This is a genomic window from Pseudoalteromonas sp. 2CM28B (assembly GCF_023161935.1).
Genome location: NZ_JALNTH010000013.1, coordinates 1 through 115,343 on the forward strand (window position 1 = coordinate 1; position 115,343 = coordinate 115,343).

Annotated in this window: 104 protein-coding genes and 3 pseudogenes (1 of these 107 running past the window's edge); 50 read left to right on the top strand and 57 right to left on the bottom strand. The window is 40.9% G+C overall.

What is annotated here, in order from left to right; all coding sequences use genetic code 11:
- Positions 1-207 precede the first annotated feature (207 nt).
- From MTN96_RS17365 to MTN96_RS17375, 3 genes are all read right to left on the bottom strand, one after another.
- The gene (locus tag MTN96_RS17365; protein WP_248532339.1) at positions 208-1,008 is read right to left on the bottom strand and encodes a sulfotransferase family 2 domain-containing protein; all 801 of its coding nucleotides are present in this window, start codon (positions 1,006-1,008) and stop codon (positions 208-210) included.
- Between the two features lie 253 nt (positions 1,009-1,261).
- The gene (locus tag MTN96_RS17370) at positions 1,262-1,513 is read right to left on the bottom strand and encodes a Rho-binding antiterminator (protein WP_248532340.1); all 252 of its coding nucleotides are present in this window, start codon (positions 1,511-1,513) and stop codon (positions 1,262-1,264) included.
- Between the two features lie 17 nt (positions 1,514-1,530).
- Entirely contained in the window at positions 1,531-2,370 is an 840-nt protein-coding gene (locus tag MTN96_RS17375; protein WP_248532341.1) for a DUF417 family protein, read from the bottom strand.
- A gap of 357 nt (positions 2,371-2,727) precedes the next feature.
- On the opposite strand from MTN96_RS17375, the gene MTN96_RS17380 reads away from it, so the two are divergent.
- Positions 2,728-3,093 (top strand): N-acetyltransferase, encoded by a 366-nt coding sequence (locus MTN96_RS17380; RefSeq protein ID WP_029772858.1) that lies wholly within the window; start codon positions 2,728-2,730, stop codon positions 3,091-3,093.
- A 3-nt stretch (positions 3,094-3,096) separates the two neighbouring features.
- Here the strand turns inward: MTN96_RS17380 and MTN96_RS17385 are convergent, their stop codons facing one another.
- The 4 genes from MTN96_RS17385 to MTN96_RS17400 all read right to left on the bottom strand — a co-directional run bounded on the left by MTN96_RS17385 (position 3,097) and on the right by MTN96_RS17400 (position 6,095).
- The gene (locus MTN96_RS17385; RefSeq protein ID WP_004587070.1) at positions 3,097-3,732 is read right to left on the bottom strand and encodes a trimeric intracellular cation channel family protein; all 636 of its coding nucleotides are present in this window, start codon (positions 3,730-3,732) and stop codon (positions 3,097-3,099) included.
- 196 nt (positions 3,733-3,928) lie between these two features.
- Positions 3,929-4,324 (bottom strand): hypothetical protein, encoded by a 396-nt coding sequence (locus tag MTN96_RS17390; protein WP_248532342.1) that lies wholly within the window; start codon positions 4,322-4,324, stop codon positions 3,929-3,931.
- Positions 4,325-4,633: 309 nt separating this feature from the next.
- Complete coding sequence (locus MTN96_RS17395) at positions 4,634-4,813, bottom strand: hypothetical protein (RefSeq protein WP_248532343.1); 180 nt, start codon at positions 4,811-4,813, stop codon at positions 4,634-4,636.
- 127 nt (positions 4,814-4,940) lie between these two features.
- Positions 4,941-6,095, bottom strand: coding sequence for an iron-containing alcohol dehydrogenase (locus MTN96_RS17400; protein ID WP_004587069.1), 1,155 nt, complete (start codon positions 6,093-6,095; stop codon positions 4,941-4,943).
- Positions 6,096-6,316: 221 nt separating this feature from the next.
- Here MTN96_RS17400 and MTN96_RS17405 point away from each other — a divergent pair, with 221 nt between their 5' ends.
- Positions 6,317-7,216: a LysR family transcriptional regulator gene (locus tag MTN96_RS17405; protein ID WP_138685306.1), complete on the top strand. Its 900-nt coding sequence runs from the start codon at positions 6,317-6,319 to the stop codon at positions 7,214-7,216.
- Positions 7,217-7,446: 230 nt separating this feature from the next.
- On the opposite strand, the gene MTN96_RS17410 is transcribed toward MTN96_RS17405, so the two are convergent.
- The 9 genes from MTN96_RS17410 to MTN96_RS17450 form a co-directional block, all read right to left on the bottom strand.
- Positions 7,447-7,839 (bottom strand): DUF4019 domain-containing protein, encoded by a 393-nt coding sequence (locus MTN96_RS17410; RefSeq protein WP_096042779.1) that lies wholly within the window; start codon positions 7,837-7,839, stop codon positions 7,447-7,449.
- Between the two features lie 108 nt (positions 7,840-7,947).
- Positions 7,948-8,961 carry an MBL fold metallo-hydrolase gene (locus MTN96_RS17415; protein ID WP_248532344.1) on the bottom strand — a complete coding sequence of 338 codons (1,014 nt, stop codon included), beginning with the start codon at positions 8,959-8,961 and terminating at the stop codon, positions 7,948-7,950.
- A 9-nt stretch (positions 8,962-8,970) separates the two neighbouring features.
- The gene (locus MTN96_RS17420; protein WP_248532345.1) at positions 8,971-10,869 is read right to left on the bottom strand and encodes a TonB-dependent receptor domain-containing protein; all 1,899 of its coding nucleotides are present in this window, start codon (positions 10,867-10,869) and stop codon (positions 8,971-8,973) included.
- Between the two features lie 212 nt (positions 10,870-11,081).
- Positions 11,082-11,816 (bottom strand): DUF5020 family protein, encoded by a 735-nt coding sequence (locus tag MTN96_RS17425; protein WP_248532346.1) that lies wholly within the window; start codon positions 11,814-11,816, stop codon positions 11,082-11,084.
- A gap of 30 nt (positions 11,817-11,846) precedes the next feature.
- Entirely contained in the window at positions 11,847-13,223 is a 1,377-nt protein-coding gene (locus tag MTN96_RS17430) for a uracil-xanthine permease family protein (RefSeq protein WP_248532347.1), read from the bottom strand.
- Between the two features lie 77 nt (positions 13,224-13,300).
- Entirely contained in the window at positions 13,301-14,368 is a 1,068-nt protein-coding gene (locus tag MTN96_RS17435) for a BMP family ABC transporter substrate-binding protein (protein WP_248532348.1), read from the bottom strand.
- 67 nt (positions 14,369-14,435) lie between these two features.
- On the bottom strand, positions 14,436-15,362 hold the full coding sequence (locus MTN96_RS17440) for an ABC transporter permease (protein ID WP_248532349.1): 927 nt from the start codon (positions 15,360-15,362) through the stop codon (positions 14,436-14,438).
- A gap of 2 nt (positions 15,363-15,364) precedes the next feature.
- Positions 15,365-16,468 carry an ABC transporter permease gene (locus tag MTN96_RS17445; protein WP_248532350.1) on the bottom strand — a complete coding sequence of 368 codons (1,104 nt, stop codon included), beginning with the start codon at positions 16,466-16,468 and terminating at the stop codon, positions 15,365-15,367.
- Between the two features lie 160 nt (positions 16,469-16,628).
- On the bottom strand, positions 16,629-18,023 hold the full coding sequence (locus MTN96_RS17450; RefSeq protein ID WP_248532351.1) for an ABC transporter ATP-binding protein: 1,395 nt from the start codon (positions 18,021-18,023) through the stop codon (positions 16,629-16,631).
- Positions 18,024-18,223: 200 nt separating this feature from the next.
- Here MTN96_RS17450 and xdhA point away from each other — a divergent pair, with 200 nt between their 5' ends.
- Genes xdhA through puuE form a run of 8 tightly spaced genes read left to right on the top strand, consistent with a single transcriptional unit; the run spans position 18,224 to position 27,293 of the window.
- A complete protein-coding gene (gene xdhA / locus MTN96_RS17455; protein ID WP_248532352.1) occupies positions 18,224-19,723 on the top strand; it encodes a xanthine dehydrogenase small subunit in 1,500 nt (499 codons plus the stop codon).
- Entirely contained in the window at positions 19,710-22,049 is a 2,340-nt protein-coding gene (xdhB, locus tag MTN96_RS17460) for a xanthine dehydrogenase molybdopterin binding subunit (protein ID WP_248532353.1), read from the top strand. The genes xdhA and xdhB overlap by 14 nt, the downstream gene beginning before the upstream one ends.
- Entirely contained in the window at positions 22,042-22,932 is an 891-nt protein-coding gene (xdhC, locus tag MTN96_RS17465) for a xanthine dehydrogenase accessory protein XdhC (protein ID WP_248532354.1), read from the top strand. The genes xdhB and xdhC overlap by 8 nt, the downstream gene beginning before the upstream one ends.
- On the top strand, positions 22,929-23,429 hold the full coding sequence (uraD, locus tag MTN96_RS17470; protein WP_248532355.1) for a 2-oxo-4-hydroxy-4-carboxy-5-ureidoimidazoline decarboxylase: 501 nt from the start codon (positions 22,929-22,931) through the stop codon (positions 23,427-23,429). Before xdhC ends, uraD begins: the two co-directional genes overlap by 4 nt.
- A complete protein-coding gene (uraH, locus tag MTN96_RS17475; RefSeq protein WP_248532356.1) occupies positions 23,426-23,776 on the top strand; it encodes a hydroxyisourate hydrolase in 351 nt (116 codons plus the stop codon). Before uraD ends, uraH begins: the two co-directional genes overlap by 4 nt.
- A 2-nt stretch (positions 23,777-23,778) precedes the next feature.
- Positions 23,779-25,143 (top strand): guanine deaminase, encoded by a 1,365-nt coding sequence (guaD, locus tag MTN96_RS17480; RefSeq protein WP_248532357.1) that lies wholly within the window; start codon positions 23,779-23,781, stop codon positions 25,141-25,143.
- A 4-nt stretch (positions 25,144-25,147) separates the two neighbouring features.
- A complete protein-coding gene (locus MTN96_RS17485; RefSeq protein ID WP_248532358.1) occupies positions 25,148-26,359 on the top strand; it encodes a urate hydroxylase PuuD in 1,212 nt (403 codons plus the stop codon).
- Between the two features lies 1 nt (position 26,360).
- Positions 26,361-27,293 (top strand): allantoinase PuuE, encoded by a 933-nt coding sequence (gene puuE, locus MTN96_RS17490; RefSeq protein ID WP_248532359.1) that lies wholly within the window; start codon positions 26,361-26,363, stop codon positions 27,291-27,293.
- A 99-nt stretch (positions 27,294-27,392) separates the two neighbouring features.
- Here puuE and MTN96_RS17495 read toward each other — a convergent pair whose 3' ends face one another.
- The 4 genes from MTN96_RS17495 to MTN96_RS17510 form a co-directional block, all read right to left on the bottom strand.
- Positions 27,393-28,082 carry a response regulator transcription factor gene (locus MTN96_RS17495; RefSeq protein WP_248532360.1) on the bottom strand — a complete coding sequence of 230 codons (690 nt, stop codon included), beginning with the start codon at positions 28,080-28,082 and terminating at the stop codon, positions 27,393-27,395.
- Between the two features lie 172 nt (positions 28,083-28,254).
- A complete protein-coding gene (locus MTN96_RS17500; protein ID WP_248532361.1) occupies positions 28,255-29,757 on the bottom strand; it encodes a trehalase family glycosidase in 1,503 nt (500 codons plus the stop codon).
- A gap of 15 nt (positions 29,758-29,772) precedes the next feature.
- Positions 29,773-31,011, bottom strand: a complete 1,239-nt coding sequence (locus tag MTN96_RS17505) for a sugar MFS transporter (RefSeq protein ID WP_248532362.1) — start codon at positions 31,009-31,011, stop codon at positions 29,773-29,775.
- Positions 31,012-31,170: 159 nt separating this feature from the next.
- The gene (locus MTN96_RS17510) at positions 31,171-32,211 is read right to left on the bottom strand and encodes a LacI family DNA-binding transcriptional regulator (RefSeq protein WP_308200659.1); all 1,041 of its coding nucleotides are present in this window, start codon (positions 32,209-32,211) and stop codon (positions 31,171-31,173) included.
- A 246-nt stretch (positions 32,212-32,457) separates the two neighbouring features.
- Between MTN96_RS17510 and MTN96_RS17515 the strand changes: the two genes are divergently transcribed.
- The gene (locus MTN96_RS17515) at positions 32,458-34,707 is read left to right on the top strand and encodes a TonB-dependent receptor (protein ID WP_248532363.1); all 2,250 of its coding nucleotides are present in this window, start codon (positions 32,458-32,460) and stop codon (positions 34,705-34,707) included.
- Positions 34,708-34,740: 33 nt separating this feature from the next.
- Here MTN96_RS17515 and MTN96_RS17520 read toward each other — a convergent pair whose 3' ends face one another.
- From MTN96_RS17520 to MTN96_RS17540, 5 genes are all read right to left on the bottom strand, one after another.
- The gene (locus MTN96_RS17520; protein ID WP_248532364.1) at positions 34,741-35,262 is read right to left on the bottom strand and encodes a hypothetical protein; all 522 of its coding nucleotides are present in this window, start codon (positions 35,260-35,262) and stop codon (positions 34,741-34,743) included.
- Between the two features lie 56 nt (positions 35,263-35,318).
- Positions 35,319-36,857 (bottom strand): EAL domain-containing protein, encoded by a 1,539-nt coding sequence (locus MTN96_RS17525; protein ID WP_248532365.1) that lies wholly within the window; start codon positions 36,855-36,857, stop codon positions 35,319-35,321.
- Positions 36,858-36,936: 79 nt separating this feature from the next.
- Positions 36,937-37,572, bottom strand: a complete 636-nt coding sequence (locus MTN96_RS17530) for an SGNH/GDSL hydrolase family protein (protein WP_248532434.1) — start codon at positions 37,570-37,572, stop codon at positions 36,937-36,939.
- Between the two features lie 8 nt (positions 37,573-37,580).
- Positions 37,581-38,093: a DsrE family protein gene (locus MTN96_RS17535; protein ID WP_248532366.1), complete on the bottom strand. Its 513-nt coding sequence runs from the start codon at positions 38,091-38,093 to the stop codon at positions 37,581-37,583.
- A 64-nt stretch (positions 38,094-38,157) separates the two neighbouring features.
- A complete protein-coding gene (locus MTN96_RS17540; RefSeq protein ID WP_248532367.1) occupies positions 38,158-38,631 on the bottom strand; it encodes a flavodoxin family protein in 474 nt (157 codons plus the stop codon).
- 77 nt (positions 38,632-38,708) lie between these two features.
- On the opposite strand from MTN96_RS17540, the gene soxR reads away from it, so the two are divergent.
- The 4 genes from soxR (at position 38,709) to MTN96_RS17560 (ending at position 41,555) form a co-directional block, all read left to right on the top strand.
- Entirely contained in the window at positions 38,709-39,191 is a 483-nt protein-coding gene (gene soxR / locus MTN96_RS17545) for a redox-sensitive transcriptional activator SoxR (RefSeq protein ID WP_248532368.1), read from the top strand.
- A gap of 150 nt (positions 39,192-39,341) precedes the next feature.
- Positions 39,342-39,647: a DUF1330 domain-containing protein gene (locus MTN96_RS17550; protein ID WP_248532369.1), complete on the top strand. Its 306-nt coding sequence runs from the start codon at positions 39,342-39,344 to the stop codon at positions 39,645-39,647.
- A gap of 188 nt (positions 39,648-39,835) precedes the next feature.
- A complete protein-coding gene (locus MTN96_RS17555) occupies positions 39,836-40,480 on the top strand; it encodes a hypothetical protein (protein WP_089349420.1) in 645 nt (214 codons plus the stop codon).
- A complete protein-coding gene (locus MTN96_RS17560; protein ID WP_248532370.1) occupies positions 40,470-41,555 on the top strand; it encodes a rhomboid family intramembrane serine protease in 1,086 nt (361 codons plus the stop codon). Before MTN96_RS17555 ends, MTN96_RS17560 begins: the two co-directional genes overlap by 11 nt.
- A 62-nt stretch (positions 41,556-41,617) precedes the next feature.
- Here MTN96_RS17560 and MTN96_RS17565 read toward each other — a convergent pair whose 3' ends face one another.
- Positions 41,618-42,124: a DUF6795 domain-containing protein gene (locus MTN96_RS17565; RefSeq protein ID WP_248532371.1), complete on the bottom strand. Its 507-nt coding sequence runs from the start codon at positions 42,122-42,124 to the stop codon at positions 41,618-41,620.
- Positions 42,125-42,149: 25 nt separating this feature from the next.
- Entirely contained in the window at positions 42,150-42,521 is a 372-nt protein-coding gene (locus tag MTN96_RS17570; protein ID WP_248532372.1) for a DUF1294 domain-containing protein, read from the bottom strand.
- A gap of 53 nt (positions 42,522-42,574) precedes the next feature.
- On the opposite strand from MTN96_RS17570, the gene MTN96_RS17575 reads away from it, so the two are divergent.
- Positions 42,575-43,105, top strand: coding sequence for a hypothetical protein (locus MTN96_RS17575; protein ID WP_248532373.1), 531 nt, complete (start codon positions 42,575-42,577; stop codon positions 43,103-43,105).
- Between the two features lie 223 nt (positions 43,106-43,328).
- On the opposite strand, the gene MTN96_RS17580 is transcribed toward MTN96_RS17575, so the two are convergent.
- On the bottom strand, positions 43,329-43,871 hold the full coding sequence (locus tag MTN96_RS17580; protein WP_248532374.1) for a carboxymuconolactone decarboxylase family protein: 543 nt from the start codon (positions 43,869-43,871) through the stop codon (positions 43,329-43,331).
- A gap of 132 nt (positions 43,872-44,003) precedes the next feature.
- On the opposite strand from MTN96_RS17580, the gene MTN96_RS17585 reads away from it, so the two are divergent.
- Positions 44,004-44,591: a TetR/AcrR family transcriptional regulator gene (locus MTN96_RS17585; protein ID WP_248532375.1), complete on the top strand. Its 588-nt coding sequence runs from the start codon at positions 44,004-44,006 to the stop codon at positions 44,589-44,591.
- Positions 44,592-44,688: 97 nt separating this feature from the next.
- Here MTN96_RS17585 and MTN96_RS17590 read toward each other — a convergent pair whose 3' ends face one another.
- The 5 genes from MTN96_RS17590 to MTN96_RS17610 all read right to left on the bottom strand — a co-directional run bounded on the left by MTN96_RS17590 (position 44,689) and on the right by MTN96_RS17610 (position 50,163).
- A complete protein-coding gene (locus MTN96_RS17590) occupies positions 44,689-46,809 on the bottom strand; it encodes a methyl-accepting chemotaxis protein (RefSeq protein ID WP_248532376.1) in 2,121 nt (706 codons plus the stop codon).
- 99 nt (positions 46,810-46,908) lie between these two features.
- Complete coding sequence (gene arsJ / locus MTN96_RS17595) at positions 46,909-48,126, bottom strand: organoarsenical effux MFS transporter ArsJ (RefSeq protein ID WP_248532377.1); 1,218 nt, start codon at positions 48,124-48,126, stop codon at positions 46,909-46,911.
- Positions 48,127-48,155: 29 nt separating this feature from the next.
- Complete coding sequence (locus MTN96_RS17600) at positions 48,156-49,166, bottom strand: ArsJ-associated glyceraldehyde-3-phosphate dehydrogenase (RefSeq protein WP_248532378.1); 1,011 nt, start codon at positions 49,164-49,166, stop codon at positions 48,156-48,158.
- A 38-nt stretch (positions 49,167-49,204) separates the two neighbouring features.
- Positions 49,205-49,558 (bottom strand): metalloregulator ArsR/SmtB family transcription factor, encoded by a 354-nt coding sequence (locus MTN96_RS17605; RefSeq protein WP_248532379.1) that lies wholly within the window; start codon positions 49,556-49,558, stop codon positions 49,205-49,207.
- Positions 49,559-49,734: 176 nt separating this feature from the next.
- Complete coding sequence (locus MTN96_RS17610) at positions 49,735-50,163, bottom strand: organic hydroperoxide resistance protein (protein ID WP_248532380.1); 429 nt, start codon at positions 50,161-50,163, stop codon at positions 49,735-49,737.
- Between the two features lie 135 nt (positions 50,164-50,298).
- Here MTN96_RS17610 and MTN96_RS17615 point away from each other — a divergent pair, with 135 nt between their 5' ends.
- Positions 50,299-50,757 carry a MarR family winged helix-turn-helix transcriptional regulator gene (locus MTN96_RS17615; RefSeq protein ID WP_248532381.1) on the top strand — a complete coding sequence of 153 codons (459 nt, stop codon included), beginning with the start codon at positions 50,299-50,301 and terminating at the stop codon, positions 50,755-50,757.
- Here the strand turns inward: MTN96_RS17615 and MTN96_RS17620 are convergent.
- A complete protein-coding gene (locus MTN96_RS17620; protein WP_248532382.1) occupies positions 50,746-51,645 on the bottom strand; it encodes a LysR family transcriptional regulator in 900 nt (299 codons plus the stop codon). The genes MTN96_RS17615 and MTN96_RS17620 overlap by 12 nt on opposite strands.
- A gap of 113 nt (positions 51,646-51,758) precedes the next feature.
- Between MTN96_RS17620 and MTN96_RS17625 the strand changes: the two genes are divergently transcribed.
- The 3 genes from MTN96_RS17625 (at position 51,759) to astB (ending at position 55,634) form a co-directional block, all read left to right on the top strand.
- The gene (locus tag MTN96_RS17625) at positions 51,759-52,775 is read left to right on the top strand and encodes a zinc-binding alcohol dehydrogenase family protein (protein WP_248532383.1); all 1,017 of its coding nucleotides are present in this window, start codon (positions 51,759-51,761) and stop codon (positions 52,773-52,775) included.
- Positions 52,772-53,875 (top strand): major royal jelly family protein, encoded by a 1,104-nt coding sequence (locus MTN96_RS17630; RefSeq protein ID WP_248532384.1) that lies wholly within the window; start codon positions 52,772-52,774, stop codon positions 53,873-53,875. Before MTN96_RS17625 ends, MTN96_RS17630 begins: the two co-directional genes overlap by 4 nt.
- A 412-nt stretch (positions 53,876-54,287) precedes the next feature.
- Positions 54,288-55,634 carry an N-succinylarginine dihydrolase gene (gene astB, locus MTN96_RS17635; RefSeq protein ID WP_248532385.1) on the top strand — a complete coding sequence of 449 codons (1,347 nt, stop codon included), beginning with the start codon at positions 54,288-54,290 and terminating at the stop codon, positions 55,632-55,634.
- A 77-nt stretch (positions 55,635-55,711) separates the two neighbouring features.
- Here the strand turns inward: astB and MTN96_RS17640 are convergent, their stop codons facing one another.
- Positions 55,712-56,566 carry a mechanosensitive ion channel family protein gene (locus MTN96_RS17640; RefSeq protein ID WP_248532386.1) on the bottom strand — a complete coding sequence of 285 codons (855 nt, stop codon included), beginning with the start codon at positions 56,564-56,566 and terminating at the stop codon, positions 55,712-55,714.
- A gap of 346 nt (positions 56,567-56,912) precedes the next feature.
- Between MTN96_RS17640 and MTN96_RS17645 the strand changes: the two genes are divergently transcribed.
- Both MTN96_RS17645 and MTN96_RS17650 read left to right on the top strand, forming a co-directional pair.
- Positions 56,913-57,908 carry a DUF4382 domain-containing protein gene (locus MTN96_RS17645; protein WP_248532387.1) on the top strand — a complete coding sequence of 332 codons (996 nt, stop codon included), beginning with the start codon at positions 56,913-56,915 and terminating at the stop codon, positions 57,906-57,908.
- 229 nt (positions 57,909-58,137) lie between these two features.
- Entirely contained in the window at positions 58,138-58,818 is a 681-nt protein-coding gene (locus MTN96_RS17650) for an SDR family oxidoreductase (protein ID WP_004587015.1), read from the top strand.
- A gap of 132 nt (positions 58,819-58,950) precedes the next feature.
- On the opposite strand, the gene MTN96_RS17655 is transcribed toward MTN96_RS17650, so the two are convergent.
- Complete coding sequence (locus MTN96_RS17655) at positions 58,951-59,214, bottom strand: Txe/YoeB family addiction module toxin (protein ID WP_248532388.1); 264 nt, start codon at positions 59,212-59,214, stop codon at positions 58,951-58,953.
- The gene (locus tag MTN96_RS17660) at positions 59,207-59,461 is read right to left on the bottom strand and encodes a type II toxin-antitoxin system Phd/YefM family antitoxin (RefSeq protein ID WP_004587013.1); all 255 of its coding nucleotides are present in this window, start codon (positions 59,459-59,461) and stop codon (positions 59,207-59,209) included. The genes MTN96_RS17655 and MTN96_RS17660 overlap by 8 nt, the downstream gene beginning before the upstream one ends.
- A 132-nt stretch (positions 59,462-59,593) precedes the next feature.
- Between MTN96_RS17660 and MTN96_RS17665 the strand changes: the two are divergent.
- Positions 59,594-59,884, top strand: a pseudogene (locus MTN96_RS17665) (SDR family oxidoreductase); the annotation flags it as partial.
- A 122-nt stretch (positions 59,885-60,006) separates the two neighbouring features.
- On the opposite strand, the gene MTN96_RS17670 reads toward MTN96_RS17665, so the two are convergent.
- The 4 genes from MTN96_RS17670 to MTN96_RS17680 form a co-directional block, all read right to left on the bottom strand.
- On the bottom strand, positions 60,007-60,228 hold the full coding sequence (locus MTN96_RS17670) for a hypothetical protein (protein ID WP_029773664.1): 222 nt from the start codon (positions 60,226-60,228) through the stop codon (positions 60,007-60,009).
- A 32-nt stretch (positions 60,229-60,260) separates the two neighbouring features.
- Positions 60,261-60,467 carry a hypothetical protein gene (locus tag MTN96_RS17675; protein ID WP_248532389.1) on the bottom strand — a complete coding sequence of 69 codons (207 nt, stop codon included), beginning with the start codon at positions 60,465-60,467 and terminating at the stop codon, positions 60,261-60,263.
- Positions 60,468-60,625: 158 nt separating this feature from the next.
- Positions 60,626-60,997 carry a DUF4209 domain-containing protein gene (locus tag MTN96_RS37315; protein ID WP_374275507.1) on the bottom strand — a complete coding sequence of 124 codons (372 nt, stop codon included), beginning with the start codon at positions 60,995-60,997 and terminating at the stop codon, positions 60,626-60,628.
- A 14-nt stretch (positions 60,998-61,011) separates the two neighbouring features.
- On the bottom strand, positions 61,012-62,355 hold the full coding sequence (locus tag MTN96_RS17680) for a hypothetical protein (RefSeq protein WP_248532390.1): 1,344 nt from the start codon (positions 62,353-62,355) through the stop codon (positions 61,012-61,014).
- Positions 62,356-62,759: 404 nt separating this feature from the next.
- Here MTN96_RS17680 and MTN96_RS17685 point away from each other — a divergent pair, with 404 nt between their 5' ends.
- On the top strand, positions 62,760-64,073 hold the full coding sequence (locus MTN96_RS17685; protein WP_248532391.1) for a M20/M25/M40 family metallo-hydrolase: 1,314 nt from the start codon (positions 62,760-62,762) through the stop codon (positions 64,071-64,073).
- Between the two features lie 15 nt (positions 64,074-64,088).
- Here MTN96_RS17685 and MTN96_RS17690 read toward each other — a convergent pair whose 3' ends face one another.
- On the bottom strand, positions 64,089-64,988 hold the full coding sequence (locus tag MTN96_RS17690) for a LysR family transcriptional regulator ArgP (protein WP_248532392.1): 900 nt from the start codon (positions 64,986-64,988) through the stop codon (positions 64,089-64,091).
- A 105-nt stretch (positions 64,989-65,093) separates the two neighbouring features.
- Between MTN96_RS17690 and MTN96_RS17695 the strand changes: the two genes are divergently transcribed.
- The gene (locus MTN96_RS17695) at positions 65,094-65,696 is read left to right on the top strand and encodes a LysE/ArgO family amino acid transporter (RefSeq protein WP_004587008.1); all 603 of its coding nucleotides are present in this window, start codon (positions 65,094-65,096) and stop codon (positions 65,694-65,696) included.
- A 59-nt stretch (positions 65,697-65,755) separates the two neighbouring features.
- On the opposite strand, the gene MTN96_RS17700 is transcribed toward MTN96_RS17695, so the two are convergent.
- From MTN96_RS17700 to MTN96_RS17710, 3 genes are all read right to left on the bottom strand, one after another.
- Complete coding sequence (locus tag MTN96_RS17700) at positions 65,756-66,553, bottom strand: response regulator (protein ID WP_004587007.1); 798 nt, start codon at positions 66,551-66,553, stop codon at positions 65,756-65,758.
- Between the two features lie 121 nt (positions 66,554-66,674).
- Entirely contained in the window at positions 66,675-67,391 is a 717-nt protein-coding gene (locus tag MTN96_RS17705) for a Sir2 family NAD-dependent protein deacetylase (RefSeq protein ID WP_054981658.1), read from the bottom strand.
- Positions 67,388-68,404, bottom strand: coding sequence for a kelch repeat-containing protein (locus MTN96_RS17710; RefSeq protein WP_248532393.1), 1,017 nt, complete (start codon positions 68,402-68,404; stop codon positions 67,388-67,390). The genes MTN96_RS17705 and MTN96_RS17710 overlap by 4 nt, the downstream gene beginning before the upstream one ends.
- 427 nt (positions 68,405-68,831) lie before the next feature.
- Here MTN96_RS17710 and MTN96_RS17715 point away from each other — a divergent pair, with 427 nt between their 5' ends.
- From MTN96_RS17715 to MTN96_RS17725, 3 genes are read left to right on the top strand one after another with little or no spacing between them, the layout of a single operon-like run.
- The gene (locus MTN96_RS17715) at positions 68,832-70,892 is read left to right on the top strand and encodes a TonB-dependent receptor domain-containing protein (protein WP_248532394.1); all 2,061 of its coding nucleotides are present in this window, start codon (positions 68,832-68,834) and stop codon (positions 70,890-70,892) included.
- Between the two features lie 8 nt (positions 70,893-70,900).
- Positions 70,901-71,434 carry a YfiR family protein gene (locus MTN96_RS17720; RefSeq protein ID WP_095206797.1) on the top strand — a complete coding sequence of 178 codons (534 nt, stop codon included), beginning with the start codon at positions 70,901-70,903 and terminating at the stop codon, positions 71,432-71,434.
- A 3-nt stretch (positions 71,435-71,437) separates the two neighbouring features.
- On the top strand, positions 71,438-73,471 hold the full coding sequence (locus tag MTN96_RS17725; RefSeq protein ID WP_248532395.1) for an EAL domain-containing protein: 2,034 nt from the start codon (positions 71,438-71,440) through the stop codon (positions 73,469-73,471).
- 1 nt (position 73,472) lies between these two features.
- On the opposite strand, the gene MTN96_RS17730 is transcribed toward MTN96_RS17725, so the two are convergent.
- The 4 genes from MTN96_RS17730 to MTN96_RS17745 all read right to left on the bottom strand — a co-directional run bounded on the left by MTN96_RS17730 (position 73,473) and on the right by MTN96_RS17745 (position 79,360).
- The gene (locus tag MTN96_RS17730; RefSeq protein ID WP_055255594.1) at positions 73,473-74,108 is read right to left on the bottom strand and encodes an isoprenylcysteine carboxylmethyltransferase family protein; all 636 of its coding nucleotides are present in this window, start codon (positions 74,106-74,108) and stop codon (positions 73,473-73,475) included.
- A gap of 98 nt (positions 74,109-74,206) precedes the next feature.
- On the bottom strand, positions 74,207-77,134 hold the full coding sequence (locus MTN96_RS17735) for a TonB-dependent receptor (RefSeq protein WP_248532396.1): 2,928 nt from the start codon (positions 77,132-77,134) through the stop codon (positions 74,207-74,209).
- A gap of 513 nt (positions 77,135-77,647) precedes the next feature.
- On the bottom strand, positions 77,648-78,973 hold the full coding sequence (locus MTN96_RS17740) for a PAS domain-containing methyl-accepting chemotaxis protein (protein WP_248532397.1): 1,326 nt from the start codon (positions 78,971-78,973) through the stop codon (positions 77,648-77,650).
- A 132-nt stretch (positions 78,974-79,105) separates the two neighbouring features.
- Complete coding sequence (locus MTN96_RS17745; RefSeq protein WP_248532398.1) at positions 79,106-79,360, bottom strand: YfhL family 4Fe-4S dicluster ferredoxin; 255 nt, start codon at positions 79,358-79,360, stop codon at positions 79,106-79,108.
- Between the two features lie 174 nt (positions 79,361-79,534).
- Here MTN96_RS17745 and MTN96_RS17750 point away from each other — a divergent pair, with 174 nt between their 5' ends.
- The 3 genes from MTN96_RS17750 (at position 79,535) to MTN96_RS17760 (ending at position 83,983) form a co-directional block, all read left to right on the top strand.
- Entirely contained in the window at positions 79,535-80,062 is a 528-nt protein-coding gene (locus MTN96_RS17750) for an RNA polymerase sigma factor (RefSeq protein ID WP_248532399.1), read from the top strand.
- A gap of 63 nt (positions 80,063-80,125) precedes the next feature.
- Positions 80,126-81,103, top strand: a complete 978-nt coding sequence (locus MTN96_RS17755; RefSeq protein ID WP_248532400.1) for a FecR family protein — start codon at positions 80,126-80,128, stop codon at positions 81,101-81,103.
- A 24-nt stretch (positions 81,104-81,127) separates the two neighbouring features.
- A complete protein-coding gene (locus MTN96_RS17760) occupies positions 81,128-83,983 on the top strand; it encodes a TonB-dependent receptor (protein WP_248532401.1) in 2,856 nt (951 codons plus the stop codon).
- On the opposite strand, the gene MTN96_RS17765 is transcribed toward MTN96_RS17760, so the two are convergent.
- Entirely contained in the window at positions 83,980-85,767 is a 1,788-nt protein-coding gene (locus MTN96_RS17765; RefSeq protein WP_248532402.1) for a metallophosphoesterase, read from the bottom strand. The two genes, MTN96_RS17760 and MTN96_RS17765, sit on opposite strands and share 4 nt — an antisense overlap.
- A gap of 180 nt (positions 85,768-85,947) precedes the next feature.
- Here MTN96_RS17765 and MTN96_RS17770 point away from each other — a divergent pair, with 180 nt between their 5' ends.
- Positions 85,948-87,009 (top strand): Ca2+-dependent phosphoinositide-specific phospholipase C, encoded by a 1,062-nt coding sequence (locus MTN96_RS17770; RefSeq protein ID WP_248532403.1) that lies wholly within the window; start codon positions 85,948-85,950, stop codon positions 87,007-87,009.
- Between the two features lie 21 nt (positions 87,010-87,030).
- Entirely contained in the window at positions 87,031-89,754 is a 2,724-nt protein-coding gene (locus MTN96_RS17775; protein ID WP_248532404.1) for a TonB-dependent receptor, read from the top strand.
- 133 nt (positions 89,755-89,887) lie between these two features.
- On the opposite strand, the pseudogene yegQ reads toward MTN96_RS17775, so the two are convergent.
- Positions 89,888-91,279: pseudogene (gene yegQ, locus MTN96_RS17780) on the bottom strand (tRNA 5-hydroxyuridine modification protein YegQ).
- A gap of 217 nt (positions 91,280-91,496) precedes the next feature.
- Here yegQ and ndk point away from each other — a divergent pair.
- The 9 genes from ndk (at position 91,497) to der (ending at position 102,299) form a co-directional block, all read left to right on the top strand.
- Positions 91,497-91,928 carry a nucleoside-diphosphate kinase gene (gene ndk, locus MTN96_RS17785; RefSeq protein WP_004586996.1) on the top strand — a complete coding sequence of 144 codons (432 nt, stop codon included), beginning with the start codon at positions 91,497-91,499 and terminating at the stop codon, positions 91,926-91,928.
- A gap of 184 nt (positions 91,929-92,112) precedes the next feature.
- The gene (locus tag MTN96_RS17790) at positions 92,113-93,243 is read left to right on the top strand and encodes a bifunctional tRNA (adenosine(37)-C2)-methyltransferase TrmG/ribosomal RNA large subunit methyltransferase RlmN (protein WP_004586995.1); all 1,131 of its coding nucleotides are present in this window, start codon (positions 92,113-92,115) and stop codon (positions 93,241-93,243) included.
- Positions 93,244-93,369: 126 nt separating this feature from the next.
- A complete protein-coding gene (gene pilW, locus MTN96_RS17795) occupies positions 93,370-95,235 on the top strand; it encodes a type IV pilus biogenesis/stability protein PilW (protein ID WP_248450028.1) in 1,866 nt (621 codons plus the stop codon).
- The gene (locus MTN96_RS17800; RefSeq protein ID WP_248532405.1) at positions 95,232-96,128 is read left to right on the top strand and encodes a RodZ domain-containing protein; all 897 of its coding nucleotides are present in this window, start codon (positions 95,232-95,234) and stop codon (positions 96,126-96,128) included. The genes pilW and MTN96_RS17800 overlap by 4 nt, the downstream gene beginning before the upstream one ends.
- A 5-nt stretch (positions 96,129-96,133) precedes the next feature.
- The gene (gene ispG / locus MTN96_RS17805; protein WP_248532406.1) at positions 96,134-97,252 is read left to right on the top strand and encodes a flavodoxin-dependent (E)-4-hydroxy-3-methylbut-2-enyl-diphosphate synthase; all 1,119 of its coding nucleotides are present in this window, start codon (positions 96,134-96,136) and stop codon (positions 97,250-97,252) included.
- A 396-nt stretch (positions 97,253-97,648) separates the two neighbouring features.
- Positions 97,649-98,929 (top strand): histidine--tRNA ligase, encoded by a 1,281-nt coding sequence (hisS, locus tag MTN96_RS17810; protein WP_004586991.1) that lies wholly within the window; start codon positions 97,649-97,651, stop codon positions 98,927-98,929.
- 19 nt (positions 98,930-98,948) lie between these two features.
- The gene (locus tag MTN96_RS17815) at positions 98,949-99,569 is read left to right on the top strand and encodes a tetratricopeptide repeat protein (RefSeq protein WP_004586990.1); all 621 of its coding nucleotides are present in this window, start codon (positions 98,949-98,951) and stop codon (positions 99,567-99,569) included.
- Positions 99,570-99,579: 10 nt separating this feature from the next.
- Positions 99,580-100,758: an outer membrane protein assembly factor BamB gene (gene bamB / locus MTN96_RS17820; protein WP_004586989.1), complete on the top strand. Its 1,179-nt coding sequence runs from the start codon at positions 99,580-99,582 to the stop codon at positions 100,756-100,758.
- A gap of 74 nt (positions 100,759-100,832) precedes the next feature.
- A complete protein-coding gene (der, locus tag MTN96_RS17825) occupies positions 100,833-102,299 on the top strand; it encodes a ribosome biogenesis GTPase Der (RefSeq protein WP_004586988.1) in 1,467 nt (488 codons plus the stop codon).
- Between the two features lie 108 nt (positions 102,300-102,407).
- Here der and MTN96_RS17830 read toward each other — a convergent pair.
- From MTN96_RS17830 to MTN96_RS17840, 3 genes and pseudogenes are all read right to left on the bottom strand, one after another.
- A pseudogene (locus MTN96_RS17830) lies at positions 102,408-102,686 on the bottom strand (zf-TFIIB domain-containing protein); the annotation flags it as partial.
- Between the two features lie 197 nt (positions 102,687-102,883).
- Positions 102,884-103,174, bottom strand: coding sequence for a hypothetical protein (locus MTN96_RS17835; protein ID WP_374275495.1), 291 nt, complete (start codon positions 103,172-103,174; stop codon positions 102,884-102,886).
- 39 nt (positions 103,175-103,213) lie between these two features.
- Positions 103,214-103,801 carry a DUF4202 domain-containing protein gene (locus tag MTN96_RS17840; RefSeq protein ID WP_248532407.1) on the bottom strand — a complete coding sequence of 196 codons (588 nt, stop codon included), beginning with the start codon at positions 103,799-103,801 and terminating at the stop codon, positions 103,214-103,216.
- A gap of 217 nt (positions 103,802-104,018) precedes the next feature.
- Here MTN96_RS17840 and MTN96_RS17845 point away from each other — a divergent pair, with 217 nt between their 5' ends.
- On the top strand, positions 104,019-105,746 hold the full coding sequence (locus tag MTN96_RS17845) for a DUF885 family protein (protein WP_248532408.1): 1,728 nt from the start codon (positions 104,019-104,021) through the stop codon (positions 105,744-105,746).
- Positions 105,747-105,889: 143 nt separating this feature from the next.
- A complete protein-coding gene (locus MTN96_RS17850) occupies positions 105,890-107,197 on the top strand; it encodes a DASH family cryptochrome (protein WP_248532409.1) in 1,308 nt (435 codons plus the stop codon).
- 27 nt (positions 107,198-107,224) lie between these two features.
- Here MTN96_RS17850 and MTN96_RS17855 read toward each other — a convergent pair whose 3' ends face one another.
- Positions 107,225-108,301 carry a YeiH family protein gene (locus MTN96_RS17855; RefSeq protein ID WP_248532410.1) on the bottom strand — a complete coding sequence of 359 codons (1,077 nt, stop codon included), beginning with the start codon at positions 108,299-108,301 and terminating at the stop codon, positions 107,225-107,227.
- Between the two features lie 137 nt (positions 108,302-108,438).
- Between MTN96_RS17855 and MTN96_RS17860 the strand changes: the two genes are divergently transcribed.
- Positions 108,439-109,332: a LysR family transcriptional regulator gene (locus tag MTN96_RS17860; protein ID WP_248532411.1), complete on the top strand. Its 894-nt coding sequence runs from the start codon at positions 108,439-108,441 to the stop codon at positions 109,330-109,332.
- 93 nt (positions 109,333-109,425) lie between these two features.
- On the opposite strand, the gene MTN96_RS17865 is transcribed toward MTN96_RS17860, so the two are convergent.
- Both MTN96_RS17865 and MTN96_RS17870 read right to left on the bottom strand, forming a co-directional pair.
- On the bottom strand, positions 109,426-109,770 hold the full coding sequence (locus MTN96_RS17865; RefSeq protein WP_126009495.1) for a hypothetical protein: 345 nt from the start codon (positions 109,768-109,770) through the stop codon (positions 109,426-109,428).
- 139 nt (positions 109,771-109,909) lie between these two features.
- Complete coding sequence (locus MTN96_RS17870; protein WP_308200660.1) at positions 109,910-110,368, bottom strand: thioredoxin family protein; 459 nt, start codon at positions 110,366-110,368, stop codon at positions 109,910-109,912.
- A 128-nt stretch (positions 110,369-110,496) separates the two neighbouring features.
- On the opposite strand from MTN96_RS17870, the gene MTN96_RS17875 reads away from it, so the two are divergent.
- The 4 genes from MTN96_RS17875 to MTN96_RS17890 form a co-directional block, all read left to right on the top strand.
- Positions 110,497-113,052, top strand: coding sequence for a CotH kinase family protein (locus tag MTN96_RS17875; RefSeq protein WP_248532413.1), 2,556 nt, complete (start codon positions 110,497-110,499; stop codon positions 113,050-113,052).
- Positions 113,053-113,129: 77 nt separating this feature from the next.
- On the top strand, positions 113,130-114,047 hold the full coding sequence (locus MTN96_RS17880) for a polyphosphate polymerase domain-containing protein (RefSeq protein ID WP_248532414.1): 918 nt from the start codon (positions 113,130-113,132) through the stop codon (positions 114,045-114,047).
- A 1-nt stretch (position 114,048) separates the two neighbouring features.
- Complete coding sequence (locus tag MTN96_RS17885) at positions 114,049-114,636, top strand: DUF4956 domain-containing protein (RefSeq protein ID WP_248532415.1); 588 nt, start codon at positions 114,049-114,051, stop codon at positions 114,634-114,636.
- 1 nt (position 114,637) lies between these two features.
- On the top strand, positions 114,638-115,343 hold the 5' portion of the coding sequence (locus MTN96_RS17890) for an OprO/OprP family phosphate-selective porin (protein WP_248532416.1). The gene runs 386 nt beyond the window's last position; only the first 706 of its 1,092 coding nucleotides appear in the window; it begins with the start codon at positions 114,638-114,640; its stop codon lies off the right edge, out of view.

Sequence of the window (115,343 nt, forward strand, 5' to 3'; positions counted from 1 at the left end):
TAGAAAATGTTTAGGATTTAAAACACCAAATGAAGTCTATAATGAATTAGGTGGTGCACTTCCAATTAGAATCTAGGTGAAAACTTTCTTAAAAGTTAGAATGAGTGTCACTCTAACGTTTTTACAAAATGAAAATCAGGATCACGCTGATAATCATCATATTAAGAGCAATATAACCCTACATTCTAATCAGTTTTAAGACCATTATCATTTATTTTTTAAATGATAATGGTCTTTAATCTGGTTATAAATATCAATATCTACACTGCATAACTTTCTTATTTCTGCCAACTTATTTCTATCTGATAGAATATCGCTCATTACTACTTTATTCGGCGAGCTATTAGTATTGTGAACCTTAACTTTAAAACCTCCCTCTTGGTTCAGCTCCTCAATCCATGTATCTAGTTCATTTAAAAAACCTACCTTATAAAAGTTTTTCAAGTTTGCTACGCTGCGTTCAACCGCTATATTTGGGTAGTCAAGTATTTCTTCTAGATCCATACCAGAAAAAAAACGAGCATATGTAACACCGCAGCCAACTTTATTATCCATTGCTATATAATCAGATATATCCAAATCATTTTTTTTCCAAGTATTTGTTTTATATGTATTATAAACAAATTCAGAAATAAACCTATCGACTGGATCTCTCAAAACAGTAATAAACTTCCACTCATCATTAAATTCATTCACTAAACTAGGAGATGCGTAGCAGTGACCTGTAACAAATACTTTTTTATTGGATGATAAATGAGAAGCTAAGTTAATTTCTCGTATTTTTTGTTCTTTAATACCTGTTAGCTTACTAATTTGTAATGCTAATTTTATATCAATACCAGTGGTTAATGGTGAGTTTTTAATTAAACTTGGGTAGATGCCATTGAGCAAAGAAACAGAAAGTGATGAACCTGCGCACTTTGGAACATGAGTAAAGACAAACTTCGGTTGACTAGCTGCAAGCCTCTCAGTTTGTTTTTTTATTATATTTTTAGCTAGCGTAAACATATAAAATCCTTTTTAAAATAAATGACAGAACCTATTCTCTAGCATTTTTAAAAAATGGGCAACTTATATTGGGGGGCGGGGGAAACTGTCATTTAAATAGATTATGTTTTCCTACCCTGATATAACGGCTAATGTAAACTATTTACGCTTGGTGCTTATGTTAATGCATAATTTTAGGCGGGCTCTGTTAAAGCCATATTCCAAACCTTTTTAAGATAAGACTGCTTAGTAAATAAAGCTATTGCGAGGGTGTTTACTTAGCCTCAAAATTTACATTATTAAAATACGGGTTTTGTGTGAGGGCTTTAATTACGCTAATGCTGGTAAGTTCTATAAGCTTTAGCTCGCCATTTACGTTAATGGCAATGCACTCTTGTTTGAGTGCATTGCGTTTTGTATCAGTTGCTACACCACATACACTATCACCATTTTTTAAAATAAGCTCAACGCTTAAATGGTGCATACAGGCAATTTCGATGTAATCGTAATGGTTGCAACTGATCATAACGTCCTCTTTATATATTATTTAGCAGGTTTAAGTAGCATTAAAGTGGCAATAACAATTAAGTTACCTACATACCATAAATCTTTAATTACAAATTGCCCTAAACGCTCTAATAACGTGCTTGAGCTAAATGCACCGGTGGCGGTTATTAAAAATGTTTGGGTCATTAAAAATACACTTAAACACGCTAAGCCACTTATAATAATTAGCTTTTTATTATTTAAAAATAGCCCTAAGCCCAATAACACAGCAAATAATACATCAAACCCGCCAATGATATTTGATGCGCCTTGTACGCTAAATACCGTGTATAACCACGACATAAACGGTGAGGTTTCTACTAGGCCTACAATGGCTTTGGCTTCAAACTCATAAAATTTCATGCCGCCAATCCACAGTAAAACCATAGCAACCGGTATAAAGTTTAAAAGTACGTGTTGTTTGTCTGTTAGTTTATTTTTATAAAACAAAAATAAATACAAAGGGATGACTGCAAAGTATTTAATTATGCCTTGCCCACTGCCAATAATTGGAAAGCCGCCTAACTGTGCCATCCAGCGGTTACTGGCAAATAGGGTAAGTAAAGGCACTATGCTAACAACTAACGCGAGTATAAGTGCAGGCACAGGCTTTATTAATTTTAAATGCGCAGCTAAGGTGGTGACTGCCAACGCAATCATCGCGGTGCCTGTGAGCAAACCTAATGTATTGTTACTTAGTAAGGTATCAAGTTCATAAAAACTAAAGGTAGCTGAGAGTGTGTTTGGGTTTGCACCTAAAGCAAACGATACACCAAGTAATGCAAAGCTGAGTGTAAGTAAAAAGGTGAGTGCGTTATTTGTGTGTGTTATGTTCATTGTGTGCCCATTAAATCTGTAATGGCTAATAAAGACCTAATTTTTACAAAAAGTGATTCAACTAAAGTTAAATTTTTTAATACAAGGAAGGACATTTTGGTTTTTACGTTTACAAAAGCCACGCGTGAAAAGAGGTTTAACCTGAGCTTTGGTTAAGAGATTTAGATATAGTGGGTTAGTAATGTTACTGGGTCTGTTTTCTCTAGCTAGAAATTTTAAGTGAAAACAAGGCGAATTTGCGCGTCAATAGCTAGCCTATTGCAAGTAAATTCAACGCAGTTAGCGCTAAAAATAGCTGCTTGAGATAGATTTATTAGCCAAGGCTCAGGTTATTAATTAAGTCTTAGAAAACTTACTATGGTAGAGCACCTTGAGGTGGCCGGCTTATTTTTAACTGAGCAACAGCATAATGAAAGGGTTGACGAGCAATACGATTGCTCTCATCTCATACAGTTTAATGGTAATACCATAGGTACGTTAAAGTACAAAATATGGGGTAGCCACATTGAAATAATGCAATTGCAAATACACCCCAACCATCAAAATAAAGGCTACGGCAGAGGCGTTATTGAGCAAGTAATTAAAACTGCAAAGTTAAAGCCTATCAAACTAACAGTACTTAAAAACAACCCTGCTAAAGCACTTTATACTCGACTAGGCTTTAAGGTCACTGGGGAAGATAACTATGAGTACCATATGCAAACCCAGCCTATAAATAACTAAGAGCTACTCTCTTTGATCTTTAAAATCTTTTTTTCTGAAAATGGTTAGGTGCCAGCCCCATTTAAGCGAGCCTAATCTTAAAAATACAGTGGTAAAAAGTGAGCCTAAAATACACCAAATGTAATCGACTTCTATGGTAAACAGCGCAGCATAAACTAGGCCGCCTACTAAACAGGCTGAAGCATAGGGCTCGTTTCGCATAACTGAGGGTACTTCGCGGCAAATTACATCTCGTATTAGGCCGCCAAAAATCCCTGTGGTGATCCCCATTGTTATCGCTATTACCATACCTGTACCGCTTATTAAGGCTTTTTCTATCCCCATAATATTAAATAATGCCATACCTATAGCATCGACTAATAAAAAGTAATAGTTATTTACATGAGGTAAGTAACGCACAAAAAATATGGTGGCAATAATAGCGGCGTAAGTTGAGTATAAATACTCAGGCGTAGCTATCCAAAATATAGGTTTATCTAAAAGTATGTCTCTTAGCGTGCCGCCACCTAAAGCTGTAACAGTTGCGACCACCACTACCCCAAAACCACTTATGTTTTTTTCGTAGCCTAGCAGTGCTCCTGCAACCGCAAAAAAAGCCACTCCGAGCAGCCCCAGCACCATAAAGTATTCAGCAGTCATGTGCATTCCCTTTTAAATTTTATACATTGGTGTATCAATTTATATGCCAGATGTAATTAGCAAAAGCCAAAAGCGAGGATTAAAAGTACATTTAAAAACAATGGGTTAATAAATTTTTGATAAAATTAATGATGGGTTATTGTGATATGCGATATTTAAAAAGGTAATTATTTTAAAAGTGAGTAGTTTTTACACATTATTTATAAGTAGGACTGTAAATTAAATTATTGCGATTAACCCATTCATAATAAGCTAAATAGCCAACAAAAAGAGACTCTAAAATTAATAGGCTTATACCCTTCCAACTTGCAGAATCTAGGTATATAAAAATGAAACAGATGCAAATCAATGTCCAAAATGTGTTAGCTAAAGCTAATAATTTAATGATCAAAAAGCTTCTTTTTCTTTTAGAAGCCAACAATAATGCCAGCGCACCATAAAGCATATTAGCTGCTGTAATAAATTGAAGGACATATAGAGGTAAAGAATAAACTTCGTGAAACCATCCTTGAAAACTAAACAACGTTAAACCTGCAAGTAGCCCTGCGACACCGTCAAGAAAGAGTATGTCGAATTTTTTATATGTAACCACTTTTAGTATCTTTCAGCTTTTAGTTGAGCTGCCTTTTTTAGTGCCCACCAGCCAATTATTAGGCTCATTAGTATACGTACGGGAAAGTAAATAACGGCTGGAATGCCGAATAACCAATTAGCAAAGCTTTGCGGCATGACATAAAAAGCAACCTGCTTCACCCAATATCTAATACCAACCCGCAATAATACTTAATCATTTTTAGGGGCTAAACGTGTCGCTATCTGCGTTAAAAAATTCTCATTTAGAATAACTAAATAACGAATTTTTTGCCTAGCTATCAACACGTTTATCTATCCTCAAAATAGATCAATTAATTAAGCGGATTGGTATAAACTCTACATACTGCGCTAAAAAGTCATTAAGCGATAAGCTCAAAAATGCTAAATTATTACTGATTAAAACCCAAAGTGCATACAAGCCAAGCAGGCCATCGCCCACACTGCCAATATAAGATGAGTAACCAATAAATAATAACAAGCCGCGCATGGTAAGTCCCTGTTAGCTGTATCGTTAAGTTAAATAATAAACTCGCTTAGTTAATTGCACCATTTAGCTTTTAGCTTTTTGAGCATAAAAAATGGCGCTAAAAAGCGCCATTCAAAAAACAATTAAATTAAAGCGCTAGGCTTAAAATTTTCTTCGCTTTAGCTATGTCAATATCGCCATGTTCGCCAAGGGCTGTCATGCCGTTACGCTCAAGATTGTTGGCAACGGCTTCAACCGCGTCTTCACCTAGGTCGTAATCGCCAAGTTTTGTTTTAATGCCCATTTGCTCAAAAAAGTCTTGAGTATGTTTAATGGTTGCATCAATCAGCTCGTTTTTGTCTTGCATATCAAGGCCAAATACACGCTCACCTAACTGAATAATTTTAGCGCGTTTTTGCTCTTGCTGAACAAACATAAGCGGCGGTAATACAATTGCAAGTGTTACAGCGTGATCTAAGCTATAAAGCGCTGTTAGCTCGTGGCCAATCATGTGCGTAGACCAATCTTGCGGTACGCCTTGGCCAATTAAGCCATTTAGTGCCATCGTTGCCGACCACATTACGTTTGCACGAACATCGTAATCTTCTGGGTTTTCAAGGGCTTTAGGGCCTTGCTCAATTAGCGTAGATAAAATGCCTTCTGCAAAACGGTCTTGCAGTGGCGCATTAACTGGGTACGTTAAGTATTGCTCAATAACATGTACAAACGCATCAACTACACCGTTAGAAATTTGGCGAGTTGGCAGTGAGAATGTATACGTAGGATCAAGCACAGCAAATTGCGGTTGTACAATTGGCGTACCAAAGGCACGTTTTTGCTGGGTTTCTTTACGGGTAACAACCGAGTTACCGTTGCTTTCTGAGCCAGTAGCCGGAAGCGTTAATACCGCGCCAATAGGTAATGCGCTTTTTACTTCTGCGCCATTAACTAAAATATCCCAGCCGTCGCCTTCGTATTTTGCTGCTGCCGCTACGTATTTAGCGCCGTCGATAACACTACCGCCGCCTACAGCTAATATAAAGCTAACGTTTTGCTCTTTCACAATTTCTACAGCTTTTGAAAGTGTTTCGTAAGTTGGGTTTGGCTCAACTCCCGAAAACTCCACAAAGTCCACACCTTCAAGTGCATTTACTACATCGTCATATACGCCGTTCTTTTTGATCGAACCGCCACCGTATAAAAACATGACCTTGCCTTGGCTTGGTACGCGGCTTGCGATCTCATTAATTTGATCTTTGCCGAATAAAATCTCGGTGCGGTTTTTAAATGCAAAATTTAACATATTTGTACTCTACTTGGTTACGGGGCTCAGCCCCTGGTGCTCATTGCTTTATAAAATGGGAATTAATAGTTAACTTTCAAGTAATTAATTACCTATTTTATAAATTAAATATGAAAACGGTTAATGTCTAACTGAACGAGCGCAAGTGTACGCGCACTTTACAATAAGTAGAATTCAGTTAATCTTGCTTTACCCATCGGATTTCTGATACCTAATGTTTTATGTCTTATTTTGTACAATTACGCACCTTTGTTGAGGTATATCGTTGTAAAAACATCTCTCGGGCTGCTAAAAATTTGGGGCTGTCGCAACCAGCTGCAACCGCGCATATACAAACAATGGAGTCGGTGGTAGGTAAATCGTTATTTGAGCGGCGTCACCGAGGCGTAGAACCAAGTAATGCCGCCCACGATTTAGCAGGCCAAGTGGCAAATCACCTTGATGCTATAGAGCAAAAAGTTGCCTCTGTACGCACCCGTTCAAACGATGTGAGCGGAACGATTACACTAGCCGGGCCCGCCGAATATATTAGTTATGTTGCCTCAGCACAGCTGGCAAATTTGTTACAAGCAGGCAATGTTGATGTGGTCGTGCTGCCTGGTAATCGTGAGCAAATTTATTCAGCGCTCGACACCGGCGTTGCCGATATGGCCATTACAGCCTCTCTGCCCGATAACAAAATTTACGACTTTGAAGTGCTCGACAGCGAAGAGCTAGTACTGGTGGCGCACCGTTTATTAGCGCAAAGCTTAGAGGGGCAAACCATTACGCCAGCACTTTTAAATACGCTGCCGGTGGTCAGTTACGACAGTCAATTACCGCTTATACGCCAGTATTTTGATACTGTATTTAAACAGAGCTGTACGTCAAAAATAATTGCCCGCTGCCCCGACATACGCGCGCTCGCTGGCATAGTAAGAACCGGTGTAGGCTATACCGTGCTGCCTGATTATATATGTCATGACGATATTCAATCAGGTAGATTAATTAAACTTGGTCCGCAAGGGCCGGAAAACAATTTGTACTTAGCGTGGCGTAAAGGGGCGCTTGCTCACCCGCGGCTTAATTATGCCCGCGATGTGTTAATGGCTTTTTCTAATATTAATAAATACGCAAAATAGTTTTTTAACTTATACCAATCCGCATAATTAAGTGATCTATTTTGAGGATAGGTAAACGTGATGATAGCAAGGCAAAAAATTCGCTATTTAGTTGTTCTCGGCAATTGCTCCTGCATTGCTCTACCTTCTGCATCCATGCAGTCGTAAATGAGAATTTTTTAACGCAGATAGCGACACGTTTAGCCCCTGAAAATGATTATGTATTATTACGGATTGGTATTGAACGCTGGTTATTTAATAAAATAGCCAACCGCGCGCCATTGCCCACTGCTTTTACTTAATGTAAGGGTTTCCACCGCAAGCCTTGCTGAAAATTGCGTTTTAAATTGCACAATAAGGTATTTACCTTGCGGGGCACCAGGTAAAGATGAGTAAGCATTCGCACTTATTTGTTCTCGCGTAGCCACTTTACCTAGTGGCGCACGCACTGTGTTTAGGGCGCTTTTCCAGTTTGCTTTACTTAATTGCGATTTAAATAGCGCATCGGCTTGTTGCCAACTTTTTGTGTATTCACCCGCATCAATTAACTGTAACCAGTTTATTGCTACGGGCATATTTTTAGTGGTTTCGGCCCACACTGAGCAGCTTATAAACAAGCATAAAATTAAAATGAGGGGTTTCATCATTCTTCCTTTTAATCTGGCGTTAAAAGTAAATATAGATACTCCAAATTACAACACATTGGTTAAATGGTTAACCCCTAATATTAAAAACTTTTGCAAATAAGTGCCTTACTCTCCTTTAATTTTTAAAACCTGCGCGTATGTGCAATCGCTTAACATAGAAAAACCATGCGAGGCTTGCTCTTGGGCTATTACAAATGGATGCGCCGTCTCGGGGGCTCTATTTTTAAGTTGCTTTATGCGCTCAAACGAACCATCGCGTTTAGGATGGTTTGATATAAACACATCTACACCGGCTTGCATTGCCACATTACCAAAACGTTTAGCGGCGACACTGTAAGCGCTAATTCGCTCAATATCAGGCCCATAGTTTAGCCCAGTCCCTCCCCACAGGCTTAGCATATGTTTTTTGCCGTTATCATATACTGGGAACAACAACGAAATAGTGCCAGGGGTGTGTCCAGGCGTTAAATGAACGCCAATGCTGGTATCGCCAAGCGTAATTGTATCTGCCTCTTTTGTGCTTATATCTCTTGTTGGCCGTTTGCCCCAACGTGGGCTTTCAAAATCAAGCTTTGGTTGTTCTAAGCGTCGCCACTCAACCTCACTCATAACAACACGCGGTTTGTATGTATTAACTAAGTACTCTTGCCCACCGTAATGATCACCATGCCCATGGCTAATAATTAAATACTTAATATCTTCGGGGTTTAAGCCTAGTGTGAGCAAACCTTTTTCAATGTAATTTTTAGCTTGTTCGTTGTTATTTAGCGCATCAATAACAATAAGCCCTTGTGATGTTTTAACTACCCAACTTGCCACTCCACCAGTACCTACATAATAAAGGTTGTCAAACACTTGTGTAGGTTCAATCGTTGATGAGCGCCGTTTACTACCCAACTTTTTACTGCGCTTTTTACCTTCATTATTAGTGCGAACACGCTTTGTTAAATCACGTAACGGGTTTTGTATATCGCATAGGCTTGTTAACCCCGGAAACTCATCAGCGTACTGCATGCCTTTTTCGACATAATCTTGCGCTGTTAATTGTGTATTTTGCGCAATAGCTGGGTGCGTAGCTAAAAAGCTGAGTACCACAGCAGAGAATATAAATTTTGGCATAAACACCCCTTATAGTTTTGTATCTATAGCTAGCCAGTAGCGTCGGCCATCTTCTACATAGCCGTATTCATCGTAGCTGGTTGCTTTATCAAATATATTGTAAATACCAAACATAACTTTAACGTTACCGTTTACTTGCCACGCACTGCCTATATCTGCTGTTGCAATAGAAGGGGCTGAGGTTAAACGGCTAGTTATAGAGGCTGCTTCGGTTTCTTTACCGCGGTAATTAGCACGTGCCCACGTATTAATGTTATCGCTTACATCCCAGTAAATATTTAGCGTTGCTAAATGTTTAGGTATTTGCGTAAGTGGCTGGCCTTTATTGTCGCCACTGCGTTGCTCAGAAAACGTATAGCTGTAGCTAGTTGCAAGGGTAATATCTGTACTTAACATTGTTTCTATATTTAGCTCAGCCCCATAAGTCACCGCTTTATCAATATTGATGTTATAGCGGTCGGTTTCATCACCACACACTGTGATAGGACATAAAACGGTGTTAATTTTGTCTTCAAAGCTATTATGAAAAACCGTGATATTAGTTTGAAAGTCACTGTTAGCATAATACACAGCCGCTTCTTTACTGACGGATGTTTCAGGCTCTAGGTCAGCATTTCCATATAAGTCGCCACCGCGGCTGCTTTGGATCCAATTAGGGCTAAGCTCGCGTAAATCTGGCGCTCTGTAACCGGTAGCTACGCCCGATTTAAAGGTCCATGCCTCATTAATATTCCAAACTCCGTATAGGCGTGGACTCAAGTGCGAATCAAACTGCTCGTTATCATCAACTCGTAAACCCGTGGTAATGGTAAAATCGGGGTGTAAGCTCCACTCATCTTCAGCAAATAGCGACCATTGTTTGTTATCTATTTTAGTAATAGTGGCTGCGTTTGTTGTTTTGTCATCAAGCTTTTCTTGTTCAAATGCGCCGCCTAATGTTACATGGTGGTTTTCAAGTGCAATTGACCACTGCGTATTTGCTAAGGTATTTTCGATGGTTATTTCACGGCCTTCGTTTTCAACCGACTCTTGTTGAATATACGAATGCGCAGCGCCCCAACTATAGCTACCTTTATGTGCTAACGACCACGTGCTGCGGTTATTGTTCGTTTCGCTAGAGCTATTTCGATTAGGTAACGATAGCCCCGAGGTAGAAATACGTTTTTGATCGTGTTCGCTGTATTCAAGCGATATCACATCGTGCTGCGTGGCTGTTAAATGCAGTGTACCACTGTAACTTGTCAGCTCTTTTTCACCGTAACCGCGCTCAATTTCATCTTCTTCACGCTCTTGGTAAAGAGCCGAAAGGTTAACGCTTAATAAATCTTTTATTAATGGCCCCGCTGCATATATTTGCCCTTGGTATTCATCACCCGAATTACTGTTTTCTTGCTGTGTGGTTTCTAGGCGAACATTAGCATGCCAATTGTCGTAATTTTTACGGGTTATAACATTAATAACGCCGCCAATTGCATCCGACCCATACAACGTAGACATAGGCCCACGCACAACTTCAATACGTTCAATAGCGTCTAGTGGTGGCAGCCAATCTTGCTCAAAGCCACCGCTGCCGCTTGGTTGTGATTCACGCCCTGACTGTTTTTTACCGTCTACCAAAATAGCAGTGTACTGCGCTGGCATGCCACGCACGCTTATATCTTGTCGCGAGCCACCACCGGTAACCGTAACCCCTGCAACACCGTTAAGTGCATCGGTTAAGTCTTTATAAGCGCGGTTTTCTAGCTGCTTTTTGCTAATTAAAGTAATAGAAGCTGGCGCTTGCGCTAAGGTTTGTTCAAAGCCAGAGGCGGTCACTACTATTGTTTCTATATCATTGTTAGCGTTAGCCAAAGTGTAAAATGGCGCAACAGCAATTAGAGGCAGAGCTAAAGTGTTTTTCAGAGTCATTACGGGGTATTTAATTAGTTATTTTACGTAATGATAACAATTATCAATACCTTCAGCAATTAACATTTCATTAATTTACAATAAAACTTAATCAATTAAGCTGCAGTTACTCCAGTGCCATTATTAACAATAAGCCAATTTTATTGCGTTTAATGTACAAAAAAGGCTGCATTAACTAGCAGCCTTTTTTGTATTCTGTAACGCTTAAAGTTTTAAAAATGCCATTTAACCATTAGGTTTGGGTTGTGCTCTGTTTGACCGTCTACACCAAACTTATTTTTCCAATATACGTATTCTATACCTACATCAAGGCGACCTGTGTCTAGACCAAGCATAGGAGCAATGTTGTATTTAAGTTGTGAGGTAAAATTAAAACCGCCTTCGCTTTTACCAAACATAGTGTCGGTACTGTCAACAATATCTAAAAAGCCATCGTATCTAAAGTTACCCTTGTTATAGCCCCACGTTACGGTTATTTGGTTGTTATCTTCACGCTCTATGCCAATATCGTCCTGAAAACGACGGTAATAAGCCACATTAAAATATTGAAACCCTGGTACATCTAACGATACGCCACCACCTAATAAGTAGTTATTTTGATCGGTATCGCCTGAGCCATATTCTGTTTGTAGGCCTAAAAACACCTCTTTAACAAAGCTGTTTTGCGGCTTGAACAGCGTTGGGTTTATGTTTAGCTCTCCGTATACTTCATCGGGGTTGCTTAATCTATCCATAAAAAAGAAGGTACCGCCCCATGTATGCCCCGATGCATGCTCAATGGTTACTACACTTCTGTCATCTTCCTCCCCCGAGAACGGCTCGAGGTAATCGGCGCCGGTCATGGCGGTTATACTAAAATCTGACCACAGCTCTTTTGCCGACACACTACTTGAACACACCGCGATAGCACTTACTAAGGCTAATTTTTTAATTGTTGTAATTTTCATTGTTAATCCCTTTGTTATAATTTTATTAGTCTAGTTAAGATGATCTGTACTTGCTGAATAATTTTCTGGTAAAACAAGCGTCATAACGATGGCGGTTAAACCCGATACCGTTACAGCGCTGCCAAAAATAGCGGTTACCAGCTTAGGCGCATTTATAAACATTTCGGGCACAAAGCTTACCCCTAGCCCCATACCTAAGCTCACCGCAATAATAAGTAAGCTACGACGATTTATTTTTTCGCTTGCAAGAATTTTTACCCCTGCGGCTGCCACGGTACCAAACATAACAAGCGTTGCACCGCCTAGCACTGGTTTAGGAATATTTTGTAGCACGGCACCAATCACCGGAAATAACCCTAAAATAATCAAAATTACACCAATCCACAGGCCAATGTATCTACTTGCTACACCGGTTAACTGAATAACGCCGTTATTTTGGCTAAAAGTAGTATTAGGAAACGTATTAAATACGGCAGCAATCATTGAGTTAACGCCATCGCCTAAAATACCTCCGCGTATACGCGCTAAATAGCTTGCGCCTTTTACCGGTAATTTAGACACCGCACAATTTGCGGTTATATCGCCTGTGGATTCAATAGCGGTAATTAGGTATAAAAAGCTAAAGGCAATCATGGCGCCAAAATCAATGTTAAACCCATATTTAAAGGGTAATGGCATGGCGATTAAATCAAATTCGCCCATTTTAAATTTGGCTATACCTAAAATAAGTGCAAGTAACCAGCCTACTAACATGGCAACGACTACAGCGGTAAGCCTTACCCACTGATTTTTGCTAGCATTTAGTAATACCACCAGCGCCACCACCGAAAAGCCCACAATTAAGTTGCTTGGTGAGGCAAACTTTTCAGGCATATTAGTTAATAACCATTGCCCGCCGCCTATGTCGGTCATACCTACTTTAATGAGGTAAACCCCAATGGTGGTGATCACCACACCAGTCACTACAGGCTTAATTACTTTGCCAAGCTTTTCTATAAAAAAGCTAATAAATATCTCTACAAAGGCTGCTAAAAAACACACCGCAAAAATGGTGGCAAGTACTTCATCGTTTCCGCCTCCAGTGGCTTTTACGGTAAAACCGGTTGCCAAAATAGTGCCTAAAAACGCAAAGCTGGTGCCTTGTACGCAAATAAGCCCTGAGCCAATTGGCCCCACACGGCGAGCCTGAATAAATGTACCAACCCCCGATACAAACAACGCCATACTAATTAAATACGGTATTTCGCTACCAAGCCCCAACACGCCACCAATAATAAGCGTGGGCGTAATAATACCTACAAAACTTGCCAGTACATGTTGCAGGGCAGCAAAAAAAGATTCGGTCAGCCCTGGTTTATCATCTACTGCGTAAATTATGTCTTCTGAGATTGCTTCTTGGTTTGACATAGTCAACATCCTTTTAGCGCTTTAATGTGGGCAAGGTATACACGCCTTGCCCAGGTTTTAATTTAAATACAGGGCGCTTATTTAAGCTGCCCTTCAACACCCTCTACATAAAAGTCCATACCCAGTAAGGTTTTATCATCAATTGTTTGCCCCGCTTTAGTTACCAGCTCACCTTGCTGATTGTTAATTGGGCCACTAAATGGATGAAACTCACCGTTGGCAATTTTGGTTTTAATCGCCTCTACCTCGGCAACAACATTGGCAGGAATGTCTTTACTCAACGGCGCTAAGCGGGTCATACCGGCATCTATGCCTTTCCATACATTTTGCGATTGCCATTTATCGTCAAGTACTTGCTGCACGCGCTCGGCGTAAAACTCATCCCAATGATGCACTGGCGCCGTAAGGTGCGCTTTTTTACCATAGCCGCTCATATCTGAGTGGTAACCAATGGCGTATATTCCGGCGGCTTCTGCGGCTTGAAGTGGCGCAGGCGAGTCGGTATGTTGAGTAATAATATCAACACCTTGGTCGATTAAACTGTCGGCAGCTTCGCGCTCTTTACCAGGATCAAACCAGCTATTAACCCACACTACTTTTACTTTTGCGTTAGGTTTTACTGAGCGCAGGCCTAAAGTAAACGCGTTAATACCGCGTATTACCTCAGGAATAGGAAACGCGGCAATATAGCCAATACTGTCAGATTTACTCATGTGCCCAGCAATAACACCGGTTAAGTAGCGCCCTTCGTAAATACGGTCAAAATAAGTGCCCACATTTTTAGCGCGTTTATAACCTGTTGCATGCTCAAACTTTACGTTAGGAAAACGTTTAGCCACTTTAATGGTCGGGTTCATGTAGCCAAACGAGGTGGTAAATATTAAATCGTGCCCGCTTTTGGCTAGTTGTGTAATAACTCGCTCTGCATCGGCGCCCTCTGGCACGCTCTCTACAAAGGTGGTTTTTATTTTTTCGCCAAATTTATCCTCTAGGTAGCGGCGGCTTACATCGTGGGTGTAAGTCCAACCAGCTTCGCCAATCGGGCTTACATATACAAACCCTACTTTTACGCTGTCTTTTGCCATTGCACTCGCGCTTAACCCTAAGCTAAGTGCTACGCCAAGCGCTGTTATTAGTTTTTTCATTGTTATTCTCCGTGTTGTATTTTTAATATCCTGTTGAAGGCTTATTGTTACTCTTTGTATAAAATTTTTAATGGCCCTTATGCCAAGGCTTACCTAGCCACATGGGTTCGTACATTTTTAGTTTTTGTTTATTTTTACTTAGCATAATCAGTACTATAAGCGTTGCACCATAAGGCAGCATGGCCAGTAAATTAGAATCCACCGCTAAGCCAAGCGCCTGTGCCACTAAGTGCATAATGCTGGCAAAACCAAATAAATAAGCGCCTAGCATTACCCGCTCAATTCGCCAACTTGCAAATACCACTAAAGCCAGTGCTATCCAGCCACGTCCCGAGGTCATGTTTTGTGTCCAAAGGGGTGTGTAAGCAAGCGACAAGTACGCCCCTGCAATACCCGCCATTGCGCCGCCAAACATCACCGCTAAATAGCGAGTACGCATTACAGGCAAGCCTAAGTTATTACCAACGCCTGGGTTTTCACCAATGGCGCGTACCGCAAGCCCTGCCCTGTGGTATTTAAAAAATAAATAAGCACCAAGTATTAATGCCCAACTTAAATACACAATGGCATCTTGCGAAAACAGCGCTTTGCCCAGTAGCGGAATATGCTCAAACCCTGCAATTGCTAAAGTGGGTAAGGCATTAATGGTTTTGCCCTCGTAATCAACACCTAAAAATGCCGACAAGCCCGTGCCAAAAATAGTTAGCGCTAACCCGGCAGCCACTTGGCTAGCATTTAAATTAAGTGCTACAAACGCAAATACTAACGAGGCCATAACCCCCACAAGCGCAGCCACGCTAAAGCCTATAAAGAGGTTGTCGCATTGATACATGGTTATAAACCCTGCCACCGCGCCTAATAACATCATGCCCTCTTGCCCAAGGTTAAGTGTGCCGCTTTTCTCGCATACTATTTCACCTAGAGCCACCAGCAATAAAGGCGTGCCGGTGCGAATAGTGGCGTATAAAATATTTGTGAATACCTCTAAATCCATGTTTAAGATTCCTGTGCGATGGGTGTTAGCTGCGTTTTTTGTTGTTTAAATGGCAGTAACAATTTAATGCGATAACCAATAAGCACATCGCACGAGAGTAAATAAAACAGCATTAAGCCCTGAAAAATGCCGGTAATGGCATTGGGTAGGCCAATTTCTATTTGCGCCATTTCGCCGCCCATATAAATAAGCCCCATTAACAGCCCAGCCAAGGTGATCCCAAGCGGATGTAAGCGCCCTAAAAAAGCCACAATAATTGCGGCATAACCATAACCGGGGGATATTTGCGGCACTAATTGCCCTATAGGCCCAGCTACTTCGCCAGCCCCTGCAAGCCCAGCTAACCCGCCACTTATTACCAATACACCGGCAATTAAAAGCGCGCGTTTATAGCCCGCCATTTTGGCAGCCGATGCATCAAGCCCAAGTACTTGAATTTGAAAACCCACAAAGGTTTTACTAATAAACACCCATGTGGCACACAGCGCTAATAGCGCAAATGCAAGCCCTAAATGAAGGCGAGTACCCTCAAATAAAACTGGTAGTAAGGTGCTATCGCCAAATAAGGCGCTTTCAGGAAAGTTATAACCGTATGGGTCTTTTAATGGCCCGTGTACTGACCACAGCAACATATTAACGGCAATGTAATTGAGCATAATGGTGACTAAAATTTCGTTGGTGTTTAAACGTAATTTCATAAAGGCAGCTAAGCCTGCCCACAGCATGCCACCGGCAATACCTGCAAGTAATGTAAGCCCTAATGCAAAGGAACTTGTAGAGTCAACAAAGTTAACAGCTACGGCACTGGCGCATACGCCGCCAATAAGTAGCTGCCCTTCAGCACCTATATTCCACACCGACGCCCTGTAACACAGCGCTAAACCATAGGCACATAATAAAATTGGAATGGTCATTACTAATAGCTCGGTAACGCCGTACCAGTCAGAAATAGGTGCTACGAGCAAGGTATATAAGGCATTAAGCGGGTCGTGCCCTAATAAGGCAAACACCACATAACCTGTTATTAAAGTGAGTAAAATGGCTAAAACAGGAGAGAAATAACTCCATGTTTTTGAGCGCTCTACGCGGGGTTCAAGCTTTATCATGCCAGCGCTCCTTGCGGTGTTATTTTTGCTGTGTTGCTTTTAGTGTCGTGATTAAAATCGCCCGCCATCCACTGCCCTAATTGCACAAGTGGTACACAGTCGGTATTTAAAATAGGCGAGAGTTTGCCATCACAAATTGCCCCAATACGGTCACAAATTTTTAGAGCTCGTCTAAATCTTCTGAAATAACCAGTACTGCACAGCCTTCGTCGCGCAGCGTTAAAATTGCCTCGTGAATGGCAACTTGCGCGCCAATATCTACACCCCAAGTAGGGTGCGACATAACCAGCAATTGTGGGTTTTGCTCAACCTCTCGGCCAATAATAAACTTTTGCAAATTACCGCCCGAAAGGCTTGCTGCGTGAGTACGGTTGCCGGAGGTTTTAACGTTGTATTTTTTAATGATTTTGTCGGCGAGTTGGCTAATTTTTTGTTTTACTAAAAAGCCTTTTTTAACTAAACCACTATCAAAACTGGTAAGGAGTGCATTGTGCGCTAAATCCATATCAGGGACTGCGCCGCGCCCTAGTCTGTCCTCGGGTACGCATGCAAGCCCAAGCCTGCGCCTTTTTAGAGGGCATAACGCATCAACAGCGGTATTTTTAAATTTTATTGCGTTGCTATTTTTTTGCGGCTCCTCTCCCGAAAGCGCTTTTAATAGCTCCTCCTGCCCATTACCGGCAACCCCTGCAATACCGACTATTTCGCCTTGTTGTACGGCAAAGTTAATATTTTTAAGCGCAATATCAAATAACGCCTGCGCACTGGTTGATAAGTTATCGACTGTTAAAAAATCACCTGTGCCAGTCGCTCTGCGCGTTTGGTTACTTATTGGTGTGCTGTCGCCTACCATTAAGCGAGCTATTGATTCGCTGGTTTCGTTTTTAGGAATGCAATGCCCACTTACCTTGCCGGCGCGCAAAATAGTGGCGCTGTCGCAAAGCCCAATAACTTCATGCAACTTATGGCTAATAAACAGCACCGAGCAGCCTTCTTTTTTAAGCGAATGCAGGGTTTTAAACAGTGCATCTACTTCTTGCGGAGTGAGTACCGAGGTGGGTTCATCTAAAATAAGCAGTTGAATATCTAATAATAAACACCTGACTATTTCTACTCGTTGGCGCTCGCCCGTTGAAAGCGTAGACACTAACCTATGCGGGTCCAGCGGCATGCCGTACCTAGCCGATGTTTTACTAATTCTGCTGGCAAGTGTGCTGCTATGCCCTGCTAAATCGCCCAGCGCTAACGCGATATTTTGCGCAACTGTTAGGGTTTCAAATAACGAAAAATGCTGAAACACCATACCTATGCCTAATTCGCGGGCATCGGCGGGTTCTTTTATGTCCATTTTGCGGCCATTAAAAAACATGTCCCCCTGGTCAGGTTTAACTACACCGTAAAGCATTTTCATTAACGTGCTTTTACCTGCGCCGTTTTCACCAAGCAGGGCATGTACCTCACCATGTTTTATTTTTATTGTTACGCCGTCGTTGGCTATACATCCGGGGTACTGCTTTGTCATTCCCTGCATAGTAAGGCGGTATTTATTGTCCATTATTTAAACCTTTCTTTGTGCTTGTTGGTTAAATAAGCTAGCCTAGAAACTTAGCTGACCAAGCGGTCAACAATGGCATGGTATCTGCAATTAACTTACCAAGATGAAAAAGTTTTTTTCTTACCTGCTTAAAAACAACAAGAAAAAATATACGCCAAGCCTTTACATATCAGGGTTTTATAAAAGTTAAGGGGGTCTGTGTGATTACGTTTTTATTAAATGACACGCCAATAGAAGTAGAAGAATGCGCGCCGAATCTCACCATTTTGGACTGGCTTCGCACCAAAAAAGGGAAAATGGGCACCAAAGAAGGGTGTGCAACAGGCGATTGTGGCGCATGCACAATTTTAGTTGGCGAAGAAAAACTAAATTCAAACGGTGAGCCAGTTTGGCACTATAAAACCATGAATAGCTGCCTGCTTTTATTAGGAAATGCACACGCAAAACACATAGTAACCGTAGAGGCTGTAACAACAGGGCTTTACCCTACACTTAACGATTTACATCCGGTACAACGCGCATTGGTTGAGTGCCATGGTTCGCAATGTGGTTTTTGTACCCCTGGCATAATAATGAGCATGTTGGCGCTTTATATTAATAACCCGAGTTACCCAGGTAAAAAAGCCGCTATTCATGCGCTAGGGGGTAATTTATGTCGTTGTACGGGTTACAGCCCTATTTTACTAGCGGTAGAAAAAGCCTACAGCTATGAGCGCAAAAATGAGCCTTACTCTGCCATGGGGGCACAATTTAAGGCATCACTAAATATAGGTGATGACATTCCTTGTTTAAAAAATGGCTCTCGTACGTTTTATTTACCGCAAAGTGCAGCGCAACTTGTTGAGCTTAAAGCGCGTTACCCGCAGGCACACTTGGTTGCTGGTGGCACCGACTTTGCCATTGAGCTTAGCCAAAACATGTTATTGCCCGATATTATTATATCGCTTAGCCAAACCAGTGAGCTGTGCACTTTAACCGATAACAGCGGCGAGCTACATATTGGTGCAGCACTCCCTTACAGCCAATTTATTGAAGCGTTTTACACTTACTACCCTGAGTCTAAGGAGCTGTTTGAACGCCTTGGCTCTAACCAAGTACGTAACAGTGGCACCTTAGGTGGCAGCATAGGAAACGCCTCTCCTATTGGCGATCCAGCCCCTTTATTAATCGCACTTAATGCCACTCTAGATTTATTAAGCGCAGCAGGCACACGTACAATAAACGTGGCCGACTACTTTGTTGATTACAAAAAAACAGTCATTAAAAGCGATGAAGTCATTAGCAAAATTACCGTACCTAAACGCCCAGACTCGTTAAAGCTTGCGTGTCATAAAATTTCAAAACGCTTTGAAGATGATATATCTACTGTGTGTTTAGTGCTGGCTATAGAGCAAGCACAAGGCGTAATTAGCAATGCCCGCTGCGCCATGGGCGGTATGGCTGCAATACCCAAACGCGCCGTAAACATAGAGCAAAAACTTAATGCTCAGCCCTTGCAAGTAAGCACCTTTATAGATGCCGCTAGTGCTATAAATGATGACTTTGCTCCCATGAGCGATGTACGCAGCAGCGCGCATTACCGCACTACGGTAAGCAAAAACTTACTACAGCGTATTGGTATTGAGTTTTGCGGTGCACAGCCAAGCAGTAAAAATAATAACAACATTGCCATTACGAGGATTTCACATGCGTCACTTTGAAATGGATAAACTAAAAGCCCAAGGCGGAAGTGTTGGTCAATCTAAGTATCACGAAAGCGCAATAAAGCAAGTATGTGGCAATGCAAACTACGCCGACGATAACCCAGAGCCCCATGGCTGCTTGCACGCCTACCCTGTGCTTGCGCCTATTACCAGCGGCTTTATTAAATCAATTGATACAAGTAAAGCGCTTGAAGTGGCAGGCGTTAAACGTATTTTATCGGCCGATGATGTACCCGGTAAGCTTGATATTGGCCCAGTATTTCCTGGGGATGTGCTATTAACCAATCACGAAATTCAATACCACGGGCAACCTGTGCTGGTAGTGGTTGCCAAAAGCTACGAAATTGCGCGCCGCGCTGCTCGCTTAGTGGTTATAGAGTGCGAGCAAACCACCCCCATACTTGATATTAAAGAAGCGATTAAAAAAGAGCACTGGGTAAGGCCGCCACATTCACTTAACCGCGGTAATAGCGAGCAAGCCATAAATAATGCAGCCCACCAACTTAAAGGTGAAATACACATAGGCGGGCAAGAACACTTTTACCTTGAGGGGCAAATAGCACTTGCTCAGCCCGACAACGATGGCGGGATCCATGTTCAATGTTCTACCCAGCACCCAACAGAGGTGCAGCACTTAGTTGCTAAAATTTTAAAAAAGCCATTTAGCTTTGTAAACGTAGAAACCCGCCGCATGGGCGGAGCCTTTGGTGGTAAAGAAACCCAAGGCGCGCCGTGGGCTTGCCTTGCAGCACTTGCAGTTTACTACCTTGGCTGCGCCGTTAAAATGCGCCTAGCCCGCAGCGACGACTTTAAACTTACCGGTAAACGCCATCCATTTTATAATCAATACCATGTAGGGTTTGACGAAAATGGCCTAATTGAAGGCGCTGATGTAACCGTAAATGGGTTTTGTGGTTATTCACCTGATTTATCTGATGCTATTGTCGACCGCGCAATGTTTCATGCCGATAACGCTTATTACTACCCAGCGGCCACCATTAAAGGGAATCGCTGCAAAGTAAACACCGTAAGCCACACTGCATTTAGAGGATTTGGCGGACCGCAAGGCATGATCATGGGCGAGCTGATAATGGACGATATAGCCGCTAAATTAGGTAAAGATCCGCTTGAGATCCGAAAACTTAATTTATACAAAAAAGGCCGCGACACCACCCCGTATCATCAAACAGTAGAGCAGCATATTTTAAAAGATATGATAAGCCAGCTTGAGGAGTCGGGTGATTACTGGGCGCGAAAAAAGGCAATTAAAGCCTTTAATGCATCATCCCTTATTATCAAAAAAGGCCTTGCGATGACGCCGGTTAAATACGGTATATCGTTTACCGTACAGCACTTAAACCAAGCGGGTGCACTCGTACATGTATATAGTGATGGATCAATTCATTTAAACCATGGCGGCACCGAAATGGGCCAAGGGCTTAATACAAAAATAGCGCAAATAGTAGCCCATGGCTTTGGCGTTGATTTTGAGGCAGTAAGCATAAGCGCTACTCGTACCGACAAAGTACCCAACACCTCGCCAACTGCTGCATCAAGCGGGACTGACCTAAACGGCATGGCGGCGCTAAACGCGGTAAATACCATAAAAGAGCGTTTAATAAACTTTATAAGTGAGCACTTTGAGGTAGACAGCCAAAGTATTGTATTTAAAGATAATCTCATTACCTTTAGTAAAGGCGAAATTAGCTTTAGCGAACTTGCAAACCTTGCTTATATGAATCGTATATCGCTTTCATCAACGGGTTATTACGCCACGCCTAAAATTCATTACGATAGAGCCAAAGGCGAAGGCCGCCCGTTTTTTTACTACGCTCACGGCGTAGCACTGAGTGAAGTAGAAGTAGATACGCTGACAGGCGAAAACACCGTAACGCGTGTTGATATTCTGCACGATGTGGGCAGCTCAATTAACCCAGCACTTGATATAGGGCAAATTGAAGGTGCCTTTGTACAAGGTATGGGCTGGCTTACCACCGAAGACTTACAATGGAATGATAAAGGCCAGCTTGCAAGCTTTGGCCCCGCTAACTATAAAATTCCGGCTATTGGCGATACCCCTGCCGAATTTAACGTCAATTTATATAACTCGGCCAATCCAGAAACCACCGTATTTAGATCAAAAGCGGTTGGCGAGCCGCCGTTTATGCTGGCCTTTAGTGTATGGAGCGCTATTCGTAATGCCATAAGCAGTGTGGCCGATTACAAATACACCGCCCCACTTGATACGCCTGCTACGCCTGAGCGTGTATTAAATGCAATTGAGCAAACCGCTAGCTGGTTTAAGGAGCATCAACATGGCTAATTTAAATGAGTCGTTTCAGGGTTTTCATACTCAAAACTGGGCGCAAGCTATAAACGAGCACGAACAAAGCGGCACTAACTATGTTATTGCGACAGTGCTTGGAACCAATGGCTCAACCCCACGGGGCACAGGCTCTAAAATGGTAATAAGTGGCGAGCATATCTACGACACCCTTGGCGGTGGTCACCTTGAATACGTAGTAATAGAAAAAGCCCGCGAGCTACTTGCTAAAGATAAGGCCGCGCAAGTGATAGAGCAATTTAACCTAGGCGCAAATTTAGGACAGTGCTGTGGCGGAGCTGCCACAGTGATGCTTGAGTGCATGCAAAGTGAGCGCTTTACGCTTGATATTTATGGCGCAGGCCATGTAGCACAAGCGCTTATTGGTATATTGGCACAGCTGCCTATGCGTATACGCTGGATAGATAGCCGCGCCGATGTATTCCCGCTGGTTATTCCAAATAATGTTATAAAAGTGGTTGATGAAGAGCCAACAGAGCAAGTAAAACGCGCCCCAAAAGCTAACAATTACTTAATATTAACCCATAATCACCAGCTCGATTTTGCACTCACACAAGCCATTATTAAACGCGCTGATGCCAATTGGCTTGGTGTAATTGGCTCAGATACCAAAGCAAAACGCTTTAAGCAGCGCTTAGCTCATCGCGATTTTACTACCGAGCAAATAAAGCAAATGACCTGCCCTGTTGGGCTTGAAAATGTAACGGGCAAGCTCCCTATGGAAGTGGCAATATCAATTAGTGGGCAGTTAATTGGCCTTTATCAGGCTATGCAAACCCATGCGCCAAAACGCCAAGGTGTGCAATGGCGTGCACTTAAAAATGCCCTAATTAGCACCACGCAAGAGGAAGTAGATGCATGAGTAGCTTAAAAATTAATAACCTAAATGCAGCGCAAGCGCATCAGGCATTAGAGCACTGCTGCGCAGCCCCTAACTGGGTAAGCGGTATGCTAAATACCATGCCATTTGAAAATAAAGAGCATCTATTTCAGAGCGCTCAAAGCGTATGGGACAGCCTAGGTGAGAGCGATTATTTGGCCGCTTTTGAAGGCCACCCGCAAATTGGCGATCTATCAACATTAAGTAAAAAGTACGCCGCTACAGCGCAAAAAGCGGGGCACGAACAATCAGGAATGAGCAAAGCAAACGAGCAAACTCTTAAAAAAATGATTGCGCTAAATAAAGAATACCTCAGTAAATTTGGCTTTATATTTATTGTGTGTGCCAGTGGCAAAAGTGCTGAGCAAATGCTTGAGCTTATTGAGCAGCGTATACACAACACCCGCAGCACAGAGCTTAATATAGCCGCGGGCGAACAAGCCAAAATAACAAAAATAAGATTGGAGTCCCTGATATGAATAAAAGTATGAACAAAAGCCCTATTACTACCCATATACTCGATACCAGCACAGGCAAACCTGCAGCAAATGTAGCTGTACAATTGTTTGTACACACTAATAACGAGTGGGAATTAATTGCCCAAGGTAAAACAAATAGCGACGGACGCATTACCGACTGGCTAAATACAGACGTAGAATTTGCAACTTATAAACTGGTTTTTGACTTAGACAGCTATTATGAAAACCAAGAAACACCTGCGTTTTACCCAGAGGCGCAAATTACCTTTAGATTACAAGATCAAAAGCATCATCACATTCCGTTATTGCTTAGCCCATTTGGCTATTCAACGTACAGAGGCAGCTAACAATGAGTACGCAAAATAATAATAAAATAACCGTAATTTGTGCCAACATACTCGATTTTGTTGACGACCCAGCCATAGCCGGCGACAACGCCCATCGCTATTTTGAAAAAGGCGCGTTAGTTATTCAAAACGGCAAAGTAATTAAACTTGGTTACGAGCAAGACATACTGCCAAGCTTAGATAAATCAGCCACTATTATTCGCCACGATGGCAAATTGGTTATGCCCGGCATGATAGACACACACATACATTTGCCGCAAACCGAAATGGTCGGCGCGTATGGCGAGCAGCTTTTAAGCTGGCTTACCGAATATGCCTTCCCAACTGAAAAAAAGTTTACCTGTGAGCATTATTCAAAAGACATATCTAACCGCTTTTTAGACGAGCTACTTAGAAACGGCACCACCACCGCCTTGGTATTTGGCACTGTGCACCCGCAATCTGTAGATGCATTTTTTAACGAATCACAAAAACGTAATTTACGCATGATTGCCGGTAAGGTAATGATGGACAGAAACTGCCCTGACGATTTATCAGATTGCGCGCAAACCAGTTACGATCAATCAAAAGCACTTATTGAAAAATGGCACAATGTTGATAGATTAAGCTATGCAGTAACACCGCGTTTTGCACCTACTTCAACCCCAGAACAACTACAAAAATGCACTCAATTATTAGAAGAATACCCCGACACCTACCTGCATACACACTTATCTGAAAACAAAGACGAGTGCGAATGGGTAAAAGGGTTATTTCCTGAAGCCGAAGATTACCTTGGCGTTTACGAGCAAGCCAAAATGGTGCGTAAACGCTCGGTATTTGCCCATAGCATTCATTTATCTGAGCGTGAGCTTTGCTGCCTTGCAGATAACAATGCGGCTATATCGCACTGCCCTACATCTAACTTATTTTTAGGCTCGGGCCTTTTAAATTTAAAGAGATGTGAAGAGCACGGAATAAACGTGGGTATGGGCACCGATGTGGGTGCAGGGACAAGTTTTTCTATGCTGCAAACAGGTAACGAAGCGTACAAAATTCAGCAATTACAAGGCCAGCGCTTTTCAGCGTTTAAAGGCATGTATCTCGCCACTTTAGGCGGTGCACGAGCGCTTGATTTAGAAGGCACCATAGGTAACTTTGCTATTGGCTGTGAAGCCGACTTTATAGTAATGGACTACGCGGCTACCTCATTTTTAAAATTCAGAATTGGCCATGCAAAAACCCTGCACGAACAACTTTTTGCCATGATGATGCTAGGTGATGACCGCTGCATAGAACAAACCTACATCATGGGTAAAAGCATGTATAAGCGCGATGCAAAAGAGCAGTTTTCAACAACCCACACACCGCAATTAGAAGAGGCTTAACCTAATGGAAAACTATTTATTTGAGCTTGCTCATTTAGTCCTGCGTTATTTTCATGTAATTGCAGGCATTGCGTGGATTGGGGCGTCGTTTTATTTTGCGTGGCTTGATAATAACTTACAAACCCCGCCACAATGGAAACAAGACAAAGGCATAAAAGGCGATTTATGGGCCGTGCACGGCGGTGGCTTTTACGAAGTGGCTAAGTATCAAAATGGCCCTGAAGAAATGCCCCATACCCTGCACTGGTTTAAATGGGAAGCCTACACAACGTGGATCACCGGTATTTTATTATTTAGCCTACTTTATTATGTTGGCGCCGATGTTTACCTAATCGATAATAGTAAAAGTGAGCTAAGTAAATTTGCCGCTATTGGCGCGTCGCTTGGCTTTATTGGCTTAGGATATGGTGTTTATCGATTATTGTGCAAAACCCCGCTCGTTGAAAACGGTAAAGCGTTTATTGCTGTGGTTATTGGCATATTGGCCCTTTGGACTTATGGGGTTGACCAGCTATTTAGCGACCGCGCTGTGTATATTCATGTAGGTGCGCTTATTGGCACATGTATGGTTGGCAATGTGTACCACATTATTATGCCAGGGCAGCGCTACATGGTAAGCGAAGTAGAAGCTGGCCGTATTCCTGATTCAGCACCGGGTTTAAAAGCAAAGCTGTGCTCTATTCATAATAATTACGCCACGTTACCTGTGGTATTTATTATGCTGAGCAACCACTTTCCTTACACCTACAGCCACAGCTTTGGCTGGCTTATATTAATTGCGTTATTTGGTATTGGCATGTGGATACGCCATTACTTTAACTTAAAGCACCAAGGTATTAATAAACCTTCAGTGCTTGTAAGCGGTATTGCCGCCTTTTTTGCCCTAATGCTGGCGATAGCTCCGTGGCCTAGCAGCCCAACAAATGCAGGCGAAAACGCGCCTTTACAAGCAAGCATTACCGACACTCAGGCGTGGGATATAATCAGCAAGCATTGTACACAGTGCCACAGTGAAACACCTACCTCTGAGCTTTTTCAAACAGCGCCGCTTGGCTTTAAGCTCGACTCTATTAATGATGTAAAAAAAGCTAGTACGCTTATTCATACCCGCGCAGTTATAACCAAAGACATGCCATTGGCAAATATGACCAAAATGACTGATGCAGAGCGCGAAACGCTAGGCTCTTGGCTCACAGCGCTTAAAAAGGAGCAATAACATGAGCGAGCAATTTAAACACTACCCGCGCGATTTAGTTGGTTATGGCTCACAGGTGCCCCATGCAAATTGGCCCAATAAAGCCCGTATTGCTGTGCAAGTGGTATTAAATTACGAAGAAGGCGGCGAAAACTGTGTATTACATGGTGATGCAGCGGCCGAAACATTTTTGTCTGAAATAGTCAGCGCCCCGCATGTAGAAGACCGCCATATAAGCATGGAGTCTATTTACGAATATGGCTCGCGAGCAGGTGTATGGCGTTTACTTAAGCTCTTTAAAAAATACGATATACCGGTCACCATTTTTGCCGTAGCAATGGCCCTTGAGCGCCACCCCGATGTAGCTAAAGCTTTTGTTGATGCAGGGCACGAAATAGCAAGCCATGGCCTGCGCTGGATTAATTATCAACATATAGATAAGCAAACCGAGCGCGAGCACATGCAAAAGGCCATTGAAATAATTAAAGCACTTACAGGTAAAAAACCCAAAGGTTGGTACACCGGGCGCACAAGTCCCAATACTGCAGCCCTTGTAGTTGAGAATGGCTCGTTTTTATATGACGCTGACGATTACAGCGACGACTTACCCTTTTACAGTATTAAAGAAGGTAAACCACAGTTAATAGTGCCTTACACCCTTGATGTAAACGACATGCGCTTTGCCGCAGTGCAAGGTTTTAATGCCGGGGATCAATTTTATAACTATTTAAAAGATGCCTTTGATACGCTTTATGAAGAAGGCGACCCACAAGGTGAAAATGCCCCAAAAATGATGTCGATAGGTTTGCATTGTCGCTTAATTGGCCGCCCTGGGCGCATTAAAGCCCTAGCGCGGTTTTTAGAATATGTCAGCTCGCATGAGCAGGTATGGTTTGCCACGCGCGAGCAAATTGCCGAGCACTGGCTTAAAACCCATCCGTATAAAAAAGCCTAGATGTGAGCCCTTCAAACTAAACTCTAAGCGCTTATTAGATTTATCATAAAATAAAAAAGCCCAGCAATGCTGGGCTTGAGGTCACTTTAGAGTGCTAATTTATTTAACTAACGGTAGTAAAACAGAGATGTAGCGCTGGGCCCAATTAGCTAATTCTACACGGTTACGAGAGTTGGTTTTTTTAAACGCACTGTACAAGTGAGTTTTTACAGTGTGATCGCTAATATTTAGCTTATCAGCAATGGCGTTATTACTCGCACCTTGCGCAATTAAGTGAATAACCGACTTTTCTCGCTTCGTTAAATGCGCGTAATCATCTTGCTTAAGCTCTATAGTATCGCTTAAGTTATTAAATGAAGCTGCAACAGCCAGTATATCGTTAAATGCTTGATAAATGACCTTACGAGTAAACCAAAGCTCTCCGGCACTTACCCTTACTAATCCTTTAAAAATATCTTCAAGTTCGTCTGATTTATAAATCACACCATTTATATGATTTAGTAATAAGTTTTTTTCGCAGACACTTTCTTTATCTACATTAAAAACAACAATGCTGTATTGCTTAGCCAAGCATATTAGATCTGCTGGAATTAAATCGTGCCAATTATTATTAGCACCATCAATTAAAAACAAATCATAATGACCGCGTTGCTCAGCTTTAGGCAAAGTATCGTCCATTTTGATATTGCCAAAAAGCGCCTGGATAGTTTTTAAAATAGCTGTGTAGCTTTCAGTGTGAAAAGATGATTGAAATGTGGTTTTTACAAAAATAGCCTGCTGCAGTGACATAAATCTCATCCTTGAAATGTTTATGATACGTTAGCTAAATTATATACAATTTACAATGCGATTTTTGTATAAAAGTTGCCGCTAAATATACTCATACTATTTAGAAAAATTTATTCTCGGATAGAATCTTATAAATAATATTTCGCTAAAGTCTGTATGAGTAGCAGCTCGTTCAGTCTTCACAGAGCGTATAAAAGCGCGAAGTTACGCCATTTGTCCAACCAAAACCTTGCTGTACTGTATACTCACCGCCACCTGCTTTTAGCTGTGGCTCACACACATTATACTTTTCTAGTAAGCACTTATTTTGAGCAAAGTCTTGCTCGACCATAGTTAACCAATTTTGCATTATACGCTTACTAAGGCCGCTAAAACCGTAGTTATTAAGCCCTTTTACGCTAAACCATTGCAGCGGAGCCCAACCATTAGGGCTATCCCATTGCTGTGGCGTATCTGTAATAGTGGTCACTACACCGCCTTCTTTTAAAAAGTCTTGCTCAATAAGTTTAGCAACCTGCTTAGCTTGTTTATTACAAGCTACATTTACAAACAGGGCTGTACTTGCTGCAGCGCTCAATACATCAGACTGACTCGCTTTACTGTGATTGTAATCAACAAAAAAGTGGTGCTCATCGCTCCATAAGTACGTATTTATAAGCTGTTTTCTATTAGCGGCATAGGTATTAAATACCTCGGCTTGCGTGTTATTACCTAATAAAGTGTAAAACTCACAAAGCTGATTTTCTAAGTTGTACATTAAGCAATTTAAGTCAATGGGCACTATATCTGTTGTTTGTATGGAACTTAGCGAAAGCGGCTCGGCTAACCAGCGAGAGCTAAAATCCCACCCCGATTCGCATGCTGCACGAATATTACGATAAAAATCAGGCTTTTCATGATCTGCAAAATCATGGGCTAACTCTAAATCTTCTCTAAGCGACTCGGCCCTAGGAGCTGCTTCATCGTCCCAGTAACGATTTAAAACACCACCACAATTGAGCTTTACTACACGCTTAATGGCTGTTTGCTCAGTATTTAAATTATCTGCACCTTGCATCCAAAACGCATACTCTTTTTCAAGCGCGGTAACACAACCTTTAAGCCAGGCTAAGTTATTCGATTTGCTGTGCACATGTTGCCATAATAATTGCACCATGAGCGCTAAAATTGGTGGCTGGGAGCGAGATAAATAGTAGCGACGGTTACCATTTGGAATGCACCCAAAATCGTTTATTAAATCAATAAAGTTTTGCAGCATATCTTCAACAATGTCGGCTTTATTTGCGTCAATTAAGCCAAGCGCTGTAAAGTAACTATCCCAATAGTATATTTCCTGAAAACGCCCACCCGGTACAATATAGCTGTGCTTAAGTGCTAATAATGAATCGGCTTTAGGCGTGTCTGCCTCGCGGCGTAAACCATCCCACAGCGAGTTGATATAACTTTTTACACTTGAAGTATCTACCTCAGTACTCATTTTTAATAGCGGGGTTGTTAAAAAGTGAGCGTTTACAAACTCTTTAAGATCAATGTTGCTAAGTGGTGCTACTTGCGCGTAACTTTTACACGCACTTTGCCAATTGGTACGTGCGGTAGCATCTGCAAATGTTTTACAGTCACTAAAAATATGCTGCGTTTGTACATCTTTAAATAATTGGCTATCAAAAAAATTCATAACAATCCTAAAAAATTAAGCATTAGCTGTATGTTGAGCAATGGCATGGGTGCGTTTTTTAAAAATAATCACGCTAATAAAAATCAAACTAATGGGTATTAAAGAAAGGTAAAATGCATGTTGTCCGCTAAAATGCTCAAACACATAGCCTGTGATCATCGAACCCGTCGTGCCACCCAATGCAGAAAATACAACGATTAAGCCAGTCATGGCCGCATGCTGATATTTAGGTAGCGCATTTAACATCACAGAATTTAATACTGGGTAAATAGGTGCCATAAAAAAGCCAATAAGAGGCAAAATAAATGCCGCTAAAGGAGCGTCAAATAAGCTTTTAACCGCAGTAGTTGGTAAGTTTTCAGTAAGCGGCAACGTAATAATAATCAGTGATGCCATCGCAACAAGGCAGCCACATAAAACAAAAAACCAATTAATGTGTTTAAGCACCTGCCCTGCAACTAATCGACCCAGCGCGAGAGCGGCGGCAAATATACTAGCTAACTGAATGCTTATAGCTACAGGTAACTGTAATACTTGGTTATTAAAGGTTGGCAACCACGTTCCAACGCCTTGCTCTATAAGTACATATAAAAAAGCACTTATAATAAAAATAACAACAAGTGGTTGGTAAGTTAGCTTTAACATGGCCACAAAGTCACTTAAGCTTGAACTGCTTTTATCGCTTTGAAGCGCAGGCTTAATAGGTGCAGCTACAACACTTACAATCACAACTAAAGTAAGTGCCGCCAGTGCATAATATACATTTAGCCATGCACTAGGCTCGCCTGGATTTATAAACGCCGTAAAAATCCAATAGCCGCTTAATACACCCACCATAAAAATACCTTCTATGGTGTTTAATAACGACGAATGGCTATTTGCATCGTCTGTTACTTGGCCAATAATTGAATAAACAGAGACTTTTACTACAGCAAAACCACAGCCAATAGCCGCAAATAGCACTTTAAACATATAAAAGTCGCTAATCATTGCGGTGCTTACACAGGCCGCTGCCACCACAGTTAATGCGCCAAGCATAGCGAGTTTATAACCCAGCCTAGGGATAAACGATGCAACAGCAAAAGACATTATCGCAATCGATAAATCTTTAAATCCTTCTAGTACCGATGCTTCTGTTTTACTAACGCCTAGCGTATTTATTGCCTGCAAAATAACGGTACCTACGCTATTTAATAATATTGCAAAAATAAAATAGCTTGCAGCAATTGCCAGTGTGATTTTTGTTTTACTCATAGCTTGCCCTACTTACAACGCAATGCATTGTAACTTTATAAGCTAATGACCTTAGGGTATTAGCGTGTGTGTGTCAGTGAAGCTTGAGTGTAGTGTAGAATAAAATTCATTGCAATCGTTTGCATTTTAACTTTAACAATTAATACACATAGCTATAAATTAGCGCTTGCTAGACTGACGAGTTATTAATTCTATATCAATAACTTGAGATTCTACTTTTTCGCCTAAAAATTGTTGCATCAACTTTTTAACTATCAAAGAGGCAGCTAACTGGGTGTTTTGTTTAATTGTAGAAAGTGATGGGTGGCTTATATCTGCCATTGCAATATCGTCAAATCCAACCAATGCAACATCGTTTGGAATACTCACATAACGCTCTTTTAAGGCTTTCATTGCCCCAAGTGCAACCATATCACTACAGGCAACAATAGCATCAAAATACAGGCCTTTTTCACGCAGTAAATGGTTTACTGCTTGATAAGCAGAACCACTTGTAATATCAATTGAAACAACGTGTTGCTCTAGTTTATGTGTAGAAAGCGCAGCAGCGTAGCCGCGGTGTCTTTCGCTAATTTCACCGTGTTCTGGGTCGCCTAAAAACACAATATTTTTAGCACCATGCTCTATTAAATGCGCCGTTGCTTGCATGCCGCCCAGGTAATTATCACTGCCTACTATAGGGTAGCTACTAGGTGTTTTAGGGTCTCCCCACACCACTAATGGAATACCAGCTTTAGCGGCAGCCTCTATATTGCGCTGGTCTTTACCTTGTCCAACAACAATGATTCCGTCGGCTCTGCGTCCGTTAATAAAATAATTGGCCCAATCGTGTTGCGCCATTATGGAATTAGATAATAAAAGCTCTAACCCTTGTTGATTTAGTGCTAGGTTAATTTCGCTGACTACTTTTAATAAAAACGGATCACTAATTGACTGTTCTGTTTGCTCATCAAGGTTAATAATAACAGCAACTACATTTGTTTTTTGAGTACGCAAGCGACTGGCCGCCGTGTTTAAGCTAAAGTTATGCTTTTTTGCGAGCTGCTGAAGTTTGTCGCGTGTTTCTTGCTTTATCAATGGGTTGTCATTTAATGCGCGCGAAACGGTAGAGGTAGATACGCCTGCTAATTTCGCTAAATCAGCTAATTTAATTTTTTTATTGTTCATGAAAACCTTGAGCCGCTTTGAGTTCGCTAATATAAATTGTAACTAGCTGACAATATAGCATTATTAATTTTTACTGGCGCGTTCCAGCTACAAAAAATCAATTCATTTGCTATTACGCTTAATAATCCAACAAATTAAATTCATAAATAATTTACAAATAAATATTGCAAACGTTTGCATTTATCTCTAAGGTTTCACCATATACAGCCTGTTTACATTAACTTTTACTAATGGCGCTGTAAAAACACACTGTTTAACACACTAAAAACGGGATCACACATGAAATTCAATAAAGCAAAAAGCACACTCGCGTGTGCCATAACTTTAGCCCTAAGCTCACACACTGCGTTTGCCCAAGAGCAAGCACAAGAAACAAAGGTTGAGCGCATTGTTGTTTCAGGCACGCCCACTGGAGTTGGTATCAGAAAAATTGATGCCGGCTACGCTGTAACAAATATTGATAGCCAGCAAATTATTAAACTGTCGCCTAAAAGCACCGCTGACCTTTTTAAAGCCGTGCCGGGTGTATGGGTAGAAAGCTCGGGTGGTGAGTCGGGCGCAAATGTATTTGTACGTGGTTTTCCTGGCGGCGGTGACGCCCCGTTTTTAACGTTAAGTATTGAAGGTTCGCCTGTTTACCCTGCCCCTACATTATCTTTTTTAGAAAATTCATCGTTGTTTAGAATTGATGAAACAATAGAGACGATGGAAGCCTTACGTGGCGGTCCAAATCCTGTTTTATCAAACGGGCAACCTGGATTAACAACAAATTTTCGCTTAAAAAAAGGCAGCGAAGATACCGAAGGCTTATTTAAATACACCACATCAGATTACGACTTACAGCGTGTAGATGCGGTTATGAGCGGCGAAATCACTGACGATTTATACTTTATGGTGGGTGGATATGTTAAAAGCTCACCCGGTATTCGTGATGCAGGCTTTACCTCTGAAAAAGGCAGCCAATTTACAATTAATATAACTAAAGATTTAGATAACGGTGAGCTTAACTTTTACACTCGCCAAACAGATGACCACGGTGCATGGTATCTGCCTACCCCATTAAATATAGAAGGGATAGATGCAGGGTACACACAACTTGGCACATTAAACCGCCAAGCAACAATATTCATAGGCCCTGATGCACAAGCACATGATATAGACCTAGGTGATGGCCGAGGCTGGGATGGGCATGTGTCGGGCGGTAGCATTAAATTAGAGTTTGATAATGGTTGGCAATTTTCAGATCGCTTTAACATAACCAAAGGCGATGCGAATACGTTTGGCCTTGTACCTAGCGGCTCTGCAACAACAGTTGGGGACGTTGCAGATAACGGCCAAACCGCGTTTGGCGCAGTAACCAATACAGAATACGCAAGCGACACCCCTATACAACAGCTTGGACGCTGGGTTGTACTTAAAGAAATTAGCTCATTTACTAACGATTTAGCGTTTTCAAAGCAATTTGATGACTTATCAGCCACGTTTGGTTACTACACAGCAAGCACATCGGCAAACGATTGGTGGAGTTTAGGTAATACGGCTTACCACGTATTAGAAGCAGGCGGCGAGTCGTTAACTGGTATTGAGTGTAATCAAAGCACCGACGGCTGCGATTTTAACTACGATATAAGCTCAACAGGTGATGCACGCACCAACGCATTTTATATTACCACTCAATATAAATTTGCCGACGACTTTACCTTAGATGCAGGCATTCGCCACGAAAACCATGAAGTAGAATACAGTGTTGATGAAGGCCTAGACGGCATAATCACAAAGGCTGTTAACTACGATGAAAGTAAAACCTCGTGGACAACCGGTATTAACTACTCTATTAACGACGATATGGGCGTATTCGCACGTGTTAACCGAGGCTATAAAATGCCTTACTTTGACGACTTTAGAGATAATTTTAGCGCTTATGAAGGCGGCGAAAAGCTAATTAAAGAAGTAACTCAAGGTGAATTTGGCTACAAACTTATTTCAGACTCTACCGACTTTTACGCCACTTTATTTGTGAATGAAGTAAAGGGCGATACATTTGTACGCCGCCCAGGCGTACCTGCTGAAATTTTAACAAATGAAGCATATGGTGTTGAGCTTGATTATAACTTTAATCATCAGTCGGGTTTTTCGGTTAATTTAAATACCACACTACAAGAAACCGAAATTACGCAAAGCCCTACAAATGAAGGCAATACATCGCAGCGCCAGCCTAAATGGCAAGTGCGTGTAACGCCAAGCTACGACTTTGAGCTACAAGGTATGTACGCCACGTTATACGGTACACTTTCGGCAGTTGATGACCGTTTTGGTAACAACGAAAACACAGTGACTCTTGATGGCTACGAAAAAGTAGACTTAGGCTTAATTTTAGAGCCAATGGAAGGTATAAAGCTTCAAGTAGCTATTGATAACTTAACTGATGAGCAAGGTATTACCGAGGGTGACCCACGTAATGCCGACGCGCCAAACGGTCGCTATATTATGCCTCGTACTACGCGCTTTAGTGTAAGTTACGAATTTTAAATACACGTAATAATAAAGGGAGCTTGGCTCCCTTTATTTTATTTTTTCTTTAAGTTTATTAAGCGCGCCAACCGAAAAACCACGGTCGTAAAAATGCAAAATTTTACCAGCTTTATTAATTAAAATTACACGAGAATTATTTGGGTTTTGATTGCCCGTAAACTTTTGTACTGCCTCTCCATCTTCATAAATGGTAATAACTCCGCCCCACAGCTCTTTTGGAATACCTTTACGCATACCGCTGTCAATAAAGGTGCTAAACATACGCGGAGCCATGCCTGCAATGGTCGGCAGTTCATAAGTTGGCAAGGTAACACCCGCCATATCTAAACCAATTAACCAGCGGTCTATATCAAACTGGCTGTCTTGCTTGTACCCAATGAGCAGTAGTGTTTTATCTGCCTTAAAATCACTAGGTACAGTCACCATACTTTGCTCTAAGCTTTCGCCACTAATGCTTGGAAACTGCTTACCTGTTAATTGCTGGTTTGGGTATTGTGTTGTACATGCGCTAAGTAGTAAAAGAGCAAAAGCACTTAATGTTAATTTGATCATAATAAACCTAATATTTATAAATTTCATACCGATACGTTTAGTATGGCAGCTGAGATCTAAAAATGCTGACTAGTTATATAATTTTTAAATTTTGACGCAGTCATGGGCTTACCGTATTTCCAGCCTTGTCCGTAGTGCACACCAGCTGTTTTTAAAATGGCTTCTTGCTCAGTGGTTTCAATTCCTTCTGCTACACAGGCGTAATTAAATTTATGTACAAGCTCCATAATGTTAGGGATCATAGAGGCTTTTAAGCCTTCAGTTGCTATATCTTGAACAAAGGTACGGTCGATTTTAAGTTGATGAAAACTCAGATTTTGTAAATTTCTTAAATTTGAATAACCAGTACCAAAATCATCTAATGATAAGTTAAATCCCGATTCAACCAAGGTTCTAAAATGAGCATGGGCCATACTTGTATCAAGGTATTCGTCTTCAGTTATTTCTAAACAAATAATAAACCGTGAATCGGTAAGTTCTGTAATTTGTGGTAACAGCGACACATTACCTTGCTCTACATCACACGGAAATATATTAAGTGATACTTTGAATCCCTTTGGTAATGCCTCTATTGGCGTAAGCTCTTTAAGCGTAGTGGCTATCATTGCCTCGGTAAAAGCCCACGTTAAATGGTTTTTTCTAATTACTGGAATAAACTCATCGGGGAAGACTACGCCATACTTATCTTCAAAGCGTGCTAACACCTCACAGCCAATTAGCTTGCCTGTTTGCAAACAAATAATAGGTTGGTAAGTCCAATAAAATGAGCCTTTTTTAAGCCCTTTTTTAATACGTTGATTAGTAGAGCGACGCGCTGCGATGCGAGCATCAACCAGCAATGCACTCGATACACCCGCTAAACAAGTCAAAATTAAAGAAATAATTAACAATAAGTGGTTATTAGAGAAAAACTTACTCCAAGGTAAATGTACCGCAGTGCAGTAACTAGTATTTTCACTACTACATACATAAGTCGTCTCATAAGGTAAGTAGCTTTCTTCATTAACTTTACTGTAAATACCTTTTGTCCCAGCTAAATGATGTATTTCCTCGAGTTCTTGATATATAACCTCCCAGCTTTTAGACTTTATACTGGCAGAGTTAAGTACTTTTGACTCCATGATCAAATTGAAATTCCCCTGACGAACTATTACCACCTCCATGGGACGTCCAGTAAATAATAATAAATATAACTGTGGCTCAAAACGCACACGTATACTTTCATCTGTACGAACATAATCAGGCTCGAGGTCTTTTATCGGCTTACTTAGTATGCCTGCCCCAGTCGTACATACTAACTGGTCACCAATAAAAAAACCTATATCAATTACATATTGTGAATCAAACAAAGCACGGCGCATTTCAAGTAATGTGGCTTCACCACATTGTTTAAAATCATGCTTATTAAGGGAAGTTAATATTTTCCGGCGCTCTTTAACAGCAGAGTCAAGGTGGTTAATAATGTATTTAGCGTCTGTATTTATTTGTGTCGTTAATTGCTGCGCTGCAAAGTACAATAAAACAAAACAGCCAGCCACAGATACTAAGCCTCCGGTAAAAACGGCTATAATTGATTTTTGTTGGTACTTTTCCATAGCATCCTGAGCTTAATAATTTATATCACTACCTTCTTTAAATGATTGCATAAGTCGCATTAAATTCAAATAGATAGATTTAAGAACTTTTTAACAATTCTTCAACTAATTGAGTAATATCAAAGCTTACCGCTAAGTGCTGTTCACTTTTAAAATGAATCCCGTCACCGCCAAACACGTCAATAAATGTATTAAAATCAATAAATGCACATTTATTATTAGCTGCCACGCACCGAAATTCATTAGATAGCTCTATTGCTTTTATATCGGCCCCTTGAAAAATACGTGAGTACTGCTTGGTAATTGTTATTTTAGGTGGGCTGGCAATAATAATTTCAGGGGTTTGTAAAGTACTACTTTGTTCATAATAACCATGTATTGAGCTAATTAAATAATTCAAGCCGTCGGCTATTAAAATAGGTGTTAAATTAAAGCGCTTTTTAAGATCGTTCGTACCAAGAGCAATAATAATAAAGTCGATATCACACCTCTCTAAATAAGGCTTTAAATAACTAATACCACTTAACACACCATCAAAAGGCGGGTTATGTACTAAAGTACGATTTGGTTGCCCCGCCTCTATTACGTTAAAGCCAGGCCCTAAATTTTTATTTAGTAGCGCTGGCCAACGACTATTTTCATCAAAACGTTTACCCGTTACAGGGTTTAAGCTCCATGTATTTGAGTCGCCAAAGCAAAGTATGTTTTTTATAATTTGAGTCATTAAAATGGATTGAGCGTATAGCCTTGTTGTTGAAGTTGTGCGTGAGCGGTCATTGCTGAAAGCGACATTTTTACGCCATCAATTAAACGCTCTGGCGTTACTTTAAAGTGAGTAGCCGATTGCCCGCACACATACACTTTAGTGTTATTAGCAAGTAACTGCTTAATTAAGGCTTGGTTTTTGTTGCCTGCACTAAAGCGCTTTTTATATTCGCTATTAGCTAACACATCAACACTTGCGCTGCCGTGCACAACTAATGCAAGTTGAATGTTTTCAGGCTTTACACCGTGTGCTACATGCATATTAATAAAACGCGCAAGCGAATTTATTGAATTATTTTGCTCGCCTTTTTTAGCGCCATCAGCTACATCAAATGCTATTTTAAATACCGTAGAGCTATTAATTTTATCGTGTTCAGGTACATCATAATAATTACCAAACCCTTTAATTGGTTGCTCAGCTGCATTTATTAAAGGGCTAGAAAGTAGCACTAACCATAGTAAATATTTCATAAAACAATCCTGTGTTTTTAATATGGTTACTAAACTACCAGAGACAACCAAAAAAGGCTGCAATTTAAGCAACCTTTTGGGTACTTTTATGGCTGTGGTTAATAAACTGCATGCCTAAATAGCTAAACGTATTTTTAAACTGCTCTATAAAGCACGCCGGCGCTTCGGTTGATGACGCATTAGAAAGCACAGAAAAATGCTTACTACGCAGCGTTCGTAACTTTGGCTTTAATACTTCATCGTCCATATAGTCGGTTATTCTATCAATAAATAATTTCATTTGTACTGTGGTGCTGTACCAATAAACGGGTGACGCAAATACCCAATGGTCATACTTTAAAAGTGCTTCAAATACAGCGTAAAAATCATCGTTTTTATAGTTTTTACTGTAGCAGTATGGCGCTATTTTATAATCATCTAAGCATATTACCCGCACATTATTTTGCTCTGCAAATCCGTTAACGTGCGCCTGTGTATTACCATTTTTACGTGCGCTTGAATAAATAATAACAGTACTACGCTCATTTTTTTGTTGCATTTAGTTAGCTCCTTTTTTAATGTTGAAAGAAGCTTAAAACCTCAAGTTATATTGAGGTCAAACGGAAATTTAAAATAATGCCAATAAACCAAACAAAACTAACAGAGGCCAACCTAACTGTTGGTTATGTAGCCAAACGTAGTGGCGTAAAAGTATCAACTCTGCACTTTTACGAAACAAAACACTTAATTAAAAGTTGGCGAAACAGCGGCAATCAACGCCGCTATAAAAAAGATGTACTACGCCGAGTAGCCGTTATAAAAGCAGCACAAGCAATGGGCATAACCCTTGATGAAATTAAAACCACCCTTGCCACCCTCCCTGATAACCGCACACCTACAAAACAAGATTGGTCGGCACTTTCAAAACGCTGGCAAGCACAGCTTGATGAACGCATAGCCCATATGCAACGCCTGCGCGACAAGGTAGATAGCTGTATAGGATGTGGCTGTTTGTCACTTAAAAGCTGCCCTATTTATAATAAAGACGACTATTTGGGCGAAACGCAAAGCGGTGCCGTATTTTTAAATTCTGAAGCTGAAAACATTTTGCAAAAATGACTTTAATTATATATTTAAAGTAAAAACTAATTACCCTTATACTGGTATTATCAATTTTATATATACCAATATACTTACCTCATGCATTAAACAAGGCGCTAAAACTAGCGCTATGTTTTATTTTATTTAACTGCTAAATGAGGAAGAACCATGAGCGCATATTTTATTTTTAATCACAAAGTAACCGATTCAAACAAGCTTAATAACCAGTATTTACCGCAATCAATTGAAACCTTTAATGGCTTTGATATGGAAATTTTAGTGGTAGATCAAAACATAGATGTAATTGAAGGCGATACAAAGAACGACCGCACTGTCGTGCTCAAATTTAAAACCCGCGAACAAGCTTTAGGTTGGTATAACTCAGACGCTTACCAAAAAATTGTACACTTGCGCCACGAGTCTACCAACGGCACTGCTGTGTTATGTGATGAGTTTGATATAAATGCGCTTTAGCAGCTTGAAGAGCTTAATAAACTATAATTTGCCATACACATCGGTAATTTATAAAAAACGAATTTATATGCTCAATGTATGAAAATAGCAGAGGATGTAAATCGCTTTAAATTAATATCGGGTTGCAAGCTATATCTAATATAGGTACTCTAAACGCCTAAAAAGGAAGCTATTATAAGGATATAGAATTGGAACCCACAATACCCTCTCCACAACATAATAATACTAAAAACCCAGCAGCAACCCAAAAACTCGCGCAAGCACTAAAAACTGTAGATCATAAAGAACTAAAAAGCACTGGCTTTTGGCTAAATCAATTTTTTATGGTTATTTCTACTGTGTTTGGTGTGTATTTAGCTGCTCAAAGCGGTTTAGAACAAGCGCTTAAGTTCGATAATTTCAGTAAAATGGAAGATAACTATTACTTACGCACATCCCTATTTGATGAAGTAACCGATAACGTAAATAGTGTTAGCGAATATGCAGAGCGATTAGCTAAAAGCCCTCCAAAATCAGAGATGGAATACTTTAAGCCAACGCTTGAAAAATACATTTGGCAAACCATGCAATATTCGCCCACAACACTTGAAACGCCCAGTGAACTATTGACCCAAATACGCCGTTTCTACTCTCGTTCAGAGTTTTTAATCAACGCAGCAGTCAGCAGAAAAACCTCTGCTAAACATGCAGCAAGCGAGCTCAAAAAAATTGCGGAGCAACTACAATCCACTACCCTTCCGCAATTAAAAAATAGTGCCGAACAATTAAAAAAAGAGCTAAAACAAAACGATATTTCAGTCGGTTCATTAAAGGAGTTAACAAATGCCAACTAAGAACTGCCCTCATTGTAAAGACCACCCATTAGAAGCAACCAATTATCAAGGTGAAGAAATAGATATTTGCCGTGAGTGTGGCGGTTTATGGTTTGAAAAAAACGAAGTTAACCGTATGATTTCAGAAATAAATGAAGGGCCTGAAGGCGAGAAATTTGAAACTCACTTTGGTGAGTCCTTAGGAGTTTCTGAACTTGATTGCCCCGATTGCAGTAAGAGCTTAGAGCGATTTCATCTTCTAGAAGCTTTTCATACCGAAATTGACGTTTGTAGACATTGTGATGGCACATGGATTGATAAAGATGAACTTGAAAGTGTTGAAAAAAGCCCTGAAATAAAAGCGAGTTTAGGTGAGTTAAATCAAAAAGTAAGTTGGAAAACCTACTTGTTCCAATTTTTAACACAAATGCCTGTTGAATATAATATCAAACCACAGAAAACCCCTTGGGCTACTCGTAGCCTTATTGTTTTAAATACATTGATTTTTGCACTTTACTTTTTAAACCCAAGTTCATTCAGCTATGTTATTGATAACTTTGCTATGACACCTGCTGATTTAAGCAAAGGTAATGAGCTGTGGACTGTATTAACTTGCGTATTTTTACATGGCTCTATAATGCATTTAGTCGGCAATATGTACTTTTTATACATCGTTGGCGATAACCTAGAAGATGTTTTAGGCCATAAACGCTTTCTGTTATGGTATTTAGTGTGCGGGTTACTTGCCTCGTTTACTAGCTTCATTGTAAGCCCTCTGTCAGAAATTCCTGGTGTGGGGGCAAGTGGCGCAATTGCTGGCTTATTTGGCATGTATTTAATGTGGTTTAGACACGCAAGCCTTACTTTTATGTTTGTAATTTATCAAAAGAAACTTTCAGCTGTATGGTTTTTTGCTATTTGGTTAGGATTTAACATTTTTGGTGCAGTAACAGGCCCTGATGGCATTGATTATGGCGCGCATATTGGTGGCTTTATAGCGGGACTAATTATTGGCTATATTTTGAAAAGTAAAATATTAGAACAAAACCCTATAATTCGTTTACTAAACCAAAAAGAAGCACAGTTAAAACGTTAATCGTCATATTAAAGCCACTAATAGAGTAATATTAGTGGCTTTATCAAACTTCTCACTAATTTCTATAACTTACAACGCGTATAAACAGTATAAAATTGGCCAGAGTTTTTTATCGGTATATCGTACGTTATAGCCTCTTTACCAAGCTCGCATTTAAAGTTATTTAATATATCAGACAGCAGTGCTTGCTCTTCTGTGAACTGTATTGTGGCGTACCACAAAATTGAATCTTCATCTTGATTGTTACCAATATAAACACTCTGTAGCAATGAGCTATTAAAAAACATGTTAGAGGGATTTGAACTACTTATAGTTTTATTTTCAAAATAAAAATCCCCATTACTATCGCTTACTACTTCATCTATATAGGTATCTCCATAGATAAGCTCTCGGGTAATTTTAACACCCGCCTGCGGCTCTCCACTTTTTAGTAATCGGCCTTTTATTTGCAGTGATAGCGTTACATCTTGTTTATTAAAAAAGCCAAACATATCTGCACATCCTTGAATTGGAAATAGTAAAAATAAAATAAGCGTTAAAGTTACACCTGCTAATTTTGAATTAGTCATAAAAGTCCTTTTTGTGTTTGTATTTTTAGCCTACCAGAAAAAATAGTGACAGTATGCTCACTACATTTAAAATAATACACAACCACAGCACACCTATAAAACGCCGTTTTTGCGATTTATGCCTAAGCCATTGCTGTGCAATGAGCGCGCCGGGCCATCCGCCAAACAATGACAATAACTGCAGTGTCCGCTCACTCGTACGAGTTACTTTTTTATGCGTTGATTGTTTAGCTTGTCGTTTATCCCATGCGTACATTATAAAAGTAATTAGGCTCAGTGCACTTATATAGGTGGGTACATAAATAGGTATGTAAACGGGTAAGTATTGCGATAGGTACGCAAGCCAAATTACGGCTAAAAAAAGCAATGAGAAGGTAATTAATGTTTTCTTTATCAATTAATGTTCGCCTATACTAAAAGCTGTTAAACCAAAATAATAAGAGCCAAATTATGACATATTTTAAAGCGCTATTCTTAGTATTATGCTTATACACAGTTAGCAGCTATGCATCCGATGCACCCACTAACCTTGATAAAGAACTTGCCGTATTTAAGCCTTATTTAGGCACTTGGCAGGCCGACTTTAAAGTGCCAGAGGGAGCCAAACCAGTACAAGATGTTGGCCGATGGGAGCGTGCATTAAATGGTAAAGCTATACATACCAAGCACTCTATTAATGAAGGCGAATATGGTGGTGAATCGATGATTTTTTACGACAGTAAAAAAGAGTCATTGGTGTTTTACTATTTCACTACCGCAGGGTTTTACACAAAAGGCACCATGAAAGTGCTCAGCCCTACTCAATTTGTAGCCTATGAAGACGTGACAGGCAGTCAAGATGGGATTACTAAGGTTAAGTCGATGAGCGAGTTAAAAGACGATAAATTTGTAGTCTCAACCTCATATTTAAAAAAGGGTGAATGGACTAAACCCGAGCAGCGTATTTATACTCGTAGTACAAAAACCGTTAAATTTAAATAACTTTGCATTTAAAACACAAAAAGGCAGCCTAGGCTGCCTTTGTTATTTATAAAATCGCTGTTATACCAATCCGCAATAATACTTAATCATTTTGCGGGGCTAAACGTGTCGCTACCTGCGTTAAAAAACTCTCATTTAGAACAACTAAATAGCGAATTTCTTGCCTTGCTATCAACACGTTTTTCCAGCCTCAAAATAGATCACTTAATTAAGCGAATTGGTATTATTTAGCAAACTTTTTAAATGGTTCGTCAACTGGTGTATCAGCAAGGTGGTTTGTGTAATTACTCATTACTTTTTGCGATAAACCAACAATAATTTCTAGTAGTTGCTGTTTACCGTAACCTGCTGCAAAAAATTTCTCAATTTGCTCATCGCTAATTACGCCGCGATCGCGTGTCATTGCAAGCGTTGTTTCACGTAGTGTTTCAAGTTTTGCGTCGGCAAGTGGTGTTTTGTTTACTAGTGCATCAACAATAGCTTGGTCAACTTTCATTGAAGCGGCAATTGCGCTGTGCGCTGGTACACAGTAATGGCACTCGTGCTCAACGTTAATTGTTTGCCATACAACTGTTAGCTCTTCTGCGTTAAACGATGTTTTTTGAAATAAGTCGTGCAGTACTTGGTAGCCTTTAAGTAGCGTAGGCGCTTCTGCCATTACTGCGTGAAGGTTAGGCACCATGCCAAATGCTGCTACTGAATCAGCCATAAGCGATTTTGATTCTTCAGGTGCGTTGTCTTGAGTATATAACGTAAATTCTGCCATGTTCTGCTCCAATAAATTAATGTGTTTGAGTAACCTGGTGTCAGGTTAAGTAACTTCGAGACACATACTATTTGATTTTGAGCGACTGTTCAAGTTAAAATTGAGCATACGTTCAAAATAGTTGAGAATAGAATGGCAAACAAAGTTAAATTTGAGCGCGATAATGTAATTCGCGTTGCAAGCCAATTGTTTTGGGAAAAGGGGTTTAACGCCACCTCAACCCGCGATTTACAAGAAGCCATTAACATGCGCCCAGGCAGTATATATGCGGCGTTTGGCTCTAAAGAAGGCCTATACAGCGAGTCTTTAAAAGACTACACAGTACAAATGAAAAGCCAAATTGATGGGTTTTTAGCAAGTTCTGACTCTGTTTTAGGTGGTTTGCGTGCGTTTGTAGAAAACGTAATTATTAAAACCAAAGACTGTAGCCCAAGTGCTATTTGTATGTTGGTAAAAGCAAACAGCGAATTTGCAGAAAAAGACGCCTCGTTATACGAGCTAAGCCTAGATCTATCAGCAAAGTTTGAAGCCTTCTTAACCACCTTGTTTGCTCAAGCCATTAAAAATAATGAGCTAAGCAGCAACCTTACCGCGCTTGAATACGCGCAGTTTTTTCAGGTGCAATTTACTGGGCTGCGTGGCTATTTTAACCGCCCAGGGGTTGAGCAATTAGCGCAGCCGATGATCAACCAAATGTTTGCCTTGATCAAAAAGCTATAACGTTTCGTTTTACTAACTTCTAAAAAGTCTCAACTAAAAAAAGCGGCTAATTCGTGTGAATTAGCCGCTTTTTATATTTGCTAGGGTTGAGCTTTACTTACGTTTTAAGTTTATTTAGCTCGCTATCTTGCTGCGCTACCAGTGCATTAAGCGCTTCACTACTATCGCCAGCTTGGGTAGATAAATCAGCAAGTTGCGATGCCGCATCAGAAATTAGCGTAAGGTTACGGTTTATCTCTTCGGTTACTAAACTTTGTTCCTCGGCGGCGGTGGCAATGTGGGTAATTTGATTAGTAATTTCATCTACTTTTACTACCACACTGTGCAGCGCGTCAAACGCCACTGAGGTTTCGTCTACTGCGCTTTGCGCGCGTACTACGCCTTTTTCAATTACGGTTGATGCATTACCTACTTCTAACAATAAGCTATCTATAAGTTGGCTAATATCATCGGTAGATGAGCGTGTTTTAGACGCCAGTGCACGTACTTCATCGGCAACTACGGCAAAGCCTCTACCGTGCTCACCAGCGCGTGCTGCTTCAATGGCGGCATTAAGTGCAAGTAAGTTGGTTTGCTCTGAAATGGTTCTTATCACATCTAAAATTTGCGTAATATCTTTACTACGCGAAGCCACTTTTTCTACCGCTTGGTTGGCTTCTTTTATTTCTTCAGACATGGTTTTCACTTGGCTCATAGCCGATGACAAGCTCGACTCACTGCTAACCACTAAACCATTTATTTCATCCGCTTGTTGAGCAGATTGCTCAGAGGCTCTGGCAACTTCAAGTGCGGTAGCGCTCATTTCGTTCATAGCGGTCACTACACTTTCAATTTCTTGAAACTGCGATTGCACATTATGTTTTGTATCAATAGCAATATGCTGTGCTATTTCGCCTTGCTGTTTTGTTTGCGACGATACATCTTTAAGCTCTGCAATTAAGCCACGTAACTTAGCTAAAAAGGCATTAAAACCACCCGCAAGCGCAATCAGCTCTGCGTGGGTATCTACATGGAGTGTATGAGTTAAGTCACCTTCTGAGCTGGCAAGGTTATCTACACGTTGTTGAATTTGCTCAAGAGGTGCAACCACAGTGCCTACTACCACTTTCATAATAATAAAAGCAATTAAAGCAATAACAGCACCGGTTATTAAAATAACAACACCGAGCTGATTGGCCGAGTCACTCATGTTTTTAGCTAAGGCATTAGGCCCCTCTAGCGCTAAATTACTTGGCACTTCAATAAGTAGGCTCCACTGAGTGTTAGCCAGCTTAATATTAATTGGGTAGTTAACTAAATACTCGCTAGGTGTTTTAAAAAGGCCATGTTGCCCTTTAAATTTAACCAGCTCACTGTAAGTGTTACTACTAACTGCCTCTTTAAACGGGCGGCCTAATTTAGATTTATAATGGCTGCTACCTACAATTAAACCAATGTCACTAAGCAGTGTTACTTTAGCTTGACCGTTGTACAGCTCGCTCGAGAGTTTTTCGGTTAAGCCCTGAAAAGTAGGTAGCGTTAAATCAACGCCCGCTAAACCAATAAAGCGGCCAGATTTAGTAATGGGTACGGTTAATGAAGTTAGCATGACAGAGTCGCCAGATGGGATCTCGTACAGGTACGGCTCCATAATACACGGCTTTAGCGTGTCTTTTGCGCACAAGTACCAATGCGCTTCGCGAATACCAAACTCGTTTAAAGAGGTTAGGTATTTATCGGCAGCGTTAGCTACTTTTTGTTGCTCAATGTTGCCGTTTTGATCGCGCGTTATATACACCTCTAACGTGCCATCGCCATTAACAGAGTGTTTAAAACCTTGTTTAAATTGGGCGTCTTGTCCGTCAAAGGCGTTGGCTTCAAACTGCGAATAAATAGAAGATAAAAACTGGTTTTTTTCTAAAATAGAGCGGTTAATACTCACTACGGTATCACGGTCTAAGGTTTGCGTTTTAGCCGCATCACCAAGTAATGCAGCTAAAGAGTTTGGAACTCGGTAAGCTTCGTTAATAAAACCAGCTATTTTTTCGCCGTAGGCTGCAGCATTGGCGTTAAGCTTTTGCTCAACCTCAGCCACAATGTACTCCTCAGACTCTTTAGCGAGCGCCTCGCTGTTTGATGACATCTGCCACCATAAAACCCCAGAAAGTACTAATACTGTTAAAAATGTACTACCTACTGTTATCCATAATAACTTTTTTGCTAACGTTATTTCTCGCACTTATATTACCTTTTATTAAAACACGCTTACAGTTTAATATATAAACTGAGTGAAGCCATTAATAACATAAAATAATTTAGGTATTTTGCACAATTAAGCCTAACGCTTGGCCAAAATTGCCGTGATAATTGTGGCACCAATCAGTAGCGCAACGCTCACCCATAAACACGCTACAAAACCATAAACCTGAAACACCCACCCCGAAAGTACGGTGCCCAGTAAACGCCCCATTGCATTGGCCATATAATAAAAGCCAACATCAAGCGATACACCATCGCTTTTAGCAAAGCTGACAATTAAATAACTATGTACTGATGAGTTAACTGCAAATACACCGCCAAATATAAGTAAACCTATAATCAAGGTGGTATGCACAGCAACATCAAATTGCATAAGTAGTGCTAAAAGTGCAGTTACACCACTTAATAGCAACACCCATAAATACGCATGTTTAACAGTATCAACGTTTGAATTACTGGTGCCTGTAATACGTGGCGCTTGCGATTGCACGCCGCCATAGCCAATCACCCAAAGTGCCATAAAGCCACTCACCCACCAAAAGTTCCAGTTAAACTGCTGGGCTAAATAAATAGGTAAAGCCACTACAAACCACACATCACGTGCGGCAAACAAGCATAACCGTGCTGCGCTTAATAAATTTATTGCACGAGATTTAGAAAAAAGCTCTTTAAACTTGGGCTTATTTTTAGCTTTACCCATGTCGCCTTTTAAAAATACAACGCTAATCATCCACGCAATAGTAAGGAGTATAATAAGTGCTTTTAAAGCCCCAACAAATCCCAGTACCGTAAGTAGTAAGCCGCCTAAAAAGAAACCGACCCCTTTTAACGCGTTTTTAGAGCCCGTTAAAATAGCCACCCATTTGTAAAGCTGGCCTTGGCCGCTTTCTCCCTCGGGCACTAAGTGTTTAATGGCGCTTTTGGCACTCATTTTGTTTAAATCTTTTGCTATACCACTAAGTGCTTGCGCCGCCATAACATAAGCAACTGTAAGCCATTCACTTGGCGCGCATAACATGGCAAGCGCTATTATTTGCAGCGCCAAGCCAAAGTTCATGGTTTTATTAAGGCCTAAATGAGCCCCAAGCCAACCGCCCACTAAATTGGTGATCACACCAAAAATTTCGTAAAACAAAAACAGCATGGCAATGGCCAGTGCACCATACCCTAACTGATGAAAATGCAGCACCACCAGCATACGGAGTGCGCCATCGGTTAAGGTAAATGCCCAGTAATTACCGGTAATAATTAAATACTGTTTTATTGCTGTAGGTAAATTAGCAAGTTGCTCAAACATGGTTAAAGCCCTTTAAACCTTATAAATGGTTAAACCAAGTCGCTTTTAGCAACTTTAAGCATAAGCTCGGCGGTACGATTAGCGTAGCCCCATTCGTTATCGTACCAAGCGTATAATTTAAGCTGGGTATTATTAATAACCATGGTAGATAGCGCATCAATAATGCTACTACGTGGATCGGTTTTGTAATCAATCGATACAAGCGGTTTTTCTTCGTAGCCTAATACGCCTGCAAGCTCGTTTTTAGACGCCTGAGCAAACCATTCATTCACCTCAGTTGCAGTTACACCACGCTCAAGCTCAAATACACAGTCGGTAATTGATGCGTTAGTTAAAGGTACGCGCACGGCATGGCCATTTAACTTACCTTTTAGCTCAGGGAATATATGCGTAATGGCTGTTGCACTACCTGTTGTGGTGGGTATTAAACTCGTACCGCACGAACGAGCACGACGTAAGTCTTTATGAGGCGCATCAATAATAGTTTGGGTATTGGTAATATCGTGAATAGTGGTCATTGAGCCGTGCTTAATGCCTACTTTTTCTTGTAGTACCTTTACAATAGGCGCTAAACAGTTAGTAGTACACGAAGCCGCTGTAACAATTTTGTGCTCATCTGGGTTATATAAATCATCGTTAACACCCATAACCACATTTAAAATGCCGTCTTCTTTTACTGGTGCGGTTACCACAACGCGCTTAACACCTTGTGCTAAGTATTGATTTAACAACTCAGTGGTTTTCATTTTACCGCTGGCTTCTATTACTACATCGCAATCAGACCAATCGGTGTCGTTAATGGTTTTGTTATTGGTAACGGCCATAGTGTGTTTACCCACACTAAAGCTATTCTCGTTTGCTGTAACGCTGTGCGCTAAACGCCCGTGCACTGAGTCAAACTCTAATAAATGGGCATGTGTTTTAGCATCGCCTGCAACATCGTTTACTTTAATAAATTCTACTTTTGGCCACTCTAGTGCTGCGCGCAGTGTTAAACGTCCCATACGGCCAAAGCCGTTAATACCTACTTTAATTGTCATAATAAATACCTTTAGTAAAGTTATATCAATTTGCTTAATTAACAGCAGCTTGCTGCACGCTCTGGGCGATTACCCATTGCATTGAGTCGATCTAAATCGTCGTTATAAAACGCAGAATTTTCATCTTTGGTTTGTGTTAGTACACTAATAGCCCACTGTGGCAGGGCTTTATTAATGCTGTAGTACACCCATTGATTTTGCTTACGGTCGCTCAATAAGCCACATTGCCTAAGCTGTGCTAAGTGGCGCGACACTTTAGGTTGGCTAAGTTCAAGCGCAGCAACAAGCTCACACACACATAGCTCTTGCTCATGGCTAATTAATAACATGGCTTTTAAGCGCGTATCGTCGGCTAAGCATTTGTAAAATTGAAGTGGGTTGAGTTGTTCCATAGCATCCTCGTTTAGTTAGTGTGCATACAATAAAACAAAACCAGGATATATGGAATAGTGAATATACGATTTTTCGTATATTTATTTATAAGCGTGGAAACTCAGCTAATTTGCAGCGCACAAAAAAGCCCAGTGGCAAAACCACTGGGCTGTTCAAGTATTAACTATTTAGTTAATTAAATAACCGAAAGCTCTACTTCAATGTTACCGCGTGTGGCGTTTGAGTATGGGCATACTTGGTGCGCTTTATTTACAAGCTCTTGCGCTGCCGCTTTATGCATATCACCTAGTGATACAGCTAATTTAACTGCAATGCCAAAACCGCCTTCAATCGCGCCAATAGATACTTCAGAATTAATGTGTGTATCACTTGGTAGCGCAATTTTTTCGCTACCGGCTACAAATTTTAGTGCACCAATAAAGCACGCTGCATAACCAGCTGCAAATAATTGCTCTGGGTTTGTGCCTTGTCCATCGTCGCCACCTAGCCCTTTTGGGGTTGATAAGTTTACATTTAAACGGCCATCGTCAGATTTAGCTACACCTTCACGGCCACCGGTTGCAGTTGCTTTTGCTGTGTAGGCAACGTTTTGTAATACATTCATAGTGAACTCCAAAGTTTATCAATTAATTTAGTTTGCATGCAAAATAATAGGGCAAGTAATTAGAGATTGCAAATACTTTGCATGCAAATTAAAATGTTTTTTGAGTTGAAGGTATTAACGCACTAGGAGTTAGGTATGTCATTTGAGCAATTAAAATTAAAAAATCAGCTGTGTCATAGGTTATATATGGCATCAAATAGCATTGCACGTACTTACCGTGAGCCTTTAGCTGCACTTAATTTAACATATCCGCAGTATGTAGTAATGATGGCGCTGTGGGAGCAAGACAAAATAACCATAGCGCAGCTAATAGATAAAACCGCTATTGATGGCGGTGCTATGACTCAAATACTCAAAAAAATGACCGAAAAGTCTCTACTGGCTGTTATTAAAGATGAGCACGATAAGCGTAAGCGCCTAATTCAGCTTAGCCAAAGTGGGCAAGCCCTTAAAAACGAAGCTGCTGATATTCCAAAAAACATATTATGTAAGTTTGAAAGTGTAGACCCCACACAAGCCAAACAGCTAATGCAGCTGCTTGATTTAGTAATAAGCGATTTAACAACTAAAAACGATGATGAGTTAGCCAACTAACGCGGTTATTTTTTGTTGAATAAACGCCCTAAATGCGCTGATCACCGGAGTCATTTGACGTCGGTCGGCGTACATCATATAAAGCGGTAGCGGATCGCTTTGCCACTCGGGGCATAAATGAACGAGTTGCCCGCTTGCTAAATCATCAATTACATCTAAGTACGACTTATACGCAATGCCTTTGCCCTCTAACGCCCAGCGCCTAACCATTTCGCCATCGTTAACTATGTGTTGGCAATGTAGCTGCACTTTTTGCACTGCGCCATTTTTATAAAATCGCCACTCTTTAAACACTTCACCAAAACGCATAAACGTAATGGTGGTGTGCTGCGTTAAGTTAAGTGGATGTGTAAGCAATCCATTGTTTGCTACATATTCAGGAGAGGCCACTAAAATACGCGCATTATTTAAAAAAAGTGGCGCTGCAATTAACTGCGAATCTTTTGGTACACCAAAGCGCAGTGCAATATCAATTGATTGGCTGTAAATGTCGCTTACTTCGTCACTTAAGTGCAATTTAAGTTTTACATGCGGGTAGTGTGCTAAAAACTCATTAAGCCATTCACTTAGTTTATTGCGCCCTAAGTCGCACGGGGCCGATACCTGTAGCGTTCCCGTTACTTCGCCCACTGCGGTTTGTACTGCAGCTACCCCTTGTTGAATAAGCGAAAGGGAGTCTTTGGCGTAACTTAAAAACTGCTCCCCTGCCACACTTAAGCGTAAGCTGCGAGTAGAGCGAATAAACAGCACGTTTCCTAAGTCTTTTTCTAGGCGCTTAATAGCTGCACTTACCGCCGCTGGAGTTTGCTCGTTTTGTCGCGCAGCTTCAGAAATACTGGCGCAACTGGCTACATCTATAAAAGTTTGAATATCGTTAAATGATCGCATATTTTCAATTAAAATTTGAAAGTGCTTTAGTTTTTCATGTCTTTTTCTATTTTTCAACTGAGCTATAGTGCTTATAAGTTAAAAACACTTGGTTAAAATCATCAGGAACGCACATGAAAGCATTTGGCTACACCAAAAACACTAAAACGCTTACAGCAAGCTCTATACAAGCAATTGAGCTTGATACCCCAACAGCCAGCGGGCACGACCTACTTATTGAAGTAAATGCTATTTCGGTAAACCCTGTAGATACAAAAATACGTGCAAATGTAGCGCCAGAGCAAGGCTACAAAGTATTAGGTTGGGACGGCGTAGGCATTGTAAAAGCCGTTGGCGAGTCGGTTTCGTTATTTAATGTGGGGGATCGTGTATTTTACGCCGGCGATTTATCGCGCCAAGGCAGTAATGCGCAATTTCAATTAGTTGACGAGCGTATTGTAGGGCGTGCGCCTAAAACATTAACCGACGCACAAGCCGCAGCGCTGCCGCTAACCAGCATTACCGCCTACGAAATGCTGTTTGACCGCCTGCAAGTGCCAAAAAATAAGCAAAATACTCAGCAATCTATTTTAGTTATTGGCGCTGCAGGTGGCGTTGGCTCTATTTTGGTACAGCTCGCCAAACAGCTTACAGGGCTAAACGTAGTAGGTACTGCATCACGCGAGCAAAGCGTAACCTGGCTTAAAGAGTTAGGAGCGGATCATGTACTCAATCATACTAAAAATTTAAACGAGCAGCGCCTAGAGCTTGGTTTAGCTGAGTTTGATTACGTTATTGGCTTAACTCATACCGAGCAATACCAAGACCAAATAGTTGAGTGTATTAAACCCCAAGGTAAATTTGCGCTAATAGATGACCCTACATCGTTCGATATTTTAAAGTTTAAGCGTAAATGTATATCGGTGCATTGGGAGTTTATGTTTACCCGCTCGCTATTTACTACCGCCGATATAACAGCGCAGCACACCTTACTTAATGAAATTAGCGAGCTGATAGACGCAGGTACACTTAAAACCACGCTTGGGCAAAATTTAGGCCCAATTAACGCCGCTAATTTATATAAAGCACATCAAATTTTAGAATCGCACACCTCACGCGGTAAACTTGTTTTAGAAGGCTTTGAAGCATGAACCAGATTAAAAAAATACTTTTAGTTGCAGCCTGTAGCACTGCGTTTTTAACCAGCAGTGTGTTTGCTAATACCGCTAATCAAAATGCTGATTTAAAAACAGTAGCTACATTCGACGCGCAGCACCCACCAGGTAATATTGCTATTACGCCCTCGGGTCGTAAGTTTTTATCGGTACATGGTTTTTACGGCCAAAAACAAAAAATTATGGAGCTATTAAGCGATGGCACCACCAAACCCTACCCTAATGAAGAGTGGGCATACGCGTATAAAAACGGCAAAGGGTTTTATGATGTACTTGGCATAAATGTATCTGCCGATGGCGTGTTATGGATGCTTGATACATCAGGCCCTGATCGTGCTGGGCGTTTAGTCGGTTGGGATACCAACAAAGAGCAGCTGCATAAAATAATTTATTTAGCTATACCCACCATTACCGACACCTCGTTTTTAAACGATTTAGTTATCGATAATAAACACGGCGTTGTATACATTGCCGACACCGCACAAGGCAGCCAAGCCGCTATTATTACCGTAAATTTAAAAACAGGTGAGGCGCGCAGAGTCTTACAAAATAGCCCATACACCACAGCCGAAAACATCGACATGGTCATTGAAGGGCGCACCATGAAACTAGGCGGCCAACCAGCACGTTTAGGCGTAAACCCAATCACGCTCGACCCAAGCGAACAGTGGCTTTACTTTGGCTCTATGTCTGGCACATCGGTTTACCGTATTGCCACAAGCGATATTAACAATAAAAGCCTGAGCGCAAGCGCCCTTGAAAGTAAAGTAACGCGTTACGGCACTAAACCCATTTCAGATGGCATTATTGTTGATGGCGGCGGTAATGTGTATGTTACCGACATAACCAACGGCGCAATTGGTGTAGTAAAACCAAGCGGTAAATACCACGTATTATTTAAAGACGAGCGCTTAAGCTGGCCTGATGGCTTTAGTTATGGCGCCGATCATAAAATATATTTTACCGTAGATGAGCTACATCGCTCGCCAGTATTAAATAACGGTAAAAACGCCAGCCAAGGAAAATTTAGTGTGCTGTCGTTCGACCCACTAGTAAAGGGTAAAGTAGGCCGCTAATTACCACGTATAAACCATACGCCACGCACCTGCTGCGTGGCTTTTTGGTGCAACTTTTGAGCCTTTTAGCCCCAAAGTGGTGCTAAGCGCTCAAAAGTTATTTTTAGTGTTTTAATAAATATCTGATTTGTATTCATAAAATATTCAATTAACAGTTGGCATAATTCTTTCAAAGTACAGATGTGTTCAGTGAAACTTTCAAGGAAAATACCATGGCTAACCTATACCACACCCTTTACCTACTATGGCGTTTAGACATTAGCGTATGGCAGGTAAACGATCCGAGCAATACCCATACTACGTGCGATAAAGAGCGAGTTTACAGCCGATAAATTTCGTATTTATAGGCTTTGCAAGCGCGGCCATTGCGTTGTATTGTTAAGTAACTAAAAACAATATGATTGGAACTTGTATGCACGCCTTAGAAGTAAATTTTGATGGCTTAGTTGGCCCTACTCACAACTATGCGGGTTTATCGTATGGTAACGTTGCCTCGTTAAATAATGCGGCAAGTTTTTCAAACCCTCAAGAAGCTGTGTTACAGGGCCTTGAAAAAATGAAAGCCATGCACGACAAAGGCCTAACACAAGGTGTGTTTGCGCCCCATGCACGCCCCGATTTAAACGTACTACGTCGCCTTGGTTTTACCGGCAACGACTCGCAAGTGATTCATAAAGCATTTAAAGCCGACCCTATTTTATTGCGCGCGTGTTATTCGGCCTCTGCAATGTGGACCGCCAATGCCGCTACTGTTTCTCCATCGCCAGACACCCTCGATGGCAAAGTGCATTTTACCTCAGCCAATTTAAACAATAAGTTTCACCGCTCGCTAGAACCAGCTACAACTACCCGCTTACTCAAAGCCATGTTTAATAACGATAGCTACTTTGCACACCACACGCATTTACCCGATCAGGGCTTTTTTGGCGACGAAGGCGCAGCTAACCATACCCGACTTTGCGACAGCCACGGTGAGCAAGGCCTAGAAATGTTTGTATTTGGTGCAAGCGCCTTTAACAGCCAATTACCAAAACCGGCTAAGTTTCCTGCAAGGCAAACACTAGAAGCCTCAGAAGCCATTTGCCGATTACATAATTTAAAAGAATCGAGCCAAATTTTACTGCAGCAAAATCCAGATGTTATAGACCAAGGCGTGTTTCATAACGATGTAATTGCAGTAGGTAACGCAAACGTATTGCTTTGCCACCAGCAAGCATTTTTAAACCAACAAGATGCCCTGCAAGAAATTCGCGATGCCTACACCGGCAGCAAACAGCTATACATAATTGAAGTACCTACCGATAAAGTAAGCATTAGCGATGCAGTAAGCAGTTACTTATTTAATAGCCAATTAGTAAGCCTAGATGATGGCTCAATGCTATTAGTAGCGCCACAAGAGTGCCACCGTAACAGCGCAGTAAACGCCTACATTGAAGAAATGATTTTAGCCGATAACCCAGTAAACCAAGTGCAGTTTTTTGACCTGCGCCAAAGTATGCAAAATGGCGGCGGCCCTGCCTGCCTGCGTTTACGTGTAGCTCTTAACGAGCAAGAACTTGCTGCGGTAAACCCAGAGGTTATTTTAACCGATACTAAATACACTCAGCTTTGTGACTGGGCAAAGCGTAACTACCGCGATAAGCTAGGTGCAAGCGACTTTGCCGATTCAGCCCTACTTACCGAAAGCTACCAAGCACTGGATGAACTAACCCAGCTGCTTAATTTAGGCTCAGTGTACGACTTTCAATTAGAAGGTTAATACTCGTCAGCAAAAAGCTGATATAAAAATAGCGAGCCAAGGCTCGCTATTTTTATTTGTGTTTGTGCTAATAGAGTTTAAGCTTCTTTACTTACTGTTATTGCCGATGCCATCGACTCAGATATATGCAGCGTTCGCTGCGGAAACGGAATGCTCAGCCCCGCACCTTCTATGGCTTCTTTAACGCGTTTATTTAAATCCCACACGGTTTGCCAGTAATCGCCATTTACAGCCCATGCACGTAATTGAATATTTACTGCGCTTTCGCCTATTGAAGTAACCATTACTTTAGGCGCTGGCTCTGCGAGTAATCGGCTTTCTGATTCGGCAACTTCTTTAAGTACATTTAAGCCAACATCAATAGAGTCGGCGTACGAAATTCCCACCACTATATCCATGCGCCTTTTACCGTTGCGGGTAAAGTTTTTAATGTTGCCGCCCCACACTTTACCGTTAGGCGATGCGATATACAGGCCGTCGGTGGTTTTAAAAATGGTTGTAAATAAGTTTATTTCGTTCACTGTGCCAAGCGTGCCGCTCGCATCTACAAAATCGCCTATTTTAAATGGCCTAAGTATGAGTAGCATAATGCCTGCTGCAATATTACTTAAGGTGTTTTTAAGCGCCAAACCAATCGCTAAACCCGCCGCGCCCATTAGCGCTATTAAACTTGCCGTATTAACGCCAAAAATATCTAAAATAAACAGCCCAGCAATTATATAAACTAAATACCCCGCAATACTCGATAAAAGCGGTAGTAGCGTTTCGTCTACTTTTTTTAATGGCGACTTAGAATTTTTAATCGCTTTTTTTACTGAACGCGCAATAAGCGCACTCGCAACTAAAATAGCCAAGGCTAATACCACTTTGTAACCTAAAGTGATGATTGTTTCTGAATGGCTTTGCCAAAACACAATAAGTTTATCTTTCATACATATTCCAACTATGGGCTGATTATCAGCAAGAATTAAATCTATACACTTCAAAAGAAGTGGCGGGAGTATATAGTAAAAATTTTAAAGCGATAGCATTAAAATAAGTGGAAGGTGTGCCTATATCAGCAAATTAATTGGGCAAAGTTTTTCTTTTTTTCGCTTAAATTTTCACGCTTAAAACCTTAGTGCTCACAAACTAGTTAACCTATGGCGTACATACTTTTGTTCAAAAATGCGCAAAATAAAATAAAGATTAATTTCAAGTAACTATTCTAAAAACCAGTTCAATCTAAATTCAGCTTAGCTCTTCTACAATCCGCTTTATAAACTAAAGGAGTAAATCATGAATTTTAAATCAACATTAGTCAGCAGCGCCGTTCTTTTTGCATTAGCCGGGTGTGGCTCTTCAAGTGATGACAATGACACAACACCGCCACAATCTAGCGACAAATCAACCTTTAGCCTTGGTGTGTCAGATGCGCCGGTTAGTGGTTTAAAAGCGGTTAACGTCGTGTTTGATTCAATCACTATTAAAACACAAGGCGATGAAGAATTTAGTTTTGAAACCCGAAGTGAAGCTGACGCATCTCAACCACAAATGGTTAATTTGCTCGATTACACCGGAGACGATGTTTTTGAGCTGCTTGACGATCAAGAAGTGCCAGCAGGCGAATACTCGTGGATCCGCGCTCAGGTTATAAATGGCGATACTAATAACCTAAGTTTTACATCTCACGTAGTATACGAAGACGACAGCATTGCTCCGCTCGTGGTAAAAAGAAAAGGGAATGATGGTGTAGGCGAAATACAACTCGATGGCTTTACACTTAACCAAACTGATAACGACTTTGTTTTAGAATTTGACCTAAAAAAATCGCTGGTCGATCCCCAAAATAATGAGGAGATCTTTTTAAAACCTAGAGGCGTACGATTACAAAATCTTTCTGAGTCACAAGAAATTGAAGGCACAGTAAGCCAAGCGCTTATTAATAACTGTGAAACAGACAATATCGCCACTGCTGCAGATTCAACGTTTGGACACGCCGTATATTTATATTCATCAGATGCTCAAATACCTAAAGATATATACGAAATAGATGAGCAAACCCCAGAAGATGCCCCACTTGCAACCGCAAATGTTGTATTTGACCAAGACGATAACCAATATGAGTTTGAGCTTGCTTTCATTACACCGGGAGACTACCAACTTGGCTATACGTGCACCGCACATATAGACGATGCAGAGCTAGAAGATACTGATTTCACTGTTTATCAACTTAAGCAAATTAGTGTACCGCAAACTGAGGACCTTTCAGTTAGCTTTGACATAACACAATAAACGTATAGCGCACTTTAAGGTGCGCTTTTTTTTATAAAAAGTATAACAAAAACGAACACTCCACCTTTGCAAAAACCCATTAAAGCCACTCACCTAACATCATCCAAATAATTCATTCGAAAAGTGACCTGCATTCAAGCCCCGTTAACCCAGAACTGGTACAGTTAATAGCACGTATTAGTTAAACCGTTCTTATCATTTTGAATATGTAAACATAGGAGAAATAATCATGGCGAAAGAAAAAGTAGTTCTAATTACAGGTGCCTCTAGTGGCATAGGTGAAGCGAGTGCAAAAACATTGGTTAATAACGGCCATAAAGTCATTCTTACCGCCAGAAGTGAAGATAAATTAGCTGAACTAGTTGAGTCGCTAGGTGAAGATAACGCACTGAGTGTACCCGCAGATGCCACCGACTTTACCGAACTTGAAAACGTAGTAACAAAAGGGCTTAAAAAATTTGGCCGACTAGATGCCGCATTCGCCAACGCGGGTATGGGCGTTTCAACCGCAGGCACTGAAAAAGGCGACCCCGATGAATGGTCAACCATGATAGACATAAACATTAAAGCCCTGCTGTGGACGGCAAAAGCAACTCTACCTCATTTACGCCAAAACAAAGGCCACTTTATATTAACCAGCTCAGCTGCTGGCCGTAAGCCAATAAAAGGCTCTATTTACGGTGCAACAAAATGGTTTGCTTACGGGTTTGGGCAAAACTTAGCTGAGGAAATGAGCGAGTGGAATGGCCGCTGTACCACCATAGCCCCTGGCATGGTAAACACTCCATTTTTTGATGAAGCAAAGCCCGATAAACTCGACCCACAAGATGTAGCCGACGCCGTATTGTTTGCCATTGAAGCAAACCAGCGCAACAACGTGCGCGAGATTTATTTAATGCCGACTAATTAACGTTGTTTGGGTTAAATTTGAGCTGTCAGGTTTAATGCCAATGGCGTTAAACCTGACGGTTGTTTTTGATAAATACTGGCTGGATAGTATGAATAATTTAAGATGGATGTCTTGTTTATTTATCTTGTTTATTTAGTAATGGTAACGACACGAGATAACTGTAATTGCTGTTTCATCCACGGCATATACCAAACGATTTGTATCATCTATTCTACGAGACCAGAAGCCTGAAAGATTTTCTTTGAGGGGTTCCGGTTTTCCAATCCCATCAAATGGAGAACGCTTAACATCAGCAATTAGCTTATTTATACGTTTCAAGGTTTTCTTATCTTGAGTCTGCCAGTAGACATAACTATTCCAAGCTTCATCAGTCCATGATAATAACCTGTTACTCATCAATAAGTTCTCGTGGAGTCGTTTTGCCCGCTTTATACTGCGCAATTGAACGGTTTAAATGTTCAGCGTTCGCTGGAGAACGAAGTAAATGAACAGTTTCCATAAGGCTGTTGTAGTAATCTAATGACATTACAACCGCATCTTCAGTGTCACGACGAGTGATTACTGTCGTATCTGCATCATTAATTACATTATCCAAAACGGCTTTTAGACTATTTCGGGCTTCGGTAAAAGACACTATTCTCATTTTGCACCTCACTTGTACATTATATAAGACAAGTTTAGCTGGAAAATTATTACATGTACAGGATACTGTGCATTACTTTGTGGTGGTAGCAAATTTCTAAATAAAGCGCACGGACATGCGGGCTAAAACAAAGGCCACTTTATATTAACCAGCCCAGCTGCTGGCCGTAAGCCAATAAAAGGCTCTATTTATGGCGCAACTAAATGGTTTGCTTACGGGTTTGGCCAAAACTTAGCTGAAGAAATGAGCGAGTGGAATGGCCGCTGTACCACCATAGCCCCCGGCATGGTAAACACCCCATTTTTTGATGAAGCAAAGCCCGACAAACTCGACCCGCAAGATGTAGCCGACGCCGTACTATTTGCCATTGAAGCAAACCAGCGCAACAACGTGCGCGAGATATATTTAATGCCGACTAATTAACGCTGATTGGTTGAATTTGAGCTTTCAGGTTTAATGCCAATGGCGTTAAACCTGACGGGTGTTTTTGATAAATACTGGCTGGATAGAATGCAGGGAAAGTATTCGTCACTAATAAAAGCTTACTATATGTACAGTAACTCTAAATCACCATCACTAGGTTCGAATATTTCAAGCCAAATAGTAACACCATTTTCATCGCAACATTCAATATCAAAGGCTCCATCATAAACTTCAACTATTGTTCCAACATCACCGACTTGAGGAGCTCTTGAGCCAAAGCTTTTTTCTGAATAGATAAACTTTTTATTAAGAGATATAACTTTTACTACAGAGTATTGCTTCATTAGATTCTCATGTATTTATAACGCCTAAACATTTACTCAAAATTTTCAAGAACACAATATTGAACCCCGCCATTATTGTGCTTGCCAGCTAAACTTATGCATTTGAAGGACTCACCACCATCAACTGAAATCTGAACCTCTAAGTCTTGATTCTCGAACGTTTGCAGCTCTTTGATGAGTTGCTTGATTGTTTTGCCTTGAGTTACCCATTCAGGGTTATCATCTATATTATCGTCCACAACTTACCCTCTATCGGAAGAACACCCAACGCCGAATTAAGCGTACTAAAACAATGAGTCATAATGTAAAAATTATAAACCACTGTTTAATTTAATTTCCTTGTTAGCTTTATTTTCAGGTCGATAATGTAGTTTCCAATGACTACCTAGAGGTAACATCACAATATGTAAACTAACCACCAAAGAAAGACAGGGGCAACACCATAAAAGTGACCTGCTGGCATGTACCCGTGTGACATTTGATTTCTCAAATCCCCATATATCTTATCTATTAATATTGCCTGTAGATTACCAATAATATCTTGCCCTAAAGTTTCAATAACAACAGGATGTTCTAATAGAAATTTAAGACCACTTCTTTCTTGAGAACCGTCACCGTGTAATGTTGTTGGTTCCTCCCCTTGAGTGCGCGCTACATATCTAAGTGAATTCTCAATCTGTGGAATAAGTATGTGACATGCACTAAGGAAATCACCTTCAAGACCAAACGAAATACCCTTTATGTAAAAATATTCATGACCATAAGGTATAAACGGATTATTTTTTAAATTCTTTCTAAGGCATACTTTGAAACATAATGCTGTATCATTAGCTCATCTAGAGCGGGTCGTATTTGCCCTTGTACTGCAAGTTGATGGTCTATTGCGATGTTTTTCATCATAGTGGACCAAGTAGCAGGTCCATCTTGTCTATCATCAAGGCCCATTCCTGATGGAACTTTAGCAACGGTAATACCTTCATGATCTATATGAGTTCCGCTAAACATCCATGCAATACTATTTTGCATTTGTTCGATAGCTTGCTCTTTGAGCCTATTAATGTCTGTTGGTCTTGAAACCAGAACACCGAGCCTAAAAAGCATATCGAAAAAATCTTTACCTTGAACTTCAAGTTTTGATTGATGAACAATTTCGCTAATGTCTTGGGGCGGAGATGAAAACTCATGAAGTTGATGCAGGGATTCGATTTGATGATCTCTCATAGTCTCATATAGCTCAAGTCTTTCTTGTCTAGTATTAGGAACTTTAGACAAAGCATCAATTGCCCTAAGTATACAGTTAGCGGCTATCAAACCACCATCTTGTATTTCAGAATCTTTAACGTGGCAAGAGGCTATTTCTCTCCAAATTTCTTGCTGTTTAATTTTATCTCGTGTTGAAATTGCAGAATGCAATGCACATTCCCACCCACTTATCGCTGTTCTTGTGTCGCCTATTTCAAAACGAGTTTGAGCAATTTCTTCTGCAGTATTAAGAATCCAGTCATCATCCCCAACACCACATTCATGTGATAATTTTAATAAACGCAATGCATAAAAAGGCGAATCATCTATTTTTTTATTGTTTACTTCAGATAAAATAAAGTCTGATAATTTTTTAAATAAATCAGGTCGTTGCGAACCCCTTCGAAACATGCAGCTTAGCCTTAAGGCTCGTTCAATTCTTTCCGCAGGATATATCCATGAATCAGCTACAGCTAACAAATTCTTTGCTGATTCAATATATGATTCAATTGCCATATATGCATGTTCAACGCTTCCTGCTTTTGTAACCCAAGAAATATCAGCTAATCTTGCCTTCAATTCAGGTATTGTTACAAACGAACAAAATTGAGAAAGAGAGTTCAAAGACTCTTTAGAAAAATCATTTGCAATAAGACCTCTACGGTCTTGCATTATAAATTTAGGTGAAAATGGAGCTTTCGAATTTTCAGGTTTTAGGTGCATCGAGCAAATGGCAGATAGTAACTGTGCGGCATTAGAGTCTTTTATGCCACCAAAAGCCGATTCTAATTCATAATACACGAGGCTTTTACATGAACCGACTATTTGCTCTTGATCTAATGATTGTAACTCCTCTAAAGTAACTTCAACTTCTTGAATAGACATAAAACCTCCGTGTGTAGGTTGCGGCTAACAACTTAGTTTACGACATCTGTCGTTTTACAAACTGGCAGATGTCCCTATTTTATACCAGTTTCATCCTAACCATATAATAAACACCTGTAAACAGATAGTTAGCTTCGACTTTCCTTTCCTAAATGCAGCAAAACCCCAGAATGGAGGAGATCAACAATGCCAGGCAAATCGCTGTTTAGTTATACTGGCTGCTTAATTAAGAGGTTTTATTTTAAACACCTGCGTTTAAACCAGTAACGCATACCCCCTTTAACCCTTAATCTTGTAACTCGTTGTTGTTTATAAAATTAGTTAAAAATCACAATCTACTTCTATTGAACCCTTTGTATTTTTACTTCATATTAGCTGAACTACTTTTCAATTATTAGGCTGTTATGTCACTTTTAAAATTTAGCCAAGCACTTATTTTTACCCTTTCGAGTACCCTACCGTTTACAAGCCACGCGGCGCTTAATAAAAACGAGCGTGAAATAGTAAAACAAGTTGAGCAGAGCATGCCGCAAGCGCTCAAAGAGATAGAACAAGCGGTAAACATTAATAGCGGCTCGCTTAATATTGAAGGCGTAAAAAAGGTGGGCGCGCTTGCAAGCGAGCAACTAAAAGCCATAGGTTTTAAGGTTGAGTGGCTAGATGGCAGCGCTTTTAACCGCGCAGGGCATGTATTAGCTGCGCACAAAAGTAAAAACCCCGATGCAATAAAAATACTGATGATCGGCCATCTTGATACCGTGTTTGCTAAACACGATAACTTTACTACCTATAAACAAATTGATGAACATACCGCGAGCGGCCCAGGTGTAGCCGACATGAAAGGCGGGAACACTATTATAATTACCGCACTTAAAAGCCTGCAAGCGCTTAATTTACTTGAAAACGTAAGCGTAAAAGTACTGCTTACCGGCGATGAAGAAAGCAGCGGCCGCCCACTGAGCTTATCTAAACAAGCCATTGTTGATGGCGCAATTTGGGCTGACGTAGCGCTAGATTTTGAGAACGGCGATAACAATATTAAAACCGCGATGGCGGCGCGCCGTGGTTATACCGGCTGGACGTTAAATGTAACGGCCAATGCTGCACATTCATCGCAAATATTTAGTGACAGTGTGGGCTATGGCGCTATTTACGAGGCGTCGCGTATTTTAAATGACTTTAGAGAGCAACTAGCTACACAACCTAATTTAACCTTTAACCCGGGGCTTATTGTGGGCGGTACTGATGCACAGTACAACAGTGCTAACTCGTCAGCCACGGCGTTTGGTAAAAGTAACGTAATTGCGCAAACCGTGCATGTAGCGGGTGATTTACGGGCGCTTTCGCCAAAGCAGGTAGAGGGCGCTAAAAAAGTGATGCAGCAAATAGTGGCTAAAAGCTTAAATGGCAGCCAAGCTGAGCTTACTTTTGAAGACGGCTACCCACCAATGGGGCTCACTGAGGGTAATAAAAAGCTGCTTGCACTGTATAGCCAAGCAAGCCAAGACTTAGGCTATAACAAAGTGGAGGCTGCAAACCCACGTAATGCCGGTGCTGCTGATATTTCGTTTGCTGCAAACCATGTTGATATGGCGCTTGATGGCCTAGGCCTAATGGGCAGTGGCGCACACACTAAAAACGAAACCGCCGATTTAACCTCACTTAATAAAAACACCGCTAAAACAGCACTGCTTATTTACAGATTAGGGCAGTTATAAACGCAGGCTTAGCCTTTATGGGCTAATAGGCTCTAACCGTTTGCCTGCTACTTGCAATGCAAACTTACGCAACGTTTTAAGCTGCGGGCTTTCGGTTTGCCAATAGTGCCAGTACAAAGGTGTATCTATATAATATTCTGGGAATAAATCGACTAACTCCCCTTTTACCAGCGAGTCTCCTAGCTGTAATGTAGGTAATAGCCCATATCCTAGGCCTGCTATCATGGCTTGTTTAAATCCCTCTGACGAAGGGTAAATATGGGTAAACAGTGGGGCTGAGCCATTAATATCTTCTAAAAATTGGTGTTGTAGCTTGTCATACTCACTAAATACCAAGCACGGTAAATGCGCTAATTGCGAAAGCTCAGTAAGCTTATGTTGTTTTATAAAATCGGGGCTTGCAATGGCTTTGTAGCGTATGGCGCCAAGTGGGCTAACTAGGCCGCCATTAACGGGCTCGGGGGATGAGCTAATACACACCATAACCTCGCCGTCTTTCATTCTTTTATGGGCAATGGATTGATCTTCACTAATGACTTCAAAGCGTAATTTGCACGCAAGCTCTGTATCTAATACGGCGAGTGCTTCGGGCAGCCAGGTGGCAAGCGAATCCGCATTAGCAGCAAGCTTTACGCTAAGCGGGGTGTTTAAATCTGTGTGCTCGTTAAGTGCCTCTACATTAAGGGCCACTTCTAGCTGTAATACTTGCTGTAAATGATTAAGTAAGCGCTTGCCTAATGCTGTTGGCGATGGCGGCTGGGTTCTTATTAATACGGGTTCGCCTAGTTTGGCTTCTAGCTGATGAATACGCCTACTCACCGCCGATTGGGTAATAAATAATTTTTTTGAGGCTTTTTCAAATCCGCCTTCACTTATAACGGCACTAAGCGCATTGAGTAACTGGTAATCAATCATGAGTTTTACGCATATAACAATAAATATATTCATTGGATTTGTAACAGAATACCCCCTACCCTGCAAGGCATTGGATAACAGGTTTTATTTGAGTGGATTAGAAGTATGTCGTTTTTGTCGGGTGTGATGCTGGGGCTAAGTTTAATTATTGCCATTGGGGCGCAAAATATTTGGATTTTAAGCCAATGTATGGCGGGCGCTAACCGTTTTGTTTTAGCTGCGGTTTGTATACTTTGCGACGCCACGCTAATTATTGTAGGTGTATTTGCCGCTAATGAGTTAAAGCTATGGCTGCCGGGGTTATTACCGTGGTTAACGTGGGGCGGTATAGCTATGTTACTTTACTTAGCATTTGGCTCTGCGCGCAGCGCAATTAAAGGCACATCGGGGTTAAAAGTAACTCAGGTAATAAAAGTGAGCTGGTGGAAAACGGCCCTTGCGGCCTTTGCTATAAGCTTACTAAATCCACATGTTTATTTAGACACCGTATTACTGCTTGGCAGCATTGGCGCATTACAACCCGTGCCTATGCACTTTGCTATTGGCGCTTGTGTGGCCTCTGTTATTTGGTTTAGTAGCTTAGTGTTGTTTGCGCCAAAATTAAAAAAGGTTTTAAGCTCCCCATTTAGATGGCGCGTATTTGATAGCTGTATTGCGGTTATTTTATGTTTTGTAGCGTTTCAGTTATATAACGTGCCAAGCCAATAAGCCAAAACAGCGGTAGTTATGTATTTAACTACCGCTGTTGTTAGCCATTTTTTAAAAGACTAAGACATTATTTTATAGAGTAATTCTCGCACTGTGGCCGGTTCAAACGGTTTATCACAAATGGCATCAACTCCTGCTTGCGCAATATTAGCTAGGTGAGTGTCGTTTGCCTCTGAGCTCACCATTAAAATAGGAATATGCGAGTAAGCATTTGAGCCACGTACAGTTTCGGTTAGTTCGCGACCATCCATTTCTGGCATGTTGTAATCGGTAACGATTAAATCGAACGATTGCTCACTAAGGTGCGCTATAGCTTCTTTTCCGTTTTCGGCTTCTACCGGTTCGGGGATCCCCATGCCAGCAAGCACGCGTATTATGTGTTTACGAGCAAAGCGGCTGTCGTCTACTACAAGTACGCGAAGTAGCGTTACATCAAAATGATCAAGATCTACTTCTTCTTCGCTTATTATATCGAGAGTTGCTTTGAGTGCGCGAGTAATGGCTTTTGCGCTAAAAGGCTTAGGTAAAATAGCCAACACACCGGATTGGCGTAGTTGCTCAAGGTACTTTTTATTACGCTCGCTCGATATAAGCATAAAAGGTTGATGTTCAGTGGCGGGGTTAAGTCTTATTTTTTGCAATAATGAGTCGGCGGTGCCGTCTGATAAGTACATCGAGCTTATTACTAGGTCTGGGTGGTAACTTTCAAGTAACGATAAAACCTGCGCTTGAGTAGCCGCAGTTTCTACTTGTTTAACACCACTTTCTGCAAGCGATTTTATTATTATTTTTTGCTGAACCTCTGAAGGCTCTACAAGTAAAATGGACAAGTTTGCTATTGCAGTTAGGTCGCTCATTCAAGTCTCTTTGGTATTGTTATAATGAGGATAATAATAACATTATTGACTCGTTAATATTATATAAAGAGATTGTAATATTTAAGAAAACATTAGCAATCTCTTTAAAATATAGCACTTTCTAATTAGATTGGATGTATTCTAATGCATTCATTTTTTTGTACGTTACATTGCTGTGCATTATGTGAACAGGGTTAGGGTCTACTACTTCTACAGGTATGTCGTAATTACGGGCTACTTCTAATGCCATTTGGGTGATATTTACACTAAACGAGGTGCCCATAAATACAATTTTATCGGCGTTGAGCATACGCTGTTGTGCTTCGGTTATTCTGTAAAGCTCAGTGTAAAATTCATCGAACAACAACACAAAAGGCTTAAACGAATGATTAAGCTCAGGTGTTTGGTTTTGAATATTAAATAGCTCAAAAAGAGACTCATGCAGGCGGCTTTCATCTACACTATCCCACGGAGTCATTAGCGGTTTAACGGCTTCGCCTTGCTCATGAAATAGCGTCATTTGATCGAGCCTGCCGTGTATAGCAATGTAATTTTTGTTACCGGCTTTGCCATCAAGACCATCTATGTTTTGGGTTATTAAATTTTTATCGCTCAGCCAATGGTGTACTTCATTCGGGCCATGGTTACGATAGGCAGCAAAACGGTTGTAATACCAAGCTAAAAACTCGCGTGGATTATTTTGATACATAGCGCGCGTGGCCATTTCCATAGGCGTATAGTTTTTACTACCTATAGTCCAAAAGCCATCTTCGCCTCTAAATGTAGGTATGCCGCTTGCCGCACTTACCCCTGCACCGGTAATATAAAGTGTATTCACTGTGTTACCTCGTACCCTAATACATCGCTTATTACTTGCTGCTGATTGTTCATGCCGCCAATACGATATAAAGCCCCATTGTGCTCAAGTAGGCCACGGTGATCCATACTGCCAACAGCTACATTAGGTAATACCTGCCACGTGTTTTGCTTTATATTAAAACGCCACACATGGTTACTCGCCGGGGCGGGCTGTTTATTGTAACCAATCCCGTTGTAGTTATAGGGGTTATTAGAGCCGCCCAGCATGTAAATATTGTTATTGTAGCTAGTAGCAGCCATACGGTAATGCGACTCCCCCGTTGGGTGGGGCAAAGTACGCCAATCTATTTTTAGCGGATTGTTGGCATTTATTGTGCCTTTTAAGCACTGAGCAACACCTGCAAACGAGCGGCGAGAATCTGGATTTGCTTGAGTTTTAACGCCATCGCAAATAACAATGGTATTACCACTAATCGCAGCCGCTTGGCCAAATACTGGCTCACCTAAAAAAGGCGACGCCTGCTGCCATGTATTGTTTTTAGTATCGTACACTTGTACTAAATTTACGTTGCCATCGTTATGCCAGCCGCTAATAAGGTATATATAACGCTCTTTGTAACTTAGCGCTACGCTATCATCAACCGGTATTGGCATGCTTGCAAGGTGTTTATATGTATTGTTTTTTATATCGAAACGGTACACATCAGGGCTTGAAATTTCAGTATGATCGCTATCTACCGTGTAGCCACCAAATATATAAGCGTATTCACCTAAGCCAACAGCAGTACTGGCTAAGCGCCCCTTTAATGGCAAACTTGAAGGCACACTCGCTTGTTGCTGCCATGCGCTGTCGCCCAGTTTTAGTGAAAATACCTTATTGTGTACATCTGTGTGTTGTTTGTTTTTACCTAGCCCCATAAAACTCAAAAAATAGCGTTGGTTTTCAACAGTAACCTTAGCTACGGCATTGTTTGCAACGGGTTCGGGTAAAGCAGGAAGGCTTGCTAGCGCGATAGAAAAAAGAAGGCTCATAAAAACAAATAATATAAAAGTGACTAATACACTTAGGGTAAATTATTTTACCTGCATGAACCAGCTAACTATAAGTAATTTACCTTATTAATGCGTGTGTTTAGGTGTGCTGCGTTTTACAAACCATCTAATAATTAATGGCGTAGCCAGCGAGCTAAATTAGATAAGCGAATTTACAAGCAGCGCCTAATGTACACTGCCTTATTACTTGATTTTGTAGCTTTATTTGTTAATTTTATTTAAAAACTACAAAACTTTAATAATTTAGCGTTAAATTTTAAAACATCCTTACTACTTAGTAATTTATGCTAGTTAGCCTAATAAAGTGTACTTTTAGCAATATAAAGTATGCTAATATTTTGTGATAACAAATGTTTTACAAAAATATATCCTGTTTTTGATTTTTGATCCCTGTGGAGAAACCTAGGTGAAAATACCTAAAAAGTTATTGTGCTCACTAATTATTGCCTCACCAATACTTGCTGCAGAACCATTAAACGACGATGACTTAGACCTTGACGCGTTAATGGGAATGGATGTTCAAGCAACTTCTGCAATGAAACGAGCACAATCGGCCTTTAACACCGCCTCTTCTATTTATGTGCTAAGCAAAGAGCAAATTACAAGCTCGGGCGCTACCTCTATTCCTGAGGCATTAAAAATGGTGCCAGGCCTTGCCGTAAGACAACTTGATAACAATCAATGGGCTATTTCTGCACGCGGTGTTGCTTCACGGTATTCCAGCAAATTATTAGTAATGATAGATGGGCAAAGCCTATATACCCCCAAATTTGCGGCTGTGTATTGGGAGTCGTTGCATGTGCCTTTATACGATATTGAACGTATTGAGGTTATTCGTGGTCAGGGCGGGTTGTTATGGGGTAATAACGCAAATAACGGCGTGATCAATATCATTACTAAAAATAGCTTAGATACACGCAACACTTACGCTAAAGCAATTACAGGTAATCAAATAAATGCCGACATAAGCCTTCGCCATGGTGGTGATATTTCTGATATTGGTAGTTACAGGGGCTACTATAATACTAAAAATACCGCACCTTCTAAAAAAGGCAGCCGCATTAAACCTAATGACTTTACTAAACAGCACGCTGGCGGCTTTAGAGCTGATTTTACGCCAAGCGATGAGTGGTCAATCCTCCTGCAAGGGGATCATACCCACACAGAGCACGGCCAAAACCTTACTGGGGTAGTAGATGCGTCTAACCGCAGTCAGCAATTTCCAACTATTGCAGATAGGCGCGATACACGATTAATGACCCGTGTTGAGCATCGTCTTTCAGATAATGCAAACCAAATGCTGCAAATGTCGTGGCTTAAACAACATGGTGAACAACCCTATATAAATGAAGATTTTGAATCGATTGACGTTGATTATCAAATGAACTTTATTGCCGGTGCACTCCAGGTAGATTGGGGGCTTAATTATCGATTTAATGATATTTCTTTTCAAGACAGCATTTTTATTAATAGCGATAAAGACCTAGAAGACCTTCATCAATACGGTGCCATGCTGCAAGCGCAATACAGTGTTATTCCAGATACGTTAAACCTCATTGTAGGCACAAAAATAGAGCATAACGATTTAACCGGTTGGGAAAACCAACCCCTTGCCCGCTTTACCTATCAGCCAAATAGCGAGCACCTAGCATGGGGTTCAATTTCACGTAGTGTGCGTATTCCTACATTAATTGAATTTAACGATAACTTTAGAGTAAATGGCCAAAAAATCTCAGATGTTATTGGCATGCAGTCGGGTATTGCTGAAATAGATCAATACCATATAGCTACATTTTTAAATGGTAACGATAACGTAAAAGCCGAAAATTATATCTCGTACGAGCTAGGCTACCGTATATCAAAGGCGGAGTGGTCTTTAGATGTTTCTGCATTTAATACGCAAGCGGATGATGTTGCCGTAATTAGTTTAAACCCCCATGTAGAACAATTTATACCTGCATTAAACTTTTACTTAGCCGGGGAAGTGTCACAAGCATTTGCGGCGCTTCAAACAACAAGCTTAGATTACGACTTTGTTTCGGTAGGTGAAACCACCACAACCGGCGGTGATTTATTGTTCTCGATGCAACTAATGGACGACTTAAGCAGCGAAGTTGGTTACAGCTATACAAAAATAGATTACGACTTACCTAATGCAACGCGCCCTACTATTGGCTACGACTCAGTAAACAGACAATTATTTACTAAACTGAATTACCAATTAACTGAGCAGCATTCTATTTTTGCCACGCTAAGAGCCGAAAACTCAAGTACTTACAATACAGATAACTACACCGCTGTAGACCTTACATGGAACTGGAAAATAAACAATAGCTGGGCCACAGCAGTATCAGGCAAAAATTTATTTGCAGGCTCACACATAGAATACGCCAATACTCGCGAAACATTTACGGTTCCTAATTACATAGACGAGTGTGTTACGTTTTCTGTTAGTGCAACATTTTAAGAGAGCCAATGCTTAAGCCTTTAAATCGATTGCTTTACCTATTTTTTTGCCTTGCGCTTTGTACAAGCTCAAGCGCGTTTGCGGTGCAAAAAGAATATGTGCTTAAAGCAGGCTTTTTATATAACTTTGCCCGTTTAGGGCAATGGCAATCTGCACCCGAAAACGGCTCCGACTTTTTAATTTGTAGCCCCGACAGCCAATTTATAGCAATAGCAAATGCCGCCCTAGAAAACAGAAAAGTACATAAACGCCACTTACGAAATAAACTAACTCCCCTCGAGGCAACTGCACTTGAGGGCTGTGATATAGTATTTATTACCGATAATACCTATAACATGTGGTTAGATGCCCACCCCGCGCTTAATTTAAAAAATACAATGATAGTTGGCGAAACCGATGGCTTTATAGCCGCACAAGGACATATTCGATTTTTTCTTTCAAGTAGTAAGGTGCGCTTTGAAGTTGCCCCAAGCAAGCTTAAAAAAGCAGGCATTACTATGAGCTCAAAAGTGCTGCGCCTAGCACGTGTAGTTGAGGGGTAAATAATGAAAAACTACTTCTCACTCAACTCAATGAGTAAAAAGCTGCTGTTTATTTTAATGAGCGTTGCGCTTATTTCTACCGCTACCGTTACTGCTGTTTTTAGCGCGTATGAGCTAAAAACCGCAAAACAAGAACAAACACAAAGCCTAAAATCACTCTCGCAAATATTAGCCCCCAATATTAGTACTGCTTTAATATTTTACGACACCGCCGCAATAAAAGAGCTGATTGAGCCGTTATTAATGCGCTCCGATATTGTATCGGTAGACGTGATAAACAATTTTAGCCAACAACTTGCAAGCGTAACGTCGCCTAAATACAGCCAAGAAAGCTCAGCCCCGCATACAATAGAAGTAAAAACACCATTAACAATTGACGCTCAACGCTACGGTACGCTGATTGTGCGCGCCGACGACAGTGACCTAAACGACAGAGCCGCTTTTTATGGCCGGTTTATTATTGTATTAATGATTTTTAGCTTTATTTTAAGTTTGCTTGTATCGCTAATGCTCAGAAAACGTTTTTTAAACCCCATTTTATATTTAGCACAAACAGCAGAGAAAATTACCTCATCTAACGACTATAGCTTACGTGCTAAAGAGCTTTCAAAGGATGAAGTGGGTAAGCTAACAAGCTGTTTTAATACCATGCTGCAAACTATAGAACAGCGCGACAACCTGCTAGAAAACCAAGTAAAACGAAGAACAAAAGAGCTCGAAAATGCCAATGTTCAGCTGCATCAATATGCCTATCAAGATGGCTTAACCGACCTACCTAACCGCCGTTATTTTTATGAGCACCTGCAACAGCTTGTAAGCACACCTGAACAACCATTTTCTTTGGTATTTATTGATTTAGATGGCTTTAAAGAAGTAAACGATAGCTTAGGCCACGACTTTGGTGATTTATTACTTCACGAAGTGGCTAAGCGACTTCGCCGATGCTTAAAACAGCAAGACATAGTGGCGCGCTTAGGCGGTGATGAGTTTACCCTAATACTCAAAGGAATAAGCGATACAACAGCGGTTTCGCACATTGCACACGATGTAATGAAAAGCCTGACCCGAACAATAACCATAAAAAACGAACATGTGCAGGTAACCGCGAGTATAGGCGTGGCGTTTTTTCCGCATGACGGCATATCGGTCGAAACCTTAGTTAAACGAGCCGACCAAGCGATGTATTTGTCAAAAAGTAAGGGGCGAAACAGGTTTGAGTTTTTCTCATACGAAATGGAAGAGCTGGCGATTGAAAAGCGCCGCCTTATAGAAGAAATACGCATTGGCTTAAATAACAACCAATTTGAACTTTACTATCAGCCAATATGGGACCCCCATTCACGTACGCTAAAAAAAGCAGAAGCGCTGATCCGTTGGAACCACCCAGAGCGAGGCATTATTGGCCCTGTTGAATTTATCGATATAGCAGAGCAAAATGGCTTGATAAAAGAATTAGGTGAATGGGTTAAATCGCAAGCTGTTCGCGATGCGGTGCAGTTTAATAAACTAAGCTATACACCGGTGCAAATTAGTGTAAATACCTCACCTTTAGAAATTGATCGCGACGGTGTTTGGGTTACCCAATGGGTAGAGGCGTGCAAACTTTATAATTTGCCACCTCATACTATATTAATTGAGATAACTGAAAATAGCTTAATGGACCCAGATAACGCGATTCAGCACCATTTAAAACGCCTTAATGCGCTTGATATAGACATTGCCATTGATGATTTTGGTGTTGGGTACTCTTCGCTTGCGTACTTGCAGCAGTTAGACATTGATATACTTAAAATAGATCAATCGTTTATACAAAATATTGAAGCCAATAGCAGCAGTATAGCGCTAATTAAAGCCATTATTACTATGGCGCATAACTTAGGGGTAGAAGTGGTCGCCGAAGGGGTAGAAACACCAACCCAACAAGCACAACTAATCGCGCTGGGCTGTGATTACATTCAAGGCTACTTATATTCTAAACCGCTTTCAAAGCAAGATTTTATAAATAGCCATCTGCAAATAAAAGCAACCGTTGAATAACCTACAACCAGCGCGGTACGGTTTGCTTATATTTTAGGTAGTCATTATTAAAACGCGTGACTAAATGCGCTTCTTCAACGGCTATTTGTTTATAAAGCGCATATAAGCCCACAGCAAGGCAAATTAAGCTAAATAAGCTTGGTAATGCTAAAAAGAACCCCAGCTGAGCAGTTGCCACACCGACATACATAGGGTTGCGCGAAAAACTATATAACCCGGTAGTTTTAAGCGTTTGAGGCCCATTTGGGTCTATACCCGAGCGCCAAAGTGACGCCATATGAAAATGAACAACCATACTGAGCACAAAGCCCGCCGTGAGCATAATATTGCCAAACATAACACCCGGCCACCCATTTAAGGTATAAAACATACCTAAGTAGTTATCGGTGGCAGGCACAAACACACGCAGCACACACACAAACCATATAGCAGCTCTAAAAAACTTAAACGCCATATGATTCCACCAGCTAGTACAAAACTTAGCGCCAGGAAAAATAACACCCGCAGGCGTTGAACGGTTTTTATAAATAATTCTAACGGTGTAAAACCCCGCCACAAACGTATAAAAAAGCGCTAAATACACACGCGTAAATTCGATTAGTGAAGCAGAATCATCTATAAACGGTTGGTAACTCATTAATTTATTTTCTTCATCCTTTTATAATAATTTCATCATAATAGTCATGCTATTCATTAACAAGGTTAGTGTGCTAAAAACGTATAGTGGGCTTTTATTTAAAAACTATAATTTATACCCGCGTAGTAGCGTCTACCTGAGTAACTTGAACTTAATAAACGCGCTTCGCTATCATCACCTAAACGCGTAACAGTTTCCGATTTAGTTAAGTTAATAACAGAGGCTGTTAAACTTAAGCCATCAGAAATATTAATTGCGGCATTTACATCAACTTGCTCGTAAGGATCTTGGTATACATTTAAACCGCTATTTAAGCCAAGTACTGTTTCGCCGCGTTTATTGTACGACGCGCGAAGAGTAAAGTACTCGCCTTCGTAATAAGCAGAGGTGTTGTACTGGTATTTAGCGCTTCCTATTAAAGGTGATTGGCCAAATTCTTCACCATTTACACTTACATCGGCTTTATTGGTTTTGTTATAGGTGTAATTAGCATAAAAACCAAAACCACCTGCAAATGCATGTTGAATAAATACTTCGGCCCCTTTTGATACCGCATCGGTGCCGTTACCCACTGTGCTGTATGGCGCAACGGTAATTAAACCGCTCTCTACTATATTTTCTTTGCCTGCAAACTCTTGCTGCATATCTATTACCAGCGGCACAACAAAGTTATCAACCTTTTTATGAAACAGCGCTAACCCCAATGCAGAGCCCTCGGCGTAATAATATTCAATAGATAAATCGGCCTGCACTGATTCAAAAGGTTTTAAATTTTTATTACCGCCACTGCCACTAAAACCTGCAAGCTCGTTGAATGCCGCTCTGTCTTCTGCCCATTCATTTGATACAAACGTGATACGCTGCTGCGAGCCTAAATCGCTGTAATCTGGTCGCGCCATCACTTTAGCAATAGCGCCCCTAATCACTAAATCGTCGGTGGCATCCCACGCTATGTTAAAGCTTGGCAGAATTTGTGTATCGGTATTTTTTTGTGTAACCAACTGATAGTCTTCTACAAAACGCGCATCGCCAGTTACCGGCTCGCCTGTTTCATCATTGGTGTGATCAAGTTGATAAGTATATAAATCGGTAGAAGAGGTTAAGGTTTTAGTTTGTACTACGCGCACACCTAAATTACCTCTTACTTCACTAAATTCAAAATCGCCTTGAATGTAAAACGCTGATATTTTTTCTTCAATATCGTATACAAAGTTATCTTCTATGCGGGTATAAGGCGTGTAGTTGTCGGTTACTAAATCTCGATATGTATCCCAATTTATGCTGGGCATTTGGTTTATATTAAACCCGCCAACTATATTGGTTTGATTAATAAACACATCCTCGGCAAGTGGCATACCGCCATTCCATTGGTAGCTATCAAATTGCGTTATACCTTGCTCACTCGCTTCACCTGCAGCAATATCAAAGTTAGGATCTAAAAAAAACGTATTGCCGGTCTCACGGTGTAAGTTGGCATGGCGATATTTAGCCCCGGTTCTAATCGTTTTTAAAAATCCCCAATCAACATAAAAGTCGATGTCGGCTTGATAATAATCCTCTTCGAGTTCGCTGCGCACAAAGCTTGAATTTGACGAACCAGCATCACGCCCACCGCCTAAGCCACTTTGCAAGTTAGCTAATGTGTTGGGATCAATACTCAGCGATACATTATTTTCATTTAAAGACCACGCAGCGCTTTGCGATGCGTTTTGAATAACGGTTTCGTTTTCACCGGCATTTGAGCTTTTATAAGCGGCTTCCCAGCTTTCTTCAGGGCCGCCCTCAGATTGAGTGTTACCAATAACAAAGCGGGCTTTAAAGCTATCGCCTTCGTAGGTTAAATTAAAATCGATAGTATCGGAGGTAGACTCTTCTCGTACATAACTGCCACGCATCCACGGAAATTGCATATCGTTTTCAACACCGCTAGCACTGGCATTGTATTGCATACCCGTTGCAATGGTGCCTGTTTCATCCAAGTTTACTGCGGTTAAAAAATCAGGGTTGAGTGACCACTCAGGAATATCAATGACTGATTCAGTTCTGTCTTGTCCGAGTGTAAAACCAAAGTAGTTAAACCCTAGCTCTAAGCGATTAGTTGGGCGCCATTGTGTACTAAATTGAATACCTTCACGCTCACGTTTTTCATTAAGCACTGAGCCACGTACAACTTGCGGAAACCACACGCCATCATAAGGATTACCGCTGGCATCACTTATCGTATCCCACCCGTTATTGTTATCAACGGCATTTCCATTAATATCAGTAGGTTGACCGCCACCAGTGTAACGCCATACATTTGCATCGGTGCTGCCTGTTAAAGTGCGATTAGTACGCTCTTGATAGGTATAACCCACTAATACGCCAAAGGTGTCGTTGTCATTTTTCCACGAATATAAGCCACTAAATTGCGGCTCGTACTCTTTTGTCACATCGGCGTAAGTAGATTCAACGTTAAATACACCTGAGTTTGCCTCCATGCTTAAAGGCTTGCGGCTATGCATTAATACTGTGCCGCCCACGCCGCCTTCATCTAAACGCGCTTCTGGCGATTTATACACTTCTACGCTCTCTATCATGGCAGAGGGTAGTAAAGTGTAATCGAACGAGCGAGAAGGCTCCCCGGGTGATGAGGCTATAAAATTGCCATTAAGCTGAGTAAATGTGAGCTCAGATGATAAACCACGAATACTCACCGATGCCCCTTCTCCGCCATCGCGTTCAATAACAACGCCAGGTACTCGCTGCAACGAATCCGCTACATTTTTATCAGGAAATTTGCCAATATCTTCGGCTGTAATTGCATCCACCACAGAGCCAGACATACGCTTAACATCTAAGTTCTCAGCCATGCTTGAGCGTATACCCCGTACCTCAATTACTTCCATATTTTTTTTAAGCAGTGTTTTAGCGTTTTGTGAGGCAGCATCATCAGCTAAGCTAAATGGGCTTGAGGTAATAAGTGATGCGCAAAATAAAGATTTGTATACTTTAGATAAAGGGTAATGACGTAGGCAATTAATCATTTTTTACAGCTATTCCATTTACATTGCTTAGGTTAAGCAAATCAGTGATCCATTAGCGTATTGCAGTACGTAATGGCAAATTGCTGCAAAGTTTACATGGCGAAACTTAATGTATTGTTAACGCCTGGCTTAATTTAGTCTCAACTGTGGTTAAAAAATGACTCACACCTTACTATTTAACTTTACTAGGGTTTATGCGCCCGTTTTTAAGCTATTTAATGCTAGCTAAGGTGAAAATAACACCTTGTTATAAAAATATTACTCGCCGCTTTACTTCACCTGAACTCTGGTTAAGAGACTTACTAATAGATTGAATTCCAGTGATAGTTAAATTTATTTTCTCTAGCCTGAGGTTTTCGATTCAACGCAGTTAGCGCTGAAAATAGCCGCCAGAGATAGGTTTATTATCCACAGTTCAAATTACTTAATATGTGCCGGTACGCACTCTTGTTAAAGCAGAAAACCGCTTTCGCGGTTTTATTTTATGCTTGTTGTTTTAACGTATTTACTCAATCAGTTATTAGAGTTTAATTGGCTGGTAAATTGGCCTACTGCATTAACCACTTTTTGGGCTCCATCTTGAATTTCTGCCATAACCTCGCCCGACTCTTTAGAAAGCGCTAAACCTTGCTCTGCTTTTTCTTTGCCTTGCTCAATAACCGCTACCGTACTTTGGGTTTGTGACTGATTACGCTGTACCACTTCCACAATTTCTTCTGTTGCTTTTGATGTTCTTGACGCTAAATGCCTTACTTCATCAGCAACCACGGCAAACCCGCGCCCTTGCTCTCCTGCACGCGCAGCCTCTATTGCAGCATTGAGTGCAAGTAAGTTGGTTTGCTCGGCAATACTACTTATGCTTTGTACTATGCTGGCTATTTGTTGAGATTGTTGATCCAGCGCCGAAATTTCGTTAGCTGCTTGCTCCATGTTTACAGCCAGCTCGTTCATAACAGATACGGTTTCTTGTAATACGCAGCTGCCACGCTCTGCGGTTTTATCTGTTTCTGTAGAGGTGCCATAGGCTATTTCGGCTGCTTGCGAAATAGCAATTTCACGGTTTACTTGCTCAGTAATTACGGTGGCAAATTTCATTACCTTATAAAGCTGATCCGCATCATTTGATATAGGGTTGTAGGTGGCTTCTAACCAAATTACATTGCCATATTTATCTATGCGTTTAAACCTGTCGGCAATAAATTGGCCTTGCCTAAGCTTGCTCCAAAACTGTTGGTATTCAGCCGAATTAGCTTCTTCGGTTTCACAAAACACCCGGTGATGCTGGCCAATTATTTCTGATTCACTGTACCCCATGGCTGACAAAAACTGATCGTTTGCCGTCAACACATGCCCCTGTAAATCAAATTCAATCACAGCCATAGAGCGATAAATCGCTTTTATTGTGTCGCTTTGTTCACGAGAGGTTGTAATGGTTTTAGTAAGTACAGTGCCAAACACCGAAAAATACAACAATTGATTTTGCTCACCCACCACAGGGTGCACAATTAATCTTAGCCACTCTGCATTGCCATCTTGGCGAACAAATTCAATAGCCCCACTCCAGTGGCCTTCTTTTTGGAATGCTTTTTCAAGTTCTTCGTATTCAGGTGATAACCGTGACTGTTCAGCAATAAAATCGCCTAGCTGATTATTTGTTAAATTATCTTCGTTATAACCTAATGCGTTTAAAAAGTTATCGTTAGCATGCGAAATTCGCCCATCATAAAGTACATTAAGTACCAGCATTTCTTTGTAAAGCCCTTCCCACACTTGCTCTAAAGGGTACAACTGGGCTTTTAAAGCGTCTATTTCGTTTTGCTTACCTTTTGAAAAAAACATTAATTTCCCTACCAAAAAACACTAAATCAAGTTACTTCCAGTATAGGAGGTATTAATGATAACGCGATAATTAATAAGTAGTTTAAGCTAATTTATTGCTAAACTTGTAAGCATATGTTCCTTTTTATGTGCTCAGCCTTCACTTTCAACTAGGTTTACATACTTTTGTGCGAGCTGCTCAAGTGACTCCCTATTTAAAGGATCGCTTTTAATGCAATTAATAGGGCACACTATGACACACGTTGGTTTATCGTAATGCCCTACACATTCGGTACACTTATCTGGGTCTATTTGGTAGATTTCTTCTCCCATAAAAATCGCGCAGTTGGGGCACTCATCTGCACATATATCACAGTTAATGCATTTATTATTTATAAGTAGAGCCACTTTTTAGTCTCGCTAATTAATAATTTATTTTATCCCCAAATTATGCACTTTATTAATATAGAACAATTGATCTTAATCAATTACTTTCTTTAAATTTACGCACCAACTTGCTTGTAATAAGCTGGTCATATTATTCGCTTATTATTTATTTAAAATAAAATTCTAGAGCGAGTAATGAAGACTTTTAAAAGCCCCCTGCCATCGAATTTAAATGCTTCTTCTGAACAGACCGATGTAAAAAATATTATTAGCCATATTCGTAAGTTCATTAGTCGCCGATCTAGCAATGCAGATGACATAGACGACTTAGTACAAGAGGCTCTATTAAGAACATTAACTAGAAATAATACATCGGAGATAGAAAACTTTCAGGCGTACATAAATCAAGTCGCAAAGTCTGTTATGTATAGTGATTGGCAAAAAAATAAAAGCCAACCAAATAATGCAGAAGATATTGAGCTTTTTACAGGTGATAATAGCGATCCAGAGGCGCAGTCAATTACAGAGCAAAAGCTCGAGCTTGTTAAAAGTGCGTTGGAAGAGTTGCCACCTTTAAGAAGAAAAGTATTTAAGCTTCGACGTATTAACGGATTAAGTCGCGAAGAAATTAGTCTGCAGTTAAATATGAGCCAAGAATCTGTAAAAAAACATATTACGCGCGCAATGATACAAATAACGCTTCACATAGAAAAAAATCAATAAAAATGTCCCCTTTATTACACTTTTACGCTCTTTATATTTAATCAACGCAGGTTAGGTTTTTTAATGAACGAACAACGCTTAGAACAGGCAGCAGATTGGCTAGACCGGATTAATGATTTAAATGATCATGACCGTGAAGAACTATCGCTTTGGTTAAAATGCGCAGAAAATAAGAATGCATTTGAAAAAATAGCCAATGTATTTGGCGATCCTGCTGTTAAACAAGCTCTATACATTTGCACTAAACAAAATAATTTAGCGACTCCAGAAATTGCGCCTAACACTAAACGCTCTAGACATTTCCCTGTGCTCGCGTTAGCGGCAAGCTTTAGCGCTATTGCCTTTGCAGTGTACTGGCTTGCTATATCTCAACAAGCGTTTACACCAACACCTATTGCAAAAACAGCAGTTGAAACTAACCTACCTCAGCTTTTAGTAGCACGTTTAGGCAAACGTGTATCTAAGTTATTAGATGACGGTTCATATTTACACTTAAATGCAGATAGTGAGTTGACTGCGCACTTACTACCACACTCTAGGCAAATCGAATTAAAAAAAGGACAGGTTTTTTTTGATGTAGCCAAAGATAAAACACGGCCATTTATAATAAATTCCGGACAAGCAAGTATTAAAGTACTAGGTACTTCTTTTGATGTAGAGCGCAATAAGGATGAAGTAGTGGTAACAGTGTACGAAGGCAGGGTAGAAGTCTCGGCCTTAGATAAAGTGATATTAACTCCCTCTCAACAAGCTGTTATAAAAAATGGACATATAGCTGTAGATTATAGCCAGCAGTTGGCACAACTCCCTGCTTGGCGAATGGGTTGGATTGATGCAAAAAAAGAACCTCTAACCACTGTTATAAAGCAATTGCAGCGTTATAGCCCTATGGTAATTAAAGTAGATAACGCACTCAATAATACTTTAATTAGCGGACGATTTAATCTCGAAACCCCGCAACAAAGCCTTATGCTGATAGCATCTACTTACAACTGGAATGTAGAAAAAAAGAACAACGAACTTCATTTAACGCGACCTTAAATGAAGTATGTTGATTAAACTCTTATGCTAAAACATGTGTGTACATTAAATAAACGTATTTTAGTGTACTTTTTTATTGCTGTTAGTTGCTTAACAGCAATGCCAAGTGCCGCAAAAAACATACATACGTTTGTTTATATACCTGCCGGTTCTCTCAGTGACAGCTTAAGAGAAGTAGCAAATGCGTATGCAGTCTCTTTTAGTAGTAACCCTTCACTTATCGACGACAAAACTACATCCACCTTAATTGGCGATCATACACTTGCTCAAGCATTAGATTTTTTACTAAGAGGCAGCGAGTTAACATATAAAATTCAAGACAAGGGTTTTGTTATTTTTCAACAAAAAATAACGACCAATAACGAAACACTTGAAGAAATAACAGTAAAGGGTATCCGCTATTCGTTGGCTCGCTCACGAAACTTAAAACACAATATTAAAACGATTAGCGAAGCAATTTCAGCACAAGATATTACCGATATACCAAATACTAACTTGGCTGAAGCCTTACAGTATATTCCGGGTGTAGCCATTACTCGCGAAGCTGGCGAAGGACGCCAAGTATCAATACGTGGCAGTTATCCTGATTTTAGTTTGGTAACACTTAACGGCATGCCTGTATTAGCGAATAACGATTCACCGATGGATAGCCGAGTGCAAAAACAGCGCGATCGTTCTTTCGATTTTAATATATTACCTGCCGAACTATTTAAACAAATTCATGTAATTAAAGCCTATTCTGCCGACAAAATAGCAGGTGGAATATCTGGTACTATGGCACTGAAAACTATAAACCCCTTAGATAATGAGGGGTTTAAATTTATTATTACCCCTGAGCTTGGCTACAACGACTATACAGGTACTGGCGCAACGCGTTATTCAAGCTTAATTTCTAACACCTGGAATAATTGGGGGGTACTTGCAAGCGTTGCGTACACAAACAGAGAATCGTTAGAGCAAGGCGCTAATACATTTCGCTGGCGAAATATTGCCATAGAAGGCGCTGATCTCTCGGCGTTAACTCAATCACAAGCTCAGTATTTAACTCAAGGCGATTATATAATCCCTCGCGGTAATCGCTACTCGGTATGGCAAGCAACCCAGCAGCGATTTGGGGCAAACCTATCTGTAGAGTACAAAAATGAAACCACCCATTTTGATTTTGATATGCTCTCAGGGTTTTTAAAAGGTGATAGGCATGAATATCATTTATACCCTAGAGGGGATCAGTCAACGCCTATAATTAAAGGGCTAACAACAATTAAAGACATTCAAGCTAATAAAAATAATGAGCTTGTGTATGCACGTTATGAAAATGCAAGAGTCGCTACTGAAAGTAGAGCCCAAAAAATAAAAACGGCATATCAGCAAGGCGTGCTCTCGCTTACACAACAAGTAGATCAAAATTGGAAAATAAACGCCATATTAGGAAACGAGCGCTCAAAGTATGACATTCCTTTCAGCAATAAGATTTATACCCAAGGTGTAAGTGACGTTACAATTGATTATCGTAAAACGCCATTTTATGCAGATATTAAGTACAGCGAAAACTTAAAAAATCCGACAATGTGGCAAATGCATCATGGTGATATAGAGCAATACAATTCAAATAGTGAGTACACCTTCGCAAAATTAGATTTTCAATATGACGTTAATAGTTTGATAACTCTTCAATTTGGGGCTGACTGGACTCTGTTTGAAAATAAAATGAATAACGCACAGCAAAACGATATTTTTTTTAATGAAATACCCGATACACCACAACAATTAATTGACCTTCCTGCATCGTATGTTTCATCGCAAAATGCACATAAAAAACAGCAGTGGTTAAAAATAAACACGAATGAGGCACTCAAGCTTTATGGCATTGACCCATTTAATGTACAAGCCAATAATTTTTTAATCACGACTAAAGCTGAACATATAAAGGAATATAGCAGAGGTGCTTATACTCTATTGAGTACAGAGCAAGAAAAATGGGAGGCTCATATAGGTGTACGTTACCAATCAGAATCTATAACATCTTACACTCAAGCGCCTTACTCTCCGATTTTGTATAGTCTATGGCTTCCAACTTTTAATGGGTCATATTTTATTAACGATAATTGGCGATTTCGTGCAGGACTTTCTAAAAACTATTCAAAACCATTACTAAATTCACTCAATTTTGATGGCTCAAACGATACCCCCAATAGTACAAAATACATATTTAACTCAAATCTAAAACCTTACTTATCTTATAATAGCGATATTTCCTTAGAGGCTGATTTTAGTAGTCACAGTTCGTTTAACATATCACTTTTTTATAAAGATCTAGAGGATTACATAGTCACAACACAAGCGCCTTTATTTGAAGATTCGCCGCCTACAACCTCCGATAGTCAATTACTTTGGCTAAGTAATGCAGAGACGGCCTATCAGTGGGGAGCCGAGGTAAGTTTAAACTACTTAATACATAATTCTGATTGGGGCATTAATATACAAGCTGCTTATAATAAAGGTAAAGTCACCTATTACGACTCAAATAATGGCACTGCTTTATTTAAAAAAAACCTGCCTTTTTTATCTAAAATTACCGCATCAAGTATGATTTTTTACGACCACCCCAAATTCAATTTTAAACTCGGCGCTATTTTTAGAGATAAATATTTAGTGCGTGCTGGCAGCCTTTTACTCGATGAAAACGAAACCGGATTTATGCCGACCACCTATTGGGATGCAAGTGTAAATTATTATTTTTCTAATTATTGGAAACTTAAATTTAGCGCATTTAATCTCAGTAATGAACAAGAGCGACAATACAGTAATTCAACCCTCAGAGCTTACAACTCAACCACAAGTGGACGTACCTTTTACTTAGGGTTGAGTTATCAGTATTAAATGATTTTTCCTGTTTTTAAATCAACGCGGAAATTCTCCCCCTGGGTATGTTGACTAAATTTTGCCATTACTTTTATTAACAGGGCTAAGTATTGCTGTATTTGCGTATCTGTTTTACATGTCGATTGTGCTAAAAAAGTATTTAGTTGTTGATAAGTAATACGCTTTTTAGCTGTTATATCTGCTGTTACATCACCATTTCGTAATAAATAAAAATCTTGAAGCCATTCTTTTGTCGATACAGCTTCAAGCTGAGAGAGCAAATTAGGCGGTGCTTCATTTAAACATTGCATATTTATAAACCAATCGGCTAAATGATGATTGTCATTTAACCATGCCACTAAATTTTTAGGCCAATCGCGTTTTAAAAAACGCTGTTTAATCAGCCCAAATAAATGTTGCTTGGTAAAATCACCATAACTCTTTGAGTTCAAAATAGTGCGGTCAAAATTACTAAGATTATGCAAGTTACGATACTGCCATTCCTTTTCATATAAACTAAATAAGTTATTAAAACCCGGCACATCGTCTAATGTATGAGTACTAATAAGCGCGGTTTGCTTAGCTAAATTTAGCTCTACAACTTTATAGGCCGCTTTGTAAGCCGCTAAACTTGGCACTTGCACATTAACTAACTGGGAGTGCTGATTACTGGTTATCAGCGCCGTATCATTTAAATGCATATGCCCTGCAAAATGGAGCGTTAACCCTGTATCTGCCAGTATTTTTGCTGTACGTGGTGTTGGCACTCTTGGTAGAGAAAAATGACCACGGCTAAACACTTTATGTAATTCGTCATTTGCATTGTCGTAAAACTCCCCCATTGGAAAGTGACTAAATGCAACCAGTGTTTTATTTTGAGTTTTGGCTCTTTTTACAACCGTTTTTATCCACTTTAACAATAGAGGCTTTGCATCAATTAAAGCATTATAGCCGGCACCAGACGACCCTTTAAAAGTGAGCGGTGAGTTTTGCCATTGCGGTGCATACACATTGGCATCAATTGCCATTAACCAAACCCCTTTTATAGGCTCAACTAAATAGCTCGCATCGGGCATGGTGATACAGTGTTTTTTGTTATTGGGGTTACACCATATAAACTCTTGGTTTTTATAAGGTGTTTCATATAGCACATCACCTTTATGTTTACTAAACCCAAAGTCATCGAGTGTGCTTAGTATTTCAGCGTATCCCCAGTTTTTTAAACCATCATCACATACTGCCAGCTTAGCCATACACTTTTCATGTTGATAACTATAAACACCAAACTCTTTACCTTGCGCCATTAAAAAGTCCGCTTTACCTGCCGGTGTTGTATATGGTTTTACGGGATCGTGATTACCCGGTATGGCAAAAAAACGCATTCCATATTTCTTTTCATAATGACCTAAAATACGCGCCAGTGCCCGCACATTAATAGGTTGGCCATCATCAGTAAAATCGCCAGGTAAGGCGACTAGTTTTATTTTTTTTTCGGCTAGTTCATCTAATACATGTAAAAAAACAAAATAATTTTCATTAAAAAGACGTGTTGAATGGAGCTGGGCAAGCATACTACGCACTAGTAATGGTTGCTTTGAGGTAACGTCCTTTGGGAGTTCTATATTATCTACGTCATGTAAATTAGCAAAAATATCATGTAGATGAATATCGGCTAAAAAGGCCACTTTAACCGTCTCCATCTGCGGCGCACTTTTAACCTCAAAGTACTCAATAGCACTTACTTTGCATGTAATACATAACCCAATCCATAGTGCTAACCATAGTACTTTGACTCTAATCATGATGGCTTTATCCCGTTTTTATTTCACTTATTATTTAGAGCGCGGTAATGGATAAAAGGGGACATAAAATTTTATAAACATGCTTTTCTATTATGAAACTTTTATTAAATGCATATTTTTGTGTCCCCTAATTTATAAATGCTCGCTCTTAGATAGCAAACTCAACAATTGAGACGTGCTATGCCATTTTTTATTTTTATTATTTTTGCAGGTTATGTAACCAGTGTTAGCGCTAAGCCATTAAACACCCTGCAAATGATTGGTTCACATAACAGCTATAAAAAAACATTAAACGTAAGCGTTAAACATAAATTAAATGATTTAAGCCCCAAGCTAATGGCCCGTATTGATTACGGTCATTCATCTATTATTAAACAGTTAAATAGCGGTGTTCGCCATTTAGAAATTGACGTTTTAAAAGACCCTAATGGGGGTTTATACATAAAACCTTGGGCTAATACTTTTGCAACAACGCCTTTGTTTAATGAGTTAGAAAAAAAGCAATTAGCAACGCCAGGATTTAAAGTAATGCACATTCCCGACATTGATGTGCAAAGCCATTGTGTGTTGTTTAGTGGCTGTTTAAATACACTCAAAGCATGGTCAGAGGCAAATCCGCAGCACTTTCCAATTGTTGTAATGCTTAATGTAAAAGAAACACGGTCTGATTTAATTTTAGGAACCCAGCCACTTAAATTTACATCGAAAGATTATTATTTACTCGATGAGTTAATTCAAAAATCGTTACCTAACTTATTATTCACGCCAGATGATTTACGCAAAACGCCATTATCTTTAAACCAAACCGTCGTTAAGTTTGGGTGGCCAAGTACACGTGCCTTAGCAGGTAAGTTCATATTCTTATTTGATGGCAATACACAACAATCCGCACTTTATAAACAAAATAGGCCTTCGTTAAAGGGGGCTAGCATGTTTGCTCATTATGATGAAAACCAGTCCGAAGCTGCTTTTATGATTGTGAACAACCCTATACGCGACTTTTATAAAATTCAGCAACTTGTATTAAAAGGCTACATGGTGCGTACCCGCGCAGATGCAAATTTAAGTGCCACTAATTCGCAACGAACAATGCAGTTTAATGCTGCAAAAAATAGCGGCGCACAAGTAATTTCAACCGATTTTATACCCGGCTCGCCACAGCAGGCGCGCTTTAACTATGTGGTGCAATTTGACGAAGGTCATTTAGTGCGCACAAACCCTTTTATTAATAATCAACTTTAAATTAAAAACCAAGGAAACATCATGTTGAACAAACCATCTCGTACGCTTTTAGCAACGGCTATAATGAGTTCATTAGGCGCGTCTAATTATGTGTATGCAGAACAATCTGCGCAAACAGAAGTGGAAGAAATTGTTGTACAGGGTTATCGCAACAGTTTGTTAAAAGCAAAAGATTTAAAACGAAATGCTGTGGGCGCACAAGATTCTATTGTGGCTGAAGATATTGCAGATTTTCCCGATCTAAATCTAGCAGACTCACTACAACGTGTACCTGGCATTGCCATAACTCGAGAAGGCGGCGAAGGCCGACAAATTTCGTTACGAGGCTTGGGTCCAAACTTTACACAAGTACAACTCAACGGTATGGAAGCTTTAGGTACATCGTCTTCAGCAATGGATAGCCGAGGTTCAGTAAGTCGCTCTCGCGCTTTTGATTTTAATATATTTGCGTCTGAGTTATTTCAACGCGTTGATGTAAAAAAATCATTTTCTGCCGAAATGGATGAAGGCGGCATAGGCGGTACTGTTGGGCTTCATACAGCTAAACCATTTGATTTTGATGGTTTTAATACTGCTCTATCAGGTCAACTTGGCGATAACTCACAAACCGATGATGTTAGCCCACGAGTTGCAGCGCTTATCTCAAATACATGGGATGATAAATTTGGTGCATTATTTTCAATTGCATACAGCAAACGTGATGTAAATGAACAAGGTTACAATACGTATCGTTGGCGCAAAAAAAATGCATCTGGCTCAGATATATCTGAACTATCAGATGAATTACAAGATAAAATTAACAACGAAGAAGTGAGCTTTTCACGTGGTAGCCGCTATTCATTATTTGAAAATGAACAGGAACGTTTAGGGACGACCCTTGCTCTGCAATATCGCCCAAATAATAACCTTGAATTTAGTTTTGATGCTTTATATGGTGAACTGAATAATGATCGCAGTGAATTCCACTTACAAAACCGAGGCTCAAGCTCAACAGCTCTTGGCTGTACAGGCCCTGCTTATAACAACGAGCAGGTATGCTCAAAGCTCACCACACTTGAAATAAATGAAAATAACGACGCTATCTACTCAGTATACGAAGATGCCGCAATACACTCAGAAAGCCGCAGCCAATATGCAGACACTAAAATAAGCCAATTTGTATTAAAAAGTGACTGGCAAATTACAGAAGATTTAAATATGACCGCTCTCGTGGGGCGCTCAGAAACCAAATTTAATACCGGGAGTGTTAAAGTTTATCTAGAAACATTTGGTGATGAAACAATTGATTACCGCCAAGATGCTTATTATGGTGAAAACACATACGGGTTTGAGCCTACAGACAGTAGTTTATTTCGTTATCACGAAATTGATATATCTGAAGAAGAAATAACTAATACATTCGACTCTATGAAATTAGATTTTAATTACACACTAAACAATGCTTCAAATATAAAGTTTGGTGTATCTAATAAAAAGTTTGAAAGTGAAAACGGTGAAAGTAAATCTGACAACATTAACCGTAGTGACTGGGAAGATGGCGTACTGGATGACACGGTAGATTCAAGCCTTACATTTACCAATACCGCACACAATAAGCAACAATGGGTAAGTGTTGATGTACTAGGCACTCTAGCGAGTATGAATATCGACCCTAATTTAGATAACCCTGATTTTACCGATAACGTACAAGAAAAAACCTTTGGCGCTTATTTGCAGTACGAAGCTGAATGGGAACTAGGCTCAGGTTACTTAATGGGTAATGCGGGTGTGCGTCATTACGATACTACTACCAATGCTATAGGGTTAATAAATGGAGAAGTAGTTGACGTTGAAAATACCTATTCAGGGTTACTACCCGCTATAAATTTAGTGTGGGATAGTAATAACAGTTTAGTGCTACGTGCAAGTTATGGCGAAAACCTCACCCGCCCTTCACTCGCTGCATTAGTGCCAACAGGTGTAGTACAAAATGATGCCACATCAACCAATGGCCTAAGTATCAGTTCAGGAAACCCAAACCTTAAACCATACGAGTCAGTTAATTTCGACTTTTCAGTTGAATATTACTTTGAAAATATAGGGTATGCAGCCGTAAGTTACTTCCATAAATCTATCGATAACTTCATTATCACCGAAACATATGATATTCCATACAGCCAGACTGGCTACCCTGTTAGTTTACTAGGCGACGTAGACGAAAACGGCAACCCACAAACAGCAAATACTGTTTTTACCGTTATTCAGCCACAAAACTTAGATGAAAGTGATATTAGTGGCTGGGAACTGGCTTTTCAACGAGATCTCGACTTTTTACCTGCTCCACTTAATAACTTAGGTGTTATTGCTAATTATACCTTTGCTGATGGTGAAGCGCTTTACCGTAATGTGGGTAACTCAGGTGTTGATCAATATAAATCGTTCCCAGGGCTTTCAGAACACTCTGGTAACTTTACAGTATATTACGATTCTGACTCATGGGGCGCACGTGTTGCAGCCGCTTATAGAAGTGACTATATTGCAGCGGTACAAGCGGGTAACGGCGATGAAGACGAAAACGGTTTTCATGCCAGCACATACATAGATGCATCCGCTTTTTATCAAGTAAATGAAAAGCTAAAGCTCACTATAGAAGCCAGTAATTTAACTAATGAACGAGAAGAGCAATATTCAGACTCTAAAAATCGTTTATACAACACAACGATTAATGGCCGTACTGTTTATTTAGGAGCAAGTTATCGCTTCTAAATTATAAAAATGAGGCTCTATTTTGTGTAGAGCCTTATTTTATTTTTAATCGATTTATTGTCTTCAGTGCAAGTCAGGTTGCTCAGTATGAAACTATGATATTAACGTTATCTTTAAAAGCATTTAATCATTATTAATTCGCTACTGCATGCTTATGTGGGTTACGTGTATCTTGGTGCTCATCTAAATTACGCATCAATATAGCGTGCTCTAAATTAATACCTTCATCTAACTGAACTTTTACAATATGCCCAGAGCCTTTGGCATCACTAATACTTTCGCCCTTTTTGTTTTGCATGTATTTAAGCTCAAACGTAATGTTTCCTTGTGGTGTCATAAGCTCTAAAGAATGCCCAACGCAGAATTTATTTTTTACCTCTATTTCAACTAAACCATCAGCATAGCGCCCGATTACTTCCCCAACAAATTGCTGCTTAGTTGATACAGAGTGACCGTATTCATAGTTTTGATAATCTTGGTGGGCATGGCGCTTTAAAAAGCCTTCGGTGTAGCCTCTATGCGCTAAGTTCTCAAGTGTTTTAAATAAGTGAGTATCGAATGGTTTACCCGATGCCGCATCATCTATGGCTTTACGGTATACTTGCGCGGTGCGCGCTACGTAATAAAACGATTTTGTCCGCCCTTCTATTTTTAAACTATGTACACCCATTTTTGTTAACTGCTCTACGTATTGTACGGCGCGCAAATCTTTTGAGTTCATAATATAGGTGCCGTGTTCATCCTCAAAGGCTGGCATGTATTCACCTGGGCGACCTTGCTCTTCAAGCATAAATACATCATTGCTTGGTGCGCCTTCGCCAAGAGTAGGAATTACCTATTTCGGATCAAACTTATGCACCATTTCGCCCGTCTCGTTTTCAACCCCAGGTTTTACATCGTAATCCCAACGGCATGCATTGGTACACGTACCTTGATTTGGGTCGCGCTTATTTATATAACCCGAGAGTAAACATCGTCCAGAATAAGCCATGCATAATGCACCATGCACGAATACTTCTAGCTCGGTTTCTGGACACTGTGTGCGTATTTCCTTTATTTCTTCAAGCGATAGCTCGCGAGATAAAATAACACGCTCAATACCTTGTTTTGCCCAAAACCGCACACTAGCGTAATTAACGGCATTTGCTTGCACCGATAGGTGAATAGGCATGGCTGGCCACTTTTCACGAACAAGCATAATTAAACCCGGATCGGACATAATCAGCGCATCGGGCCCCATTGCTATTACTGGCTCAATATCACGTAAATACGATTTAACCTTAGCGTTATGCGGTGCAATATTTGATACCACATAAAACTTTTTATTTAATGCGTGAGCTTCATTAATACCTATTTGTAAGGTCTCTAAGTCAAACTCATTATTGCGCACCCGCAAACTGTAGCGAGGCTGGCCGGCGTAAACGGCATCGGCCCCATAAGCAAAGGCGTAACGCATATTTTTTAAACTGCCTGCAGGGCACAACAGTTCGGGAATAAAAGAAGTTACAGAAGAAACAGCTGGCATATGCGCTCCACACAGCTAACCGAGTATAAGTCGGTTGCATGATTAATTAATTTACAAGCGCGGCATTATAAATGCGACAAACATTGTGCTTTTGATCAAGATCATAAAACTGCAACCAAACTGGTTTTTAATAAAATTAGGTTTTTTCAATTAAAACGCGTATAATTCGCGCCCGTAAATATTCACACTTTTATTTAAAAATTATTGGAGCATAAAGATGGCTTTAGAGCGTACTTTCTCAATCGTAAAACCTGATGCAGTAGCAAAAAACCACATCGGCGCAATCTACAACCGTTTCGAAACTGCGGGTCTTAAAATCGTTGCAGCTAAAATGGTTCACCTTTCAAAAGAGAAAGCTGAAGGTTTCTACGCAGAGCACAGCGAGCGTCCTTTCTTCGGTGCTTTAGTATCTTTCATGACATCTGGTCCAGTAATGGTTACCGTTCTTGAAGGCGAAAACGCTGTTCTTAAAAACCGTGAAATCATGGGTGCTACTAACCCTGCTGAAGCACTAGCTGGTACTTTACGTGCAGACTACGCTGATAGCATCGACGAAAACGCTGTTCACGGTTCTGACGCTGTTGAATCTGCTGCTCGCGAAATCGCATACTTCTTCGCTGACGAAGAGCTTTGCCCACGTACTCGTTAATTCGAGTTTTACAGTTAACGCTGTAATGCAAAGTAAGAAAAGGGCTTTCGAGCCCTTTTTTAGTCATTACGTAAAGTATCCTTAAGTGCATTTTTGATATTTTACTTAATGATTAAAGTGGGTGAATTGTGTACAATTCGCCCTTGTAAATTTTATCTCCACCGTCACCGATTGAGGTTGTTTCATGACCGAGCAAAAAAAGATTAACTTATTAGATTTAAACCGAGATGCAATGCGCGAGCTATTTGTATCATTCGGTGAAAAGCCATTTCGTGGCGACCAGGTGATGAAATGGATTTATCATTTTGGCGTTGATAACTTTGACGACATGAGCAACGTTAATAAAAAGCTTAAAGAAAAGCTTAAAAACGAATGCGAAATTGTTGCGCCAGAAATCTCTGTTCGCCAGCAAGCAAGCGACGGCACAATTAAGTACGCATTAGTGCTTGATGGCGGCCAAGAAGTTGAAGCTGTATGGATCCCAGAAAAAGACCGCGCCACCTTGTGTGTATCTTCGCAAGTGGGTTGTGCCCTTGAGTGTACGTTTTGTTCAACTGCGCAACAAGGCTTTAACCGTAACCTTAAAGTGTCTGAAATTATTGGCCAAGTTTGGCGTGTAGCTAAAGACATAGGCCTTGATGGCAATAGCGAAAAACGCCCAGTTACCAACGTAGTAATGATGGGTATGGGCGAGCCTCTACTTAATATTAAAAACGTAGTGCCGGCGATGGAACTTATGATGGACGACTGGGGCTTTGGCTTATCTAAGCGCCGCGTAACATTAAGTACCTCAGGGGTTGTACCTGCGCTTGATTTATTAAAAGAAAAAATAGATGTAGCACTTGCTATTTCACTTCACGCACCTGATAACGCTCTGCGTGACGTACTTGTACCAATTAATAAAAAGTACCCAATTGAAGAATTTTTAGCCGCGTGTCGTCGTTATATCGATGGCTCTAAAGCAAATAAAGACGTGACCATTGAATACGTTATGCTAAATGGCGTTAACGACAGCACCGACCAAGCACATGAGCTGGTTAAAACGCTTAAAGGTACACCTTCTAAAGTTAACCTTATTCCGTTTAACCCGTTCCCGGGTAACGAATACACACGCTCTAGCAACAGCCGTATTGACCGTTTTTCTAAGGTTTTACAGGCTGCGGGTATTACGTGTATTGTGCGCCGTACTCGTGGTGACGATATTGACGCCGCCTGTGGGCAATTAGCCGGCGATGTTGTTGACCGTACTAAACGTATGGCGAAAAAGAAAATGCGCGACGATAACGCAATTAGCGTAAATATCCAGCAAGCATAAGCCTGTAACCACCCTGCGTATATTTCCTATGCAGGGTGGTTAAGTTGTTTATTTTTAAATAAATGATGCAACACTAAGGGTTTTAGGTAAGATAGGCGCTATGGATAGAAAAACAGAGACAAGGTAATGCGATCTTTACTTGCTTTAACACTTTCAACACTTGCCCTTACAGGGTGCGTAAGTGAAAGTAGTTATAACGGCAGTGACAAACCCGTCGTCGAAAACAAAATCAATAATGCAGGCGCAGCACGCACTCGTATCGCCCTCGCTTTACAATACTTAGAAACTGGCAACAACTCGCAAGCAAAGTATAACCTTGAGCGAGCTATAGAATTTGCCCCAAATCTACCTGAAGTACATTACTCTCTTGCTTATTATTACCAACAAGTAGGCGAAAAAGAGCGTGCCGATAAAGCCTATCAAAAAGCATTAGCAATTAAGCCTGACGATCCGAACACGCTTAATAACTACGGTGTGTTTTTATGTAGTATTGAAGAGTATGACCGCGCGACCGATCAGTTTTTAAAAGCAATTGATATTCCAAGCTATATTCGCGTTGCCGAAAGCTACGAAAACCTTGCATTATGTGCCATAGAATTTAACGACTTTGAAAATGCAGAGAGTTACTTTAAACAAGCACTTAATCACAGCTCGCAACGTACATCGACCCTAATAAGCTTAGCCGCCCTTTTTTATGCTAAAAGCGATTTACATAAAGCCAGCGAAGTATTAAAGCGTCATGACGACACCGGCCGAGTGTCTGCACGTGCTTTATTGCTTGGTTATTTAATTAAGCAGCGCATGGGCAGAATAGAAGAAGCAGAAAAAATTGCCGCCACCATAATGCAAACTTACCCAACAAGTAAGCAAGCCTATGCTATTCGCGATAATCGTACTAAACAAACTGAGTTTGAAATACTGCGCGAAAAATACCGTAAAGCGCAACTCAAGGAGCTTCAAGAGCAGTATGGCGAAGAGCAAATCAGTGTTGAGCAACCAAAAATTAAAATTATCCGTAAAAAGCGCCCAACTACCGATAATTCGACCAGCTTAATTTCTCCAGGGGTTGAGCCTTCAAGCCCAGTATTAAATGAGACGGCAAAAGCACAGGCAACCATTGCCGCAGCAAACAAACAAAAAACCGTAGCTGAGCAAAATGATGACGCTGCCACTTTCACGCCAGCGGCTCAACCAACGCAGGCTGAAGTAGTTACAACAACAAAAGCAGTAGTGCCAGCTGCGGCAGCGGCTCCAACCGTAACAAATACTGCCCAAGTAGCAACTACAACATCTGCGCCTGCAGAATCTAATACAGATACCGCAGCGGTGCTTTTGGCTTTAACAACGGATCACCAAGCGCAACAAACGTCTACACCCACAGCTGAGCCGCCAAAAGCCGTCGCTAAACAAACACCCAAAGATGATGACGAAGTAAAAATAATTTCATTTGGTGCGCCAAAACAAGCTAACTTTAACACCCCACAAAATACACGCCCTGCTGCAAATGGCCCACAGAATACGGGCTTAAATAATTCGGTAGTATTTTATGAGGCTAAAAAAGACAGTGCGGTATTTAGTAATAACCCATACAGCGACAGTAACGACATTACACTAAAAAACTACCAACCAAGTGTAAAACAAGAGCCTCCCATGCTTAATCCAAAAGTACCCCCTTTAAAGGTGCCTTTTCATATTATTGAGTTTGGTGAAAACCTATTTAGCATTTCAGTGCGATACAATGTTAAACTACAAAAACTCCTGCAGTGGAATGGTCTAAAGGAGTCGGATCGTGTTATCAACGGAAGTAAAATTTATTTAAACGATCCTAATATTTATTACGAGATTAAAGCTGGCGATACCCTTTACGACATAGCTACCCAGCGGCATGTATTAATTGATGAATTAATGCGATGGAATAAATTAAGCCCAGATATAGAACTTACACCTGGGCACAGACTATTACTAGTGGATCCAAATTCGTACCTATTATGACAGAAGAAACTACGCAACAAAGCGATGAGCCAAGTGTTGGGCAACTATTAAAAGCGCACAGAGAGCAAGCGAATGTAAGCTTAGAGTCACTTACTGGCCCACTTAAGCTTTCTATTTCTCAGCTGCAACGCTTAGAGAGCGATCAGTACCAAACGTTAGGCCCAATTACCTTTGTAAAAGGCTACATTAAAAACTATTGCCGTGAACTACACGTCGATAGCGCCCCTATATTAGCTATATTGCCAGCACCGCCCGAGCCTACAAAGCCGGCTAACATGCAAAGCTTTTCGCGCCGCACAGAAAAAGAAGCCCATGACAGCCGCCTAATGCTGGTGAGCTACATTATTTTAGCCATTGTTATTGGCTCATCTGCCTTATGGTTTTGGCAAAATGCTACGCCTATCGATGAGCAAACAAGCACAATCAATATTGAAAATTCAATTTTAGATAACCAGCAAAATAACAACGCGCTAAATAACGAAAGCGAGAACACCTCGCAAATGCAAGCAACACAGGCCGTTGAGCGCACACCGGCTGTAATGCCTTTAAGTGCTGAACAAGTCCCCTTAAGTGAAGCCGTTAATGCCACGGCGCCTATTGCCGCTAGCACCCAAACAGCCACTAACGAGCCCGACACGCAAAGTAACACCAGTACAATTAACATGGTGTTTAACGATGAGAGCTGGGTAGAAATACACGATGGCGAAGGTGAGCGCATAGCATTTGGCGTAAAAAAAGCAGGCTATAAAATGGCTGTAAGCGGCACCCCGCCTTTTTCAGTTGTGCTGGGTAAGCACGACGTAGTTAGTGTTTCTCTAAACGGCGAACCAGTTGATATTTCTGGTTATCCTAAAAATCGTTTAGCCAAATTTAAATTACCATTAGCAGAGTAGTCGCTATGTTTTCAGAATCTCCAATTAAACGCAGAAAATCAACCCGCATCAATGTAGGCAACGTGCCTATTGGTGACGGTGCCCCTATTGCCGTGCAGTCGATGACCAATACCGACACCATGGATATAGATGCCACGGTAGCGCAAATCCAAGCAATACAAGATGCCGGCGCCGACATAGTGCGTGTATCTGTACCAACAATGGATGCCGCAGAAGCGTTTAAAAGTATAAAAGAGCAAGTTAGTATACCGCTTGTAGCCGATATTCACTTTGATTACCGCATAGCGTTAAAAGTGGCAAAATACGGCGTAGATTGCCTACGTATAAACCCAGGAAATATAGGCAGTGAAGAGCGTATTAGAGCCGTTGTAGACTCAGCGCGCGAGCATAATATTCCTATTCGTATTGGTGTAAATGGCGGCTCATTAGAGCGCGACCTACAAGAAAAATACGGCGAGCCAACTCCCGAGGCATTACTTGAATCAGCAATGCGCCATGTAGATATATTACGCCGCCTTGATTTTGACCAATTTAAAATATCGGTAAAAGCATCAGACGTATTTTTAGCTGTAGGCGCTTATCGCTTACTTGCTAAAGAAATAGATCAACCCCTGCATTTAGGGATCACCGAAGCCGGCGGTATGCGCTCAGGCTCGGTTAAATCGGCTGTAGGCTTAGGCATGTTACTTGCCGAAGGTATTGGCGATACGCTACGTGTATCACTTGCTGCCGACCCAGTTCAAGAAATCAAAGTAGGTTTTGATATTTTAAAATCGCTGCGTATACGCTCTCGCGGTATTAACTTTATTGCCTGCCCTAGCTGCTCACGTCAAGAGTTTGATGTAGTAAGCACCATGAACCAGCTTGAAGAGCGCCTAGAAGATGTTGTTGAGCCAATGTCTGTTTCGGTAATTGGTTGTGTCGTTAACGGCCCAGGCGAAGCCCTAGTTAGTGATATTGGCCTTGCCGGTGCAAACCGCCGCTCAGGTTTATACATTAATGGCGAGCGTCAAAAAGCGCGTATTGATAACAACAACATTATTGACCAGCTTGAAGGTTACGTGCGCGACTTTATTGCTCAAAAAGAGCAGCAAACACCTATCGACATTAAAATAGTCGAATAAATACCGTATAAAGCGCCAAACCACGCTGTTTGGCGTTTACCTTTATAGCTAGAGGATACCCAAACGACCCCAAGATACAGAATTCAGCGTTTCACAGGCTCTTAATATCAAGGCGTTACTTTGCAAGAATGGCAATCCCTTTTAAAAAGTAACAACGATGAGAGTAAGTGTCTGTGAACCGCCCAACGGGTTGGTTTAAAAGCGATTTATACTGCGTTATTGATTTTAACAATAGAACCACTATTACTTTCAATCAATGCCTTGCCTAAATCGCTTTTAATTCAAACGACGCTCGCATCATGGGGTCATTTGGGTATATAATGACGGGTCAATTTTTAGCATTCTTGTTGTGTAAGCATTTTTTTATTACACATAAACAGTAATTAGGATTTATCAGTGGCAAAACAAATTCAGGCAGTTCGCGGTATGAACGATTGTCTGCCGGGCGACACGCAAGTTTGGCAGAAAGTAGAAAACATTTTACGCGAGACAGTAGCATCGTTCGGTTATCAAGAAATTCGTTTTCCTATTGTAGAATCAACCGACTTATTTAAACGCTCTATTGGTGAAGTAACCGATATAGTAGAAAAAGAAATGTACACCTTTGCCGATCGTAACGGCGACATGCTAACCCTTCGCCCAGAAGGCACCGCAGTGTGTGTACGTGCAGGTAACCAAAATGGCTTGCTTTATAACCAAGAGCAGCGCCTGTGGTACATGGGCCCGATGTTTCGTCATGAGCGCCCTCAAAAAGGCCGCTACCGTCAGTTTCACCAATTTGGTTTAGAAACATTTGGTATTGCCACAGCCGACATAGACGCAGAAGTTATTTTACTTACCGCGCAATTATGGAAAGCATTTGGCATTAACGAACACGTGCGTTTAGAGCTTAACTCGTTAGGCTCTAACGAAGCGCGTGCTGATTACCGCGATGCACTCGTTGCCTACCTTGAACAACATACCGACGTGCTTGATGAAGATTCAAAGCGCCGTATGTACTCAAACCCATTACGTGTACTTGATAGCAAAAACCCAGACGTGCAAGCAATCTTAGTGGATGCGCCTAAATTGTCTGAGCATTTAGATGCTGAATCAAAAGAACATTTTGCAAATTTATGTGAACGTTTAGACGCAGCTGGCGTCATATACACGGTTAATGAAAAGTTAGTACGTGGTTTAGACTACTACAACCGCACAGTATTTGAATGGGTAACAGATAGCCTAGGTGCACAAGGTACAGTGTGTGCTGGCGGACGCTACGATGGCTTAGTTGAGCAACTTGGCGGCAAAGCAACGCCCGCAGTTGGTTTTGCTATGGGTCTAGAGCGCTTAGTACTGTTACTCCAAGCACTTGAGTGCGTAGGTGACATTCGCCGCAATGCTGATGTATATTTAGCGGCAATGGGCGACAAAGCCAGCGTACAAGCCCCTGCCATTGCAGCGCAACTGCGTAGCGACGTACCCGGTTTACGCGTTATGGTGCATGCCGGCGGCGGTAACTTTAAAAAACAACTAAAACGAGCTGATAAAAGCGATGCACTAGTGGCTGTTATTATTGGCGAAGATGAATTAGAAAAAGGCGTTGTGACCATAAAGTATTTACGTGAGCGTAAAGAGCAAGTCACACTAGAATTAGAACAAGCTAAAGCGCTATTAGCTGAGCTTATCAATAGCTAAGCTAACTTAAGAGGTAATAATGGACATTTATTCAACAGAAGAACAACAAGCAGAAGCCATTAAGCGCTTTTTTCGCGAAAACGGTATTTCACTTGCGCTAGGTGTAATTGTAGGTTTAGGCGGCTTATACGGTTGGAAAGCATACAACCAAAACCAAATTACAACTGCTGAGCAAGCGTCTGACGAATATACAACACTTGTACAAAGTGACGATGTACTTGGCGCAGCCGATACATTCATTAAAAACAACCAAGACACAAGCTATGCAACTTTAGCCGCTTTTGTTGCGGCAAAAGACGCTGTTGATGCAAAAAAATTAGACCTTGCTAGCGAAAAACTTAGCTGGATTGTTACAAACGCCCAAAGCGAAGAGCTTAAAGCCATTGCCATTACGCGTTTAGCACGTATTCAACTTGCGCAAAGTAAATTTGACGAAGCCCTAAGTACATTAAACTCACCCCTACCAGAGGCATATAACGCCAATGTAGCTGAGCTAAAAGGCGATATTTACATTGCACAAGGTAATAAAGACCAAGCTCGCACTGCGTATCAAGCAGCTGCCGATGCAGGCGGTTTAACAACAAACCCTTTATTACAAATTAAATTAGACGACCTAGCAGTAACTAGCCCAGCGGCATAAGGTTTTAGGTATGAAAAAAATAACAACAGCAACTCTCGCACTGTGCATGGCAACGCTAATGGGTTGTTCATCAAGTGATGACGAAGACGAGTTAGTACTTCCTGAAATTGTTAATCAATTTGAAACAGACGTAGTGTGGCAAGAGTCGGTTGGCAGTGGTGTAGAACATTATTTTTCTCGCTTATCGCCTGCTGTATACAAAGACACTATTTATGTAGCTAGCCGCGAAGGCCAAATTGAAGCGCTTTCGCTTACTAATGGCGACACGTTATGGGAAACCGACGTACGTGAAGATTTATCGTTTTGGCCATGGTCAGATAACGGCACAGCAAAATTATCAGGCGGTATATTACAAGCTTATGGTAAAATTTACGTAGGCTCTGAGCACGGATTTATTATTGCCCTTGACCGCGAAACGGGTGAAGAAGTATGGCGTAAAAATGTGCCAGGCGAAGCGTTATCAAAACCAGCTGCGGGCGATGGTCTAATTTTTGTTAATTTAGGCTCGGGTAAACTATTAGCGCTGCACCCAGATACAGGCGAAGAACGCTGGAACTTTGAACAAGAAGTACCACCGCTTACATTGCGTGGCCAAAGCTCGCCAACAGTTGCAAACGGTGGTGTGTTAGTAGGCTTAGAAACAGGTAAATTAAGTGTACTCATTTCAGAGAGCGGTTATTCAGCATGGAGTGCAGAAATTGCCGTTGCTAAAGGCGCATCAGAATTTGAGCGTTTGGTTGATGTAGACACACAACCAATTATTAGCGGCCCTTACGCTTATGCTATTGCATACAACGGTAACCTAGCAGCAGTAGATATTCGTTCAGGCAATGTTGTATGGAAACGTGAATACAGCAGCTACCGCGAAATAGCGATGGATGCACAAACTATTTACCTAGTAGATAGCGAAGGCGTAATTTACGCATTAGATAAAAATTCAGGTATTGAACGTTGGAGCCAACCCGCTCTACGAGGTTGGTACCTAACAGGCCCTGCAGTTGCAGGTAGCCACTTAGCTTTAGGTGACCAAGAAGGTAACCTACATTGGCTAAACAAAGACACTGGCGAGTTAGTATCTCGTGAAGAATTTGACAGCTCAGGCTTTTTTGTTGAGCCGGTTGTAGCCGACGACAAGCTAATTTTATACACCCGTGATGGTGAAGTTAGTGTGGTAAACACCCCTAACTAACTAGCTAACACTTAAAGGTTTTTTGTAAGGCTTCGCACTGCGAAGCCTTTTGTTGTTTTTTAAAGAGGTAGTTTATGCTTCCCGTGATCGCTCTAGTTGGGCGACCCAATGTGGGCAAATCCACATTATTTAACCGTTTAACACGTACTCGTGATGCACTCGTAGCCGATTTTCCAGGTTTAACACGAGATAGAAAATATGGCCAAGCTAATTACGATGGCTATGAATTTATCGTGGTAGACACGGGTGGTATTGATGGCTCTGAAGAAGGCATCGAAACCGAAATGGCCGACCAGTCGTTACTTGCCATTGAAGAAGCCGATATTGTGTTGTTTTTGGTTGATGCCCGCGTAGGCATGACCGTTGCTGACCAAGCCATTGCTAATCACTTGCGCAAGCAAGAGAAAAAAAGCTTTGTGGTTGCCAACAAAACAGATGGCATTGACGCCGACTCAAACTGTGCAGAATTTTATCAATTATCATTAGGTAATATTCACCATATTGCAGCAGCACATGGGCGTGGTATTACTCAGCTTTTAGAGCACACTTTACAGCCTGTAATTGCAGAGCTTGCAGCACTAGATGAAGACGTTGCTGATGACGATGAAGAGTTAATCGACCTTTATCAAGAAGCTGAAGGCGACGATACAGACCATCAAGCGTTTGCCGATAAACCAGTAAAACTGGCTATTATTGGTCGCCCTAACGTAGGTAAGTCTACACTTACAAACCGTATACTCGGTGAAGAACGTGTAATTGTATACGATATGCCGGGCACCACTCGCGACTCTATTTATATTCCGATGACTCGTAACGACAAAGAATATATTTTAATAGATACCGCAGGTGTTCGTAAGCGTAAAAAAGTAAGCGACGTGGTTGAAAAGTTTTCAGTAATTAAAACGCTTCAAGCCATTGAAGATGCAAACGTTGTATTACTGGTTGTTGATGCTCGCGATGGTATTTCTGATCAAGACTTAAGCTTATTAGGTTTTGCGCTTAACTCAGGTCGTTCATTGGTTATTGCCGTGAACAAATGGGATGGGCTTGATGATTACGTCAAAGATCGTATTAAAACAGAGCTTGATCGCCGTTTAGGCTTTATTGACTTTGCACGCTTACACTTTATATCTGCACTTCACGGTACAGGTGTTGGTCATTTATTTGAATCGGTTGATGAAGCGTACGAGTCAGCAACTAAACGTATTAGCACCGCAATGCTACGCCGTATTATGGACATGGCACAGGCCGATCATCAGCCGCCACTTGTTCGTGGTCGTCGTGTTAAGCTTAAATATGCGCATGCCGGTGGTTATAACCCGCCACGTATTGTAATTCACGGTAACCAAGTTCACGATTTACCAGATAGCTACAAACGCTACCTGATGAACTACTACCGTAAAGCACTTAAAATTATGGGCACCCCAATCAAAATTGAATTTAGAGAAGGTGATAACCCATTTGCAGGGCGTACTAACAAAGTAACGCTTTCGCAAAAACGTAAAATACGTGCCTTTGCCAAAGAAAACCGTAATAAATAAATTCGTTAGAGTTAATTTACTACAGAAAAACGGCGTACTTTTTAGTACGCCGTTTTTTATGCTTTATACCAATTAGTTTAATTGAGTGATTTATTTTGAGGCTTGGTATTAAAGATTAAGTAATGCCAATTGCACCAGCCGTTCAACGGTGGTGTCTTGGCTATTTTTAGGCGCTTTGGGGTAATACTTAGATTTTGGCGGCTTAATAGATATAAACCCATGATTGGTGGCCATTTCATGCGCTAACAGCTTTCGCTCTTTGGGTGTTAAATGGTTTTCGTGTATTTTTGCAAGTTCGCCGCTATCAAGCCATATGCCAGCGCAACCTGGGCACTCGTCTATCTCAACCACTTTGAGCGGTGAAAAAAACCGGCGCATCATCACTATATCTAGGGTCTGTTGATCTTTCAAGGTTAAATTTGCAGCAGCCTGTTTGGTATTTAGGCAAGGCAGAGCCTATGTAGTGTGGTTATTCCCCATAAATAGGCGATAACGTAGCATTAATGCCAAACAGGCGCTACCCAAAGGGTTCTTCCTAGGGACTATTTACTCTTTGTTGCTTGGCTTTTACTTAGTCCACTAGGTTACAAACCTCGCGCCGTGATTAAATAGCCCCTAGTTTGAACAAATTTCAATCCGCAAAGTTCAACAGACCCTAAGCACTTTGGGCAATTTACTCGCGATGATACATCGCCCTCACCTTCAATGTAATTACTCAAATACTTAAGTAATACCTGACCATGCTTTAACTCTGGCGAGCTAAACTTAAAAATTTGGCTGTTATCAAAAAATACGCCGCCTTGCGCTGACGTAAAAACAGTAATCCCGCCAATTAATAACGGCTCAAGAGAGGTATTTGTGCGTGGGCATAACATTCTAAAATCCTTTTATTTTAATACTTAACTTACACTACTTTACTCAAGTGCTTTATGAATAAGCCCAACAAGCGGCGCAGGTAATGTAATATTACCTGCAAGTACAAACTCATGCGCGTCGTCTGACATTTTTTGCCATGTACGGCGAATAATCCCTATCCATTTTTGCTCATCGTAATCAGGCTTACTATTAGCAAACCCGAGCATGTAATGCTCAATAAATACCAGGCTTGCTACATCTTCTACTAATTGGCTGTCTGGGTTACGTTTAATATTTTTTTTAGCAACTGCATCGTACACTCTGTTTTGCTCAGCATCGCTGTACCCAGCTTGCTGCATAAGCGCAACAACGCTACTGGCATGAAATATATAAAGCGCACTGCGCCACTGATGATAGCCTTGCTTGTTCATTGCAAAGTCGCTACGCGGCGACTTCCAACGTTGTATATGCTGCCCACGCACTGCAATTTGCATGAGTTCATCGGCATCAGGCTTAAAGCGAGTTAGCATATCGCTCATACGCTGTGAGTATAAATACTCTTTAGGAACACTCTCCCCATTAAATTGCTCACTGTTTGGGTCTTGGTTGTTTGCTTCATCAATTAAGGCGATTACTTTATTAAACATGACGGTCATTTTTTATAATAAGTTTTAATCATTCTAAACGCTGATAAAACAATAAACTAGTGCGCCACTCAGTTACGCAGTGAAATTTGTTCAATCAAAAAGTAAAGCCTAGAGGTACAAGTTATAAAAGTAAGCGCATTGATTAAGTTAACTTGGTACTATATTGAGCACAAATTAAAATAAAAAAGCGCGACTAACTCGCCAATAACGGATCACTATGTTTAAAAAACGTATTTTAGCTATTTGCTTAGCAGCCGCCTCGCTACCAAGCCTTGCCGACAGTAACAGCGATTTAAAAACCATTATTGATAACCACTGGCAAAATGCCAAAGCTGAAAAAATATTTTTTCGGACCGATCCAGACGGTTGGAAACCAAACGGCACATTACCAAATTGGAGCGAGCAAGCCATTGCAAAGCGCCAAGCTTATAACAACAGCGTACTAAAAAGCTTAGCCAACATTGATCCAAAAACGCTCAACAAGGATCAGCTAATGAACTACCGCTTATTTAAATATGAGCGAGAAACCGAGCAGCAAAGCTACCTTTATCAAGATAAGTATTTTCCGGTAAACTTTTTGAGTGGCTGGCATACCTACTTTGCAGAAGCACCCGCTAATATGGCTTTTTTAACAGCTGATGATTACAACGCATTTTTAATCAGCCTTGCCGACTACCCGCGCTTTAATCAGCAAAATATTGATTTAATGAAAGAAGGGATAAAAACAGGATTTACCCATTACTGTAAAACCTTTGAAAATTACAGCCAAAGCATTAGCGCGCACATAGTTAAAAACCCCGAAAACAGCGCCCTTTACGAGCCCTTTACGCGTATACCTAATACCTTTAGTAAAGCGCAAAAATCAAACTTAAAACAAAAAGCCCAAGCCATAATTAAAGATAAAGTAATTCCTGCGTATCAGCATTTTTACGACTTTTTTGAAAATGACTATATGCCACACTGTAGAGCGCAGCCGGGCATAGCAGGCGTTAAAGGCGGGCTTGATTACTACAAGTACACGGTTAATTACTACACCACAACAAACGCCACACCTAAACAAATACATGAGTTAGGCCTTAAAGAAGTCGCGCGTATTAAGGCGCAAATGCAAAATATTATTGATGAAGTAGGCTTTGATGGCACCTATAGTGAGTTTTTAGAATTTTTAGCAACCGATGAGCAATTTTACGCAAAAGACGCGCAAGACTTGCTAGAAAAAACCGCGTTCATTACGCAAAAAATGTATGGCAAATTGCCCACTTACTTTGGCCACTTACCGCGTAACACCTTTACTATTAAGGGCTCAGCAAGTCGTGGTGCATTTTATATGCCACCGCCAGATAACCGCTCACCAGGCACTTACTTTTTAGCCTCAACACCTAAACTGCAGCCTTTATATAATTTAGAAGCACTTAGTCTGCACGAAGCCATACCCGGGCACCATTTACAAAACGCCATTGCTATGGAGCTAAATGTACCCGAATTTAGACGCACACTTAGCCACTCTGCATTTGGCGAAGGTTGGGCACTATACACAGAGCGCTTAGGTAAAGAAGCTGGTTTTTATCAAAGCCCATACAGCGATTTTGGCCGTTTAGGCTACGAAATGTGGCGTGCAGTGAGGCTTGTTGTTGATACCGGCATTCATGCCTTTGGTTGGAGCCGCCAAAAAGCAATTGATTACTTAGCCAGTCACACCGCTTTACCACAAAGTGCGGTGGAAGATCAGATAGATCGTTACATTTCATGGCCAGGCCAAGCGCTCTCGTACAAAATGGGCGAAATAAAAATACGAGAGCTTCGCGCAAAAGCCGAAAAAGAACTCGGCGCTCAATTTGATATACGCAGCTTTCACGACACTGTTATTGGCCAAGGCTCATTGCCTATGGCAGTGCTTGAAGACGTTATAAACGATTGGATAGCAGAACAAAAACCAGTAAGTTAAAACAATACTTTTAAACACGACTTTTAAACACTAAAGGGCGGTAAGTTTATCGCCCTTTTCAAAACCGCATTAAATACCTCAAAACTAATCCCTACCCGCTTTTGCTTCGTAAACTTAATGATTACAAAAACCAGAGCATAAGTATGAGCAAACGCATTTTATATTGGCTACAAAACGATTTACGCCTAACCGATAACCCAGTTTTTAGTGACCTTGCTACTAGGCAGTGCGCGCTTGATGTTGTATTTGTTATAAACCCGCACTGGTTTAAAAATAATAATTACCAACAAAAACCTTACGGCATACACAAACAGCAATTTTTAATGCAAAGCTTGTACGAGCTACAACAAACACTTATTGAGCGCGGGCAAACCCTGCATGTGCTTGAGGGCGAACCCGTATCGCTTTTAAAAGCGCGTATTAATGAGCAAAATATTGATGAAGTTGTATACAGCGAACAATTTGGCGTGTACGAGCAACGCCAAATAAGCTTACTCAAAGCACATTGCCTCAATACACAATTTACAGGAACGCAGCAAGACACGCTCTTTAAGCAAAATGACCTCCCCTTTGATTTAAGCGAATTACCCAAACACTTTACCCCGTTTCGTAAAAAGGTAGAGGCCGCTAATAGCCCTATTACACCAACAACTTTGCCAAACGGCTTGCTGCCTAAGCCAATAACTTTATGCGCAAAAAAACCTATAGAACGTATAACAAATAAAGGCGCAATGCATGGCGGGTTTAACAGTGCGCAAGCTCATTTAAAGCAATACTTTGCAGGCGCAATGCCAAGTACTTATAAAACGACTCGCAACGAACTTGATGGCTTTAACAACACCACCAAATTTAGTACTTGGCTTGCCTTTGGCTGTATAAGTGCAAAACAAGTTTACAAAGCAGTAGAAAATTACGAGCAATGCAATACGGCAAACGAGTCTACTTATTGGATTAAATTTGAACTGCTATGGCGAGAGTATTTTAAATGGCACGCACTTAAAGCAGGTAACACCCTGTTTAGCTTTAAAGGGCAAAAACAAACTAAACCGCTTACTACTTTTACACCTACACGCTTTGCTGCTTGGTGTAACGGCACAACGCCTTACCCGCTTGTAAATGCCATTATGAAAGAGCTAAACACTACGGGTTACATTTCAAACCGAGCAAGGCAAATTGCAGCAAGCTGTTTAGTAAACGAGCTTGCCCTTGATTGGCGATACGGCGCAGCCTATTTTGAGCAACAATTGATTGATTACGATGTAGCAGCAAACTGGGGCAACTGGCAATACATAGCCGGTGTGGGGGTTGACCCGCGTGGCGGCCGCCACTTTAATATACAAAAGCAAACGGCGCAGTTTGACCCAAATGGTATTTATACCAATAAATGGCACGGGCACAGTAATAAAACGCAGCAGCTCGATCACTTAAACGAAGTAGATTGGCCTATTTAAGCCAATCTCCCTCCACCAGGTTATATTTTAAAACAGCTGCGCAATGCCTATATTAATGGCAAAGCCAGCTAAGGTTAAAAACAAAAATAAACAGCCTGCTAATAACAGTGGTTTTATACCCGCTTGGCGAATAGCGCCAACATGTGTACGCAGCCCAAGTGCGACCATGGCAATGGTGAGTAGTATATTGTCAAACCATATAATGGCGCTTGTAGTACCTTGCGGAATAACCGATAACGAATGCACACCACTTGCCACTATAAATAACACTGCAAACCAAGGGATTGTAATTCCTGATTTTTGCTCGCCGCCCTGTGCGTTTATGTTTGCATGCTTTTTACTTTGCCAAAACGATAAGCCCACTAAAAATGGCGCAAGCATCATTACACGGAGCATTTTTTCTATCACGGCGGTGTCGGCTGCATTGGCACTTACCGCAGTCCCTGCTGCTACCACTTGCGCAACTTCATGAATGGTTGAACCAACAAAAATACCGTACGCATGCTCACTCACACCCATATATTCAAACATAATTGGGTAGGCAAACATACTTAACGTGCCAAACACCACAACCGTTGCCACCGCTACAGATACTTTATGCGCTTGTGCTTTTATAACTGGTTCAGTTGCCATTACCGCTGCGGCGCCACAAATAGAGCTACCCGCACCTATTAGTATGGTTGTTTGTTCATCAAGCTTAAAAACGCGCTTACCTAGCTGTACTGCTAATATAAACGTACCAAGCAGCATTACCACATCGGTTAATAGGCCATGCCAGCCTACATCCGCTACTTGCGCAAAAGTAATTCTAAACCCAAATAAAATAACGCCCGCTTTGAGTAATATACTTTTAGCGTAATCAACGCCTACATCTGTACGCGTAGCTATACGCGAAAACACACTGTTACCCACAATAATGCCAAGCACAATACCAATTGTTAAGGAGCTAAATTGCGCACTTTGCATTATAGGTAACTTACTTAATGCAACAGATGCCCCCGCTAACACAACCACCAGCAGCATACCTAACCACCAGCGCGTATCGCCGTATTGCTTAGTATTAATACCCAAAGGCTGAAAACTATTTTTAATAGCGCTAAGCATAATATTCCCTCACTTAAACCATATTGATGTGTTGACTTAATTGTAAGAAAGCTCAAAATATAACTCCAATATATTAAAATCATGATTTGATAACTTAAAGTTATACAATTTAGAGTTATGCAATTTAAGGTTATACAATGAACTTACATGCACTTAGGGTGTTTTATACAGTGGCTAAATTGGGTAGCTTTTCAGGCGCAGCCGAAGCGCTTTGTATAAGCCAGCCCGCTGTTTCTAAAGCGCTAAAAGAGCTAGAGCATCAGTTAAATATTCAACTTATTGAACGTGCATCTAAGGGTAAAAAGCTCACCTTAAGCGAGGGCGGCCAAGCTTTGTATGATCACGCCCGCAGTATTTTTGCTATCGAAAAAGCCGCCATTGAAGATATTAAATCGCGCACAGGGCTTAAGCGCGGTACATTAGTTATAGGCACCAGCACCACCATTGCCAGTTATTGGCTACCGCCTTATTTAGCCAAATTTTGTGCGCAGTACCCGCATATAAAAGTAGAAGTACAAGTGGCTAATACCGCGCAAATTGAGCATGCCTTACTTGAATGCACTATCGATTTAGCACTGGTTGAAGGCACACCTACCGAGCCGCACATTATTAGTAAGCACTGGCAAAATGATTTAATGAGTGTGGTTATACCGAGCAACTTTAAGCCCACTAAAGACTTAAAAGCGTGGTTAAACGAGCAGTTTTGGCTATTACGCGAGCCAGGCTCTGGCACGTTAGAAATGTCGGTAAAGTTATTAGCACAACATGGCGTACAGGCTGAGCAAAGTATGCAATTAGGCAGCAACGAAGCCATTGCAAGGGCTGTTGCTCAAGGTATGGGGGTCGCTTTATTGCCAAACGTAGTCACTGAAGATTTAGTGCAGTTAGGCAAATTAACGCGCCTGAGCCAAAAAAATAACGAGCAACTCTCTCGCCCTCTTTATCAACTGCATTATAAAGACAGACCCTCTTCACACGCTGCGCAAGCCTTCGAAAAAAGTTTATTTAGTGCTCAATTTTTAAATGAGTGAATTTAACGCGCGTCGTAAATTTACATAAACGTTAAAGCGAGCGTTGATAACTCGTGATGTGTGAGACAGTTTGTCCTCTATCGCTTATGTTTGTTAGGGTTTTGTGAGCTCATAAGCACGAGCTATAACTAAAGGAAAAAAATCTCCGCCTAAAATTACTGCCCATTGCCCACAACCAAAACGTTCAATACGATTTGCATCTGTCAATACATTACGTAAATTATCAGGGGAAGCATTATCTATATTTGAAATGATATTTTTTACTTCTTTTGGGTCATAATCAATTTTTAACCACGGAGGGGAACATAGACTATTCATAAATTCAGAAATAACTTCAGGATAATTAGGGTAGCCACTAGAACTATCAATATCAGGTAATGCCTGCTTAGCTAACCTAAAGTTTTCTTCAAGCTTTTCTACATCACTTTTTAAAAACATACTTCCTCCTTAAAAAAACAAAGGGGTAAAATCCTGACCTCTCATATTGAAATACTAAGAGATCATTCATAACAGCCCACAAGCTAACTTATAAGTCTATTAGGCTGAATCAGTAAACTCTCATATCCCCAAGCTCTACTCACAAACCCTGCGTTAAATCTTGTGCCAATGTACCCGTTGGTTTTTCAATTACGCGTACTAACTCTTTACCATCGTCTTTTACTATAAACGTTGGCGTGTATTGCAAGTCGTGCGCCTGTGCTATTCCAGCGTCGTCTTGCTTGTTGTAACCCACGGCCACATATTTAACGCTTGCAAGTTTTACCTTAGACGCATCAAGTAACTTAATAAGCTTTGGTACTTCGCGTTGGCTGTCGTGACACCAAGTGCCAAATAATACAACTAATGCCTTGCCTTCTAGCTTTTGCATTAAGGCTATATCTTGCTCGGTTGGCGTAAATGCGTTGTACTGCTTATTAAACTTATCGTAATCGTTTAATAGTACATCAGTTGTAATATCGCCCGAAAATGGCGCAGTAGCGGCATTACTTACAAGCGGCATGCTTAACGCGCACAATAAAATTAATTGTTTAAACATAAGGTTAAAGTAACTTTTAAAGTGAGTAATTAAGCTCACTATACTGAATATTACTGAATGTTTACACATTGTTTGCACCTTCTATTTTTATAGTTTGCCCACTTTAATAAAATAATAAGCGTGCATACATGAATATAAAACCTTTTATATTTTATTCAGTTATCGCCTCTACTACATTTTTATATGGCTGTGGCGGTACTGAGCAAACAACCGATAGCAGCACAGAGCAAACTGACTCATCATCAACAACCACCTCCACGGGCTTAGTTATTAACGAAATTGTCGCAAGCCCAAGCGATACCACCTACGATTGGATTGAGCTATACGCCACTGAAGATATTGCCGACTTATCGGTATTTTCGCTTGTTGATGATAACGCCGATAGAGTGCCTCAAGCTTTACCCGCAGTAGCGCTTTCGCAAGGTGAGTTTATTGTTATTCAAGCCATTGATGAAACCGACACGCCGCCCGATAGCGGTTATTACGTTACCTTTAAACTAGGGAGTGACGATGCGGTTACATTATATGAGGACGGCACTGCTATCTCCGTACTTGATTGGGAAGAAGGCGAAGCCGCTGAAGGCTTTAGTTACGGCTTATACACCGATGGCACCGGCACCGCGCAAACACTAACGCCAACAGAGGGCGCAGCTAACCAAACAGCCGATACCTCTTCACTTGTTACAACTTTAATTGCTGAAGATGCACCACTTCGTATAAACGAAGTAGTAGCAAAAGACAGCAGCGGCGGCGAGGACTGGATAGAGCTTTATGTAACAAGCAGTAGCGATGTTTATTTAGCCGACTACACACTAAGTGATGACAATAACGAGCAATTTGCACTACCTGATATTACGTTATCGCCTGGTGAGTTTTACCGCATTTACGCAAGCACCGATGATTTAGGCGACCTGCCAAGCGTTGCGTTTAAATTAGGCTCAAGCGATACCGTAAGCCTTTACAGTAACAATGTAATTATAGAGCAGTTATCGTGGAATAAAGGCCAAGCGCTAAATGGTTACAGCTATGGCCGCTACCCAGATGGCAGCGATGCAACTGCAGTACTCACTCCAACAGAGCTTAGCTCAAACAGCCAAGCAACCCACGGGCCACTCGTTATTAACGAAATAGTGGCAAGCGCCGCAGACGACGGCAACGACTGGTTTGAGCTATACAACAACAGCGAAAATACAATTAACTTAGCCAACTACCAAGTTATTGATGAAAGCGACGACATAGACCCCGTAACCCTGCCCGACATAGATTTATACGCAGGTGAATACATTACTATTTATGCCACCGATGAAGACCCAGGCACTTACTACGTCCCTTTTAAACTAGGCAAAGAAGACGGGCTAAGCTTAATACTCAACGATGAAGTAATTGACTACATTGACTGGGATGAAAGTGATGTAGCCACAGGCTTTAGTTACGGCCTAAGTAGCAGTACAGGCTTTACTCATGCGTTTTTAACACCTACTCCAAGTAGTGAAAATACAGTTGCAACCGCCTTTACACCCACAGCGGTTAATACGCTTTCTATTACAATTAGCGACGAAAACTGGCAAGACATTCTAGATAACCCACTTGATGAGCAGTACCACGAAACCGCTATTACCTTTAACGGGGTAACACTCGATAGCGTGGCTATTCGCACTAAAGGCGGCTCAAGTTTAAGCAGCGTTGCCAACTCTAGCAGCGACCGTTACAGCTTTAAGGTTGATATTAACGAATATGTGTCGGGGCAAAAGTTTTTTGGGCTAAAAAAATTCACACTACAAAACTCGTTTAACGACCCGTCGTACATGCGTGAAGTAATCGCCTACGAGCTAATGGATGAAATGGGCGTGCCAACGCCTGAGCATGCTTACGTTAACTTTTATGTAAACGGCGAACTATTTGGTTTGTATTTAATGGTAGAAGCCGTAGATGGCGAATTTGTTGAAAAACACTTTACCAACAGTAATGGCGATTTATACAAGCCAGATGGCACAGGCAGCGATTTATTATGGCTAGGTGACGACATACAAAGCTATACCGATATAAACCTGCAAACCAACGAAGAAACCACAGATAACGGCGCCTTTATTAACTTTGTAGAATCGCTCGATAAAGGCGAAACCAGCGCCATAGAAGTAGACACACTTTTACGTTATATGTCGGTTAGTACTTCACTGTCTAATTTAGATAGCTACCACGGCCCGCTTGCACATAACTATTATATTTACGATGACGATGGCGTATTTAGCATTTTGCCGTGGGATTTTAACGAGTCATTCGGCACATTTAACATGGATTGTAATAGCGTAGATGTAAGAGAGCTCTACATTGATGAGCCTGTAAGCGGCGCATTAAGCGAGCGCCCATTAATTGCTAATGTATTTGCCGAGCAAAGCCACCTCGATACGTACCACAGTTACTTAACACAGCTTATTAATGGCTCACTTTCAAGCGACACATTTAACGCACGCGTAAATGAAATAGCCGATTTAATTCGTGAGCACGTACAAAACGACCCAACTAGCTTTTATGGCTCAACCTACTTTGAGCAAAACCTAACCTCTACCACGGGGCAGTTTTACGGCTTAACCTCGTTTATGGAGTACCGCGTAGCAAATATGGCCGCGCAGCTTGATGGCACATTGCCCTCAGCGGGTGATGGCAGCGGATTTTGCTCTAGATAAACAACCCATCCTTGATGCGGTGTCAGCACGCTGGCACTGCACTCTATTACTTTGCAATTTAATAATCTGAGAAAATTATGACAATTCAAGCACGTTTTAAGGATGAACTTTTTGAAAAGGATACTTCAATCTCACCAGTAGCAATTACTGCTATAAACACTAAAAATAAGCAGGCTCAGCCTGAAAAGCCAGATGCGCATGGCTCATTAACAAGCTTAATTAACGAGTTACTTATTCCGTTTGAAGGTTACGGATTAAACGATCTTAATAACGCTAATTTAATGAACCGTGTAGACAGCAAGTTTATGCTGCCACTATCGTTTTTACCTGAGCTACTTACTCATATACAAGGCCAGTACCGTGTACTTGATATACAAGGAAAGCGATTGTTTTCTTATTATAATCAGTACCTTGATACACCCGAGCTTGATTTATATAAAGCCCACCATAACGGTAAGCTTAACCGCTACAAAGTACGCCAAAGGCGCTACGTTGATACAGCCACCGAATACCTAGAAGTAAAACTAAAAAACAACCAAAGCCGCACAGTAAAAACACGTATAAAGCTCGCGCAAACTAACAACCAGCAAGCTAACAGCACGGCGTTTATTAAAGAGCAAATGAAAAACAGCTTTGCACATTTAAATGTAACCCAGCAAAGCGGCTATAACCGCATAGCCCTAGCTAACGAAGAAAAAGCCGAGCGTTTAACGCTTGATTTTAACCTGTGGTACAACACCCCAAAAGGCGATAACAAAATAACCTTACCGGGCTTTTTTATTGCCGAGCTTAAACAAAGTAAAAAAACAAAACGCTCGCCATTTTATAAACTTATGAGCAAACACCACATATTCCCTGCCTCGTTTAGTAAATACTGCATTGGCTGTGCTTTGCTCTACCCCGAGCGATTAAAAGTAAACCGCTTTAAACCTGTTTTAGCCCGCTTAAAACACCTTAACCGCACTAACCCGCTTTTACCTTTAGAGAATAATTAAAATGACCAAATTAGATCTTATTTTTCTTTCCCGCTTTTTAGTAAATATCCTTTCACTGGCTGTACTTTGCTATGGCTGTTATTTTCGCGTAAGTAAAAATGCAGTGGTAGCAGGCTCGTTTATTTTATTTGGCGTAGGCGTTTTTATTATAACCTTTTTGCTGCACGGCGTTGATATGTCAATGGAATTTGCATTTGGCCTATTTGCCGTATTTACCATGCTAAGGTATCGCACTGAGTCTATTTCGATTAAAGAGATGACCTACTTATTCCTTGTTACTGCCATTGCTTTACTGACCTCTGTAGGGCAAATGAGCTTAATTGAGCTAAGTATTCTTAATGGCATTATTTGCTTAATTGCCTTTTTGATTGACTCAAGCGTATTTGTAAAACGCTACGAAGTACAAAGCGTTTGCTACGAGCGCATAGAAAACATAACCCCGCAAAACCAAGCCACACTAATTGATGATTTAAAACAGCGCACGGGCCTAAACGTCGTTGCCGTAGACATAGAACACATCGACTTTTTAAGAGACGTCGCGCAACTAAAAGTAAGTTACCTAGCCGAAAAACAAATAAAGGCAGCCTAACATGACCTCTAAACAAACGATGACTTATGCGGCACTTTCAGCGCTTTGCCTTGTTAGTAACGCAAGCTTTGCCAAAATTAACGACAATATAGACCTAAGCGGCTATATCATGCTCGACTACAACAAGTTTGATACCTCTTTGTTAGAGGGGCAATACGACAGCAGCAGCTCAGAAAGTACCTCTGAAATACGCCGCGCACGCCTAAGTTTTAAATCAGGTATAAGTAAAGATTGGAAAAGTAAATTTCAGCTTGGCTTTGCCGATGGCGAAACCGAAATAAAAGACGCCTACCTAGAATACTCTGGCTGGAAATATGCCGATTTAACCATAGGCCAACAAAAAGAAGGTTTTGGCCTAGAAAAACTAACTAGCTCGCGTAAATTGCTAATGCTCGAACGCAGCATGATAAGCGAAGCGTTTTCACCAGGACGCAGCTTAGGTATTAGCCTTTCCGGGGACATAGCCTCAGTAAATTGGCAGCTAGGTTATTACGAGCCCGATGAAGACGAAGCAACGTCTGCTATTACAGGGCGCGTAACTTGGGTGCCATGGCAGCAAAACACCAACCTTTTATATCTAGGCGTCGCCTTTAGTAAGAGGCAGTACGACGGTAACGAATTTAGAGTGAATGAACCTCTTGAGGTTTATACCGCCGACTCATTAATAGAAGGCGATAAAATTAATGCCGATAGCCTTTCGCAACAAG

Excerpts from the sequence above, each read along its gene's own strand:
- MTN96_RS17865 (WP_126009495.1), bottom strand. The coding sequence starts at position 109,770 with ATGTTTTTAAAAAGTGATGTAGAAAAGCTTGAAGAAAACTTTAGGTTA.
- MTN96_RS17735 (WP_248532396.1), bottom strand. The coding sequence starts at position 77,134 with ATGATTAATTGCCTACGTCATTACCCTTTATCTAAAGTATACAAATCT.
- MTN96_RS17750 (WP_248532399.1), top strand. The coding sequence starts at position 79,535 with ATGAAGACTTTTAAAAGCCCCCTGCCATCGAATTTAAATGCTTCTTCT.
- MTN96_RS17440 (WP_248532349.1), bottom strand. The coding sequence starts at position 15,362 with ATGGATTTAGAGGTATTCACAAATATTTTATACGCCACTATTCGCACC.
- MTN96_RS17860 (WP_248532411.1), top strand. The coding sequence starts at position 108,439 with ATGAACTTACATGCACTTAGGGTGTTTTATACAGTGGCTAAATTGGGT.
- der (WP_004586988.1), top strand. The coding sequence starts at position 100,833 with ATGCTTCCCGTGATCGCTCTAGTTGGGCGACCCAATGTGGGCAAATCC.
- MTN96_RS17765 (WP_248532402.1), bottom strand. The coding sequence starts at position 85,767 with ATGATTAGAGTCAAAGTACTATGGTTAGCACTATGGATTGGGTTATGT.
- xdhC (WP_248532354.1), top strand. The coding sequence starts at position 22,042 with ATGGCTAATTTAAATGAGTCGTTTCAGGGTTTTCATACTCAAAACTGG.
- MTN96_RS17740 (WP_248532397.1), bottom strand. The coding sequence starts at position 78,973 with ATGTTTTTTTCAAAAGGTAAGCAAAACGAAATAGACGCTTTAAAAGCC.
- MTN96_RS17585 (WP_248532375.1), top strand. The coding sequence starts at position 44,004 with ATGGCAAACAAAGTTAAATTTGAGCGCGATAATGTAATTCGCGTTGCA.
- MTN96_RS17700 (WP_004587007.1), bottom strand. The coding sequence starts at position 66,553 with ATGAGCGACCTAACTGCAATAGCAAACTTGTCCATTTTACTTGTAGAG.
- MTN96_RS17850 (WP_248532409.1), top strand. The coding sequence starts at position 105,890 with ATGAGCAAACGCATTTTATATTGGCTACAAAACGATTTACGCCTAACC.
- MTN96_RS17885 (WP_248532415.1), top strand. The coding sequence starts at position 114,049 with ATGACCAAATTAGATCTTATTTTTCTTTCCCGCTTTTTAGTAAATATC.
- MTN96_RS17500 (WP_248532361.1), bottom strand. The coding sequence starts at position 29,757 with ATGAATTTTTTTGATAGCCAATTATTTAAAGATGTACAAACGCAGCAT.
- MTN96_RS17445 (WP_248532350.1), bottom strand. The coding sequence starts at position 16,468 with ATGATAAAGCTTGAACCCCGCGTAGAGCGCTCAAAAACATGGAGTTAT.
- MTN96_RS17605 (WP_248532379.1), bottom strand. The coding sequence starts at position 49,558 with ATGGAACAACTCAACCCACTTCAATTTTACAAATGCTTAGCCGACGAT.
- MTN96_RS17685 (WP_248532391.1), top strand. The coding sequence starts at position 62,760 with ATGTCACTTTTAAAATTTAGCCAAGCACTTATTTTTACCCTTTCGAGT.
- MTN96_RS17540 (WP_248532367.1), bottom strand. The coding sequence starts at position 38,631 with ATGCAACAAAAAAATGAGCGTAGTACTGTTATTATTTATTCAAGCGCA.
- MTN96_RS17730 (WP_055255594.1), bottom strand. The coding sequence starts at position 74,108 with ATGAGTTACCAACCGTTTATAGATGATTCTGCTTCACTAATCGAATTT.
- pilW (WP_248450028.1), top strand. The coding sequence starts at position 93,370 with ATGCGATCTTTACTTGCTTTAACACTTTCAACACTTGCCCTTACAGGG.
- MTN96_RS17695 (WP_004587008.1), top strand. The coding sequence starts at position 65,094 with ATGTCGTTTTTGTCGGGTGTGATGCTGGGGCTAAGTTTAATTATTGCC.
- MTN96_RS17565 (WP_248532371.1), bottom strand. The coding sequence starts at position 42,124 with ATGACTAATTCAAAATTAGCAGGTGTAACTTTAACGCTTATTTTATTT.
- MTN96_RS17760 (WP_248532401.1), top strand. The coding sequence starts at position 81,128 with ATGCTAAAACATGTGTGTACATTAAATAAACGTATTTTAGTGTACTTT.
- MTN96_RS17380 (WP_029772858.1), top strand. The coding sequence starts at position 2,728 with ATGGTAGAGCACCTTGAGGTGGCCGGCTTATTTTTAACTGAGCAACAG.
- MTN96_RS17515 (WP_248532363.1), top strand. The coding sequence starts at position 32,458 with ATGAAATTCAATAAAGCAAAAAGCACACTCGCGTGTGCCATAACTTTA.
- bamB (WP_004586989.1), top strand. The coding sequence starts at position 99,580 with ATGAAAAAAATAACAACAGCAACTCTCGCACTGTGCATGGCAACGCTA.
- MTN96_RS17560 (WP_248532370.1), top strand. The coding sequence starts at position 40,470 with ATGCCAACTAAGAACTGCCCTCATTGTAAAGACCACCCATTAGAAGCA.
- MTN96_RS17840 (WP_248532407.1), bottom strand. The coding sequence starts at position 103,801 with ATGTTTAATAAAGTAATCGCCTTAATTGATGAAGCAAACAACCAAGAC.
- MTN96_RS17385 (WP_004587070.1), bottom strand. The coding sequence starts at position 3,732 with ATGACTGCTGAATACTTTATGGTGCTGGGGCTGCTCGGAGTGGCTTTT.
- MTN96_RS17575 (WP_248532373.1), top strand. The coding sequence starts at position 42,575 with ATGACATATTTTAAAGCGCTATTCTTAGTATTATGCTTATACACAGTT.
- astB (WP_248532385.1), top strand. The coding sequence starts at position 54,288 with ATGCACGCCTTAGAAGTAAATTTTGATGGCTTAGTTGGCCCTACTCAC.
- MTN96_RS17630 (WP_248532384.1), top strand. The coding sequence starts at position 52,772 with ATGAACCAGATTAAAAAAATACTTTTAGTTGCAGCCTGTAGCACTGCG.
- MTN96_RS17395 (WP_248532343.1), bottom strand. The coding sequence starts at position 4,813 with ATGCGCGGCTTGTTATTATTTATTGGTTACTCATCTTATATTGGCAGT.
- MTN96_RS17710 (WP_248532393.1), bottom strand. The coding sequence starts at position 68,404 with ATGAGCCTTCTTTTTTCTATCGCGCTAGCAAGCCTTCCTGCTTTACCC.
- MTN96_RS17775 (WP_248532404.1), top strand. The coding sequence starts at position 87,031 with ATGTTGAACAAACCATCTCGTACGCTTTTAGCAACGGCTATAATGAGT.
- MTN96_RS17660 (WP_004587013.1), bottom strand. The coding sequence starts at position 59,461 with ATGAGAATAGTGTCTTTTACCGAAGCCCGAAATAGTCTAAAAGCCGTT.
- ndk (WP_004586996.1), top strand. The coding sequence starts at position 91,497 with ATGGCTTTAGAGCGTACTTTCTCAATCGTAAAACCTGATGCAGTAGCA.
- MTN96_RS17615 (WP_248532381.1), top strand. The coding sequence starts at position 50,299 with ATGTCATTTGAGCAATTAAAATTAAAAAATCAGCTGTGTCATAGGTTA.
- MTN96_RS17855 (WP_248532410.1), bottom strand. The coding sequence starts at position 108,301 with ATGCTTAGCGCTATTAAAAATAGTTTTCAGCCTTTGGGTATTAATACT.
- uraD (WP_248532355.1), top strand. The coding sequence starts at position 22,929 with ATGAGTAGCTTAAAAATTAATAACCTAAATGCAGCGCAAGCGCATCAG.
- MTN96_RS17415 (WP_248532344.1), bottom strand. The coding sequence starts at position 8,961 with ATGCCAAAATTTATATTCTCTGCTGTGGTACTCAGCTTTTTAGCTACG.
- MTN96_RS17610 (WP_248532380.1), bottom strand. The coding sequence starts at position 50,163 with ATGAATGTATTACAAAACGTTGCCTACACAGCAAAAGCAACTGCAACC.
- MTN96_RS17520 (WP_248532364.1), bottom strand. The coding sequence starts at position 35,262 with ATGATCAAATTAACATTAAGTGCTTTTGCTCTTTTACTACTTAGCGCA.
- MTN96_RS17770 (WP_248532403.1), top strand. The coding sequence starts at position 85,948 with ATGCCATTTTTTATTTTTATTATTTTTGCAGGTTATGTAACCAGTGTT.
- MTN96_RS17875 (WP_248532413.1), top strand. The coding sequence starts at position 110,497 with ATGAATATAAAACCTTTTATATTTTATTCAGTTATCGCCTCTACTACA.
- MTN96_RS17435 (WP_248532348.1), bottom strand. The coding sequence starts at position 14,368 with ATGAAAAAACTAATAACAGCGCTTGGCGTAGCACTTAGCTTAGGGTTA.
- MTN96_RS17450 (WP_248532351.1), bottom strand. The coding sequence starts at position 18,023 with ATGGACAATAAATACCGCCTTACTATGCAGGGAATGACAAAGCAGTAC.
- MTN96_RS17880 (WP_248532414.1), top strand. The coding sequence starts at position 113,130 with ATGACAATTCAAGCACGTTTTAAGGATGAACTTTTTGAAAAGGATACT.
- MTN96_RS17725 (WP_248532395.1), top strand. The coding sequence starts at position 71,438 with ATGAAAAACTACTTCTCACTCAACTCAATGAGTAAAAAGCTGCTGTTT.
- MTN96_RS17655 (WP_248532388.1), bottom strand. The coding sequence starts at position 59,214 with ATGAGTAACAGGTTATTATCATGGACTGATGAAGCTTGGAATAGTTAT.
- MTN96_RS17845 (WP_248532408.1), top strand. The coding sequence starts at position 104,019 with ATGTTTAAAAAACGTATTTTAGCTATTTGCTTAGCAGCCGCCTCGCTA.
- ispG (WP_248532406.1), top strand. The coding sequence starts at position 96,134 with ATGTTTTCAGAATCTCCAATTAAACGCAGAAAATCAACCCGCATCAAT.
- MTN96_RS17410 (WP_096042779.1), bottom strand. The coding sequence starts at position 7,839 with ATGAAACCCCTCATTTTAATTTTATGCTTGTTTATAAGCTGCTCAGTG.
- MTN96_RS17645 (WP_248532387.1), top strand. The coding sequence starts at position 56,913 with ATGAATTTTAAATCAACATTAGTCAGCAGCGCCGTTCTTTTTGCATTA.
- MTN96_RS17680 (WP_248532390.1), bottom strand. The coding sequence starts at position 62,355 with ATGTCTATTCAAGAAGTTGAAGTTACTTTAGAGGAGTTACAATCATTA.
- MTN96_RS17690 (WP_248532392.1), bottom strand. The coding sequence starts at position 64,988 with ATGATTGATTACCAGTTACTCAATGCGCTTAGTGCCGTTATAAGTGAA.
- MTN96_RS17365 (WP_248532339.1), bottom strand. The coding sequence starts at position 1,008 with ATGTTTACGCTAGCTAAAAATATAATAAAAAAACAAACTGAGAGGCTT.
- MTN96_RS17600 (WP_248532378.1), bottom strand. The coding sequence starts at position 49,166 with ATGACAATTAAAGTAGGTATTAACGGCTTTGGCCGTATGGGACGTTTA.
- MTN96_RS17650 (WP_004587015.1), top strand. The coding sequence starts at position 58,138 with ATGGCGAAAGAAAAAGTAGTTCTAATTACAGGTGCCTCTAGTGGCATA.
- soxR (WP_248532368.1), top strand. The coding sequence starts at position 38,709 with ATGCCAATAAACCAAACAAAACTAACAGAGGCCAACCTAACTGTTGGT.
- MTN96_RS17580 (WP_248532374.1), bottom strand. The coding sequence starts at position 43,871 with ATGGCAGAATTTACGTTATATACTCAAGACAACGCACCTGAAGAATCA.
- MTN96_RS17400 (WP_004587069.1), bottom strand. The coding sequence starts at position 6,095 with ATGTTAAATTTTGCATTTAAAAACCGCACCGAGATTTTATTCGGCAAA.
- MTN96_RS17550 (WP_248532369.1), top strand. The coding sequence starts at position 39,342 with ATGAGCGCATATTTTATTTTTAATCACAAAGTAACCGATTCAAACAAG.
- MTN96_RS17790 (WP_004586995.1), top strand. The coding sequence starts at position 92,113 with ATGACCGAGCAAAAAAAGATTAACTTATTAGATTTAAACCGAGATGCA.
- MTN96_RS17505 (WP_248532362.1), bottom strand. The coding sequence starts at position 31,011 with ATGAGTAAAACAAAAATCACACTGGCAATTGCTGCAAGCTATTTTATT.
- MTN96_RS17870 (WP_308200660.1), bottom strand. The coding sequence starts at position 110,368 with ATGTTTAAACAATTAATTTTATTGTGCGCGTTAAGCATGCCGCTTGTA.
- MTN96_RS17640 (WP_248532386.1), bottom strand. The coding sequence starts at position 56,566 with ATGAAAGATAAACTTATTGTGTTTTGGCAAAGCCATTCAGAAACAATC.
- MTN96_RS17405 (WP_138685306.1), top strand. The coding sequence starts at position 6,317 with ATGTCTTATTTTGTACAATTACGCACCTTTGTTGAGGTATATCGTTGT.
- MTN96_RS17375 (WP_248532341.1), bottom strand. The coding sequence starts at position 2,370 with ATGAACATAACACACACAAATAACGCACTCACCTTTTTACTTACACTC.
- uraH (WP_248532356.1), top strand. The coding sequence starts at position 23,426 with ATGAATAAAAGTATGAACAAAAGCCCTATTACTACCCATATACTCGAT.
- MTN96_RS17430 (WP_248532347.1), bottom strand. The coding sequence starts at position 13,223 with ATGTCAAACCAAGAAGCAATCTCAGAAGACATAATTTACGCAGTAGAT.
- MTN96_RS17495 (WP_248532360.1), bottom strand. The coding sequence starts at position 28,082 with ATGTCACTGCAGCAGGCTATTTTTGTAAAAACCACATTTCAATCATCT.
- arsJ (WP_248532377.1), bottom strand. The coding sequence starts at position 48,126 with ATGTTTGAGCAACTTGCTAATTTACCTACAGCAATAAAACAGTATTTA.
- MTN96_RS17535 (WP_248532366.1), bottom strand. The coding sequence starts at position 38,093 with ATGAAATATTTACTATGGTTAGTGCTACTTTCTAGCCCTTTAATAAAT.
- MTN96_RS17485 (WP_248532358.1), top strand. The coding sequence starts at position 25,148 with ATGGAAAACTATTTATTTGAGCTTGCTCATTTAGTCCTGCGTTATTTT.
- MTN96_RS17625 (WP_248532383.1), top strand. The coding sequence starts at position 51,759 with ATGAAAGCATTTGGCTACACCAAAAACACTAAAACGCTTACAGCAAGC.
- puuE (WP_248532359.1), top strand. The coding sequence starts at position 26,361 with ATGAGCGAGCAATTTAAACACTACCCGCGCGATTTAGTTGGTTATGGC.
- MTN96_RS17370 (WP_248532340.1), bottom strand. The coding sequence starts at position 1,513 with ATGATCAGTTGCAACCATTACGATTACATCGAAATTGCCTGTATGCAC.
- MTN96_RS17420 (WP_248532345.1), bottom strand. The coding sequence starts at position 10,869 with ATGACTCTGAAAAACACTTTAGCTCTGCCTCTAATTGCTGTTGCGCCA.
- MTN96_RS17720 (WP_095206797.1), top strand. The coding sequence starts at position 70,901 with ATGCTTAAGCCTTTAAATCGATTGCTTTACCTATTTTTTTGCCTTGCG.
- MTN96_RS17425 (WP_248532346.1), bottom strand. The coding sequence starts at position 11,816 with ATGAAAATTACAACAATTAAAAAATTAGCCTTAGTAAGTGCTATCGCG.
- guaD (WP_248532357.1), top strand. The coding sequence starts at position 23,779 with ATGAGTACGCAAAATAATAATAAAATAACCGTAATTTGTGCCAACATA.
- MTN96_RS17620 (WP_248532382.1), bottom strand. The coding sequence starts at position 51,645 with ATGCGATCATTTAACGATATTCAAACTTTTATAGATGTAGCCAGTTGC.
- MTN96_RS17835 (WP_374275495.1), bottom strand. The coding sequence starts at position 103,174 with ATGTTATGCCCACGCACAAATACCTCTCTTGAGCCGTTATTAATTGGC.
- MTN96_RS17755 (WP_248532400.1), top strand. The coding sequence starts at position 80,126 with ATGAACGAACAACGCTTAGAACAGGCAGCAGATTGGCTAGACCGGATT.
- MTN96_RS17525 (WP_248532365.1), bottom strand. The coding sequence starts at position 36,857 with ATGGAAAAGTACCAACAAAAATCAATTATAGCCGTTTTTACCGGAGGC.
- xdhB (WP_248532353.1), top strand. The coding sequence starts at position 19,710 with ATGCGTCACTTTGAAATGGATAAACTAAAAGCCCAAGGCGGAAGTGTT.
- MTN96_RS17815 (WP_004586990.1), top strand. The coding sequence starts at position 98,949 with ATGGACATTTATTCAACAGAAGAACAACAAGCAGAAGCCATTAAGCGC.
- MTN96_RS17800 (WP_248532405.1), top strand. The coding sequence starts at position 95,232 with ATGACAGAAGAAACTACGCAACAAAGCGATGAGCCAAGTGTTGGGCAA.
- MTN96_RS17670 (WP_029773664.1), bottom strand. The coding sequence starts at position 60,228 with ATGAAGCAATACTCTGTAGTAAAAGTTATATCTCTTAATAAAAAGTTT.